This is a genomic window from Bradyrhizobium sp. ERR14 (assembly GCF_014198235.1).
Lineage (GTDB): Bacteria > Pseudomonadota > Alphaproteobacteria > Rhizobiales > Xanthobacteraceae > Bradyrhizobium.
Map to the genome: position 1 here is coordinate 115,344 of NZ_JACIHD010000007.1, position 112,883 is coordinate 228,226.

A 112,883-nucleotide genomic window follows, 5' to 3' on the forward strand; every position below is an offset into this window, starting at 1 on the left:
GGAGATCGTGGGCACGGCGCCATGCGCCTTTGCCCACCCTACGGCACTGCCGCTGGGATTTGCACCAGAGCATCGCAATGACGGTGTGGAGAAAGCGCGCGCCACACTCCGCTCCCGCGCCGTGCCCTTCAAACCCGATACCACGCCGCCAGATTCCACGTGATGGTGTCCCAGCCGGAGATGTCGATCATGAGGTTGTTGGCGCCGGCGTTGACGATGGGGCGTGAGAGCAGCGGCAGGAACACGTGGGCTTCGCAGAAGATCTCATCGACCTTCATCAGCAGCGCGGCGCGCTTGACCGGGTCGAGCTCGTTCTGCGCGGCCTTGTAGGCCTTGTCGGCTTCGGGATCGGAATAGCGCGAGTTGTTGCGGCCGAGCCATTTGTTGTCCTTGGTGGCGATCTCCCAGGACACGCACTGGTTCAAGAGGCGCTCCGGATCGGGCTGCGGCTGCGTGGTGTTGTACATCTCCATGTCGGCATAGAATTTCGAGTAGGTGTCGGGATTGCCGACGTCGGAGGAGAAGAACACCGACGCGGTGACCGACTTGAGCTCGATGTCGATGCCGGCCTTCTGGCAGGCCTGCTTGATGATGGCCTGCGTCTTCTGGCGCGGCGCGTTGATCGAGGTCTGGAACACGTATTTGAGCTTCTTGCCGTCCTTCTCGCGGATGCCGTCCGCGCCCTTCTTCCAGCCGGCCTCGTCGAGGATCTTGTTCGCCTTGTCGATGTCGAACTCGTATTTCAGCTTGGGCGACTTGAACTGCTTGGGCGCGTTGACGAAGCTCGCGGTGGCGATGCCGCCGCGGCCGTAGATGAATTTCTGGATCGAGTCGCGGTCGATCAGGAGGTTGATCGCCCGGCGCACCGCGGGATCGGACAGCGTCGGGTGCTTGGACTTGACGCTGGAGCGCTCGCCGTCGATCTCGGTCCACGGGTCCGTCGTGTTGAGGATGATGAACTCGACATTGCCGGACGGCGTGATGTCGAGCTTGCCTTTGCCGCCCGCCTCCATGCGCTTGAGCACCTCCTCCTCCACCTGCATGTTCCAGGCGAAGTCGTACTCGCCGGTCTGCAGCACGGTGCGCGCCGCGGACACCGCATCGCCGCCGCCCTTGATCTCGAGCGTGTCGAAATGCGGCTGGTTCTTGATGTGATAGTCGGGATTGCGTTCGGCGCGGATCAAATCGCCCGGCTTGAACTCGACGAATTTGTACGGGCCGGTGCCGACCGGCTTCAGATTGGCCGGTGCCTCGCGCGACTTGGCGCCGGCATATTCGCCGAAATGATGCTTTGGCAGGATCGGGCCGACCGAGCCGACGAACGGATCGGCCCAGAACGGCGTCGGCGCCTTGAAGATCACCTTGACGGTGTGGTCGTCGATCTTCTCGACCTTGATGTCCTTGTAGGATCCCGTGGTGTAGGCCGCGGTGGCGAGATCGGCGGCGTATTGCCAGGTGAAGATGACGTCGTCGGCGGTGAAGGGCTGGCCGTCATGCCATTTGACGCCCTGCTTCAGCTTCCAGACCACGCTCATGCCGTCGGCCGCAAGGCTGCCGTTCTGCTTGGTCGGGACCTCGGCGGCGAGGCAGGGAATCAGGTTGCCCTCCTTGTCCCAGCCGGCGAGCGGCTCGAAGAACACGCGCGAGGCCATCTGGTCCTTGGTGCCGATCGCGAAATGCGGATTGAGCAGGGTCGGCGCCTGCCAGAACAGCAGCTTGAGCGAGCCGCCGCCGCCGGCCTTGGTCGGCTTGTACGGCAAGGTGGCATCCGCCATCGCCACGTCGTGCCAGAGCAGGATCTGGCTCGCGATCGGCGCTGCGATTCCGACCGCGGCCACCTTCTGAATGAACGAGCGCCGCGACAGCGTGCCTTGCTTCACCTCCGCGACCAGACCCCGGATTTCGTTCTCGTTCATCAGATGACCCTCCACCTCGAAGACAAATCGTCGCCAGCGGCCATCATGTTGCATCATGCACGGGGCGGCAATGGCGGCGTGACTGCCGGGCCATGCGACGAAATGACGATGGGGAACGCCCTTGCGGGCCACGGCCCGGACCGCCGCACGGGAGCGGCGAGGGTGGTCATGGCGAAACGCCGGGGCTGTTTGCGCCTCACGCTTGCGCAGGCGCGTTCGTTCCCCACATCGGATCGAACGGAGAAGCGTTGTCCGCACCGGGCGGCAAATATGGTTTTCCATTTCATTGATTTCATTCGACGGAGAAGCGAATACGGTTCCAATCATTCTCGCCGTGCCATGGAGACCAAGATGTCGTTTCGCCTTCCCCTGATCCTCGCAACCGCGCTCGCCGCCTGGTCGGCAGCAGCCACCGCCGAGACCATCAAGATCGGCGTGACACCGGGCCCGCATGCGCAAATCCTCGAAGCAGTGAAGCCGATCGCCGCCAAGCAGGGCCTCGACATCCAGCTGCTCGAATTCTCCGACTATGTCGTGCCGAATGCGGCGCTCGATGCCGGCGAGATCCAGGCCAATTCGTTCCAGAACCAGCCTTATCTGGACAACCAGAAAGCCGACCGCGGCTACAAGATCGAGGCCGTCGGCCTGACCGTGAATTTCCCGATCGGCGTCTATTCGAAGAAGCACAAGGCCATCGCCGACATCCCCGAGGGCGGCAAGGTCTCGATCCCGAACGATCCGACCAATGGCGGCCGCGTGCTGCTGCTGCTGCGCGACAAGGGCCTGATCAAGCTGAAGGACGCCACCGGCTTCAAGCCGACCGTGCTCGACATCACCGAGAACCCGAAGAAGCTGAAGTTCATCGAGGTCGACGCGGCGCAGGCGCCGCGCGCGCTCGACGACGTCGACGCCGCCGCGATCAACACCAATTATGCAACCCAGGCGGGCCTCGATCCGGTCAAGGATCCGATCCTGCGCGAGGACCCGAAGGGCCCCTATGTCAATCTGATCGCCGTGCGCACCGCCGACAAGGACAAGCCCTGGGTCAAGATCCTCGTCGACAGCTATCACACGCCGGAGGTCAAGGAATTCGTCCTGACCAAGTTCAAGGGCGCGGTGCTGCCGAGCTGGTAGGCAATCTGCCCAGCCAAAGTTCAGTAAAGCCTTGCGCAGGGGCGATCCCGGCGGACCATTGCGCGTATGAGCCTTGCGCAATGCCTGCTTGTCGGAAGCCGCAGTAACCGACATCATCGGCGGCCTGGCCATCCTCGCCCGACAGGGGTCGCATGAAACGCTTTGCAAATCTGAAACGCCTGGGGTTTTTCACGCGGCTTCTGGACGAGGCCCCGCCCGCCGAGCGCTATCGCTTCGCGGCCGAGCAGATCGTGCGCGCCGAAAAGGCGGGCCTCGATTCCGCGTGGATCGCCCAGCATCACTTCCACGAGCGTGAAGGCGGCCTGCCGTCGCCCTTTACGTTTCTCGGCTACGTCGCAGCCCAGACCTCGCGCATCCGCCTCGGTACCGGCATCGTCACGCTGCCGCTGGAGAATGCGGTGCGGGTGGCGGAGGACGCAGCCGTGCTCGATCTGATCTGCGACGGCCGCTTCGAGCTCGGCGTCGGCACCGGCGGCAATCCGTCGGCCTTTGCCGCCTTCGGCCTCGACAGCGCCCAGCGCAACGAGATTTTCGCGCGCAATCTGGAGGTCGTCCGCACCGCCCTGGTCGGCAAGCCGCTCGAGGGCGGCGACACGATCTATCCGCAGCGGCCGCAGCTGGACAAGCGGATCTGGCAGGCCACGTTCTCGGTGGCCGGTGGCGCGCGTGCCGGCAAGGCGGGCGATGGCCTGTTGCTCTCGCGCACCCAGCCGCGAACCAAGGAGGCGCCGCAGGCGACGCTCGCCGAGATCCAGAATCCGGTCATCGATGCTTATCTGGAAGCGCTGCCCAAGGGGGCAGAACCCCGCATCATGGCCTCGCGCAGCGTGTTCGTCGCTGACGATCATCGCGAGGCGTTGCGGCTTGCCGACATCGGTCTGCGCCGCGCGCTGCCGCAATTCATGAAGGGCGGTCACGCCAAGCCGGGCGAGACGCTGGAGGAGATGATCACGGCGTTCGACACCCATGTCGGCGGCGCCGACGAGGTCATCGCCTCGCTGCGCACCGATGCCACGCTGGAGCGGGTGACGGATCTCGTGTTCCAGGTGCATTCGGTCGATGCCCCGCATCCCCACGTCCTGCGCTCGATTGATCTCGTCGCGGAGAAGGTCGCGCCGGCGCTGGGCTGGACCCGGACGGCGCCCGACGTGGCGCTGGCGGGCTGATTGGACATGAAGAGCATCGCGTTGCACGAGGCTGAATGATGAGTACGCAGGATATCATCGACACACTCGCCGGGATCGAGCCGGGCTCGGCTCTGGACGCCATCCGCGCACGGCGCCTGCAGGCGCGCGAGAACGCGCAGAAGAGCTATCTCTCGCTGTTCGAGCCGATCGACGCCGGCGATGTCTCGCTGGCCGAACGCGCGGCGGTCGCCGCCTTCGTGACCGGGCTCCATGGCGAGTCGCCCGTTGCCACTTTCTATCGCGACAAGCTTGCCGCAAACGCGAACGGTGCGCCCCTGCTGGAGGCGATCGACGCCGAGATCGCGCGGGGCAGGACCTCGGGTCCCTATGGCTCGTATCCCGCCGGCCCGCTGTCGATCGAGAACACCGCCGGCCTGATCTATCGCGTCAGCGCGGCGGGCAAGCCGGCGCTCGGCGCCAGACTCGCAGCGGCACTCGAGCATGCACACCTCCTGGTGTTCCGGCCCCGCGATGCCGCAGCCAGCGACATGAAGGCGCTGCTTGACGCCGGCTGGTCGACCACCGGCATCGTCACCTTCTCACAGCTCGTCGCGTTCCTGTCGTTCCAGGTGCGGGTCGTCAGCGGCTTGCGCACGCTCGCCGCCGTGAACGCATAAGAGGAGGCCGCAATCATGAGCGCCACCGTCAATCCGCCCGTTGTCTTCACCCAGGATGAGCTCGGTTGGGTGTCCTGGATCGAACCACTGCCCGAGGCCGAGCTGACCGAACGACACTTTAATGGCCTCGTCGATCGCTCCCGCGCCAAGTCGGAATATTTCCGCCTGCTGGTGCGCGATCCCGAAGTGCTGGAAGCCCGCACCAAGACCGACAAGGACATCTTCTACAACGTCGCCGACGGCCTGCCGCGCGCCGAGCGCGAGCTCGCGGCGGCGGCGACCTCACGCTATAACGGCTGCATCTATTGCGCCTCCGTGCATGCGCGTTTCGCCAGCACCTATTCCAAGCGCCGCGACGACGTGCAGCGCCTGCTCGACGAGGGCGTCAAGGCCGATCTCGGCGAGCGCTGGAATGCCGTGGTCAAGGCGTCGGTCGCATTGGCCGCAACCCCGATCGCGTTCGGGCCCGACAATATCGCGGAGCTGCGCCGTGCCGGTCTCGACGATGCCGAGATCGTCGACGTCATCAACGGCGCCTCGTTCTTCAACTGGGCGAACCGGCTGATGCTGTCGCTCGGCGAGCCCTCGAAATAGGCGTTCTCACCGGCATAAGAATTGCTGTTTGTTTCAACACTTGAGTGGATGGAGCCGTGCATGAGCAACATCGATCGTCGTAGCCTGGTCAAGGGCTCGCTCGCCGCCATGATGGCGGGAGCAGCGTCACGCGCCGCCTTCGCGCAATCGTCCGAACCGATCCTGCTCGGCGTCAGCGGTCCGCTGACGGGACCGAACGCGCAATATGGCACGCAGTGGAAGCAGGGCTTTGATCTCGCGCTCGACGAGATCATGGCGGCCGGCGGCATCAACGGGCGCAAGCTCGCCTACCAGTTCGAGGACAGTCAGAGCGATCCGCGCCAGTCGGTCGCGATCGCCCAGAAGTTCGTCTCCGATCCCCGAATCGTCATGGAGCTCGGCGATTTCTCCAGCCCGGCCTCGATGGCGGCCTCGCCGATCTATCAGCGCGGCGGCCTCGTGCAATTCGGCTTCACCAACTCGCACCCCGACTTCACCAAGGGCGGCGACTTCATGTGGAGCACCTCGGTCAGCCAGGCCGACGAGCAGCCGCTGCTGGCGGCCTATGCGGTGAAGCGTCTCGGCCTCAAGAAGCTCGCGGTGCTGCACCTCAATACCGATTGGGGCCGCACCAGCCGCGACTATTTCGTCAAGGCGGCGAAGGAATACGGCGCCGAAATCGCGGTCACCGAGGGCTACATCGCGGAGGAGCGCGACTTCCGTTCCACGCTGGTGCGCGTGCGCGACGCCAGTCCGGACGGGCTGATCCTGATCTCCTATTATTCCGACGGCGCGCTGATCGCCCGGCAGGCGCGGCAGGTCGGCCTGAAACAGGTGATCTGCGCCGCGAGCTCGGTCTACTCGCCGAAATTTCTGGAGCTCGGCGGCGAGGCGGTCGAGGACGTCCATCTCGGCACGCGCTATTTCCCCGAGGATCCCAGGCCGGAGGTGAAGAAATTCATCTCGGGCTTCAAGGCGAAATACGGCGGGCAGGAGCCCGACGCCTTCAACGCTTATTCCTATGATGCGATGAACATGGCGGCCGCCGTGGTCAAGATCGGCGGCACCGACCGCCGTGCGGTCCGCGATGCCTTCGCAAAAGTGAAGGACGTCTCCAGCGTCATCTTCGGCTCCGCGACGTTCGACGTCGAGAGCCGCCGCGTCAAGGGCGCCATGAATGCCGAACTGGTCGTGCGCAAGGGCCAGTTCGCGCTCTGGGACGGCAAGCCAACCTGATCTGTAGGCTGGAGCAACCGCTTCGGCCGACTTCATTCTACGCGGGGATCACCGTTTGTCTTCCTGGCTCGACTATACGATCAACGGGCTGATCGTCGGCAATGTCTACGCCCTCGTTGCGGTCGGGCTCGCGCTGATCTTCGGCGTCAGCCGGCTGATCAACTTCGCGCAAGGCTCGATCTATCTGGTCGGTGCCTATATCGGCTGGGTCGCGGTGGTGCAGCTGCATACGCCGCTGCTGCTCACCATCATCGTGGTCGCGGTGGCTGCCGCGATTGTCGGATTGATCATCGAGCGGTTCGGCTTGCGTCCGCTGCAGAACTCGGTGCGGATCGCGCCATTGCTCGCCACGATCGGCATCAGCTTCGTGCTCGATCAGCTGGTGATGCTGACCTTCTCGCCCAATCCGCGCGCGCTGCCGAGCCAGTTGCCGGATGTCCGCTTCCAGGTCGGCGGCGGCACCATCGGCCCACTTGATCTGCTCATTGCGGGAGTCGGCCTCACCAGCGCACTCTTGCTGTTCGTTTTCCTGCGCTACAGCAAGCTCGGATGGGCGGTGCGCGCGGCGTCGCAAGACCGCGACGCGGCGATGCAGATGGGCGTTGACGTCAACCGCGTCAATCAGGCGGTGTTCGGCATTGCCGCCGCGCTCGGCGGCGTCTCCGGCATGCTGGTCGGCATGTACTACAACCAGATCGACACCGCGATGAGCCTGCAGGCGACGCTCAAGGGCGTCGTCGCTGAAGTCGTCGGCGGCGCCGGCAATGTGCCCGGCGCGGTGATCGGCAGCCTGCTGCTTGGTCTCGTCGAGAGCTACGGCGTTGCGGTATTCGGCACCAGCTACCGCAATCTGTTCGCGTTCCTGCTGCTCGTCGTCGTGCTCGTGTTGCGGCCGAACGGCCTGTTCGCGAGCGCGCGGCAGGCGCCGCCCGAGCCGCTCACCGGCACCTTCATCGCGCCGAGCCGCCCGCTGCGCATTCCGCGCTGGGCCTTGGCTGTTGCGGCCGCGATCTTCGCGGTCCTCCCGTTCTTCCCAGTGTCGTTCTACGTGCTGCAGACCTTGATCAATGCCTGGCTGCTCGGCATGCTCGCGCTCAGCCTGACACTGGTTGCGGGCACGATCGGCCAGGTCTCGCTCGGTCACGCCGCGCTGCTCGCGATCGGCGCCTACACCTCGGCGCTGCTGTCGCTGACATTCTCCGTTCCCGTGGGCCTTTCGATCATCGGCGGCGGCCTGATGTGCGCCGCGCTCGGCACCGCGCTGATCTCGCCGTCGTTTCGCCTGCGCGGGCATTACGTGTCGATCGCGACACTCGCCATCGGCGAGATCGTGTCCCTGGTGGTCCTGAACTGGGAGAGCGTCACGCGCGGCCCGATCGGCATCTCCGGCATCCCGCCGCTGTCGCTGTTCGGCTACGATCTGATCAGCCCGACCTCGATCTACTGGTTCAGCTTCGCGGTGATGGTCGTGCTGGCGCTGCTGCAAGGACGCTTGCTCACCTCGCATCTCGGCCGAAGCTTTCGCGCCATCCGCGACGACGACATCGCCGCGCGCGCCTATGGCCTCAGCCTGAACCGCTACAAGTCGCTGGCCTTTATCTTCGGCGGGTTCGCCGCCGGCGTCAGCGGCGGCATCGCCGCGCACCTCTACTCCTACATCAACCACGAGACCTTCAACACGCAGCAATCGATCCTGGCGCTGACCGTCGTGATCCTCGGCGGCCTCGGCAATGTCGTCGGCGCGATTCTCGGATCGGTGGCGCTGGTCGGCCTGCCCGAGGTCTTTCGGATCGCGGCGGAGTATCGCATCCTGATCTACGGCATCGTGCTGTTGCTGCTCGTGCGGTTCAGGCCGCAGGGCCTGCTGGGGACGATGTGATGGCGGAGCAGCACACGACCATGCTGTCCTTGCGTGGGCTGACGCGGCGCTTCGGTGGCCTCACCGCGGTCGACGCCATCGACCTCGATCTCGCCAGGGGAGAGCTCATCAGCATCATCGGCCCGAACGGCGCCGGCAAGACGACGCTGTTCAACCTCGTGACCGGGCTCGACCGGCCCGATGCCGGCAACGTGCACTTCGAAGGACAGGACATCACCGGCCTGTCGCCGGAGCGGCTGGCAGGTGAGGGCATCGCGCGCACGTTCCAGCTCGGCCGCGTCTTCGGCAATCTCAGCGTGATGGACAACGTCCTGATCGGCGCCCACACGCGGCTGCGTGCGGTGAAGCCGGCGGTGCCGGTGATCGGCCCGCTGCTGGAATTGGGGTTGGCGCTGCTGCGTCCCACCAGCGTCAGGGCTGAGGAAGAGCGGCTGCGCGAGGAGGTGAAAGCCATTCTCGCCCGCTTCGGCGAACGGCTGCTGCCGCGGATCGACCAGCCGGCCTATAGTCTGTCTTACGCCAACCGCCGCCGTGTCGAGATCGCACGCGCGCTGGCGCTGAAGCCGCGCCTGCTGCTGCTCGACGAGCCCACGGCCGGCATGAACCCGACCGAGACCGCGGAGATGCAGGCGCTGGTCGCCGAGCTCAAGGCGGAGGGGCTGACCATCCTCCTGATCGAGCACAAGCTGGAGATGGTGATGCGCCTGTCCGACCGCGTCATCGTCATGGACGAGGGCAAGAAGATCGCGGAAGGGCCGGGCGAAGCGGTGCGGAGCGATCCCAAGGTGATCGAGGCCTATCTCGGCCACGGGCTATCGGGGACGTCGGAGCAGGAGAGCGCAGCATGACGACGAGCGCCCCCGAACCTCTGCTGGCATTGTCGAACGTCAATACGTTCTACGGGCAGGCCCAAGTGCATTTCGATTTGTCGATCACGGTCGCGCGCGGCCACATCGTCTGCCTGCTCGGCGGCAACGCCAGCGGCAAGTCGACGACGATGAAGATCATCTTGGGCCTTGTGAAGCCGCGCTCGGGCGATGTCACGTTCGACGGCGCATCGTTGATCGGGCTGACCACGCCGCAGATCGTCCGTCGCGGCATCGCTTCGGTGCCGGAGGCGCGGCGGCTGTTCGCGGACATGAGCGTGCGCGAGAACATCCTGATGGGCGCCTTCGTGCGCAACGACCGCGACGCGGTGGCGCAGGATCTCGACAGGATGCTCACCCTATTCCCGAAGCTCGGTCAGCGGCTGTCGCAGCGCGCGGGCTCGCTCTCCGGCGGCGAGCAGCAGATGGTCGCGATGGCGCGCGCGCTGATGAGCCGTCCCAGGATGATCGTGATGGATGAACCGACCATGGGCCTGTCGCCGCTCTATGTCGACCGCGTGCTGGAACTGATCCGCACCATCAATCAGGAAGGCGTCTCGGTGTTCATGGTCGAGCAGAACGCCAGCCTCGCGCTGGAGATCGCGCACGAAGCCTATGTGCTGCAGACCGGCAAGATCGTGCTGTCAGGCCCGGCGCGGGCGCTGAAGGATGATCCTCGAATCCGCGATGCCTATCTCGGCGGCTCCGAGGCCGCCTGACGCTCAGGCCGACACGGCGCTCGCTGCTTGCTCCGCCGGCAGATCATCGCCATTGGGATCGCCGGGGGCCGTGGCCCAAGCTAGCTCGACCAGCGTCACGATCCGGCGTCCGCCGCCGTCGAGCTGGACCACGATCAGGCCCTGCTCCTCCATGTAGCCGAGCAGGCGCTGCGCCCGGCGCAGCGAATGCGAGCCATAGGCGCGCGCGATCGCGGCGTCGCCGGGACATGGCCAGCCCTCCTTCGCGGCGCGCGCGATCATCATGAACACGCCCTGCATGTCGTCGGGCAAGATGGATGCGCGCAGCGACACGTCCTGCCAGGCGTCGTCATCAGTGAGATCGGTGCCGAGGCCGGCGCGCGCATGCGTCAGCATGCGGCGGAATTCGTTCAGATCGGGCACGGCTGCCCCTAAGCCCTCAATGCGGCAGCGGACCACGAACTCCTGATAGAGCACGCCGATGGCGCGGAAGCCCGCGTCGGGCTCCGCCAGCACGGCGCGCAGCGTACGAGCCACGCGCTCGCGCCGCTCCGCGAGCTCTTCGGCGCTGACGGGCACCTCGACCAAGTCGGGCCGGATCTCCGGCGTGGCGGCGGCCTTCGCGGCGCGGAGCTGCTCGAGCAAATCCGGCGCGGGCCGGCGCTGTGGCCGGCTGGCATCGGGCGGCGGCGCGGCCAGGATCACGGCGCGCATATCTTCAAGCGAGGATTCCGGCAGCGGCATCAGCCGCGGCGTGGAATTGCGTGGGCTCGTGTCGGTCGGGCCGATATGCAAACGCAGCGGGCGGCGCGACAGCGCAGGTCCCAGCGCCATGAACTGCCCACGCTCGAGATCGCGGAAGGATTCGGCTTGCCGCCGCTCCATGCCGAGCAGATCGGCGGCGCGCGCCATGTCGATGTCGAGGAAGGTGCGGCCCATCAGGAAATTGGAGGCTTCCGCCGCGACGTTCTTGGCGAGCTTCGCCAGCCGCTGGGTCGCGATGATGCCGGCCAGCCCGCGCTTGCGGCCGCGGCACATCAGATTGGTCATGGCGCCGAGCGAGAGTTTTCGTGCCTCGTCCGAGACTTCGCCGGCAACCGCCGGCGCGAACAGCTGCGCCTCGTCGACGACCACGAGCATCGGATACCAATGGTCGCGGTCGACGTCGAACATCCCGCCGAGAAACGCGGCCGCACGGCGCATCTGGTTCTCGGCGTCGAGGCCTTCGAGATTGAGCACGGTGGAGACGCGATGCAGCCGCGCGCGCTCGCCGGCGACCTGAAGGCCGCGCTCGGTGTGATCCTCGGCCTCGATCACGAGATGGCCGAAGCGCTCGGCCAGCGTGACGAAATCGCCTTCGGGGTCGATGATGGCCTGCTGCACCCAGGGCGCGCTCTGTTCCAGCAGCCGCCGCAGCAGATGCGACTTGCCGGAGCCCGAATTGCCCTGCACCAGGAGACGGGTCGCCAAGAGTTCCTCGAGGTCCATGGCGGCCGCGGCGCCCGCCGTGGTCTGCCCCATCTCGATTGCAACCGTCATGCCCGACTCAAGTCCCCGTCATTCGCGGACAGGGGCTTATCAATCCCGCCGCGGCGCGTCGAGCGGCACGGCGCTGATCAGGCCGCGTTGCCCACGGCGGCGTTCAGGCGTGATTCGATAGCCGTAAAAGTGCGGGCCGATAGGGGGCTTGCGGATCGTCGTCCTCGTTCGCCGGGATGACGCAAGAGCCGAATTCCTGCCTGATCCGCTCCATCTCGGCGATGCGCTCGTGCAACCGTTGCAAATGTTCCGGCGATGTCGCTCGCCAGAACCGGAACGTGTCGGCCGTCAGCGGCACGAAGGCCGTGCCGAACAGGGTCGGCTCGGGAACGACGGTGCGTCCGAGCAGCAGGAAGCGGTCGGCGCCGGAGACGATCAGGGTCGCATAGCCGCGGTTTCCGATCCGCCTGATGCCATTCAGCGACCATTCGGCGAGCTTGCTGAAATACGGCTCCTCGCGCCAGCGATCGGGGCAATGGTCGTCGACCGTGACGTTCACGGCATCCTGGCTGAAATGGACGATGATCCCCGACTTCGCCGGGAACCAGTCATCGTCGAGATGCCCCTGCAGCCAGGCGCAGACGAAGGAGCGGCACATCTGGGGGCGGCGGTCGTAGATGGTGCAGCCGGTGCCCGTCTGCCAGTGCTTGCAGAGCTGGTTCACAGGCTTGTCGACGGCGGCCACCTCGAGAATGTCGCAGCAGGCGTTGCACGATCCGCATTGCCGGGCGAACGGCGCCGTCTTCGGCTGGCCGGCTGCCTTGAAGCCCTGGCCGTCGCGAACGAGCACCTTCTGCTTCTCCAGCGTGCTCAAGGCGCGCTCGACCTTGAGACGGGACAATCCGGTCGCGTCGATGACACTCTTCATGGTTGTCGCGCCGGCCTCCACCGCGCGAGCGACCTGCAACGTCGACTGATCCATCTTCGATGACTTGTTCTTTCGCCCGTCAATCCGGCTATCGCGGGCAGGCTTGGAACCTGCTGCCCGCAGCCGGCATCTGGAGTCTCTGCCGAAGCATCTCGGCGGCCTCCGTTACGTAAGGCCAGACCTCGCACGGATGCAACGTTTTCGCAAATCGGCGACCACGGGGGTGGGCGGATTCGGGTCGATTCCGGGCTTTGACGACCGGATTCGATGATGAAGATCAAACCAGCCTGGCCAGGGGCCTGCTAGCTCAGGCGCATGAGCTTCCTGACCTTCTTCACGGCGACCTATTTCCTGCTGGCCGTGCCCGGGCCGACCAACACCTTGCTCGCGACATCGGGCGCGGGGATCGGCATTGTGCGCTCGCTTCATCTGCTTGTGGCGGAGCTCGCCGGCTATCTGCTGGCGATCGCGCTGTTGCGGCTGGCGCTCGGGCCCATCGTCATGGATATCCCGCTCGCGGCCGTCCTGCTCCGCGTCGCAGTGACCATCTACATCCTGTGCCTTGCCGCCATGCTCTGGCGGGTCAACACGCGCGAGCTGCGCGACGGTGCACCGGTGACGTTCGGCCAGGTGCTGCTCACAACCCTGTTGAACCCGAAAGCGCTCGTCTTCGCCTTCCTGCTGTTGCCGCTTGGAGCTGCGCCGCTTGAACTGTTGCCCTGGTTGGGCGCGATCGCGCTTCAGATTGTAACGGCTGGCGCCGCGTGGATCACTCTGGGCGCAACACTCGGCCGCGGCGCGCGCCGGCTCGGGCATCCCGACCTGGTCACGCGCACCGGCGCGATCACGCTTGTCACGGTGACCGGCCTGATCTGGCTTCAATCATTCCTGAGCGTGTGAGCGCCGACGTCGGTGGATGCGGCGCGCTTACTGCGCGCCGGATCCGCCCTGCACGATCTTCTCGTTCAGCTTCAGATCGACGGTCTCGACCGTGCGGTCGATCTCGGCGTTGGGCACGCCGAGCTGATGCGAGATCAGCTTCACCAGGAGGTCGACGCGCTCGATGAAGGGCGCGCCGCTCGCGACCGCGCGCGCCGCCGATGACGGCTTGAGCAGGCTCTCGGCGGCCTTGGCGTATTTCGCGAACGGCACCTGGTCCTGCGGATCGGCGCCGAGCTTGCGGGCGATGGCGTCGACATGGTCGTAGATCGTCTGCGAGCGACTGAGGTCGCCGTGCACGGCGTCGCGGATCGACTGCGGATCGTGCGGCGTGATGCAGCGGTAATTGCCGGTGAGCAGCATCGACCATTTCGCCAGCGGCACGAACAGGGAATCGAACACTTTCAGCTTCACCGGCACGTCGTGGCCGTCGAGCGTCACCGCGTCGATGTCGGCCTCCAGCTCGCGCAGCACCTTGTTGTGCTTCTCGTCGGCGAACACCGACGCCTTGAAGTTGGTGGGCAGGCCGACATGCAGCACGTTGGCGGCTTCTTCCGGCGGACGGAAAGCCTGCGGGTCGGGCGAGCACAGCGTCACCAGCCCCGGCTCGAACCGCTCCCACACCTGGGCATTGGTGTAGGCCTCTTCCAGATCCATGTCGGCGAGCGCCGGGATCCGCTTCAGATAGGGCAGCGGCGGCATGTTCATGATCGACAGGCACGGCAGCTTCGCCGCGGCGATCTTGACCATGAGAACGCGAACTGTGTGGTTGGTGTATTGCGGCTCCTGCATCGCAAGGCCGACCATGTCGTAGCGGGAGAGGTCGACATTGGCGGGCGTCACGGCGTCGAGCTTGCCGGGCAGGTTGCGCGAGAAGATCGCCCGGTGCACCGCCTCGTCACGCAGCTTGATGCGCACCTCGGTACCTTCGCGGTTGATCAGCTCCGCGGTCTTGGCGCGGCAGACCAGGGTCACATTGTGCCCGGCCATCAGCAGCTTCGCGCCCAGCAGCGAGCCGTAAGAAGCCCCGAGAATCAATATGTTGCGCGCCATATTCCGTCCCTTTGACAATGTGTGTGATTCTTGAGCCCCGGCCGTCATCCGCGGGCGAGTTGCCGGCATGTAAAGCGAAGTGCGCGGGGATGGCAACTGGGATAATGCATACAAGGCGCGCCAGGATCCCGGCGGCCGGATGAGCGAAGTCCGGCAATACTTCGGCCTGCCGGCAAGGACCAGGCTTATGCCGCGCTCATCCGCTACGAGCCCCAATTTGTTGCCCGATGGATCCTTGCTGTGCCGCCACCTGCGGCTGTCAATCGGCTCACTCAGCGCCATACGGCTTTACCGAATCCGGTAGGCCGGAGGATGTCTCGCTCGTCCCGGTTCAGCGTGAGGTGCGGTCGTACGTCGTCACATGTCGCGTGCCGATGATCGCCACGTCGGTTGGTCCCGCTGTTTTCTTCCTGTCACATTTGCCTTTCGGCATTGATGAAGCGGCAATCCGCCGCATCTCTCACCATATCGTGCTTTCACAATGCCGGCCTACGCAGGCATGTATTTTACGTCGGCGAAGTGAGTCATTTCAGTTCGCCGATCGCAACAAGAAAAGTCAGGGCCCGCATCGCAAGTCTGATCGCAAGACTGGCGGAGTGCGCGGCAAGCAACTGTGTTCAGCGATGGAGCTGGGACGTGACGATTGAGTTGGGCCGGCCTCGACCTTGGGCTCAAGCGGGCTGGTTTGGAATGGCGGCGAAAGACGTCGACGCGGCGGGCTGCCTCGCCAGACGCAAGCGCGATGGACGCGATCAGGGGCGGCGGCGATCGCATCGAGCAGGTGCGCGGGGCGCTGCGCAGAATGCAAAGCCGGCTAGTCTGGACGCAAGTCCGGGCAACCGTTGACCGCGCCGCTCGGGGGCTGACATGGAAGGTGATCATTGGCCTCGCGGCTCGTGCGACGGCGCCGGGCAAAGCCTGGCGCGCTTGCGGGATCGCGCCTCCCAATTTTTCCAAAGCCTGTCCGTCGCGGAGCTTGGGCGTGAGACGCACCGGCATCTGTGGATTTCGGACTGGTTGAAGGTCGCGGACGACTACCGGACCTTGGCCGAATCCGCGCACCAAGACCGTTCCGCCTGGGTTTCGCGGGAAGCGTGGCTGTGTTCGCTGACGGCCCTCGAAGTCGTCAGACGCTTGTCTTGTCCGGGAGATGTCGAAAGTGCCGGCCTCGCAGACGAGGTCTGCATCAGCCTGAGAGGTTTCGAAGCGGAAGCCGGTCTGGCGATCGAGCGGGTCAGGATCGATTGCTTCGACCAAGGGGCGCTGGCCGGCTTCTTTCTGCCGGCGCTCCGTCGTGGGACTTCCGCGCCGACGGTCATCTGCCTCAGCGACGAGGACATCACCCTGGGCTCGATGATGAGCAGGCTGTTGCCGGCCTCACTCTGCGGGACCATGTCGCTCCTGTTCGTTGATGCCGGCAATTCAACGGTGCATCGCTCCTTCAAGCCGGAGCACAGGCTTCAGTGCTGGTTGGACTATCTGGAGGCTCGCCCCGATGTCGATGCGCGGCGGATCGCAATCTATGGCGAAGGGGAGGGCGCCTCTCATGCGTCCCGCCTTGCCCTCTCGGATCGCAGGATAGCGGCCGCCGTGTGCGACGGTGGCCTTTTGACGCCGGTGATGCGTCGAGCATCGCTTCGCTGGATGACCGGCTTCGGGCAAGCGGTCCCCGACGGGGCCGCGACGGGTTCGCTACCGCCGTCGCGTCGACTCCCGTGCCCGCTGCTCATGGTCGTCGGGAGCCGCTCCATGATATGGGAGCAGGATGCCCTCGATCTGCAAGCCGGCTATCGGCAGACCGGAGCGGATTGCTCGGTCGTGGTGCCCAACAATGTCCGGCACCCGCTCGGCGAGGTCGAGAATTTCATTGCTGTCGACGACTTCGTCTTCGAATGGCTCGGCAGCAAGCTCGGAACGGCCCGTCAGCTTGACCCCGTGACCTATCTCTAGCCCTTGGGAGAATCGCATTTGAGCGCGGTGTTTGCCGCCATGCTTCGGGCGGTCGCCTCGAAGCCGAGGCGCGCGTCACGACACGTCGATAGCCAGCAATCGTGCCGCCAGCCGCGCGTTCCTGGCGATCGTTGCCAGCGCGGCATTCAGTTCAGCCAGGGTCTTCTCGTCGAGCTCGTTGAAGATGGTCGAATTCAAGGCGAGCTTTCTCTTGGATAGTTTTTCGATTTCCGTCGTGGCCTTCTCCGTCAGCGACATCAGAACGAAGCGGGCATCGTCCGGTGCCGGCCGCCGCGACAGGAAGCCGCCCTTTTCGAGGCTCTTGGTCTGGTTGGTCACGAAGGCCGGGTGGACCCGCAACTTGTTCGCGATATCGATGCCGGCGACGCCGCGCCCGTCGTCCAGTTCGGTGATCGCCATCAGGATCAGCCACTGCGGCTCGGTGATGCCCAGCAGTCCGGCCCAGCAGGTATGGATGTCCTCTAGCTGGGAGTGAATTTCGACGACGTTCCAGATGAAGTCCGTAATCGCCCTGTCGAGTTTCTTCTCGATCATGTGGCTGCCCCCCGTTTCCCTCAGTTCACTCTTTTAATGGGATATTGGGGAATCGTCTCGCATATCGCGCGTGGACAATTGTGGCGGACACCGCACGGCGGAAACGGTTCGCGGTTTAGTACTTGCAAAAAGCAATTAATTAAATTACGTCTCCTCCCACTCAATCTTTGCTGCTCTTGACCCTGTCGATGGACAGCGATGTGAGACCTCCAAGAAAGCCCTCGGGATGCCCCCTGAGGGCTTTTTCGTTTTGGATTAAAGAGTTAGTTGCCGTTCCGATCGCCTCTGTTGCCATCGGGCAACATCTCCGACGGAAGTTACGATTCACTAAATCAATAAATTGAGGCCGTTGTTTTTATAAACTATACGTGAAGCTACGACGGAGGGGGGGCACCTCACTGTCGTTTCAGTCCGGACCTTCAGTGCGGACCTGAATTGAACGGAAATTAAGTGGGTCAAGCGGCGTCCTCCGAGGAGCCGAGCCCCCTGAACCGACCTGGAGGTTTACTAATGAAGTTGACGAAGACGCTCTTTCTCGGCTCGGCTGCCGGCCTGATGGCCGTCTCCGGGGCGTTCGCAGCCGATCTCCCCGTGAAGGCCAAGGCCGTCGAATACGTGAAGATCTGCTCGCTGTACGGCGCCGGCTTCTACTACATCCCGGGCACCGACACCTGCATCAAGCTGGGTGGTTACCTGCGCGCTGAAGTCGCGTTCAACACCAACAGCAACTACGGCATCTCGAACGGCTCCCCGGCTGGTGCGCACAACCGCCTCAGCAACTACTACCAGATGCGCGCTCGTCAGGATCTCAACATCGACACGCGCACCGCGACCGAATACGGCGTCGTCCGTACCTTCTTCGACGGCGTGTTCACCTGGACCACCGGTGGCTATCAGGGCTCCGGCTCCGCGACGGGCGGCACGGTCTATACCGGCAACCTCGGCCTCAACACCTCCGGCGCCACCCCGGCGCTCGTTGGTTCGTCGATCAACGGCACCGACGGCAACACCTCGGGCGGTTCGCTCGGCGTGTACTACGCCTTCATCCAGTTCGCCGGCTTCACCATGGGTAAGGCCGTGTCGCAGTTCGATGCGCCCTGGACCAACTATCCCGGCAACAACATCGACAGCCTCGTCGGCGGTTCTGGCACGGTCACTGGTGTCAACCAGTTCACCTACACCGCTGACTTCGGTCAGGGCGTCACGGCTTCGTTCTCGGCGGAAGACGCGACGGCCTACTATCAGGCCGGCAACGTGAACCTGACCGGCGCGACCGTCGGCAGCATGGTCGGCGGTACGTACGGCACCAACGCCATCGGCGGCTCGCGTTCGCCGAACCTCGTCGGTATGGTCCGTGTCGACCAGGCCTGGGGCATGTTCCAGGCGTCGGTCGCTGCGCATGACAACCACGTCGCCTATTATGGCGCGAACGAGGCCACCGGCCACCCCGACGACAAGTGGGGCTGGGCGGTTCAGCTCGCTCTGTCGATCAAGAACATCCCGACCGGTGCGGGTGACGTGATCAACATTTCGGGCGTCTACACCGACGGTGCGACCCGCTACAACTTCCAGAACCTGGCGGGCAGCAGCTACTCGATGTTCGGCAGCTCGGGCGTTGCCTATCAGAGCGTCGGCTTTGCCTATGCTCCGGACACCGTGTTCGTCACGGGCGGCCAGCAGGAAACCGTCAAGACCTGGGGCTTCCGCGGCGCTTACACCCACAACTGGGATCCCTACTGGAACACCGCGCTGTACGGCGCCTACGCTCAGGCGCAGTACGGCTCGGTCGCCAAGACCGCTCTCTGCGGCGCTGGCGGTGCAGGCGGCGTGTTCGGCGGTCTCGCCGGTGTCACGGGTTGTAACCCTGACTTCGCCGTCGGCCAGGTCGGTATCATCACCCGCTGGACCCCGGTCAAGAACCTGACGTTCTCGGGCGACCTGAACTGGACCCGTCTCGACCAGAAGTACTCGGGCACGGTTGGTTACGCCGGTGCCGGCACGACGGCCAAGCCGGCCGCCCTGTACGAGCTGAAGGATCAGGACAGCGTCACCCTGCTGCTCCGCGCCCAGCGCAACTGGTAAGATCTTTCGAACCACGTGATGAACACCCGGCGGGAAACCGCCGGGTGTTTTTTTGTGCGCCCGCGTGATGCCTGACGCCCCGTGTTGCCCGGATCGAGCCAACGGGTCGAGTGAATGCGCTGCCCGATGGTGTAGGGACCGCTCGTCCGGCATCGCGGGCCATCCCGGATTACGCTGGCGCTCCATCCGGGCTACGGCAACCGAGCCTGTTTCGCTGCGCTGAGAATCGCGGTGCAAATATTTCGATCTACCGAAATTCGGTTTCGGCGACAGAGGTGATTGCAGGACGCTCGATCATTGCGGGGAGCTCTTGCGACGAAGCAATCCAGAATCCTTCCGTGGAAAGAGCCTGGATTGCTTCGCTGCGCTCGCAATGACGGCGTGGAGGGAGCGGGCGTCATAGCACTGCTCGCGTGCCCCGGACGCAGCGCAGCGTCTCCCCGGCGATGCGTAGCATCTGCGCAGCAACGCTATCAGCGTTGCGGCTTGTCCGGGACAGGAGGGAACTGCATGCGTCGTTCAGAGACCGACGCTGCGAAGTTGTCCGCGGGCTGTGCCGCAACCACTCGCGCGGAAATTGCGTGCGCCTCAGCCCTGGCTTGCCATCCGCGCGCGGTCGAGATGCTCCTCGATCTTGGGGCGGTCGCGGGTGCGCTCGAAACTGGTGCACAGCAGTTCGGTCTCATCGAGCGAGACCGGAGCGCGATACAGCCGGCACATGAATTCGGCGCTCGCGCGTCCTTTGGAAATAGCCGGGCCGCGTTCGGCGAGAAACATGCAGTCGCGGCAGACGCTGGCATCGAGCCGCTGATGGGCCGCGTCGAGGTGATTGAGAACTTCGCGGAGCGAGTCGCGCAGCCTGACGCATTCGTCGTTTCCAAGCGAGGTGACCGCATTGACCACGTGATTGATCGGGTCGTGCTGGTTCAGGCATTTCTCGCCCTGGGCGGTGACGTGCAGGACGACAGAACGCTTGTCCTCTTGCGACGGCTTGCGCACCAGAAAGGATTTGCTCTCCAGCGTTTTCACGATCTGCGATGCAGTTGCTCTGGTGGCGCCGATGAAGCCGGCCAGCGCGGACGGCGTGCGCGAAAACCTGTTGGCGCGGCCGAGAAAGCGCAGCGCCATCCATTCGCGATCGCGCAATCCATGCTGATTGCCTTCGAAATACCAAGCCCTCGCCGCCTGAACCAGCAGCTCGACGGCTTCCCGTGCCAATGGCATGAATCTACCTCGTCCCCGGAACTTCGTCTGCGGCGCCCCGAAGCCGCTTTGCATCCTGGCCCGCGAAACCTTCGAAAGACATCGAACGGCTGCAGCTGTCCGGCGAATGCGTCGTGTCGCGCTCTCGTTCGTAGGAACGAATTATAGCGCGGCCGACCTGGACCGATGCGCGTCGCGCGCTTCGGAGTGACGAACTGCGTCGTTGGCATGCCAACAGCGTCGTCGCACGGGAGCCCGAGTTGCCGTCGCCAGCAGACGATGGATCGGAATAGTTCAACCGAAGCCCCTGAGTTCAAGTCACACGCAGACGTTTCTTATATTCCGTCGAAACGATGAATGAGCTTCTCAACAAAATCAAGTAGAGACGCTCGCGGAGCCCAGATGTCGTTGCAGGCGAATGTAACGTTCAAGACAATCTCGCTCATCGGGACACATGATAGTGAACGCAATACGCTGTCCGGCAAGCAACATGCACTCAACTCTGCGACGCCATGATTGCACGGCGTTCTGCTGTCCATGATCGACGCAAATTGATCGAAGCTTGTGCATGACGACGATGAGTTCGGCAGGTCATCCACAACTTGTGGGTGGAGCCGGAGAATCGTCAAGGGAACTCGGAGGAATTACACGCGCCGGTTGTTGATCGTTTGCTCGCAGAATCGCCGGTGCGGTCGCTTCCGGCGCGGTCGTCCGCTGCTCTCACCCGAGTGGTGGCCGCGCTCAGGGCGGAAAACCGGCGACGGCCGTGCGGCGCATGCGCCGGCGGCGTGGCGGCATGCGCAATCTCCTGTCGAAAACAACGGGCAGGAGCAGGATAGCGGCGCATGTTGCGGGCGGTCGCGGCTTCTCGCGCTGCTATTCGCCCTTGAGCATGTCTCGCAGCTCGCGGAACGGATCGGCACTCGGCGGAGCCGAAGCGTCCTGCCGCATCGCGCCGTAGATTCTCGGAACCATGTCGACCGCCTGGTCGAGGCCCGAATCACGTCCCGACTGATAGCCGCCCATCAGGCGAAGGTCGCGCGTGTCCTCGTATTTGGCGATCAAGGCGCGCAGCTTGCTGACCAATTCGCGCTCTTCGGGATCCCAGACGTTGTGGGCGAGGCGCGAGACCGAAGCCAGCACGTCGACAGCCGGATAGCGCGCCTGGTCGGCGATGTGCCTGGAGAGCACGATGTGCCCATCGAGCGTGCTGCGGATGGTGTCGGCGATCGGCTCGTTGTGATCGTCGCCGTCGACCAGCACCGAGAAGATTCCGGTGATGGTGCCGGCACCTTCCTCGCCGGGCCCGGCGCGCTCCAGAAGGCGTGGCAGATCGGTGAAGACCGTCGGCGCGTAGCCGCGCGCCACCGCAGGCTCGCCGGCGGCGAGCGCGACCTCGCGGGCGGCGTGGGCGAAACGCGTGATCGAATCGACCATGAGCAGCACCGATTCGCCCCGGTCGCGGAAATATTCCGCGACCGCCATGGCCGTCTTCGGCGCCAGCCGCCGCATCATCGGGCTTTCGTCTCCGGTCGACACGATGGTGACGGCGCGCTGGCGATCGTTGCCCAGCACGTCCTCGATGAACTCGCGCACCTCGCGGCCGCGCTCGCCGACCAGGGCCAGTACGACGGTGTCGAAACCCTGGCTGCGGGCGAGCATCGCAAGCAGCGTCGATTTGCCGACGCCGGAGCCGGCAAAGATGCCGACGCGCTGGCCGGCGCAGATCGGTGCGAACAAATCGATGACGCGTACGCCGGTGCGCAGCGGCTTGTGCACGCGTGCGCGCTTCATGGCCGAGGGCGCCTCAGCCTCCGCCGAGACCGCCTGTGGGCCCGGCGTGAGGGGCCCCAATCCATCCAGCGGCGCGCCGAGGGCGTTGATGACGCGACCCTTCCAGCTCGGATCGGGCGCAAAGGACAAGGGCGGCATCCGGTAGGCGACCGAGCCGAGGCCGCCGGCGAACTGCCGGTCGAACGGCTTGGCGATGATGCCCTCGCTGTCGATTCGCACGACTTCGCCGATCTGCGGCTTGCCGCCCGAATTGACGCCGATGAGCTCGCCGAGCCTGACGAAGCGCGACAGGCCGGAGACACGGAAATGCGTCGGCGCGATCTCGGAGATCGCGCCGCTGACGCTTGCCAGGGGAGTGCTCTGCTGAAGCTCCAGCAGCGCCCACTCGAGTTGCCGAAGAGCGTTCAAGGAAACCGTCCAACCTCAATCTCAATGCGCGCGGGGCGCGGTCTACTTGCCGGGTTCGCCCAGCGTCCGGATTGCGTTCTGCAGCGAGCTTTCGGTGCCCTCGATCATCGAATTGGTGCCGTCGAAGGCACGCGAGGCCGCGATCAGCTTGGTCAATTCCATCATCGGATTGGCGCCGGAGCCCTCGACATAGCCTTGCTTGAAGCCGTCGCGGGAGAAATCGGCGATGGCGCTCGCAGGCCGGTCCGGCGTCACGCCGGAATTGCCGTAGCGCTCGAGATTGGCGTCAGCGGGAATGTTGAACAGGCCGATGGTGCCGATCTCGTTGTTGTCCTGGGTGATCGCGCCGCTGCGCGAGATCGAGATCGGTCCGCCGTTCGGGTCCAGCGTGATCTGCGCGCCGCCGGAATCGACGACGGGAAAGCCGCTTACGGTCTGAAGATCGCCGTTGGCGGCGATCTGGAGCCGGCCGTCGCGGGTATAGACCGTGCCGTTGGGACCTGCGAAGGCGATCCAGCCCTGGCCGACCACGGCGACGTCGAGCGGATTGCCGCTCTCGGTGATGTTGCCTTGCTCGCGCGAGATGATGTTGTCGCCGGGCGAGGAGAAGGCGACCGGGTTTGCGCCGGCCTTGGACAGCACGGTCTCGAACTTCACCACGTCGGTGCGGAATGCCGCCGTGTTGACGTTGGCGACGTTGTTGGCGATCGTCTGGAGGCGCTTTTCGAGGGCGACCTGGGCCGACAATCCCACATAGAGGGCCGATTGCATGGTCTACTTTCCGAACCGGAGGGACTGAAGTTTCGAGAGCATGTCGATATCCATACTGGCCGAGCTGGCACCGCCGATCAGGACCAGCGCGGGATTGGTCGAATTGTCGCTCTGGGCCTGGGTCGCATCCCACATCGCCGCAAAGCGCTGCACGAATTTGGTGACCTTGGCCGGGTCCTGGAAATCGGTAAGCCTGACCCTGTTCGTGATCATCTTGGCCTGGGCGTCGATGTCGGCCGCGCTGATCGTCGAGGGCAGGCCCAGCGCGGTCTGCACCACCTGCGTCAACGCCTTGTCCGCGAGCACCTGGTAGGCGGTCGTGATCGTGGACGCCTTGCGGGTGAAATAGAGCGCCAACCGCAGACCCTCGTTCTGGTCGCCGGCCTTCTGCTCCATCGTCTGCGTGACGTAATGGGTCGCCGTCCCGGTCGTCGCCTGGGTGGTCTTCGTGGCGTTGCTGCCGAGGGCGGCGAAATTGAAGGCGGTGGCGAATTCCCGGTAGCGGGTGTCGGTCAGCTTGTTGGCGAAGGTGTTCTTGTTCCCGACACCCTCGGTCAGCACCTTGCGCATGAACGCCTTGGCGTAGGTCATATCGCTGAGGCCAAAGGCCTTCATCGCGTAGGAATAGAGGCGATAGTCCTTCAGGAAGTCGTCGATCGTCTTCACGTTGCCAATATGGCTCAGGAAATAGTCGGTCTCGCGGCTGACGTCCGGCTGTGTCGCGACCTGCGTCAGCGACTTGCCCATGTCCTTGGTCAGTCTGGTGTAGTCCGCGATGGTGGATAGCATGACACGCGCCCCTCTGGCCGCTGTTGCGACGCCGCCCCAAGCTGCCGCCGATTGCTTGCGCGGGGCTGGCGAGGCGGGAAGCCAGCTTCGCGCAAGGCTCGCCGACTAGATATTCCCGGTGGGATTGGCGATGGAGCGGCGCGTTGGGCAGTTTCGTGGGGATTTTCATCACGGTAGCGGCGCTGCTCGGCGGATTTGCCGCCATGGGCGGGCATCTGGCCGTGCTCATGCAGCCGTGGGAGTTCGTGATCATCATGGGGACCGCGGTCGGCACCTTCATCGTCGCCAATCCGTGGAAGACGGTGGTGGATACCGGCGTTGCCTGCATGCAGGCCATCACCGGCGCGGTGCCCGGCCAACGCTATTACCTCGATCTGCTCGGCGCGCTCCACGCCCTGATGCGCGAGCTCAGGGGCAAGGGCCGCAACGAGGTCGAGGCCCATATCGACGATCCCGCGTCCTCCGAGATCTTCAAGGCGTTTCCGAGCGTGCTCGGGGATCCCTCGCTGCTCCAGTTCATCTGCGACTACGTCCGCCTCATCATCATGGGCAACGCGCGCACGCACGAGATCGAGGCGCTGATGGACGAGGAGATCCACACCATCGTGAAGAGCAAGCTGGCGCCCTATCATGCGCTGGTGACGGTGTCCGAGGCGCTGCCGGCGCTGGGCATCGTCGCCGCCGTGCTCGGCGTCATCAAGGCGATGGGCGCGCTCGACCAGTCGCCGAAGCTGCTCGGCGGCTTCATCGGCGCGGCCCTGGTCGGCACCTTCGCCGGCATCTTCCTGTCCTACGGCGTTCTTTCGCCCTTCGCGATCAAGATCAAGATGACGCGCGAGAAGAAGTGCCGGCCCTACATCATCGTCAAGCAGACGCTGCTGGCGTTCATGAACGGCGCCATGCCGCAGATCGCCGTCGAGCACGGCCGCAAGATGATCGCGAGCACCGAGCGGCCGTCGATCGACGTCGTCGAGAACGAGACGATCGCAGGTCCCAAGGCCGTCGTCACCGAGCCCGAACCCAAGGCTGCCCGCGCATGATGATGGAAGACGTCGAGGTCGATCAGCGCAAGCAGCTGCCGAACTATCTGCTGGACGCGGCCGGCATATCGATCGAACGCATGCCGATGCTCAATGTGATCTTCGATCGCATGGCGGCATCGTGTACCGACAGCCTGCAGCCGATGGCGGGAACGCCGTGCTATTTCTCGGTCAACGGCATCACCAACGATCCCCTCGGCGACATCATCAAGGACTACGAGGGCAACGCGGTCGCGGCGGTGCTCTATGCCGAGCAGTGGGACTCGCGCGTCATCATCATGCTGGACCGCGACTTCGTCTTCACGATGGTCGAGGCGATGTTCGGATCCGACGGCGCGGAACCGCCGCTCGATGTCGAACGCACTTTCTCGAACATCGAGATCCGCCTGGTCCAGGCACTGTTCGAGCGGTTCGCCAAGGCGCTGCAAAACGCCTTCGCCGGCACGTCGAACGTCACCTTCCGCGTCGAGCGGGTCGAGACGGCGATGGCCTCGCTGGCGATCGGACGCGCCAGCAACATGTCGATCTGCGCGAACATGATGGTGCAGGCACTCTACCGCGGCGGCCAGATGTTCCTGATCATTCCGCACTCCGCGCTCAACCCGCTGCGTCAGAAGCTTGCAACGGTCACCGCCAGCGACGGTCGCGCGACCGATCCGCGCTGGCGCGAGCAGATGGAGAGCGAGGTCCACCGGACCGAGGTGACCCTGAGCGCGGTGCTCGACGAGAAGATGATTTCGCTCGAGGACGTCGTGAAGTTCAAGGTGGGGCAGGTGCTCGAGCTCGAGGCGACGCCGCGCACGCTGGCCCGTCTCGAGAGCAACAACCAGGTGTTGTTCTGGTGTCAGATCGGCCAGCTCGATGGCTATTACGCCATGCAGGTGGCCGATCCCGTCGATCAGAAACGGGAGTTCGTCGATGATATCCTATCTCGTTGATGCCGTGCTGCTGATCGCGCTCGCCTTCACCAGCATGCGGGTGACCCGCATGCACCGCGAGCTGGCGCGGCTGCGCAGCTACCAGGGCGAATTCTCCACCATCGTCCACGAGACCGCGGGCGCCTTCGACACTGTCATCACCGCGGCGCATGATTCCACCGCCAATCTCGGACGGCTCGCCAACGTGCTGACCACCAAGATCGATCAGGCTCACGAAGCGATCGCGGCGCTTGACGCCCGCAGCGGGCTCGCGCCGGCCGCGACCGCAGGTGGCGCTGAGGTGAACAAGCACTGAAGCGAGAGCCGGCAGAACCAATACGAGCGGAACGCCGAGGCGTTCCGGGAGCGGAAATACCAAGAGGCGATACCAGATGGCGCAATCCTTCGACTATGACTCTGCCACGCGAGCACCTGCCGCCGACGAGGGGCATACCGACACGACTCCGCTGGAGCGGCTCGCGGAAATCGCCGCGCGCACGGCGGAGGAGAGCGGCAAGTTCGGCAATGTCGATGCCATCCTGCGTATTCCTGTCACCATGCAGGTGGTGCTGGGATCCGCGACCATTCCGGTGGCGAACCTGATGAAGCTCGGGCGCGGCGCGGTGGTTCCGCTCGACCATCGGGTCGGCGAACCCGTCGACGTCGTCGTCAACGGCCGCATCGTCGCCCGCGGCGAGGTGGTCGTCGTCGAAGAGGACAATTCCCGCTTCGGCGTCTCGCTCACGGAGATCGTCGGACCGCTGGGGCAGGGTGACAGCTGACCATGGCGGCACAGGTCGGCATCGCTCCCGTCAAGCAGCGAGGCGTTGCCACGCTGGGCGGTACGGAAAAGGTCGCGGCGTTGCTGCTGGCCATGGGCCGGCAGGCGGCCGCGAGCGTGCTTGCGCAATTCGAGCCGCAGGATATTCGCATCGTTACCAAGGCCGCGGCCGAGCTGCGGCCGATCACGGCGCAAGAACTCGAATCCATCGTCGAGGAGTTCGCCCAGCAATTCTCGATGGGCGCGAACATTCTCGGCACCCTCGGTGGCCTCGAGGCCGTGCTCGGCGACGTGCTTCCAGCCGACCAGGTGTCGGCGATCATGTCGGACCTGCTCGGCAATTCGAGCCGGTCGGTGTGGGACCGTGTCTCGTCGGTGTCCGAAAATTCGCTCGCGAGCTACCTGTCCAAGGAGCATCCGCAGACCGCGGCGCTGATCCTGTCCAAGGTCAAGCCGGCCTGCGCCGCCAAGGTCATGAGCCAACTGCCCTCGAGCCTGCGCAACGAATTGATGCGGCGCGTGCTCAGCCTCAAGCCGATCGCCGACGACGCCATGAGGGTGCTCGAGAAGACGCTGCATGAGGATCTGACGCTGAACTTCGCCCGCAACCTCGGCGCCGACACTTACGCCCGCGTCGCCGACATCATCAACAAGATGGAGCGCGGACATATCGAGGACATGCTCAAGAGCCTGTCGGAGAAGCGGCCGAAGTCGGCCGAAGTGCTGAAGGAGCTGCTGTTCACCTTCGACGACGTCATCAACCTGGCGCCGAAGGCGCGCACCATGATCTTCGACCAGGTACCGACCGATCGCATCGTCGTCGCGCTGAAGGGCACCGACAAGCATTTCCGCGAACTGATCCTGTCCGCGGTCGCCTCGCGCGTCCGCCGCGTCGTCGAGCACGAGCTCGCCATCGGCGAGCCGTCGAACCAGCGTGACGTGCTGGAGGCGCGCCGCGTCATCACCGACCTCGCGCTCGAGCTCGCAGAGAAGGGTGAAATCGAGCTCAATCCCGACCAGGAGGATGAGCTGGTCTTCCGCTGACCGCTGAACGGGCATGGCAGAATCATCCGATCAGGAGAGCAAGACAGAAGAGCCGACCGAGAAGAAAGTCCGTGATGCGCTCGAACAGGGCAAGATCCCGGTCTCTCGGGAGGCCTCTATTTTCGCCTCGATGGCCGCGCTGATGGTCATTCAGGCGTTCCTGATCGGCCAGGGCGTGCAGCAATTGACGCCGACGTTGAAGAACCTGCTGGACGATCCCGAAGGCTTCCCGCTCTCGACCGGCGCGGACGCGCAGAACCTGCTCACCGTGGTCGGCCTCCAGGCATTGCGCTTCCTGGTGCCGCTGGTCGTCACCCTCGGCGCGTTCGGGCTCGCCGCCTCGCTGCTGCAAAACGCGCCGCGCCTGGTGCTGGAGCGCATCAAGCCCGACCTGTCGCGAATCTCTCCGATCAGCGGCTGGAGCCGTCTGTTCGGAACGCAGGGACTGGTTGAGTTCGCCAAGTCGCTGTTCAAGCTGGCCGCGGTGACCTCCGTGGTCGCCTTCGTGCTGCGCGCATCGGAGGCGAAGGCGTTCGAGGCGATGTACACCGATCCGGTTGCGCTGCCGGAGATGATTCTCAACATCGCGATGCGGATCGTCTCGGCGATCTGCATCGCGACCATCGTCCTGGTGGCGATCGATCTCGCCTGGGCACGCTTCCACTGGCGGCGCCAGTTGCGCATGACCAAGCAGGAGATCAAGGACGAGCACAAGCAGGCGGAAGGCGATCCGCTGATCAAGGCGCGCTTGCGCTCGCTGGCGCGCGACCGCTCGCGGCAGCGGATGATCGCGTGCGCATCGCGCGCGACGCTGGTGATCGCGAACCCGACGCACTTCGCGATCGCATTGCGCTACAAGCGCGAGGAAAATCCCGCGCCGCTCGTGGTGGCCAAGGGCATGGACGTGATCGCGCTGAAGATCCGCGAGGTCGCCGAGCAGAACCGGATTCCGGTGATCGAGAACAAGGCGCTGGCGCGCGCACTCTACGAGGCGGTCCAGGTCGATCAGGTGATCCCGGCGGAATTCTTCCGCCCCGTCGCCGAGATCATCTACTTCCTCCAGTCGAAGCAGGCGTCGCGCACCGAGAAGGTCCAGTAGAATTCAGAGGACGACGTCCGGCCCAACAGCCTGACGAAAGCTTAACGCCCTAGGCTTCTCCCGAATGGACCAGAACGGGGCTGTCGTGGGACCGCTTTATCTCTTCGAACTCGCATCGTCGCAGGCGCGGTACCTCGAGCTCCGCCAGTCGACCATCGCCACCAACGTCGCCAACGCCAACACGCCCGGCTTCAAGGCGCGCGACGTCGAGCCCTTCAACAAGGTGCTCGACGGCTTGCCGGTGAGGCTTGCGATGACGTCGCCGTCGCACATGCAGCTGGCCGCGGCCGAGACCGACACGCGGGCGACCGCGAAGAAGGACAGCTGGGAAGTGGTTCACTCCGGCAATTCGGTCAGCCTCGAGCAGGAAATGATCAAGGGCAGCGACGTCAGTCGCGATTACTCGATGAACTCGGCGATCGTGCGGTCTTTTCACCGCATGCTGCTGTCGAGCGCGAAGAGCTGAGGTGAATTGAGATGCTGGACTCACTGCAAGCGTCGCTGACGGTCGCGAGCTCCGGGCTCGAAGCGCAGTCGACGCGTATGCGCATCGTCTCGGAGAATCTGGCGAACGCGACCTCGACGGGGCGCACCGCCGGCGCCGATCCCTATCAGCGCAAGACGATCACCTTCGATGCTGCGATGGATCGTGCCTCGGGCTCGCAGCTGGCGAAGGTCAAGGAGATCGGGGTCGACACCACGCCGTACCGCGTGGAGTACGACCCGGGACATCCCGCTGCCGACAAGGCAGGCTACGTCAAGCTGCCGAACGTCAACATGATGATCGAGATGGCCGACATGCGGGAAGTCAACCGGTCCTATGAAGCCAATCTCCAGGTCGTGAAACAGGTGAGGTCGATGCTCGGCATGACCATCGACCTCTTGAGGAGCTGACAATGCTTGAGGCAATTTCATCCACTGCGATTTCCGCCGGGCAAGCGGCGAGCCGTGCGACCGAGGCGCAGGCCATCTCGCCGGCGGCTCCGACCGCCATTCAATCCACCGGCGATGTCGGCTTCGAATCGGTGATGAAGCAGGTGACGACCGACGCGATCGGGACGCTGAAGGCAGGCGAAGCGGCGTCGATCTCGGCGATGCAGGGCAAGGAATCGACGCGCAAGGTCGTGGAGGCGCTGATGTCGGCCGAGCAGGCCTTGCAGACGGCGGTCGCGGTTCGCGACAAGGTCGTGCAGGCCTACCAGGAAGTCGTCCGGATGTCGATTTGATCTGAAGGAATGAAGCTGTGAAATCGCTCGCCATTGCGGCCACGGGCATGAACGCCCAGCAGACCAACATCGAAGTCATCGCGAACAATATCGCGAACATCAATTCGACGTCGTACAAGCGTGCCCGCGCCGAGTTCACCGATCTGTTCTACCAGATGGACCGCATGCAGGGCGTCGCGAACGTCAACGGTTCCTCGCCAATCCCGGAAGGCGCCAATCTCGGTCTCGGCGTCAAGTCGGCCGCGATCCGCAAGCTGCACATCCAGGGCGCGCTGACGCAGACCGGCAACCCCTACGATATGGCGATCAACGGCCGCGGCTGGTTCCAGGTGCTCGGTCCGAACAACGAGGTGCAATACACCCGCGCGGGCTCGTTCAACACCAATGCCAACGGCCAGCTCGTCACGATCGACGGCTATCTGCTGGATCCCGCGATCACAATACCGCAGGGCACGGTCGAGGTCACGGTCAACCAGACCGGCCAGGTCTTCGCCAAGCTGGATACCGAGGTGAACCCGCGCCAGATCGGCCAGCTCAACCTCGCCAACTTCGCCAACGAGGCGGGCCTCGAGCCGCTGGGCAGCAATCTCTACAAGGAGACCACGGCGTCGGGCACGCCGGTCGTCGGCCTGCCGGGCGATTCCGGATACGGCAAGATCAACCAGAAATGGCTCGAAGCCTCGAACGTCGACCCGGTCAAGGAAATCACCGAGTTGATCTCGGCGCAGCGCGCCTACGAAATGAATGCCAAGGTCATCCAGGCCTCGGACGAAATGGCCCAGACAGTATCGAAGGGCATGCGCTAGTTCCGGTGTCTCGATGTTGAACAGGGTGGGCCTGATCGTGCGCGGGTTGGCCGCCGTGCTGCTGGTTCTGGCTTCGGTGCGCCTTGCCATGGCCGAGGAGAAGCGGCTTCCCGTGCCGGCGGTTGCGATCCGCGCCGGCGAGCTGATCCGGGACGACATGATCACCGAGCGCGCCTTCGCGCCGAGCCTGCTCGGCGTTGCCATGTTTGTCGAAGGGCGCCAGGTCCTGGTCGGCCGCATGGCGCGGCGCGCGCTGTTGCCGGGCCAGCCCATCCCAACCAACTCGGTGGAAGACCCCTGGACCGTCGCCCGCGGCGCCATGGTCAAGGTCGTGGTGGAAGACAGCGGCCTGTCCATCGTCACTTACGGCTCGGCGATGCAATCGGGTGCGTCCGGCGCGCTCATCCCGGTGCGCAATACGGATACCGGGGTGATCATCAGGGGCGTGGTCCAGCCAGACGGCACCGTGAAGGTCGTGGACGGGTCATGACCAGGATCCTGCTTGCGCTCGTCCTGCTGCTTTCGGCCGCCAGCGCCCATGCCGCCGTCCGCATCAAGGACATCGCGGACATCAAGGGTCTGCGCGAAAACCAGATCGTCGGCTACGGCCTCGTCATCGGCCTGAACGGCACCGGCGACACGCTTCGCAACGCGCCGTTCACGGAGCAGTCCCTGCAATCGATGCTCGAGAACATGGGCATCAACGTCAGGAACGAGACCACGAGCACCAACAATCCGACGCGACCGACGACGCTGCGCACGCGCAACGTCGCGGCCGTGATGGTGACTGCGGACCTGACGCCCTCGATCGGGCCTGGCGAGCGCATGGACGTGACGGTGTCGTCGCTCGGCGATGCGACGTCGCTGCTCGGCGGTACGCTGGTCATGACATCGCTGCGTGCGGCGGACGGTGCCGTCTATGCGGTGGCGCAGGGCGCGATCACGGTCGCCGGTTACAGCGTCGGAGGCCAGGCGCAGAACGTCAGTCAGGGTACGCCGACGGCCGGGCGCATCCCGAACGGTGCGCTGGTCGAACGCGAGGTGCAGGGAAGTCTTCATGAGATGGAGTTCCTGGTGCTGCAGTTGAAGAACCCCGACTTCGTCACCGCAACGCGCATCCTGGACGCCATCAACCGCTACGCCGGTGGACGCTACCGCGCGCAGATCGCCTTCGAGCGCGACTACCGCACCATCGTGCTGTCGAAGCCGCGCCACATCGGCCCTGTCCGCTTCCTTGCCGAGATCGGCGAACTGACGGTCGAGCCTGACACGCCGGCACGGGTGGTGATCAACGAGCGCACCGGCACTGTCGTGATCGGGCGCGACGTGCGGATATCGACCGTCGCCGTGACGCACGGCAATCTGACGGTTCGTGTCACGGAGATGCCCGTGGTGTCGCAGCCGGCGCCGTTCTCGCGAGGGCAGACCGTGGTGGTCCCGCAGACCGTGGTCGAGGCCAACGAGGCCGGATCTCAGGTGGCGATCCTCAGCGGGGTCGATCTCCAGCGCCTGGTGCGCGGGCTGAACCAGATCGGCCTGAAGCCGTCGGGCATCATCGCGATCCTGCAGGCGATCAAGACGGCTGGTGCGCTCCAGGCCGATGTCATCGTCCAATGATGCGCAAGCGTCGTGCAAGCTTGGTCGCTCAATGCTCGTGTCTCCACCGAGAATCGCACGCCGCCCGATGCTGAAGCTGGATCACAAAGCCAAACTCTTCCTGCTGGTTGCGGCATCCGTGCTCGCGGGCGCATCGCCCGTGCTGGCCCTGGATGAGGCCAAGCAATCGAAGCCGCTCAACCTGCTCTCCTTCGCGCGCGCCCGCGCCTCCGGCCCGCAGAAGCCGCAGCCGGTCACGGCGATGCCTGGCGACGATGCGTCGATCCGGGCGACGGCATGGGCGGCCGAAGACCAGGGACCTGCGACCACCGGCGCGGTGCCTGCTTCCCAGACGCCAGCGGCTGCACCTGCACCACCACCGGCACGTCCGGCCAAGCCCGGCAGCGTCACGGCGCCGCCGAAACCTGCGCCGCCACAGGCCGCGGTATCCGCGGACAATGAAGTCGCCCTGTTCTGCAGCAACGTCGCCGATCTCGCCGTCGATGCGAGGCTGGCCTGGCAGCTCAAGGAGCTGGAAAAGGCCGAGAGCCTGCTGCGCGAGCGGATCGCCGAGGTCGAGGCCAAGCGCGTCGAGTACGAGAAGTGGATGGCGCTGCGCGATGACTTCCTGAAGAAGGCCGAAGCCAGCGTCGTCGAGATCTATTCGCGCATGAAGCCCGAAGCTGCGGCGACCCAGATTGCCGGCATGGCGGACGAGACCGCCGCCGCCGTGCTCGCCAAGCTCAGCCCGAGGAATTCGAGCGCGATCTTCAACGAGATGGATACGGCACGCGCGGCGCACCTCGCCGACCTGCTTGGCGGAATGCGTCGCGTGGATGACGGAAAGACCAAATAGATGAAGAAGCCGATCCTCATCCTCTCGCTCGTGCTGGCGTCCGTGCCCTTGGCCGGATGCTTCCATGATCCGTCCGAGGTCCTGACCGGCCCGCAAATGTCGCCGGTCGGCAGCGGCCTCCGGACCCAGGCCGATCCGATCCCGGTGACGCCGCGCATGCGCACGCCTGTCAGCTATCGCTCGACCTGGGACGACGGCACCGATCTCTACCGCGATCCCCGCGCCCGGCGCACCGGCGACGTCGTGACCGTGATCATCTCGATGCAGGACAAGGCCAAGCTCGACAACAAGACCGGCCGCTCGCGCGATTCGCAGGTCAAGTTCGGGCTCGACTGGCTGATGGATGTCGCAGGGTGGAGCGACAAGGGATCGGCCAACGCCAATCTCAGCACCAACACCCAGATCAAGGGCAACGGCCAGATCGACCGCACCGAGGACATCAAGCTCTCGATCGCGGCCATCGTCACCGACGTGTTGCCGAACGGCAATATGATGATCAGCGGCTCGCAGGAGTTTCGCGTCAACACGGAGATGCGCGTGCTCAACGTCGGCGGCATCGTGCGTCCGCGCGATATCTCGCGGGCCAACACGATCTCCTACGACAAGATCGCCGAGGCGCGCGTGTCCTATGGCGGTCGCGGAAATCTGTCCGACGTGCAGCAGCCTGGATGGGGACATCGGATCTATGACGCCGTGGCACCATTCTGAAGTCCGCGCCGGTCTGGCCGCGCCGCGAGGGCAGGGGACGTGATGCGCCTGATTGCGGCCATCGTGGTGCTGACCCTTGTCGCGATCGGTGCGGGCGCGCTGGCCGGGCTGCATCTGTTCGCGGCCGCCGAGCGCGTCGCCGACGCGAAGAAGACCGCCACGCCGCCGCCGCTTGCCTCGAGCTACGCCGGCAGCGCGCGGCTCAGGAAGCTGTCCCCGATCGTGACCAATCTGTCCGCGCCGGCCAACAACTGGGCCCGCATCGAGGCCTCCATGGTGACCGAGAGCATGAGCGACGAGGATGCCGGCATCCTGGCCGCCCACATCAGCGAGGACATCGTCACCTATCTGCGGTCGGCGACGGTGACGCAATTCGAGGGATCGCGCGGGCTTCAGCATCTGCGCGACGACCTGACCGAGCGCGCCAATATCCGCTCGTCGGGCAAGGTGCGCGAATTGATCATTGAGACCCTGGTGATTCAGTGAGAGTGAAAATCCTGCTGCTCGCGTTGGTCCTGGTCGTGCTGCCCGAAGTGGCGCTCGCCCAGATTCCGGACCTCAACTCGCTGCTGCCGCCCGGAAACGGCTCGACCAGCGGCCGGATCATCCAGCTGATGGCGCTGATCACGGTGCTGTCGGTGGCGCCGGGACTGCTCATCATGGTGACGAGCTTCACGCGATTTGCGGTGGCGCTGTCGTTCCTGCGCGCCGGCCTCGGCCTGCAGACCACGCCGGCCAACCTGGTGCTGATCAGCCTCGCGCTGTTCATGACCTTCTACGTGATGGCGCCGACCTTCGATCGCGCCTGGGAGACCGGCGTCCAGCCGCTGATGAAGAACGAGATCTCGGAAGAGCAGGCCTATCTGAAGATCACGGATCCGTTCCGCGAGTTCATGCTGGCCCATGTCCGCGACAAGGATCTCCAGACCTTCGAGTCGCTCGCCGCGGAGAGCTTTCGCAAGAAGTTCGACGACAAGCGCGTCGATTTGCGCGTCATCATTCCGGCCTTCATGATCTCCGAGCTGAGGCGCTCGTTCGAGATCGGATTTCTCATCATCCTGCCGTTCCTCGTCATCGACATGATCGTGGCGACGCTGACGATGTCGATGGGCATGATGATGATGCCGCCGACGATCCTGGCGCTGCCGTTCAAGATGCTGTTCTTCGTGCTGATCGACGGCTGGAATCTGCTCGCTTCCGGACTGGTGCGCTCGTTCTCGTAGCGGCGGTGACCGGCGGCCCGGCGCGTTATGGTTAGCGGAAAGTAATATTAACCATATGATATTGCTGCGGAATTAAGGCCGATCTTAATCCGCCGGCAAGATTCGACGTGTTAGCAAGGCGTCACGGCGGGTTGGACCTCACCCACATCAGTCCAAAGGCATGATGCCGCCCCTCCGTACCGGTGCAAGTCCGGTATGTCCCCTGATGAAAATGTAACGCGTACATAAAGGGACATTCGCAATGTCAAGCCTGCTCACGAACTCGTCCGCCATGACCGCGCTCCAGACCCTGCGGTCTGTCAGCTCGCAACTCTCGACCACGCAGAGCCGGATCTCCACCGGCCAGCGCGTGGCTACCGCCGCCGACAACGCCGCCTATTGGTCGATCGCGACCTCGATGCGCGCCGACAACGCCGCGCTCTCCGCCGTCTCCGACTCGCTCGGTCTGTCGGCCGCGACCGTCGACACCGAGTACACCGCTCTGAACAAGGTCCTCGGCGACAGCAACTCCGGCCTGACCAAGCTGCAGTCGCTGCTGGTCGAAGCCAAGACCGCCGGTATCGATCGCAGCAAGATCCAGTCGGAAATCACTCAGATTCAGCAGGACATGAAGAACGTCGCAAGCGCGGCGACCTTCAACGGCGTCAACTGGCTGAGCACGAACGCCTCCACGCCGACGACCGTCAATCTCGTGTCGTCGTTCTCGCGTGTCGGCTCCACGCCGACCACCAGCTCGATCACGGTGACCGTCGCCAACTACTCGCTCTACACCTCCAGCACGGGCGGCATCCTCGACACGGTGAGCGGCAGCGCGTCGGTCGACAGCCTCAACATCGGTGCGCTGACCGACTCGGCTGCTGACCAGACCATTCTCGATGGATACATCGCGAAGGTCACCGCAGCGATCGGCACGGTGTCTTCGGGCGCCGCCAACCTCGGCGCCATCAAGAACCGTATCTCGAACAACTCGGAGTTCGTGAAGTCGCTGATGGACTCGGTGGATCGCGGTATCGGTCAGCTCGTCGACGCCGACATGAACCAGGAGTCCACCCGCCTGGCGGCCCTCCAGGTCCAGCAGCAGCTCGGCGTTCAGGCGCTCTCGATCGCCAACAACAACAGCCAGAGCATCCTGTCGCTGTTCCGCTAAGCCTTCGACGATCTCGGGAGGGCCGCGCTTCTTGCGAAGCGCGGCCCTTTCGTTTGCCTGACCCGCGCACCGTGATTTCGGCTGCCCTGTTGCAGCGGGGGCACAGCGCCACAAGCCCCGCACAAGCTTCGCCGGCTAGTCTGGCCGTTACGACGGATTGGGTTTACGCGCATTTCCGCAGCCCAAAGGCATGATGCCGCCCTGTCGTACCGGTGCAAGCCCGGTATGTCCCCATCCAATCTGTTTTCAAAGGGACATCAAAGATGGCTTCCAGCCTGCTTACCAACTCCGCTGCAATGACTGCGCTCCAGACCCTCCGGAATGTCAGCGCCAGCCTGCAGACCACCGAAAACCGCATCTCCACCGGCCAGCGCGTCTCGACCGCTTCGGATAACTCGGCCTATTGGTCGATCGCGACCTCGATGCGCGCCGACAACGCCGCGCTCTCCGCCGTCTCCGACTCGCTCGGTCTGTCGGCTGCGACGGTCGACACCGAATACACCGCTCTGAACAAGGTCATCGGCGACCAGAACTCCGGCCTGACCAAGCTCCAGGCGCTGCTGGTCGAAGCCAAGACCGCCGGCATCGACCGCACCAAGATCCAGGCCGAAATCACCCAGATCCAGCAGGACATGAAGAACGTGGCCAACGCGGCGACGTTCAACGGCGTCAACTGGCTGAGCACCAACGCGTCCACGCCGACCACCGTCAACCTGGTGTCGTCGTTCTCGCGCGTCGGCGGCACGCCGACGATCAACACCATCACGGTGACGGTCGCCAACTACTCGCTCTACACCGCGACCACGGGCGGTATCCTGGACACGGTGACCGGCAGCGCGTCGGTCAACACCATCGGCATCGGTTCGCTGACCGACTCGACGGCCGACCAGACCATCCTCGACGGCTACATCGCGCAGGTCACCACCGCGATCAACACGGTCAGCCAGTCCGCCGCCAACCTCGGCGCCATCAAGAACCGCATCTCGAACAACACTGAGTTCGTGAAGTCGCTGATGGACTCGGTGGATCGCGGTATCGGCCAGCTCGTCGACGCCGACATGAACGCGGAATCGACCCGGCTCCAGGCGCTGCAGACCCAGCAGCAGCTCGGCGTTCAGGCGCTCTCGATCGCCAACCAGAACAGCCAGAGCATCCTGTCGCTGTTCCGCGGCTAAGCGGCGCTTTCGAAAACGACCGTGCTCCCTTAAGGGAGCACGGTCCCCGCCGTGACCGGCGGAGGTGGCGGCACCAGACGCCCGCAATCGATCTCCCGCCGTTGAATTTCATGCGATACGCCGCGGCCGATCGTGCGGCCATGCGTCCCGGCGCACGTAGCCGCTGGCCCGATTGCCTCGCCAGGGCTTCTTGTAAAGTAGGCCTTCTTGTAAGCCTTCTTGTAAAATTGCAACGCCTCGCCTGCGAACTGACACATTCGTGTCCTCGCGCAACCTTCAGACAAGGTTGGCAGCGGAGTGTCCCGTACGTTCGCATTGGTACGAGGTCATATGCTCAGTCGTGCGCAGGTACAGCAACTGCTCAACAATCTGCTGGAGCTTGGGCCGCGACGCCTGATGGCCTTGGGCCTGATCGGTTTTGCCGTTCTCGTGACCGTCGTCGGCGGCGCGTACTATCTGAGCCGGCCTGAATTCGAGACGCTCTATACCGGCCTCACGCGCGAAGACGTGACGCGCATGGGCGCCGCGCTGCGCGAGCAGAACATCACCTTCGACGTCAATACCGCCGGCGACGCGCTCTCGGTGCGCCCGAGCCAGACCATGCAGGCGCGGATGCTGCTGGCCGAGAAGGGGCTGCCGACCAGCGCCAATTCCGGCTACGAGCTGTTCGACAAGATCGGCTCGCTCGGCCTGACCTCGTTCATGCAGGAGGTCACCAAGCTCCGGGCGCTGGAAGGCGAGATCGCGCGCACGGTGCAGTTGATGAAGGGAGTCAAGGCGGCGCGGGTGCATATCGTGCTGCCGGTGCGCGGCTCGTTCCGCGCGACGCAGCAGCCGCCATCGGCATCGGTCGTGCTGCGCACCGATGGCGCGATCGAGGCCCGCACCGCGCAGTCGATCCGCCATCTCGTCGCCGCCGCCATTCCGGGCATGAACCGCGACAAGGTGACGGTGCTGGATGCCGACGGTTCGATGCTGCTCGCCGAGGAGGACGAGGCGAGCGCCGCCCCGACCAAGATGGCGAGCCTGCAGAAGACGGTCGGCGGCATGGTGCAGGAGAACATCCGCAAGGCGCTGACGCCGTATCTGGGCCTCGACAATTTCGAAGTCAGCGTCGCGCCGCAGCTTTCCACCGACAAGCGGCAGATCAACGAGACCGTCTACGATCCGGAGAGCCGGGCCGAGCGTTCGGTGCGGAACGTGCGCGAGAAGGAATCCTCGCAGAACGCCGACCGTTCGACGCCGACCACGGTGCAGCAGAACCTTCCCGATCAGCAGGTCAACGCCGGCGGCGGCAAGAACTCCAGCGAGGACAAGACCCGCCGCGAGGACATCACCAACTTCGAGGTCTCGTCCAAGACCACGACGACGGTGAGCGACGGCTATTCGGTGAAGAAGCTCTTCATCGCCGTCCTGGTCAATCGGGCGCGGCTGGTCGCCGATCTCGGCGACAAGAGCAACCAGGCCATCGTCGACAGTAAGCTCGCCGAGATCAGCCAGCTCGCGGCGACGGCCGGCGGACTGGACAAGCAGCGCGGCGACCAGATCCAGGTGACGGCCGTCGACTTCATCGAGGGCTCGCGCGAGCTGGCGCCGGTGCCGCCGATCAGCTTCGTCGAGATGATCAACAAGCAGCTCGGCAGCGTCATCAACGCGGTGACGATCCTGGCCGTCGCGTCGATGCTGGTCTGGTTCGGCTTGCGGCCGGCGGTCAACGGCATTCTGACCCATCGCGCGGAGCAGGAGCAGGTGGAGGCCGCCGAGGCCGCTGAGATCGAGGCTGCTGCGGCCCTTGCATTGGCCGAGAGTCAGGACCCCGAGCTCAATCTCGTCGAAGATCTCGAAGGCAAGATGCAGCGAACGCCGCAGAAGCGACTGGAGCAGATCGTCCGGCTCGACCAGGCGCAGGCCGCAGCGATCCTTAAAGACTGGATGCGACGCGAGGAGGCGGCATGAACGCGGCAATCGGAAAGTTCCTGACGCAGTTCGACGCGAACGGCCGGGCCAAATCACCGCCGCCTCCGCCGCCCAGGATCCAGGACGTGCTGACGAGGCCGAAGGAGGTCATGCGCGAGCCTTCGCCGCAGCCCCAGGCCCATTCGCAGCCGCTGCCGCAGTCGCCGTCTCCGGCGCCGAAGGCGGAAGCGCCGCCGGCCAATGTCCTGGACGACGCCTACCGCCGCGGTCATGCGGCCGGCGTCGCGGAAGGCGACGCCAGGCTTGCCGAGGAGCGCGTCCGCAGCGCGATCCGGCTCGGCGAGGAGCGCGCCAAATGGTCCGACCAGCAGGCGGTTGCGATCGTCAGCGGCTTCGAGACGGCTTGCCGCGAGATCGAGACCAACATCGCAAGCTCCGTGGCGCGGATACTGCTGCCGTTCCTCACCGAGGCGGTCCGCGACAAAGCGATCGGATCGCTGGTCGAGCAGATCGCGGCGCTGACCGGCAACTCGTCGGTGCCGGCGTTCAAGGTCACCGGCCCGAGCGAGTTGCTCGACCTCGTGAAGACGCAGCTCGAGGCGTCCAGGCGCACCGGCATCGAGTACGAGGCTGCCGACACCCTGGAGGTTCGCGTCGTGGCCGACCAGACCGTGATCGAGACGCAGATCACGGCCTGGAGCGAACGTCTGAAGGAAGCACGCCGGTAACCCGCCATGGAAGAGGTCAAGCATGAACTCGTGATCGTCCGCCGGCGCAGCGCTTTCGCTGAGGAGGCGCATCACGGCGGCGTATGGAAGATCGCCTATGCGGACTTCATGACCGCAATGATGGCGTTCTTCCTGGTCATGTGGCTGCTCAACGCGCTCAACCAGGACCAAAAGCAGGTCGTCGCGAGTTATTTCAATCCGATCCAGCTCGCGGAAAATGCCCCCGCGCCGAAGGGCCTGAAGAATCTCTCCAAGAAGGAGCCGACCTCGTTCGAAGGTCAGGACGGCAAGCGTCAGCCGGCCGGCTCGAACGAGGAACGTCGCGGCGACTCGCCGACGGCCGAGAAGCCGGCCTCCTATGAAGAGAAAGTCCTGTTCCGTGATCCCTATGCGACGCTCTCCGAGATCGCGAACAGCGCGAACCAGTCCACGGGACAGCGGCGCGCCGGCGCGCTGACGTCTGCCGAAGAGGATGGTCTCAAGGGCGGCGACGCCTACCGCGATCCCTTCGACCCCGGCTATTGGAAGCTGGCGCCGCAAGCATCCAAGGATGCCGATCGCATGATCGAGAGCGAGCCCAAGCCGAATGCCTCCGCGCGCGACGGCGCCTCAGGCACAAATCAGGGCGAGCCGCAGGCCCGTCGTGCCAAGGCGGACGATGCCGGCGGAAGCCTGGCGCCGAACGCGGATGCGTCGTCCGCAAACCTGTCGCCGCTATTGCCGCCGGGGCCCGCGCCGGCGCAAGCCCCGCGCGAGGGCAGCGCGCAAGCGAGCGTTCAAGCCAACGCCGCCGCGCAGGCGCGTCCCAACGATACGACGAAGGAGTCTGAGCCGCGCGATGCGGCGCAAACCCAGCAGCCGACCATGAAGCAGCTTCAGGCCGCGATCGCGGACGCGCTATCTGACATCAAGGCGGGCGCCGGGCCGGCGGCCGAGGTGCGTCAGGTCGAGGAGGGCCTCCTGATCAGCCTGACCGACGATGCGAGCTTCGGCATGTTTGCAGTCGGCTCGGCCGAGCCGCGGCCCGAGCTGATCCGCGTGATCGACAAGATCGGGCCGTTGCTGACGAAACGCCAGGGCATGATCATCGTCCGCGGCCATACCGACAATCGGCCGTATCGTTCTGAGACTTACGACAATTGGCGGCTGTCGACCGCCCGCGCGCAGATGGCCTATTACATGCTGGTTCGCTCCGGTGTCGACGCGCAGCGGATCGAGCATGTCGAAGGCTATGCCGACCGCCGGCCGAAGCTTCCGAACGATCCGGCGGCTGCTCAGAACCGCCGAATCGAGATCCTGATCCGTGAGAAGCGCCCTTGATCAGGCCGCTCCTCTGCGCCGTCCTGCTGCTCCTGCCGTTCACGGCAGCGAACGCGCTCGCACAACCCGCGCGCCAGTCGGGCGAGCCCTATGAGCTCGTCCGCGCGTTGCAGGCCGTGCAGGATGGCATCGCCAACGGTGACACCGCCGCGCATGGCAGCCACGTCGCGCTGATCCGGCAGATCGGAGAGAAGTTTCTCGCCGCCGATCCGGACGTGTGGAGCAATGCGCAGAACAGCCAGGCTGCAGTCATCTACTTGCTCAGCGGCGGCGCGCCGCAAATCGTCCGCAAGCTGCCGCGCGACAAGATGAACGTCGACGAGCGGCTGTTCAACGGCGCGCTCGCCTATGTCGAGGGCCGTCAGGAGGAGGCGCGGGAGCTGCTCAAGGACGTCAAGCCGCGGACGTTGTCCTCCGGCCTTGGCGGACAGGTCGCGCTGGTCCAGGGCGCGTTGTTCGCGCGTTCCGAGGCATCGCTGGCGATCCAGCGTCTGGACGACGCGCGCCTGCTCCTGCCCGGTACGCTGGTGGAGGAGGCGGCGTTGCGGCGCGAGATCCTGCTGGTGGGGCAGGCGGAGGATTTCGACAAGTTCGAGTTCCTGGCGCTGGCCTATATCCGCCATTACCGCAACTCGATCTATGCCGGCGATTTCTGGCAGCGCTTTTCCTCGGGCCTGACGCAATCGAGTCTGGCGCTCGACGATCGCCGCTTCGCGCGGATCGCAGCGCTGCTCGAGCAGATTGATCGCGCGAGCCGCCTCAAGCTCTATCTCGTGATCGCGCGCGCGGCGATGGTGCGCGGGCAGATGGCCGTGACGCGGCTTGCCGGCGAGCGGGCGCTGACGCTCAGCGCCGACGCCTCGGCGGATCGCGAGCGGGCGCATTTCTTCCGCGGCGCCGCGCGAGCGCTCACCGACGAATATGATGGCGGTCTTGCCGAGCTGAAGGCCGTCGACCGGTCGAAGCTGCCCGAGCGCGACGTGCCCCTTATGAATGCCACGGTGCAGCTCGCGCTCGATGTTCGCAAGCCGTTTCCGGGCGGATCCGCCGCCTCGGCCGACAAGCCTCCGGCAACGCCGGCGCGTCTCGATCTGGCGTCATCGACCGTGACGCTCGCGCGCGCGCAGAAGCAGCTCGGCGAACTCGAACTCCTTACCAGGGACCGCCGCCCATGACCAAGCTCAGTGGAACCTCCGGACAGCTCTTCTCGGGTCTCGCCGAGAGCCTCAACATCCGCGGCACGTCGCGTTCGGCAAAGAGCGCCGGGGCCAAATCGCAGGCTGGCTCGTCGTTCAACGATCTGCTCCACACCGTCTCGAACCTCGCCAAGCAGGCACTCAACGATGAGGGCAGCGATACGACCGCGAAGGCCGGAGCGTTGCGCACGCGTCTGGCCCACCCAGCGGGCAAGGACAAGTCAAAGGACGAGACGGACGAGCGCACCGAGGCGACCGACCTGCTCAAGGCTGGCGACCAGACGACCGACAAATCGTCGGAGACGCAAAGTCCGGTCGATCATGATCCGAAGCCGGACGTTTCGAACCGCCCGAACGCTCCCGCGATCGTGGGACAGGATCTCGTTGCCGCATCGGCCGCGAAGCCGCAAATGCCGTCGCAGTCGGGCGACAGGAAAGACGTGCCCGCGCGCGACGAGCGCTCATCCGGGACGAGGCGTGAGGTTGCAGCGGCAGGCATGGCGAAGGCAACGACAGCGGATTCCGCGCCGTCTGCTGCCGTTCCGACCGGCGCGCGTGCACAAGGCGATGCATCGCAAGCCGCGGCCGCACAGCCAGGCAGCGATGCTTCCGCCAAAGCCATGCCCGCGACCTCAGGCTTCGAGGCGGTCACGGCCAATGTCGAACGCGCCGCCAAGGTCTCGACGCGCGATGCATTGCCCGAGACGACCAAGGTCACCGTGGTCCAGCAGGAGACCCATCTGCCCCCGGCGCAGTTCAACGCCCCGCAACAGGTCGCCAATGCGGTCGTCGCCGAGCTGAAGGACTCCGCAGCCCCGGCGGCGTCGGCAGCGCCCGATCTCGCAGCATCCCAGACCAATGCGCCGGATCAGCCGCTCAAGATCCTGACCATCAATCTCGAGCCGCCGGCGCTCGGCAACGTCACCGTGCGCCTTCGTCTCGTCGGCACCGAAGTGTCCGTCCACCTTGCGGCCGCGCGCAAGGACACGAGCCAGATGCTGGATCAGCAGCGCGACCAGATCCGCGATCTCATGCAGACGGCGGGTTATGTCGCCGACGTCGCGCCCGTGCAGCACGGCTCGCTGGATGGATTCCAGAGCGGCTCCGGCCAGTCGCAGCCGCAGCTCTCGGGCCAGCAACAGCCCTCGTCGCAGTCGCAAGGTGCGTTCGGTGGCGCAGGCACGTCGTCGGGGCAATCCGATGGCAGCGCGAAACAGGCCCGCCGGGAACGCCAGCCCCAGGAGACGCGTCATGACCAGGACGTGGGTCAGCCGAATCGTCGCGGCCCTGTTTATCTGTAATGCGGGCGCCGCGGACGCGGCCACCGACGTCGCGCGCCCCTGCGAGCGCGAGATGGCGCGCGCGGCCCAGCAGCATGGGATTCCGCTCGGCATTCTCTATGCAGTCGGTCTCACCGAGACCGGCCGCCGCGGAGCGCTGCATCCTTATGCCCTCGGCGCCGACGGCCAGACCGTGTTCGCCAGGGACATGGATGATGCGATCGCAAATTTCCAGGCCATGCGCGGCAAGGGCATCAAGCTGATCGATCTCGGCTGCATGCAGATCAATCACTACTATCACGGCGACAAGTTCGCCTCGGTGCGCGCGATGTTCGATCCCGCGAAGAACGTCGAATATGCCGCGCGCTTCCTGAAAGAGCTGAAGCAGCGCGAGGGCAGCTGGACCATGGCGGTGGCTCGCTACAATGCCGGGCCCAACAACCAGCCGGCGCAGAAGCGCTATGTCTGTCACATCGTGGCGCACCTCGTGTCGAGCGGTTTCGGCGCCTGGACCGACAAGGCACGCTCGTTCTGTCAGCCGAAAACGACATGACGACGTGAAGTTGTGCATGGTTCCGAACCATCAGCCCCGCGCAAGCAAGATCCCCCATTGTAACTGCAACCTACCAAAGGAGCCCACTTCATGAGCCTGTATGGTGTTATGCGCACCGGCGTTTCCGGTATGAGCGCGCAGTCCAACAAGCTGTCGACGGTTTCGGACAACATCGCGAACGTCAACACCACCGGTTACAAGCGGGCTTCGACCGAATTCTCCTCGCTGATCCTGAAGAGCGGCTCCGGCAATTACGATTCCGGCGCCGTCGAGACGACCGTCCGTTACGCCATCAGCGACGCCGGACATACCCAGTTCACGACCTCGTCCACCGACCTTGCCGTGCAGGGCAACGGCTTCTTCGTGGTCTCGAACGCCACCAACACGCAGCAATATCTGACGCGCGCCGGCTCCTTCGTGCCGGACGCTCAGGGCAACCTCGTCAACGCGGCCGGCTACTACCTTCTGGGCCAGCCCGGTAAAGTGACCAATTTTTCGCAGAACAGCCTGGCTGGAATGCAGATCGTGAACATCGCCCAGGTCTCGCAGGTGCCGGTGCCGTCGACTGCGGGCACCCTGACGACCGGCAATCTCGATCCGAAGGCGGCTGTCATTGCCGGTCCGCCGGGTCCGGCGTCATATTCGTCGAAAAGCTCGATCGTCGCCTACAACAATATCGGTCAGGCCGTTACGCTCGACGTCTATATGTCCCACACCGCGACGGCGGCCGGCTCGGATACCTGGCAGGTTCAGGTCTACAATTCCGCGACGGGCACCTCGCTCGCCGCGGCCACCACTTTCACCTTCGACACCACCGCGACCGGAAAGGGCGCGCTGGCCGCGGCGAGCCCGACGGGCCTTACGTTCACGGTCCCGGGCGGCGCGGCGATGACCATGGACCTGTCGAACATGACGCAGGTTGGAGCCGACTTCAGCTTCAAGGCCACCGTCAACGGCAGCGTCCCCGCGGCGATCGACAAGGTCGATGTCGACGAGGCGGGCCACGTGACGGCGATCCTCAAGAACGGGCAGCAGCTGACGCTCTACACGATCATGCTCGCCGACGTCGCGAGCCCCGACAATCTGACGCCCGAGCCGGGTAACGTCTATTCGACCAACATGAATTCCGGTAATGCGCAGGCCGGGAATGCCGGCACCGGCGGGCTCGGCACGGTCCAGTCCGGTGCGCTGGAGGACTCCAACGTCGATCTCGCGGACGAGCTCACCGGGATGATCGAGGCGCAGCGCGGCTTCACCGCCAACTCGAAATCGTTCCAGACGGGCGCCGACCTGCTCGACGTCGTCGTCAACCTGAAGCGCTGAATTCTCCAGCGCTCACCCCCGGCAAGAGCAGATCATGTCCCTTACCGCCGCCCTCGACTCCGCTCGCGCCTCGCTCATGGCGTCGGGCATCCAGTCGTCGACGATCTCGCGCAACATCGCCGGTGCCAGCGCCACCGGCTATTCGCGCAAGATCGCCGTGCTGGACAACCTACCCGGCACCGGCGTCTATGTCGCGGCGATCCAGCGCGCGGCCAGTTCGGGCCTTTATTCGAACGTGCTGACCGCGACCTCCTCGTCGGCCAAGCAGAACGTGATCTATGACGGCCTGCAGAAGATCGCGGCCGCGACGGTGGACGATCCCGAGCTCGAGCAGTCACCGACCGCCCAGCTCAACAAGCTGAAGCAGGCGCTGCAGCAATTCGCCAACTCCACCGACAATGCGACCCTGGCGCAGGCCGCCGTGACGTCCGCCAAGGACATGGTGACCGGGCTCAACCAGGCCACAAGGACGGTGCAGTCGGTCCGCGAGGGGGCCGACGCCGACATGGCGAATTCGGTCGCCAACATCAACCAGCTGCTGTCCCAGTTCCAGACCGTCAACACCGCCATCGTGAAGGGTACGATCTCCGGCGACGACGTCACCGACTATCTCGACCAGCGCGACAGCATCGTCTCCAGGTTGTCGCAGGAGGTCGGCGTCTCGATGTCGATCCGGACCAATGGAGATGCCGCGCTTTATACCGACAGCGGCGTCGTGCTGTTCGACAAGACGGCGCGAGCCGTGAGCTTTGCGCCGACCAACGCCTATACCGCCGGCACCACGGGCAATGCCGTCTTCATCGACGGCGTTCCCGTGACCGGTGCCAATTCCGTCATGCCGCTCAAGTCCGGCAAGCTCGCCGGCCTGGCCCAGCTGCGCGACAAGGACACGGTCACTTATCAGAGCCAGCTCGACGAAATCGCGCGCGGCCTGATCGACGCCTTCAAGGAAAGCGACCAGTCGGCTGTCCCGACGCTGGCGGACCGGCCCGGCCTGTTCACTTATCCCGGCGCGCCCGCGATGCCCGCGAGCGCCACGATCTCGGTGGGCCTCGCCGGGAGGATCTCGGTTGCCGCTTCGGTCGATCCGGCCGTGGGCGGAAACCCGAACCTGCTGCGCGACGGCGCGATCAGCGGCGTTGCCGCCTATAATTACAACACGACCGGCAATGCCGGCTTCTCGGCGCGGCTGCAGCAGCTCATCAACAAGATGGAAGCGCCGCAACCGTTCGATGCCACGGCCCAGGGCAAGCCGAGCGGCAGCGTGATCGAGTTCGCCTCCTCCTCGGCGAGCTGGATCGAAAGCCAGCGCAAGACCGCCGACGACAACGTCCAGTATCAGAATACGCTGCTCGACCGCAGCACCGCGGCGCTGTCCAACGTCAGCGGCGTCAACATGGACGACGAGATGGCGTTGATGCTCCAGGTCGAGCGCACCTATTCGGCGTCGTCGAAGATCATTTCCACCGTCGATGAGATGCTGCAGAGCCTGCTGGCTGCCGTGGGGAATTAAGTCATGATGAGCGCGAACTACATCTCGACCCTGATGCTGTCTTCATCGTTGAGGTCGTCGATCACGAACAACCAGAGCGCGCTGACCAAGGCCTCGAAGGAGGCGACCACCGGGCGTTTCGCCGATGTCGGCCTCGAGCTCGGCACGGGAACGGGCCGCGACGTGGCGCTGCGCGCCGATTTCAACTTCGCCGATCAGCTCGTCGACACCAACGAGCTGGTTGCGGGACGCCTCGACGTAACCCAGAATCGGATCACGCAGCTCGGCAAGACCGCGTCTGAATTCCTCAAGAACCTGATCGCGGCCCGCGACGCCGACAGCGGCGCGAAGATCATCCTGCCGAGCGCGTCCGCGAACCTTCAGGACGTCATCGGCGCGCTCAACGTCTCCTACAACGGGTCGTATCTGTTCGGCGGAATCGATACGCAGACCGTGCCCATCACGAACTACACGGCCGGCTCGGCCAGCAAGAACCAGGTCGATGCGGATTTCCTGGCGACGTTCGGTTTTTCGCAGGCTGCGGCCGGTGTCAGCACCATCACGCCGGCGCAGATGCAGAATTTCCTCGACAACACCCTCGACCCCGAGTTCGCCAGCCCGGCCTGGAACGCCAATTGGTCGTCGGCCACGGACCAGACGCTGTCGAGCCGTATCTCCACGACCGAGGTCGTCGACAGCTCGGTCAGCGCCAACCAGCCCGGCTTCCGCAAGCTGGCCGAGGCCTACACCATGCTCACTGATCTCGGGAACACGAGCCTGAGCAAGGACACGTTTCAGGTCGTCGTCGACAAGGCCATCAGTCTGGTCAGCGGCGCGATCAACGATCTCGCCGTGCTCGGCGGTACCGTCGGCTCGATCCAGCAGCGGGTCACCGGCGCGACCGAGAAGCTGAAGATCCAGAAGGACATCCTCAACGACCAGATCGTCAAGCTGGAGGCGGTCGACCCGACGGAGGCCTCGGTCCGCGTCAACACCCTGCAGACCCAGATCAAGACGGCGCTCGCGCTGACCTCGCAGCTCCAGCAGATCAGCCTCATCAACTATCTCTAGAGCCGAGGCTCGCAACCTCGTCTTGTTAACCGGTCTCCTGCGCAGAGTGATGCTGATGACGTTTGAAGCCTATGAATCGGTCGTCGACGAGAGCGGCTACGAGGCGCGGGGCCGCGAGCGGCAGGCGCTCAGCCTCGGCATCGACCGGCTCGAGCGGATTCAGCGAGGCGTGTTCCGCCTCGAGGATCTGGTCGAGAGCCTGCTCTATGTGCGGCGGCTATGGACGATCTTCATCGAGGATCTCTCGCATCCGGAGAACGGGCTCCCGGACAAGCTGCGCGCCGACATCATCTCGATCGGCCTGTGGGTCGTCAAGGAGGCCGATCGTCTTCGCGAGGAGAGGTCGAACGACGTGATGCAGCTCATCGAAATCAACCGCCTGATCCGAGACGCTCTTTGATGAAGATCTCATTGCGGGCGGGCGAACGGATCTACATCAACGGCGCGGTGCTGCGCGTGGACCGCAAGGTCTCCGTCGAGCTCGTCAACGACGTGATGTTCCTGCTCGAAGGGCAGGTCATGCAGGCGTCCGACGCCACCACGGCGCTGCGGCAGCTCTACTTCATCGTCCAGCTCATGCTGATGAACCCGACCGACATCCGCGACGCCGCGGCGCTCTACGCCCAGCATCACGCGGCTCTGTGTGCGGTGTGCGAGAGCCGCGAGATGCTGGACGGACTGGGCGCGGTCGACGAGCTGGTCGAGGCGACCCGCTACTTCGAGGCGCTGAAGCGGATCCGGGCCCTGTTCCCGGTGGAGCAGGCCATCCTGGCCGGCGCCATCACCGAGTCCCCATTCCAGGCTGCCTGACAGCGGAGAGCTACATGAACGTCAACAGCGCGACCGACAGCACGAGCAAGTCGTCCAGTTCGACCGGCTCCACCAATTCGACCTCGAGCAACAGCGTCGACTACAACACGTTTCTTCAGCTTCTCGTCGCCGAGATGAAGAACCAGGATCCGACCAATCCGATGGATACCTCGCAATATATGAGCCAGTTCGCGCAGCTCTCGACGGTCGAGCAGGCCATGCAGACCAACTCGAAGCTAGATGCGCTGCTGTCCTCGCAGTCGTTGTCACAGGCCAACGGCCTGATCGGGAAGACCGTCAGCTTCACCGACGCCACCGGCGCCAGCTTCAGCGGCAAGGTCGTTTCGGTCTCCATCAACGCCGACGGCTCCATCGCGACCCTCGAGAACGGCACCAAGGTCGCGGTCGGGCCGGGACTCACGATCAGCCAGTCATGAACGAACGCGACGCTCTCGACATCGTCCAGGCGGCGATCTGGACCATCATCGTCGCCTCCGGGCCCGCGGTCGGCGCGGCCATGCTGGTCGGCACCATCATTGCGCTGATCCAGGCCCTGACCCAGATCCAGGAGGTGACGCTGACCTTCGTTCCGAAGATCATTGTCATCCTCCTGGTCGTTGCCGTCTCCGGCTCCTTCATCGGCGCGCATCTGTCCACTTTCACCGAGATGGTCTATTCGCGGATCGAGCGCGGCTTCTGATCCGCGCGGGCGATCTGCCACCATCCCCGCGTAAGCTTTGCCGGGCAGATTAGGGGTGGACCCCCTGCCGGTGACCCATGGCCGATACGTTAGCTGCTAGCCTGCCGACCCCACGACGATTGGGGGCCGACGCCTTTTTCGCCGGCGGTATCGTGGCCATGCTCACGATCCTGTTCCTGCCGATCCCGCCGATCCTGATCGATCTCGGCCTTGCGTTCTCGATCGCGCTGTCGGCGCTGATCCTGATGGTCGCGCTGTGGATCCAGCGACCGCTCGACTTCTCGGCCTTCCCGACCGTGCTGCTGATCGCGACCATCCTGCGGCTGGCGCTGAACGTCGCGACCACCCGCCTGATCCTGTCGCGCGGCGGGGAGGGCGAGCAGGCCGCCGGCCACGTCGTCGCCGGCTTCTCCAAGTTCGTCATGGGCGGCGACTTCGTCATCGGCCTGATCATCTTCGCCATCCTGGTCACCGTGAATTTCGTCGTGATCACCAAGGGCGCGACGCGTATCGCCGAAGTCGGCGCCCGTTTCACCCTCGACGCCATCCCCGGCAAGCAGATGGCGATCGACGCCGATCTGTCGGCGGGCCTGATCGACGACAAGGAAGCCCAGCGCCGGCGCCGCGAGCTCGAAGAAGAGAGCGCGTTCTTCGGTGCCATGGACGGTGCCTCGAAATTCGTTCGAGGTGATGCCATCGCCGGCCTGATCATCACCGCGATCAACATTTTCGGCGGCATCATCATCGGCGTCACCCATCACGGCCTGACGTTGTCACGCGCCGCCGACGTCTACACCAAGCTCTCCGTCGGCGACGGTCTGGTGTCGCAGATGCCGGCGCTCATCGTGTCGCTGTCGGCCGGCCTCTTGGTCTCCAAGGGCGGCACGAGAGGATCGGCCGAGCAGGCCGTGCTGCGCCAGCTCGGCGGCTATCCCCGTGCTGTGTCGGCCGCCGCGCTGATGATGTTCGTGCTCGCCTTGATGCCGGGGCTGCCGTTGGCGCCGTTCGTGCTGCTCGGCGGCGTCATGGCCTTCGTCGGCTACTCGCTGCCGAAGCAGCAGGCGGCCTTGAAGCAGAAGGAGGACGCGCGCAAGGCCGACGAGCGCGCCCAGGCCGAGGCCAAGGAATCCGTCAAGGACCAGCTCAAGACCGCCGAGATCGAGCTGGCGCTCGGCGGCCATCTTTCGGTCCATCTGCTGGGCTCGCGCACCGAGCTGGCCCACCGCGTGGCCAAGATCCGCAAGAAGTTCGCCAAGCAGTACGGCTTCGTCATTCCCGAGATCAAGCTCAGCGACAATCTGTCGATCGACCCCAAGGGCTACCAGATCCGGATCCACGACACCCGCGTCGCCCATGGCGAGCTCAGGCTCGGCGAGGTGCTGGTGCTGGTCGACAAGGACGGCAAGCCCGACGTGCCCGGCGAAGAGGTGGTCGAACCCGCTTTCGGCATGAAGGCGCTGTGGGTGACGGAAGCCTTCACGGACGAAGTCAAGCGGCAGGGCTGCAAGCCGGTCGACAATCTGTCGGTGCTGCTCACGCATTTGAGCGAGGTGATCCGGGCGAACCTCGCCCAGCTCCTGTCCTACAAGGACATGCGCGCGCTGCTCGACCGGCTCGATCCCGAGTACAAGCGCCTCGTCGAGGATCTCTGCCCGTCGCAGATCTCCTATTCCGGCCTGCTGGCGATCCTGAAGATCCTGCTGGCCGAGCGCGTCTCCATTCGCAACCTTCACCTCATCCTCGAGGCGATCGCCGAGATCGCGCCTCATGTGCGGCGCTCCGAGCAGGTCGCGGAGCACGTGCGGACCCGGCTAGCCCAGCAGATCTGCGGCGATCTCTCCGACAACGGCGTGCTCAACGTCGTCAGGCTCGGCAACCGCTGGGACCTGGCGTTCCATCAGAGCCTGAAGCGCGACGCCAAGGGCGACGTCGTCGAGTTCGACGCCGATCCGCGCCTGATCGAGCAGTTCGCGACCGAAGCCAGCGCCGCGATCCGCAAGTTCACCGAGAACGGCACCAGCGTCGTGTTGGCGGTGACGCCGGAAGCCCGGCCCTATGTCCGGATGATCCTGGAGCGGGTGTTCCCGACCTTGCCGATCCTGTCGCATGTCGAAGTCGCGCGCAGCGCCGAGATCAGGGCGCTCGGAGCGGTGTCGTGATCAGCGGCCTTGCCGACAGCGTGCTGGTGACGTTCATCGTGTTCTGCCGCATCGGCGCCTGCCTGATGCTGGTGCCCGGCTTTTCCAGCGTCAACGTTCCGGCCCAGGTCCGCCTGTTCGTCGCGCTCGTCACGACCTTCGCGCTGACGCCGATCCTGATCGCGGTGCTGAAGCCGCTCACGGACAACGCCGCGCCGCTGACGCTGGCGCTCCTGATCTGCTCCGAGCTCGTGGTCGGCAGCGTCATCGGGCTCGGCGGGCGGGTGTTCTTCCTCGCGCTCCAGACCATGGCGACGGTGATGGCGAGCGCGATCGGGCTCAGCAACATCCCGGGAACGCCGGTTGCCGACAGCGATCCGGCGCCGGCGCTGGTGCCGCTGATCATGGTGTCGGTCACCACGCTGTTCTTCATGACCGACCAGCATTGGCAGGTCCTGCGCGGGCTGATGAACTCCTACGACGTCTGGCGTCCCGGCGACAGGCTCGGCGGCGGCATGGCACTCGACCTGCTCGTCGGCCGCCTGTCGGAAGCATTCGTGCTGACGCTGCGGATCGCCAGCCCGTTCATCGTCTATTCGGTGATCGTCAACCTGGCGGTCAGCCTGATCAACAAGCTGACGCCGGCGATTCCGGTCTATTTCATCTCCGTGCCCTTCGTGCTGTTCGGCGGCTTCCTGCTGCTCTACCTCACGAGCGACGAGCTGCTGACGCAATTCATGCTCGGCCTCTCGTCCTGGCTGGCGGAGTGAGCCTGTGATGACGTCCCGCGCGGACAAGCTCGGCCGGATGGTTTCGCTGGTGAAGCTCCAGCTCCGGCTGTCCGAATGGCAGCTCGCGCAGCTGCGGCAGCAGGAGAGAAGCCTGCGGGACGAGCAGGAATGGCTGGTGGGAGCCCTGAATGATGGGAAGCCGCCGGCGGGATCGTCGAGCGATTCGATCGCGCGGCGCTTGAACAGGACGAGCGTCGGTGCGCGCGCGATCCAGACGCAGGCCGCGCAGCAGCTCGACCAGGTCCGCGCCGAGAGCCGCCGCGTGAAGCAGCTCGAGCAGGTCGCGAAGGCGGCGCTGGCCGACAAGCTCCGTGACGCCGAGAAGCGCTCCCTCGAGGAGATGACGGGAATAAGCCCAGCCGTGCGCGCGTGGACGCCACGGCCAGCCAATCGGAACAAGCCATGATCGTGACCGCGACGCCCGACCTCGTTCTCGACGTCCTCGAGGCCGCCGATCCCGTGACCCAGCGCGCGGCGACCGCGAAACTCGATGCACTGAAATCCTCCGATGCCGACTTCGCCGCCACGATGGACGCGGAGGCCGGCAAGGCGGCGGCGGCTGCCGAGCAGCCCGCCACGAAGGTTTCCGAGGCGCAGTCGGATGTGGTGAACGGGCCGCCGGTGCGGATGATCAAGGCGCCGGCGTCCGGCGAGGTGTACCGGAAGTTCGAAGCTTTCATCCTCCAGACCTTCGTCGAGACGATGCTGCCGAAGGAATCCGAGCAGGTCTTTGGCAAGGGCACGGCCGGCGGCGTCTGGAAGTCGATGCTGGCGGAGCAGCTCGGCAGCCAGCTGGCAAAGGGCAACGGCGTTGGCATCGCCAAGCAGCTGGCCGCCGCCAATCCGGCGGGGCCGAACGGTGCTGGCAAGGCCGGATGATGATCCTCGAACGGGTGACAGAAGTTGAAGGGTGAATTTCCTATGCAGGCACAAGACAGCGCGGCGGCCATGGTGATCGAGCAGCCGGTCGTGGACACCGGGGTGATGACGACGGAAGCAGCAGAAGCCGATGCGCTGCTGCCGGTGCTGCTGCCGATCATGAGCGGCGAGGCCGTGGTCGACGGCGCGGATGCGGCGAGATCGGATGAAGTGCGCGGCCTGCTGGCAGCGATCCGCCGGCTCGAGAGCATCGTCGAGGAGGAGACGGTCGCGCTCACGACGCGTCAGAAGATCGATTTCGACGACTTCAGCGCGCGGAAGAGCCGGAGCATGCTCGAATTCGTCCGCCTGATGCGGGCGCGGATGCATCTCGGCGGCGACGTCGAGGTCACCGAGGAAATTCGGCGGCTGCGCGAGAAGCTCGAGCGGAATCGCTCGATCCTCGAAATGCACTACGACGCGGTGCGCGAGGTCGCGGGCATCATCGTCAAGGCGATCAAGGAGGCCGAGTCGGACGGCACCTATACCGGCCGCGCAGCACAGGACGGAAAATGATCAGACTGGTGCTGGCCGGGCTCTGGGTATGCATCCTCACCGCGGGCACGAGCTATGGCGTGGCCTATTGGAAGGAGAACGGCAGCCTGCTGCCGGCGAAGGACGAATATCTCGACGGGCTGCAATACCAGAAGACCCGGGCATTGAGCGTGCCCATGGTCGAGAACGGCAATGTGCAGGGCTATATCGTCGCGCGCTTCGTCTACACCGTGGAGGCGCGGACGATGCACCAGCTCAACGTTCCGCCGGAGCCGTTCGTCGTCGACGAGGCCTTTCGCAGGATCTATGCCGACGACCGTCTCGACTTCAGGAAGCTCGCCCGCTACGACCTCTCCATCCTGACGGCCGCCATCAAGCAGCGCGTCAACGAGCGGATGCAGGCTGACGTCGTCCAGGACGTCCTGGTCGAGGATTTCAATTACGTCTCCAAGGAAGAATTTCAGCAGAAGCCGTAGAACGTGATGCAGGGGCTATCGCATTTGGCGCTTTGCGCGAGCTGAGCGCGCGCCTCGTCCTTCGAGATGACCGCTTCGCGGTCTCCTCAGGATGAGGCTAAGCGGGCATCGACACTCGTCAAAACTGGCGCAACGCTCTCGGTCCTCATCCTGAGGGCCCGCCAACGGCGGGCGTCTCGAAGGATGGCCACAGGCGAAAGCGCGCCCATATGCGATTGCCCTGCTCACCAGGGGTAGGGTAGGGGAACGCAGCTCCATCGGGGCATTCGTAGGGCTCATCCCATCCGTCTTCCCGCCCCGAACGTGCAACGGTCTCTGCGAAGGTGCTTTGCAGAGGCCGTTGTTGGTTTCGCCCGCAGGCTTGTGCCGTGTCAGTTGTTGACCGGATAGGCGGCCGGGACGGCATGCGCCCTGTTCAGGATGATGCCGACCTCGTCGAGCTCCTGCATCGGCACGTCGAGGCTCTCGCCGGCGGGGATGTCGAGGCGGTAGCCGACGTAACGCCGGGCCACGATCGCATCGAAGCCGAGGCGGTCGCGGAGCTTCTTGCGCAGCTTGCTGACGTGGCTCTCGATCACGCTCTCGTCGAAGGTGGACTCGAAGATGCCGTAGACCGCGTTGAAGATCTGCGTCTTGGTGATCCACTTGCCGTGATTGCTGACCATATACTCGAGAATGCGCAGTTCGCGGCGGGGCAGGGTGAGGGCGTGGCCCGCGATCTCGGGGTCACGGCCGTTGAAGAAGACCTGGATCCTGCTCTCGCAGGGCCTCGGCAGCTCGCCCACCCGGCGGCGCGTGATCGCGGCCGTCCGGGCCAGGATCTCGCGCAGGTGGATCGGCACGTGCACGACGTCGTCGACGCCCGACTCGAACAGCTCCAGCGTGTTCTTGAGCATCTTCTGGCTGCTCATGGCGATGATGGGAGCCGAGGAACGCTTGCGCATCGCCCGCGGCAGGCTTCCGCGGGCATCGCAATCCCCGAGGAGGAAGGCGTCCACCGCCGCCAGATCCGATTCACTGGCGGATTGCAGCCAGTACCAGAATTCTCCGGAGGAGAAGCCGATCGACGATACGCCTTCGCGAACGAGCCCTCCGACATAGCTGTTCGCGACGCTCTCGCGATCATCAACGATAATATACATCAGTCTTTCGCCCCTGTTTCGCACCTGTCGCCGCCGGTTGGTTGTTGTGATGCCCGGCTCGGCAACGATGCTGTTTGACGACATTCCTTCCCGCGAACCGTTGTTATGGTTTCGATATTCGCGGGCAGCCCTACGCATTCAGTGCCTGCGTCTCGCAGGCCTGTTACTTCAACTCGATACTGAACGCTTACTGCGTGAGGCCCGGCGGGTGTCTTACGGATCACCTCGCGGGGCGGATTGAGAAACGACCTAGAACAGTTGCGCCAAGTTGCTCATCGCGTCCGAACGCCACTGAATCTGTGTCGATCTCCTCGCCAACTGGCGAGAATCACTTGAGTAGGACCGTAACAATTGCCGATTTCCGATCAAGCGTGCGTAACAAAGCGATTGCTACGTGTGCTTGATGCTGTTGGTTTGTTTCGGGTTGTTTCTTGATATATTCAAACGCATCAGTTGATTTGGAAACTAAACTAGTTCTGCATCGTGATGGGTCTAAGGTTCCGCATCCCCGTACAATCACAGCTATTTTAGGTGGTGTGGGGGATGAGGCATACCGAGGGGTTTTCAACCCGGGATTGACTCTCATGGACGTGTTTCCCCGTGCGACAATTCGACTCACGTGTGGCGGCGAGTCTCCAGCTTGGCGAAATCTTGGCGAGTGTGTGTCTTTCGAGTCGCACTCTCGCCACGTGCATGACGCGATTGACTCATGTGACGTCGCATCGCGCGCGATGGAAAAGTTTTCGATGCGCACGTTTCAGGCAAGCTTCGGCAAATAACGTCACCGTTCGACAGATCGAACCGAACGGAGCATTTTCACATGTTGTCCGATGGACAAGCTCGTCCCAACGCGACCGCTGATGTTTCCGCGACGACGAAGCCGACTCCCGAAGCACGCGATACGAAGGACGATATGGCGCGAGCGCCCAGGCCCGCTGCGGGCGCAAAGCGGGCATCGGCCGCGGCAAGCGATGAAGCTCTCGCGAAGGAGGCACTCGAGGGGCTGAAACGTATTCGCGCCAAGGCGCGTCTCGACAAGATGGCGATCCCCAAGCCCGCGCCGACAGTGATCAAGCCGGCCGTGATCGTCGCCAAGCCCCCGCCGCCCCGTCCGACATGGGTTGCGCCGCTCGCAACATTGGCGGTCGCCGCCATGTTGGTGGTCTGCGCCTGCACCGGCGTGATCGCCTATCTCACCACGCAGCCCGCCCAGAACAACGTTGCAGCCAATACGGAGATCAGGAATCTGCGCGAGACCGTCGCGCATCTGCGCAAGCAGGTGTCGGGCGTGTCGGAAAATCTCGACGGCCTGCGCACCGCGGTGGATCAATCGAGCAAGGCGACCAATGACCGTTTCGGCAGGTTCGCCGAGAATTTGGACCGTATCGAGCGGGTGAGCTCGTCCTCGACGGTGAAGCTCGACAAGCTCGCTCAAGCGCAGGTTCAGACGCCGGCTCCGGCGCCGGCCATGGTGCAATCGCAGCCCTCGCCACAGCAAGGATCGATGCTGGCCTCGGCCGCAGCACCGGAGTTCACGGGCTCGGTGTCTCCGTCGGAGCGCGCGCCGGCGCCGCGGAAGGTGATCAAGGGCTGGTCGGTCCGCCAGGCCTATGAAGGCATTGCGATCCTGCAGGGTCCGAACGGCGTCATCGAGGCGGTGCTGGGACAGCAGGTGCCCGGCCTTGGCCGCATCGAGGAGATCAGGAGCGAGAACGGGCGCCTGGTGGTGGAGGCGAGCGGCGGTGTCATCTATTCGTCACGCAAGGCGACGCCCTGATCGAGGGCTGTCCTCTATTGGCGGTGATGCTCGAAGCTGGTGCATAGCAGATCGACCTCCGCCTCCGCGATCGGCGAGCGAAACAGGCGGCAGCTGAACTCGGCCGCTGCCTTGCTGTCTGTGGTGGTGCGCTCCTCGCGGAGGAAGATGCATCGCTTGCAGACGTCGGTGTGGTGCCGCTGCTCGGCCGCGTCCGACTGATCCAGCACGTGCCGGAACGTGTCGCGGAAGCGGATCTTGACCTCGTCGTCGAGAACGGCAATCGCATCGATCAGAACGCTGACGGGGTCGCGCACCAGGAACTTCTTGCCCTGCTGCGTCACGCTCAGCATCACCGAGCGCTTGTCGGTGGCCGAGCGTTTTCGCTCGATGTAACCCAGCCGCTCGAGCTCCCCGATGATGAACGAGGCGGTGCCGCGCGTGGTGCCGACGTAACTCGCGAGCGCCGAAGGCGTCCGGGAAAAACGGTTGGCGCGGGAAAGGAATCGCAGCGCCATCCACTCGCGGTCGCGCAGGCCGTGCTTGGTGCCTTCGAACCACAGGATTCGTGCGACTTGCTCCAACAGTTCAATCGATTCGCGAGCCAAATTCATTTCAATTCCAGATCGGATAAAGCTTTATTCAATTGAGCCTTGGGTGCGCAATCTGTGTGCACGAGAATGAAGTCCTCGCGTGACCCTTCGTCCGTTGCCGGACGGCGGACCGCGCGTGGGGAAGAAGCTCTCTCTGCAGAGATGGAACTTCCGGCCGTGGAACTAGGGCGTCACAAAGAAAGTTCGAGTAAATCGCACGGCTCAAGTCCGCTGAAAATTTCAATCAAATGACGACGGCTCGCACGTGATTGACGGTGATGTGCCGATGCGCGAGCAACATGATGTGTCATTATTGCCGCTGCGGTGTCCATTTGTTGCGGGTGAGCGCGTCGAATGCGCGCACATGCGCATCAGCCGCAGCAATTGGCGGTGCGGGCAGCCGTGAGAGAACCGTCTTTTTCGGTTAATGGATGTTGCGATGCAGTGCAGCTAGACGGTTAAGTCCGGCGCACGAGCGATGGGTGTCAGAGTGTCGTTGGGACTCGAAATAGTCAGCGCCATTCAACGTCGTGCAGCATTGGCAGCCACGGTCGCCTGGCACGGTCTAGCCTGAAAGCGCGCGTGCTCGCAGGCTGGTGATTTGCATCTCGCCGGCAACTATTGGCGAATGCGTCGCCCCCGGGGGGCATCAGCACAGGCAGCAGCAAGGGATAGACCGATGAGCTTCGAAACCACCATGACATCCGACGTCGTCGGGTTGACGAAAGCCGCCCCGGTTTCGCGTCGCGGATTCATGAGCGCCACCGCGGCCGTCGCCGCCGGCTACACGCTTGCGGCCGGGCCCGTGCGCGCCGAGGCGATCACGACCGACGCCAATGGTCTCCAGGTCGGTGACGCCAGGATCAAGGTCGGCTCCGAAGAGATGCCCGTCTATTTCGCCCGTCCCGCCGGCAATACCAAGGCGCCGGTGATCATCGTGGCGATGGAGATCTTCGGCCTGCACGAATACATCAAGGACGTGACGCGGCGCCTCGCCAAGCTTGGTGCGTTCGCAATCGCGCCTGACTATTACTTCCGCAAAGGCATCGATCTGACCAAGGTCGCCGAGGTCAAGGATCTGTTGCCGGTGGTCAATGCCAAGCCGGACGCGGAGCTCATGTCCGATCTCGACGCGACGGTGGCATGGGCAGGATCGCAGGGCGGTGACACGGTCAAGCTCGGCATCATCGGCTTCTGCCGGGGCGGTCGCACGGTCTGGGAATATGCCGCCCACAGCGGCGCGCTCAAGGCCGGCGTCGCCTTCTATGGCACCTTGGTCGACCCCGAAAATCCGCTGTTGCCGAAGAGCCCGATGCAGCTCGTCCCCGAGATGAAGGCGCCGGTGCTCGGCCTTTATGGTGGCGCCGATACCGGCATTCCCGTCGCCCAGGTCGAGCAGATGAAGGCCGCGCTCGAGCAGAGCAAAAAGACGGCCGAATTCAAGATCTACCCCGAAGCGCCGCACGGCTTTCATGCCGACTACCGCGGCAGCTACCGCAAGGACGCCGCGGAAGATGCCTGGAAGCAGGCGCAGGCCTGGTTCAAGAAGTACGGCGTGTTGAGCTGAGCGCTGGGTCAAAACAAAAGGGCGGCCCGATCGGCCGCCCTTTTTCGTTCAGTGCGTGCCGATCTCACTTCACCATCGCACCATAGACGATGTCCTGAACCTGCTCGCGATAATACTTCCTGAGCTCGCCCGGCGCAGCCGTTCCCACCACGACGACGAGACGCTCCTTCGGGTCGCAGAAGAACTGCGTTCCGTAGGCACCGTTCCAGGTGAACTCGCCGGGATTGCCGGGGACCGACGACAGCCCTTCGCTGGTGCGAACCGCGACCGAAAGGCCGAAGCCGAAGCCGGCGCGATGCGGCTCGACATTGGCCACGTTGTTCTTGATCTCGGGGCCAAGATGGTTGGTCGTCATGTGATGCACGGTCTTCGGACCGAGGATGCGCTGGCCGTCGAGCTCGCCGCCGTTGAGCAGCATCTGCCCGAAGCGGGCGTAGTCGCCGACCGTCGCAAACGAGCAGGCGCCGCCGCAGTCGAACTTGGTCGGGGTGTCGAGCAGCTTGATCGCCTGCGGCTTGCCCGTCAGCGGATCGTTGGCAAACGGGCGGGCGAGGCGAGGGCGCTGCGCGTCGGTCGGATGGAAAGTCGCGTCCTTCATGCCGAGCGGCTGCCAGACATTGGCGGCGAGATACTCGCCGAGCTTCTGCTCGCTCACCTTCTCGACGACGGCGCCGAGCACGTCGATCGAGAAGCCGTATTCGAATTCGGTCGAGGGCTGATGCGCCAGCGGCAGCTTGGTGATGCGGTCGATGAAGGCCTGCGTGTCGCCTTCGATCGCCGGCGCGATGCCGTCAAGATATTGCCGCGCCACCGGGCTCGAACTGTCGGGACGGCCGCCATACATCAATCCGGACGTATGCCGGTAGAGATCGTGGATGAAGATCGGCGAAGCCTGCGGCTCGAGCTTGAGCGAAGCGTCCGCCTGGCTCACGCCGACCTTCATGTCGGCAAAGCCGGGATAGTAATCGGACAGCTTGGCCTGGAGGGGCAGCCGACCCTGCTCCATCAGCGTCAGGCCCGCGACCGCGGCCATCGGCTTGGTCATCGAGGCCAGCGCGAAGATCGCATCGATCGGCATCGGCGTGCCCTTGTCCGGATCGAGCATGCCGTAAGCCTTGTAGTGCACGAGCTTGCCGTCGCGCGCGATGGCGACCACCGCGCCGGGCACGCGCTTGGCGGCGATCTCGCGAGCGAAGAAATTGTCGAGGCGCGCAAGGCCCTGACTGGAGAAGCCGACATCGTCGGGTTTGGCTTCGGGCAGCGGCGCGGCGATGGCCGTGCCGAATGTGATGACGGCAGCCGCCGCCGCGATCATGGCGATCGTCTTGTTCATTATGTCCTCCCGCAAGAGCTCGTTGTGTGAGCGGCTCGTTGCACGCCTAGATCACGACTGCACCGGCGCGAAGTCAAGCGCGGGCAAAGCATGTCTGGGACGCGCCGGGACGCCGGAACCCTATCGTGCTTCGCCTGCGTGCCACAGCGCATCGAGGCCGTGCCGATAGGTCGGGTGGACAAGCGCGACGCCGAGCTCGCGCTTCAGTCTCGCATTGGAGACGCGGGCGCTGCTGGCATAGAAGCTGCGCGCCATTGCCGACATCTCGGCGGTGGCGAACGCCTCTTCCGGCGGCGGCGCAACGCCCATCAGTTTCGCCGCATAGGCGATCACGTCCTGCGGCGGTGCCGGCTCGTCGTCGCAGACGTTCCAGGTCCCGCCGCCCTTGTGCTGAATCGCGGCCATGATCGCGCTCGCGATGTCGTCGACGTGGATGCGGTTGAAGACCTGGCCGGGCTTGATGATGCAACGCGCCGTTCCCGCTCGCAATGTCGCCAGCGCGTTGCGGCCGGGGCCGTAGATGCCCGCAAGCCGCAGGATCGCGGCATCGCCGTGCGCAATGTCCATCCAGGCCTGCTCGGCAGCAACCCGCATGCGGGCGCGGTCGAGGGTCGCCTGCGGCGGGGTACTCTCGTCGACCCAGCCGCCGCCGTGATCGCCGTAGACGCCGATGGTGGAGAGATAGACGATCTTGCGGCGGCCCGCCGCCAACACGTCGCCGAACGCCGTGATGGCGGGATCGCCGCCGCTACCGGGCGGGATCGACACCACAAGGACGTCGGCATCGCGGACCTGCTCGATCGTCTCGCGTGCGAGGGGCTCGCCGGAGAAGGCGTGGACCTCGATGTCGGCAAGGCCGTTCCGCTGCGCGGGATCGCGCACGGTGCCGGCGATATGCGAGAAGCTGCCGCCATGTTTGCGGACGAAATGCCGGGCACTATAGCCGAGGCCAAGGATGAAGAGCCGCATGCGTCTCCCGTGCAGGTCGAAAGTTCCCGTCCGCGCGGTCGCGCGTCGTTTGCTCATAAGAGATTTTTGGGTCCGGCAAAAGATATTGCGATTTGTCTCGCCTTCTGCCTCGGGCGATGTTCGCCTGTCACAGGGAGGCATCGATCATGCAGGCAGAGGCGCTCGCTTTCGCCCCGGCGGATTCGCTGATCCGGCGCGCGAACGCGCTGATCTTCGACGTCGACGGCACCCTCGCCGAGACCGAGGAGCTGCATCGGCAGGCCTTCAACCATGCCTTCGCCCGCCACGGTCTCGACTGGCAGTGGGACCGCGCTCTCTACAAGGACCTGCTGCGGGTGACCGGCGGCAAGGAGCGCATGCGCGCTTACCACGAAAAGCTAGGGATCAGCCCGCCATTGCCGGACGAGGCCATCGCCGCGCTTCACCACATCAAGACCGCGCATTACGCCGGGCTGATCGAGACCGGTTGCTGTCCCTTAAGGCCGGGCGTGATCGAGCTGCTCGCTGCGGCGAAGGCGCGCGGCCAGCGGCTGGCGATTGCGACCACGACCTCGCACGGCAACATCGATGCGCTGCTGTCGCAGGCGCTGGGGGCGAACTGGGCTGCGGAGTTCGACGCCATCGTCGCCGGTGACGATGTCAGGCACAAGAAGCCGGCACCGGACGTCTATCTGGAAACGCTGGCGCGGCTGCAGCTCGGCGCGGCCGACTGCGTGGCAATAGAGGATTCCGCCAACGGGCTGATGGCGGCCTCACGCGCCGGCATTCCGGTTCTGATCACGCGGAGCATGTTCTTTGCGGATGATGATTTTTCCGCGGCGCGGGCCGTGCTGGATGACCTGTCGGAACTCGGGGCCGCCAAACCAGAAACTGAAAAACAACCCCATGCACAGTAGATCACGCCCGCGTGTCCGCCACGTTCAGTGGACCCGGTGGCTCGTTCTATCGTCTTCAGCCTGCTCCACAATCTGCGCGATCGGGCTCGACTGATGGTGCACCAGGCGCCACTCATCCCCGACGCGGCGAAAATGGTTCGCGGCGGCCAGGGCGGTGCCGTCGACGATCTCGATGCAGAGCACGCGGGCGCTGTCGCCGTCGACGATGACCTGCGGCTCGGCGCAGACGATCTGCGGCCGCTCCGGGCTTTGCAGGATGTCGCGCCAGCTTCCGATCACCGTCGCGCGCCCGATGATGGCCGGCCAACCGGGATGGATGCAGGAGATGCCGTCGTCGTCCGCCCACATCCGTTCCATGCCGTCGAAGTCGCCGGTCGAAAACGCGGCATAAAAGGCCGCGTTGGCGGCGATGATCTTGCTGTCCTTTGCCATCGCTCTCGGGTGGGGCAAGGACAGGCAAAAATCAAGCGCGACTTCCGTTCGACCTTGTGTCCGATTTAGACCGCAGTGCAGCATTGCCCGCTCAGTGGTCAGGCCGAGACGAGCGTCTCCACGGCCCGCCGCGCACCTTCCTTGTAAAGACGGCCGAGCGCCGTGGTCACGGCCTCGCGCAGGCGCGGATCAGCACCCAGCGGCCCGAACACCTTCTGAACCCCGAGCAGTGCAGGCGCGAGCCGCTCGGCAACAGGCCCCGCCTCGCGCGCCAGCGCGGCGAATTCGGCGGCAAGGGGATCGCGCACGTCGATGGCGCGGCCTTGCTCGTCGAGGCCGGCGACATAGCGCATCCAGCCGGCCACCGCGAGCGCATGCGTTGCGATCGGCAGGCCCCTCGCGAGGCGGTCCTGCATCGCGCCGAGCAGGCGCTGCGGCAGCTTTTGCGAGCCATCCATCGCGATCTGCCAGGTACGGTGATGCAGCGCCGGATTGGCAAAGCGCTTCAGCAGCGAGGCGCGATAGGCGGCAAGGTCAGTGCCCGCAGGCATCGTCAGCGTCACCGCGGCCTCCTCCATCACCTGTGCGGCAAGCCGCGCGAAATGCGGATCCTGCATGGTGTCGGCGATGGTCTCATAGCCTGCGAGATAGCCGAGATAAGCCAGCGCCGAATGGCTGGCGTTGAGCAACCGCAGCTTCATCAGCTCGAACGGCTTGACGTCGGCGACGAGCTCGACGCCCGCTGCAGCAAGGTCGGGCCGGCCCGCGGTGAAACGATCCTCGACCACCCATTGCGTGAACGGCTCGGTCATGACAGGCCAGGCATCGCGCATGCCGAGTGCGTTCGCGACCGCATCGCGGTCGGCATCATTCGTCTCCGGCACGATACGGTCGACCATGGTCGAGGGGAAAGCGGCATTGTCCACGATCCACTTGCCGAGTTCCCTGGAGCGGAGCGCAGCGAACTGCGTCACGATCCGCTGCACGGTGTGGCCGTTGGCGGCGAGATTGTCGCAGCACAGCACGGTGAACGGCGGGGCCCCCAGCGCGCGCCGCCGCGCCAGCGCAGCGACGATGAAGCCGGGCGCCGAGCGCGGCGCGTCGAAATTGTTGAGATCATGCACGATGTCAGGATGCCGCTCGTCGAGATCGCCGGTCTGCGGCGTGTGGCAATAGCCCTTCTCGGTGACCGTCAGCGAGACGATGCGAATGGCGGGATCGACCATCCGCTCGACCAACGCTGACGGGCTTTCGCGTGCGACGACGCTGTCGAGCAGCGCGCCGATGACGCGGTGCTCGGCGCCTTCGGCGGCGCGCACGGCAACGGTATAGAGATGATCCTGCGGGGCGAGGGCGTCGCGCGTATCCGGGCTGCGCAGGCTGGCGCCGACGATGCCCCAGGACGCGGCTCCTGCGGCAAGACAATCGTCGATGACGACGGCCTGATGCGCGCGATGAAACGCGCCGAGGCCGAGATGCACGATGCCGGGCGTGATGCGCGACCGGTCGTAGGCCGGGCGGCGGACAGCTGGCGGCAGCCGGTCGAGATTGGCGCGGCCAAGGCGCATTGAACCTGGGCGCATGGACGTCTCCCCTTTGCTTTGCCGCTGCTTGACATGGCGCCCGTATCAGGTCAATGCTCCGGTCAATTGGTAAGACCAATTTTCCAAAATTGGCGGGCCGCGGGCATTTCGGGTGCCCCGCGCGACCCTTTCGGGAGGACCAGCGTGCCGCTGGAAGCTGTGGAGGCGAGACGGCTTTACCGCCAGGTCGCCGATCAATTGCGAAGCCTGATCGACAGCGGCGAGTACGCGGTCGGCAGCCGCTTGCCGACCGAGCGCGAGCTCGCCGAGCAGCTTAGGGTGTCCCGGCCGACCGTGCGCGAAGCCTTGATTGCACTCGAGGTCGAGGGCCGCCTGCGCATCCGCGTCGGCTCCGGCATCTATGTGATCGAGCCCGCCGCAATCGCCGCGCCCGCAGCCGCGTCCGTCATCGAGGGGCCGTTCGAGCTGCTGCGCGCCCGCGAATTCCTCGAAAGCGCCATCGCCGAACAGGCTGCGCGCGTCGCGACCAGGGACGACATCGCCCGCATCGACGCCTCGCTCATCGCGATGGAGAACGTCGAGCATCCCGGCGAAGCCTCGATGGTGCATGACCGCGCGTTTCACGTCGCGATCGCCGGCAGCCTCGGCAATGCCGTTCTGGTGCGCGTGGTCGGCGAGCTGTTCGACCAGCGCCTCAATCCCTATTTCGCGCAGCTCGCGCATTATTTCGAAAGCCCGGGCACCTGGCGCACCGCGCTCGACGAGCATCGCGCCGTGCGCGAGGCGATCGCGGCGCATGATCCGCAAGCCGCGCGCGATGCGATGCGCGCGCATCTGGCGCGGTCGCAGGAGCGCTTCGCGCAGAATTTCGGCGCCGAGAAAGCGGCGGGATCATCTTCGGGGCGGAGCCGCGCCGTGCGATCCCCGGCGAAGCCGGCGACACCAAAGCGTCCCCCGAAGAAGCAGGCCAAGAGCGGCAGCGCGCGGCGGCGATGAGATTGTACAGCCCGCATCCGTGCCGGGGCGGGCGAACAAGAAGCAGACTTGAACGATGGAGGAAAAGTCGATGTTGAAGAAAATGACGATTGCAGCAGTGATGTCCGCCGCCGCGCTATTGGCTGCCACCCAGGCCAGTGTGGCGCAGACCAAGCTCAAATGGGCCCATGTCTACGAGACCTCGGAGCCGTTCCACACCGCCTCGGTCTGGGCCGCGCAGGAGATCGGCAAGCGCACCAACGGGCGTTATGCGATCGACGTCTATCCGGCCTCGCAGCTCGGCAAGGAAGCCGACATCAACCAGGGCCTGTCGCTCGGCTCGGTCGACATCATCATCTCCGGCTCGAGCTTCGCGGCCAAGAGCTTCCCGCCGATCGGCGTGACCTATTATCCCTACACCTTCCGCGACGCCGATCATCTGCTCGCCTACACCAAGAGCGACATCTTCAAGGAGCTCGCCAAGGGCTATGAGGACAAGAGCGGCCACCACATCGTCGCGGTGACCTATTACGGCGTGCGCCAGACCTCGTCGAACAAGCCGATCAAGACCTGCGCCGACATGAAGGGCCTGAAGATGCGCGTGCCGGACGTGCCGGCCTATCTCGCGATGCCGCGCGCCTGCGGCGCCAACACTGCGCCGATCGCCTTCGCCGAAGTCTACCTCGCGCTCCAGAACGGCACCGTCGAGGCGCAGGAAAATCCGCTGACCACGATCGAGGCCAAGAAGTTCTACGAGGTGCAGAAGCACATCGTGCTGACCGGCCATATCGTCGATCACCTCAACACGGTGGTTGCGGGCGCGCTGTGGAAGAAGCTCTCCGACGAGGACAAGAAGATCTTCACCGACGTCGCCCAGGAAGCCGCCGCCAAGGCCACCGCGGAGATCAAGCAGAACGAGGCCAAGCTGGTCGCCTTCTTCAAGGAGAAGGGCCTGAGCGTGACCGAGGTCGACAAGAACGAGTTCCGCGACACCGTGCTGAAGAACGTCGCGTTCGAGACCTTCGGCTATCGCAAAGCCGACTGGGAAAAGATCCAGGCGGTCAAGTAATCGATGCCAAGTCGTTCCGGAGTGACGCGTAAGCGTCGAATCCGGAACCTCGAGATTCCGGGTTCGGCTCTTCGAGCCGCCCCGGAATGACGATCGAGAGATTTGAGGAGTAACCCATGTCCACCGCCGAAATACACCGGCAGATCACCGCGGACGAGATCGCCCATACCTTCGAGGAGGAGGCGACGCCGAAGGTCGACCTCGGCATCTACGCGTTCGAGGACTGGGTGGCGCTCGCGATCTTCTGGGTGATGGCACTCGCCGTCTTCCTCCAGTTCTTCACCCGCTACGTGCTCAACGACAGCTACGCCTGGACCGAGGAGATTGCGACCTATTGCCTGATCGGCGTCGTCTTCATCGGCGCCTCGATGTGCGTGCGGCTGTCTCGGCACATCCAGGTCGATCTCGTCTATCGCTATCTGCCGCACCTCGTGGCGCGCGCCCTGTCGACGGTGATCGACCTGATCCGGATCGCCTTCTTCGGCTACGCCATCAAGTTGGTCTGGACTTACATCCAGATCATCGGCGACGAGCAGATGACGACGATCAATTTTCCCAAGAACTACGTCTATTACGCCGTGCTGCTCGGCTTCGTGCTGATGTTCCTGCGCTCGGTGCAGGCGGCGCTGCAACACTGGCGGCAGGGCTACTCGGTCCTCGAACGACCCGGCGCCTACGACGGATCGGAGATTTGACATCATGCTGCTGCTGCTCGGAGGCTTTCTCATCCTGATGCTGCTCGGCGTTCCCGTGGCGATCGCCATGGCCGCGTCGTCGCTGCTCTACATCCTGGTCAGCGGCGTGACGCCCGACGTCACGCTGGCGCAGCGCATGATCGCCGGCGTCGAGAGCTTTCCGCTGCTCGCGGTGCCGTTCTTCATCCTGGCCGGCAACCTCATGAACATCGCCGGCGTCACCGGCCGCATCTACAAATTCGCCGTCGCCCTGGTCGGCTGGATGCGCGGCGGCCTCGGCCACGTCAACATCATCGGCTCGGTGATCTTCTCCGGCATGTCCGGCACCGCGATCGCGGACGCCGCCGGTCTCGGCACCATCGAGATCAAGGCGATGAAGGATCACGGCTATTCCACCGAGTTCTCGGTCGGCGTCACCGCGGCCTCGGCGACGCTCGGGCCGATCATCCCGCCGTCGCTGCCCTTCGTGATCTACGGCATGATGGCCAACGTCTCGATCGGCGCGCTGTTCTTGGGCGGCGTCATCCCGGGCGTTGTGCTGACGCTGTTCATGATGGCGACGGTCACCTATTTCGCGCACAAGAACAAATGGGGCAGCGACACGCCGTTCTCCTGGCCGCAACTCGGCTCGGCCGGCCTCGAAATCCTCATCGTGCTGTCTTTCCCGATGGCAATCTGGCTGATGGTGCTGGCCGGCCTCTCGGTCAACGTCGCCGTGGTGATCGGCCTCGGCACGTTGCTGGCAATCGACTGGTACTTCGACTTCTCGGCGGTGATGGCGCTGATGGCGCCGGTGATCCTGATCGGCGGCATGACGCTCGGCTGGTTCACGCCGACGGAGGCCGCGGTCGCGGCCGTAATCTGGTCGCTGTTCCTCGGCCTCGTCCGCTACCGCACCATGACGCTGCAGACGGTGGCGAAGGCGACGTTCGACACCATCGAGACCACGGCCTCGGTGCTGTTCATCGTCACGGCAGCCTCGATCTTCGCCTGGCTGCTGACGGTGTCGCAGGCGGCGCAGACCTTGTCGGACTGGATGCTCAGCGTCACCCACAACAAATGGGTGTTTTTGGCGCTCGCCAACGTCTTGATCCTGTTCGTCGGCTGCTTCATCGACACCACGGCGGCGATCACCATCCTGGTGCCGATCCTGCTGCCGATCGTGCTCAAGCTCGGCATCGACCCGATCCATTTCGGCCTGATCATGACGCTGAACCTGATGATCGGCCTGCTGCATCCGCCGCTCGGCATGGTGCTGTTCGTGCTCGCCCGCGTGGCCAAGCTCTCGGTCGAGCGCACCACGGTCGCGATCCTGCCCTGGCTGGTGCCGCTGATGCTCGCGCTGATCGCGATCACCTACATTCCCGAACTGACCCTCTGGCTGCCAAAATACATGGGACTCTCCAAATGACCTCCGTTGCTCTCGCCGCTACCCTGTTCGGTCCCGAAGATCTGCGCATGGTCGAGCATCCGCTCGACAAGCTGGCAGACGGCATGGTGCGCATCCGCTTCGGCGCCGGCGGCATCTGCGGTTCGGACATGCACTATTTCCGCCATGCCCGGACCGGCGATTTCGTGGTGAAGTCGCCGCTGGTGCTCGGCCACGAGATCTCGGGCGAGGTCGTGGAGATCTCCGGCGCGGCTGCGAACCTGAAGGTCGGCGACCGCGTCGCCGTCAATCCCTCGCGCTGGTGCGGCCATTGCGTCGCCTGCCGCGAGGGCCGGCCGAACCTGTGTGAGAACATCTACTTCATGGGCTCGGCCTCGAAGACGCCGCACATGCAGGGCGGCTTTGCCAATTACTTCGACGCGATCCCCGCGCAGTGCGTGAAGATTCCCGACCACGTGTCCTACCAGGCCGCGGCGCTGGCCGAGCCGCTTTCGGTCTGCCTGCACGCGGTCGCGCGTGCCGGCAATATCGAGGGCAAGCGCGGCATCATCTTTGGTGCCGGCCCGATCGGGCTTCTGACCATGCTCGCCGCGCACCGCGCCGGTATGGCCGATATCACGGTGGCCGACATCGCGCCGGCACCGCTGGCCTTCGCGACCAAGCTCGGTGCTTCGCATGTCGAGAACGTGTCGGCAGGGGAAGAGGGCCTGAAGGCGCAGGCCGCGTCGCGTCCCTACGACGTCGCGTTCGAGGTCTCGGGAACGGCCGCGGGCCTTGCGAGCGCCATTGGCATCGTCAGGCGCGGCGGCATCGTGGTGCAGATCGGCAATCTGCCGGGCGGCCAGATTCCGACGCCGTCGAATGCGGTGATGGCGAAGGAGATAGACCTGCGCGGCTCGTTCCGCTTCGGCTTCGAATTCTCAACCGCGGTGGAACTGATCTCCAATGGCAGCGTCGACGTGCTGTCGCTGGTCACCGCCGAGCGTCCGCTGTCGACCGCGCCGGATGCGCTCAGGCTGGCGCTCGACCGCTCGCAGAGCGTCAAGGTCGTGCTGACCGCGAATTGACTCTTGTTTTGACGCGTTTTCTTCACGCGAACCGATACCCACTTCGCTCGAAAACGCTTTAGGAGATTGCGCATGATGCTCGAAGGCTGGCGCTGGTACGGGCCCGACGATCCTGTCTCGCTCGACGATGTCAGGCAGGCCGGGGCGAGCGATATCGTCTCGGCGCTGCATCAGGTGCCGATTGGCGAAGCCTGGACACGCAAGGCGGTGGAGGAGCGCAAGAACTTCATCGAGCGCGGCCAGCCCGGCCGCTCGCAGCTGACCTGGTCGGTGGTGGAATCGATTCCGATCCCAGACGACGTCAAGCGGCTCGGCGGCAAGGCGACCAAGTCGATCGAGGCCTGGATCGCGAGCCTCGAAGCCGTCGCGGCTTCGGGCATCAAGATCATCTGCTACAATTTCATGCCGGTGGTCGATTGGTGCCGCACCGATCTGGAATGGGAGCTGCCGAACGGCGCCCGCGCCATGCGCTTCGACCAGGACCGCTTTGCCGCCTTCGAGCTGCATATCCTCAAGCGCCCTGCGGCCGTGCAGGATTATTCGCCCGAGCAGCAGGCGCGTGCGAAAGCGCTGTTCGAGCAGATGAGCCAGGCCGATATTGACTATCTCGTCATGGTGATCGCCAGCGCGCTGCCCGGCTCGACCACCGAGCCGATGACCATCCCGCAATTCCGCGATCGGCTGGAGACCTATCGCGACATCACGCCAAAGATCCTGCGGCAGCATCTCGCCGAATTCCTCGGGCGCGTGACGCCGGTGGCCGAGCAGCTCGGGGTGTCCTTGACCCTGCATCCGGACGACCCGCCGCGGCCGCTGTTCGGCCTGCCGCGTATTGCCTCCAGCGCTGATGACTACCAGGCGCTGTTCGACGCCGTGCCGTCCAGGGCCAACGGCATCTGCCTGTGCACCGGCTCGCTCGGCGTGCGCGCCGAAAACAATCTGCCTGAAATGGCCGAACGCTTCGGCCCGCGTATTGCGTTCGCCCATCTCCGCGCCACCAAGCGCGAGGCCGACGGGCTGTCGTTCTACGAGTCCGATCATCTCGACGGCGACGTCGACATGGTCGCGGTGCTCAAGGCGCTGCTCAAGGAGAACGCGCGACGCGCGCCGGACAAGCAGATCGTGTTCCGTCCCGATCACGGCCACCGCATGCTCGACGACCTCGCCGCGACCAAGCGCACCAATCCCGGCTACACCGCGATCGGCCGCCTGCGCGGTCTCGCCGAGCTCCGCGGCGCGATCCGCGCGATCGAGCATCGGTGATAGAGGCGGGGCTCGGCGACGGCCGACATCGCATCACCCGATGGCGAAATCCGCCGCCGTCTCTGCGTGAATGGCCGTGGTGTCGAACGTCTCGACCGATGTGTCGTCAGGGCCGACCAGCATCGTGATCTCGGTGCAGCCGAGGATGATGCACTCGGCGCCGGCGGCGACCAGCGCTGCCATCACCTCCTGATAGCGGCGGCGCGAGGGGTCGGCGACGATACCGAGGCACAGCTCGTCGTAGATGATGCGGTTCACGTCGGCGCGCGCCTCAGGGTGAGGGACCAGCACGTCGAGATCATGCGCGCGCAGCCGGTCGATGTAGAAGTCCTCCTCCATCGTGAACTTGGTGCCGAGCAGCCCAACCCGCCGATAACCTTTCGCCCGGATCCGCTGCGCCGTCGCGTCGCCAAGGTGGATGAACGGAACGGTCACGCTGGAGATGATGTCGGGCGCCAGCTTGTGCATCGTGTTCGTGCACAGCACGATCGCCCGCGCGCCGGCGCCTTCAAGACGCCGGGCGACCTCCGCCAGGCTGGCCGCTGCCTCGCGCCAGCGGCCGGCGTATTGCATCTGCTTGATTTCCTCGAAATCGTAGGAATACAGCAGGAGCGGCGCCGAATGCAGCTTGCCCATGCGGTCGCGGACCCGCTCATTGATGAGCTTGTAGTAGAGTGCCGTGCTCTCCCAGCTCATGCCCCCGATCAGGCCGATGGTTTGCATTCCGGTGTCCTCGACGATTTGGTTTCGTCCGGATCGTAAACGAAGACGTCGAAGCGCGGTAGCCATCGCTTGATTGCGGCTTGATGCAGCGTCAGGCCTAATTATTTCAGCGCTCGTAGCCCGGATGGAGCGTTAGCGTAATCCGGGGCCTTCGCCCGGCATCTCACACCGTCCCGGATTACGCTGGCGCTCCATCCGGGCTACGCCATCGTCCTGTGTCGCCCTCTGTCAATTGCCGCGCACAAAAATATTCCACTTTACCGAAATTCGGTTTCGGCGTATGTGTCGGTCATCCTGATCCGGCGAAAGGGGCGGTCGTACGTCGTCACGAGCCGCGGATCGGGGAGCGGTGGACGCAGGCGGCGTCGTGCACGAGAGGCGGGAGCAGGGCGGGAGAACCCCGTGAGGTCCAGGCTTCGTGCGGACGAACGGCGCTTGAAGCGTACGGCCAAATCGCGTGGTCCTGGCTGTCGTTGCTACAGCCAAGCCTTGCGGAGGTGCGCCGAGCCCGACCGGGCGAAGCGCGCCGCCAATCCGCGGGGTGACGGAGGCAAGCAGGAACTCGTCTCCGGGGAGAGCGCGCCATAGGCCGTCAAACATCGCGCAGGGAAGGCCGGATGATCGGCTGCCCTGTGTCTCCCTCGTGCATTGCGTGTGCAATGTCTTCGCACGGGGGTCTTGCGGGTGCCAGCCGGCACCCGGCCTTCCCTGCGCCCTTTTTCTTCGGAGAGGGCGTGAAGCGGACAGCAAAACTCGGGCGGAAGCGCCGCGAGAAGGTGGAGGCATGTCTGCGAGTCACAACCGATATCGTAGGGTGGGCAAAGCGCAGCGTGCCCACGCTCTTGTTGCTTATGGAGGGAGATCGTGGGCACGGCGCAAGTGCGCCTTTACCCACCCTACGGCACTGGATTGCTTCGTCGCACCAGCGCAAAATTGCTACGCAATTCTGTCGCGGGCTCCTCGCAATGACGTGCCAACCGCAATCCCTGCACCAAGCCCGACGAACAGGCGTCGTGCAAACGGCACCGACGGGCATGACGTCTGCGCAGGCTGCGAGAAGCCTTTCGATCTTGCGCGCCCTCTCGGCCTGTCCTACGCAGTCTCCGAATAATAGCGCATCGCCAGAGCCTTGAGGGAGCCGTCATGACCATCCGCAACACCCGTACCGGGGGCCAGATCCTGATCGACCAGCTGGTCGCGCAAGGGGTCGAGCGCGTCACCTGTGTGCCGGGCGAGAGCTATCTGGCCGCGCTCGATGCGCTGCATGACAGCCCGATCGACGTCATGATCTGCCGCGCCGAAGGCGGCGCGGCGATGATGGCGGAGGCCTACGGCAAGCTGACCGGGCGGCCCGGCATCTGCTTCGTCACGCGCGGCCCCGGCGCCACCAATGCCAGCCACGGCGTCCACATTGCGATGCAGGATTCGACGCCGATGATCCTGTTCGTCGGCCAGGTCGACACCGGCATGCGCGAGCGCGAGGCGTTCCAGGAGCTGGACTACAAGGCGGTGTTCGGCACCATGGCGAAGTGGGCGGTCGAGATCGATCGTCCCGATCGCATTCCGGAGCTGGTGGCGCGCGCCTTCCGCGTCGCCATGCAGGGCCGCCCCGGTCCCGTCGTGATCTCGCTTCCCGAGAACATGCTGACCGAGACCGCCGCCGTTGCCGATGCCATGCGCATCGAGCCTGCCGTGAGCTGGCCCGCGCCAGCGGATATCGAGAAGCTCGGCGCGATGCTCGCGAGCGCCAAGGCGCCGCTCGTCATCCTCGGCGGCTCGCGCTGGACGGATGAGGCGACCAAGAGCATCGCCCGCTTTGCCGAGCGCTTCGACCTGCCGGTCGCGACCTCGTTCCGCCGGGCCTCGCTGATCGATGCCGACCATTCGCATTACGCCGGCGATCTCGGCATCGGGCCGAGCCCGGGCCTGAAGGCGCGCATCGACAACGCCGATGTCGTGCTCCTCGTCGGCGGCCGCATGTCGGAGATGCCGTCCTCGTCCTACACGCTGCTCGATATTCCGACCCCGCAGCAGAAGCTGATCCATGTGCATCCCGGCTCCGAAGAGCTCGGCCGGGTCTATCAGCCGGCGCTCGCGATCCAGGCGACGCCCGCCGCGTTCGCCGCCGCCGTCGAGACGCTGAAGCCTTCAGGCGCGGTGGCCTGGAAGGGCGAGGCCGCCAAGGCGCATGACGATTATCTCGCCTGGACCGAGAAGGCGCGCGAGCTGCCGGGCACGTTCCAGTACGGCCAGGTCATGACCTGGCTGCGCGACAGGCTCCCGAAGGACGCGATCGTCTGCAACGGCGCCGGCAATTATGCCGGCTGGATCCACCGCCATCATCGCTTCCACAGTTTTGCCGCGCAGCTGGCGCCGACCTCGGGCTCGATGGGCTACGGCGTCCCGGCGGCAGTTCTCGCCAAGCGGCAATATCCGGATCGCACCGTCGTCGCCTTCGCCGGTGACGGCTGCTTCCTGATGAACGGCCAGGAGTTCGCGACCGCCGTGCAGTATGACGCGCCGCTGGTCGTGATCGTGGTCGACAATTCGCAATACGGCACCATCCGCATGCACCAGGAGCGTGACTATCCCGGCCGCGTGGTGGGCACCCAGCTCAAGAACCCTGATTTCGCAATGTACGCGAAGGCATTCGGCGGCCATGGCGAGCGCGTTGAGCGCACCGAAGAGTTCGCGCCGGCGTTCGAGCGTGCGCTGGCCTCGGGCAAGCCGTCGATCCTCCACTGCATCATCGATCCGCGCGCGATCTCGGTCGGCAAGGACTTTGCGCCCGCGGTGAAGGCGTAAGCGATGACGACCGGTCGCCACGTTGCGATCGTCGGAGCCGGCGCGGTCGGTGTCATCAGCGCCATCGAGGCCTTGCGCGAGGGCCATCGCGTCACGCTGATCGATCCGGGCGAGCCCGGCGGCGAACAGGCGGCGAGCTATGGCAATGCCGGCTGGCTGTCGTCGCATTCGGTGATCCCGCCGGCGGAGCCGGGCATCTGGAAGAAGGTGCCGGGCTATCTAATGGATCCGCTCGGGCCGCTTGCGATCCGCTGGTCGTATTTGCCGAAGGCGCTGCCCTGGCTGATCAAATATCTGCTCTCGGGTTGGACCGAGGCGCGGGTCGAGACAACGGCCTTTGCGCTGCGCGACCTGTTGAAGGACGCGCCGCTGCTGCACCGGAAGCTGGCGGAGGAGGCTGGCGTCCCCGAGCTGATCGAGCGCAATGGCGTGATGCATGTGTTTCCGTCGCGCGGCAATTTCGACAATGATCTCGGCTGGCGCCTGCGCAAGAAGGTCGGCGTCGAATGGATGGAGCTCAACGCCGACGAGATGCGCCAGCGCGAGCCCGATCTGCATCCGCGCTACACCTTTGGCGTGGTGGTGGAAGAGGCCGGGCGCTGCCGCGATCCCGGCGCTTATGTTGCGGCGCTTGCCAACCACGCGCTGGCGAGCGGCGCCAAGCATGTGCGCGCCAAGGCGACTGGCTTGAGGCTGAACGGCGACAAGCTGGTCGCTGTCCTCACCGAGACCGGCGAGATCGCCTGCGATGCTGCCGTCGTCGCGGCCGGCGCCCGATCAAAACAGCTCACCGCATCGGTCGGCGATCCCTTGCCGCTCGAGACCGAGCGCGGCTACCATGTCATGATAGAGAACCCGGAGTCAGGTCCGCGCAGCTCGATGATGGCATCCGACGCCAAGATGGTGGTGAACTGGACCGACAAGGGCCTGCGCGCCGCCGGCACGGTCGAGATCGCGGGCCTCGAGGCCGCGCCGAACTGGAAGCGCGCCGAAATCCTGCGCAACCACCTTGTCAGCATGTTTCCAAAACTGCCGAAAGACATTCCGGCCTCACGCATCAAAACCTGGTTCGGCCATCGGCCGAGCATGCCGGATGGACGTCCCTGCATCGGCTATGCGCGCGCCTCGCGTGACATCGTCTATGCCTTCGGCCACGGCCACGTCGGGCTGGTCGGCTCGGCCCGTACCGGCCGGCTCGTCGCGCAGTTGCTCAGCGGCAAGCCGCCCGAGATTCCGCTGGCGCCGTTTGCGCCCGAACGTTTCCTCTGAGGTCGCAGCATGACCAGTTCGGCCAATTTACCCTCCCGCATCGCCCGTGGCGGCAAGGCCATCTATGGCGCGCCGCTCGGCATCTTGATGCTGGAAGCGCGCTTCCCCCGCATTCCCGGCGACATGGGCAACGGCACGACCTGGCCATTCCCCGTGCTCTATCGCGTGGTGAGCGGGGCTTCGCCGGAGAAGGTGGTGCTGAAGGGCGCGGCCGGCCTGCTGCCCGACTTCATCGATGCCGCCAAGGATCTGGTGCGGCTCGGCGCTGAAGCCATCACCACCAATTGCGGCTTCCTCTCGCTGTTCCAGAAGGAGATCGCGGCCGCGGTCGGCGTTCCCGTTGCGACCTCGTCGCTGATGCAAGTGCCGTGGGTGCAGGCGACCTTGCCGCCGGGCAAGCGCGTCGGCCTCGTCACGGTGTCGGGCTCGACCTTGACGCCGGCTCATCTCGAGGGCGCCGGCGTGCCGCTCGACACGCCGCTGGTCGGCACCGAGAACGGCAAGGAATTCTTCCGCGTCCTGATCAAGGCCGAGAAGGACGATATGGACATCGCGCAGGCCGAGCGCGACGTGGTCGAGGCCGGCAAGGAGCTTGTCGCCAAAAATCCCGATGTCGGCGCGATCGTGCTCGAATGCACCAACATGCCGCCTTATGCGGCAGCGTTGCAGGCCGAGGTCGGGTTGCCGGTCTACGACATCTATTCCATGATCACCTGGTTTCACGCCGGACTGCGCCCGCGCGTCTTTGCGTGAACGCGTCCGTGAGATCGTCACAAGTCCTGGAGCGAGCCCATGAAGTTATCCGGCAAGGTCGCCGCCATCACCGGCGCCGCACGCGGCATCGGCAAGGCCTGCGCGAAGAGATTTTTGGATGACGGCGTCAAGGTCGTGATCTCGGACGTCGATGCCGAGGGCCTCGCCGCGACGGCGGCCGAGCTCGGACGTCCGGAGGCCTTGCGCACCGTCGTTGGCAATGTCGCCAGGCGCGCCGACGTCGACCAGCTCGTCGCCACCGCCGTGAAGGAATTCGGCCGGCTCGACATCATGGTCAACAATGCCGGCGTCGCCCGCAACCGGGACATCCTGGAGATATCCGAGGAGGAATTCGACGAGATCATCGGCATCAATTTGAAGGGCGCGTTCTTCGGCGTCCAGGCGGCGGCGAAGCAGATGATCGCGCAAGGCGGCGGTGGGGTCATCATCAACATGTCCTCGGTGAACGCGCTGCTGGCGATCCCGGCGCTGGCGACCTACGCGATGTCCAAGGGCGGCATGAAGCAGCTGACCTCGGTTGCCGCCGTCGCGCTCGCCCCGCACAACATCCGCGTCGTCGCGGTCGGACCGGGCACGATTTTGACCGACATGGTGGCGTCGTCGATCTACACCTCGGAGGACGCGCGCAAGACCGTGATGTCACGCACGCCGGCCGGCCGCGGCGGCGAGCCGAGCGAGGTGGCGTCCGTCGTCGCGTTCCTGGCGAGCGACGATGCGTCCTACATTACCGGGCAGACGATCTATCCGGATGGGGGGCGATTGATCCTGAATTACACGGTGCCGGTGAAGGAGAAGTAGGCCCTCACTCCGCCGCAACCGTCATCCCGTAGCCGAGCCGCTTCGAGATGCCGCCGGCACAATCCCGCAACGCATGCGCGATCGGGCTGTCCCAGCGCGCATCGAACGTGCCTTCGGGTCCCATCGCCGTGATGACCAGCGCGACATGGCCGGAATGATCGAACACGGGGGCCGAGAAGGCGTTGACGCCGGGCAGGGGATCGCCGAGCGCGCGGGCGAGGCCGTGCTTGCGGACCTCCGTCAGCATCTCGGCGACCTTGGCGCCCTTCACGGTGCGCTTCGGATTGTAACCGACGCCGTGACGATCGAGCCCGCTCTCCAGCGCGGCGTTGATGGTCTTCTCCGGCAGGAACGCCGCAAAGGCGCGACCGGTGGCCGTCTCCAGCAGCGCCATCACCGAGCCCGCGCGCATCACGATGTGGACCGGCTGGGCCGGCTCTTCGAGCTGGACGACGGTCGGGCCGTACGTGCCCCAGACTGCCAGTGAGACCGCATGTCCGATCTGACTCGCGAGCGCGGCGATCTTCGGCCTTGCGATGCGCACGCCGGAGAGGCGGCGCAGGCTGATCAGGCCGAGCTCCAGCGCCAGCGCGCCGATCTCGTAGCGGCCGGTGGTCTCGTCCTGCTCGATCAGCCCGATGCGGGAGAAGCTGGCGAGGTAAGGATGCGCCTTGGCCGGCGACATGCCGGCCTCGCGCGCGAGATCGCGCAGCATCATCGGCTCGCCGCACCTTGCGAGCGCGCGGAGCAGCTCTCCGCCGACCTCGATGGACTGGATGCCGCGGCTTTCCCTCTTCATGCGCCTCCGATGCGCTTGGCTTACGCCGCGTCGCGCTTGGCGGCGCTGTCGGCGAGATGACGGCCGGCAATGTAGCCGAAGGTCAGCGCCGGCCCAAGCGTGATGCCGGCCCCCGGGTAATTGCCGCCCATGATGCTCGCCATGTCGTTGCCGGCGGCATAGAGCCCGGGAATGACGCTGCCCTCGGCATCGAGCGCGCGCGCGTTCGCGTCGGTGACGATGCCGGCATAGGTGCCGAGGTCGCCGATCACCATCTTGATGGCGTAGAAAGGCCCCTTCTCAATCGGCGCCACGCAGGGGTTGGGGCCGTGCATCGCGTCACCCTGGTAGCGGTTATAGGCCTTCGAGCCCTTGCCGAACGCGGCGTCATGGCCTTGCAGCGCGGTGGCGTTGAACTGCTTGACGGTCTCGGCGAATGCCTTGGCATCGATGCCGGCCTTCGCCGCCAGCGCCTCCAGCGTGTCGCCGCGCATGAGATAGCCGGTATTGAGGTGATGACCCAGCGGCATCGGGAACGGCGGCACGCAGCCGAGACCGTATTTGCGCAGCGTTGGGTGATCGCAGACCAGGAAGGCGGCGATCTCCTCGCCGGGCTTGGCGGCCTTGATCATGGCCTGGACGAAGTCGTGATAGGAATTGCCCTCATTGGCAAAGCGCTTGCCGTCGCGCATCACCGCGATCACGCCGGGCTTGGCGCGGTCGATGAAGTGCGGCATCACGCCCTTGGAACCGTCCTTGCGCGTGGTCAGCGACACCGGCACCCAGGCCGCCGCGTTCGGCAGCCGGTCCTCGATATGTCCGCCGGCGCGCTCCGCAAGACGCAGTCCGTCGCCGGTGTTGCCGGTCGGCCCCGGCGAGAAATGCTCGTTGCCGGTCGGGGCGTGCGGAAACATCTTCTTGCGCCGCTCCACATCATGCGGGAAGCCGCCGCAGGCCAGCACCACGCCTTGCCTTGCGCGGACGCGCACCTCGCGTCCCTCTCGCGAAACGATGGCACCCGTCACCGCGCCGTTCTCGACCGTCAGCTCGCGCACGGGCGAGGACAGCCACATCGGGATGTTCAGATCCTGGGCGGATTTCGCCAGCCGCCCTGCGAGCGCATTGCCGTTGGTCAACGTCATGCCGCGGCCGTAGCGCAGCACGTCCATCAGGTGACGCGACAAGCGCTTGGCGACGTAGACCGCGGAAGTCAGCGACTTCGTCACCCGCATGAAGTGGATGATCTCCTTGCCGCTTCCCAGCATCATGCCGAACACGGTGAGCTCGGGCAGCGGCATGCCCAGCGACTTGATGAGGTCGCCGAGCTCGCGGCCGTCGAACGGGCGCGTCACCATGGAGCGACCGCCTTGTGCGCCGCCGGGTGCTTCGGCGTGGTAGTCGGGAAACACCAGCGGCATGTCGAAGCGCAGCGCGGTCTTGGTGGTGAAGAAATCGACGGCCTCGGGACCGGCCGAGAGAAATGCATCGACGCGTGCCGCGTCGTAATTGTTGCCGGCCTCGTGCCGCAAATAGGTGCGGGCCTGCTCCGGCGTCTCGGCGATGCCGTAGGCCTTTGCCAGCGACGTGCCGGGAATCCAGAGCCAGCCGCCGGAGCGGGCGGTGGTGCCGCCAAAGCGCGGTTCCTTCTCGACGATCAGCACGTCGAGGCCGCGATGGCGCGCGGTGATCGCGGCCGACATGCCGGAGCAGCCTGATCCGGCCACGAGCACATCGCACTCGTAAGTCTCAATTGCGCTATGCTCGCTGCCGGTCATCTTGGCCTCACTTCTTCAGGAGCGGACATTTGGACTCGGAGACCGGGCGGAAGGCGTCCTCGCCCTTCACGGTCTTGACGATGTCCAGGTAATCCCACGGCTCCTTCGACTGCTCGGGCTTCTTCACCTTGGCGAGATACATGTCGCGGATGACGCGGCCGTCCTCGCGCAACTTGCCGCCATGGACGAATGTATCCTCGATCGGCAGCTCGCGCATCTTGGCCATCACCTTGGCGGAATCGTCGGTGCCGGCCGCCTTGATGGCCTTCAGATAGTGCAGCACCGAGCCGTAGACGCCGGTCTGGATCATGGTCGGCATCACCTTGGTGCGCTCGTAGAACTTCTTCGACCAGGCGCGCGTTGCTTCGTCCATGGCCCAGTACGAGGCCGTGGTCATGTAGGTGCCCTGCGCGGCCTTGAGGCCGATCGCGTGTACGTCGGTGTCGAACATCAGGAGGCCGACGAGCTTCTGGCCACCCTGGACGAGGCCGAACTCGCCGGACTGCTTGATCGCGTTGTCGGTGTCCTGGCCGGCATTGGCGAAGGCGACGACGTCGGATTTCGAGCTTTGCGCCTGGAGCGCGAAGGAGGAGAAGTCCGCGGTGTTGGTCGGATGCTTGACGCCGCCCAGGACCTTTCCGCCCATCTCGTTGACGAAGCGCGTGGCGTCCTTCTCGAGCTGCTGGCCGAAGGCGTAGTCCGCGGTGATGAAGTACCAGGACTTACCACCCTCCTTGATCACGGCGGAGGCCGTCACCTTCGACAGCGCGTAGGTATCGTAGGTGAAGTGCACGGTGTTCGGGCTGCACAGCTCGTCGGTCAGCGAGCTTGCGCCGGGGCCGGAAAGCAACGCGACCTTGCCCCGCTCGCGCACCATGTTGTGGACGGCGATCGCGATGCCGGAGTTGGGGATGTCGACGACGGCGTCGACCTTGCCGTTGTCGAACCAGCCGCGCACGATCTGCACGCCGACGTCGGTCTTCATCTGGTGATCGGCGCTGATGATCTCGATCGGCTTGCCGAGCACGGTCGGCCCGAATTCCTCCACCGCCATCTTCGCGGCCTCGACCGAGCCCGGCCCTGAGTTGTCGCGGCCCCAGCTCGACAGATCCGTCAGCACGCCGATCCGCACCGCGTCGTCGGAGACTTGCGCGGTGGCGACTGTGGTCATGGCTGCCGAAGTCATGGCCGCGAGCATGGCGCAGGCCAGAAGCCCTCTCATCGTTGTTTCCTCTCTCTTATTGACCGCATGGCGCGGCTGGCTGTCCTTGAGTGGAATTAGATATAAGCAAATAAGTTTGTCAATGGTGAATTCGGGGTCCGGAATGAGTTCCTCTCGGCGGATGAGACGACAGGGGGCACCGCTGCTTCAGCGCCCGTGATTGCGAACTCAGCGACTTGTCCGCCGAAGCCTTGGCGAAGGCGGAAACAATCCAGACTCTCTCCCGGAGCCAGCCTGGATTGCTTCGTCGCAAGAGCTCCTCGCAATGACGGATGTTGCGACACGGGCGCGCACAAAATCCCGCGTTGTTATCCTGTGAGAGCCATCACCCCTGCAGGTTGCAACCCTCGGCACGATTGGCCATGATGCTCGCGGGAATCTCTGGGGCAGGGCATGACGGCAGCAACGGGAGTCTCCGCGGCGGCGGAGAAATCGACGACGGCGCATGTGGTGTGGGCGAGCGCGCTCGGCACCGCCATCGAATGGTACGACTTCCTGATCTACGGCACGGCGGCGGCGCTGGTCTTCAACAAGCTGTTCTTCCCGAGCTTCGATCCCTTCGTCGGCACGCTGGCGGCGTTCTCGACCTATGCGGTCGGTTTCGTGGCGCGGCCGATCGGCGGCGCCATCATCGGCCACTACGGCGACCGGCTCGGCCGCAAGACCATGCTGGTCGCGACCATGATCGCGATGGGGCTCGGCACCTTCCTGATCGGCTGCCTGCCGACCTACAGCCAGATCGGCGTGTGGGCGCCGATCCTGCTCATCGTGCTGCGCTTCGTCCAGGGCATCGGCCTGGGCGGCGAATGGAGCGGCGCGGTCGTCATGGTGATCGAGCATGCCGGCAATCGCCGCGGCTTCTATGGCAGCCTGGTGCAGATCGGCTTTCCCGTCGGCGTTGCCGCATCGACCGGCATTTTCGGCCTGATGACCAAGCTGCCCGAAGCCGATTTCCTGAGCTGGGGCTGGCGCGTGCCGTTCCTGATCAGCATCCTGCTCGTCGGTGTCGGCTTCATCGTGCGGCTCAAGCTCGCGGAGACGCCGCACTTCAAGGAGGTGGTCGAGCGCAAGGAGGTGCTGGCGCAGCCGGTGCTGGAAGTGCTCCGCCGCGACTGGCGCAGCTTTCTGCTGGCGATCGGCATCACGGTGTCCGAGGTCGGGCTTGCTTATCTCCTCACCGTCTTCACCGTGGTCTATGCCACGACGAAGCTCGGGCTGCCGCGCCAGGTGATCCTGGATGCCGTGGTCTATGCCGCCCTCGTCGAGTTCGCGACGCTGCCGCTCGCCGGCTGGCTGTCCGACATCTTCGGACGCAAGGCTCTATACCTTGCCGGCGGCGTGTTCTCGGTGGCGCTGGCGTTTCCGTTGTTCTGGTTCCTCGATACGAAGGAGCCGGCGCTGATCACGCTGGCGCTCGTCGTCACGATGACGCTGACCCATGCGCTGCTATTCGGGCCGAAGGCCGCGTTCATGCCGGAGTTGTTCCGCACCCAGGTGCGCTACAGCGGAGCCTCGCTCGGGGCCAATGTCGCGGCGGCGCTGAGCGGCGGCTTCTCGCCGCTGATTGCGACTGCGCTGCTGGCGTGGGCCGGCTCGTACTGGGCCGTGTCCGTCTACATCATCGCCCTCTCCATCATCACGATCGTCGCGACGCTGATGGCGCCGGAGACGGCGCGGAGTTCGCTGAAATCCTGATGTCGATCGTCTCGCGACTCAAGATGCAGCAGCCGGGCCATTGGCCTGCGGACCGTTTGGTTCTAAGAACGCCCCTGAGGAAACCTCCCCCAAGCCAGGGAACAGAACCATGACGAAGACGTCTCGACGCGACGTGCTCACTGCCGCAGCCGCGATGACAGCGGCGGGCATCGCCGAAGCTGCGCCGGCCGCAGCGCAGGCCGGACCGAAGCCGATCTTTCCAGTGCCGATGGTGACGATCCCGATCGTCGGCGAGAGCCAGGTGTTTCAGGTCCGCCGCATCTACTGCATCGGGCGCAACTACGCAGCGCACGCGATCGAGCGCGGCTCGGACCCCAACCGCGAGCCGCCGTTCTTCTTCCAGAAGCCGACGGACGCGATCCAGAACGTCGCGGTCGGCGAGGTCGCCGATCATCCCTATCCGTCACTGACCAAGAACTATCATCACGAGGTCGAGCTTGTCGCCGCCCTGAAATCAGGCGGCACCAATATCCCGGTCGATAAGGCGCTCGACCACGTCTATGGCTACGCGCTCGGCCTCGACATGACCCGGCGCGACCTCCAGAATGGCATGGCCGCGGAGAAGAAGCCCTGGGAGATCGGCAAGAGTTTTGACCACGCCGCGGTGATCGGCCCGATTCATCCGGCCAGCAAGACCGGCCATTTCGAGAAGGGCGCCATCTCGCTGGCGATCAACGGCACGGTGAAGCAGAACTCGGATCTCAGCAAGATGATCTGGAACGTGGCCGAGCAGATCGCAAAGCTGTCGGAAGCCTTCGAATTGAAAGCCGGCGATATCATCTATTCCGGCACGCCGGAGAATGTCGGTCCCGTCGTGAAGGGCGACGTGCTGCTGTGCAAGCTCGAGGGCTTGCCTGATATGTCGATCAAGATCGTGTAGCTCCACGCCGCCGTCGCAACCGCCGGTTGGCGGCGGCAGCCCTGCGCCAAGGGAGTTCCACCCGCCGATTGCCATTTGTTGGCCGGCAAGCGAACCTCCTGTGGCCATATTTGGGAACGAGTGATTTTCCGCGAGGGAGGCGCTCCGATGACCAAGGCTCTAATTACTGCTGTCGCAATGCTGGCCTGTGTGCCCGTGAGCGCGGTTGCGCAGGAGCGCGCCGGCGATGCAGCACTCGGTGCCGTCTCCGGCGCGGTCGTGCTGGGCCCGGTCGGGGCGGTTGCCGGAGCCTTGATCGGCTACACTGCCGGACCTTCGATCGCTCGGTCCTGGGGTATGAGAGGTTCGCACTCGGCAGGACATCGGCCGCCGCCGCGCCGCGCGGCCGCGACCAGGAGCCCGACGCGCACCCGCGAGGCGATGGCAGCCAACGGTCAGATGCGAGCTGCTGGCAATCCGGCTCCGCCGGTTCAGGCCGCTCCCGCCGCTCCGGCGCAAGCCTCGGCGCCGCCGGTTCAGGGGTTCGACTAAGGCCGCAGCTTCAAGCCGACGTCTTCGGCCGCAGCCCCCGGCCTGCCCTAGGGCTGGCCGAGGATCTTCTTGGCGGCGCGAAGGTGCGGCTTGTCGATCATCTGGCCGTCGAGCCGCAGCGTTCCGGAATTGGGATTGCTGGCAAACGCCGCGATCACTTTCTCCGCCCAGGTGCGTTCGGCTTCGGTCGGCGCGAAGGCGGCGTTGACGACGTCGACATGCTTGGGATGGATCAGCGCCTTGGCGGAAAACCCGTCGCGGCGTGCCGCGCGTGTTTCGGCTTCCAGGCCCGCGAGGTTATCGATGTCGGTATAGACGGTATCGATCGGCGCGACCTCGGCCGCGGCCGCCGCCATCAGGCAGAGATCGCGCGCGAGACGATAGGGGCTGTGGAACACGCCGCCGGACGCCTTTTCGGTGGCTCCGAGCGAAGCCGAGAGATCTTCCGCGCCCCACATCAAGCCGGCGAGGCGAGGGGAGCAGCCCTTGTAGCTGCCGAGGCCAAAGATCGAACCTGCGGTTTCAGTCGCCACGCAAACGATGCGGGTTGAGCCAACCTCCGTGCCGGCCGCGGCTTCCAAGGCTTCGAGCCAGGTTGCGACCTGCCTTACGTCATCACCGCCCTGCGATTTCGGCAGCACGATGCCGTCGGGCTTGCCCGGCATCACCGCGGCGAGATCGGCGAGCGTCATGCCGGTGTCGAGCGCGTTGACGCGAACATAGAGCTGGTGCGGGCCGGGGCGGCCCTTCAGCATCGTCAGCGTCAACCCGCGCGCCTCCGCCTTCTTCTCGGTGACGACGGAATCCTCGAGGTCGATGATCAGCGCGTCGGCCTTGCCTTCGCTCGCCTTCTCGAATTTGCGCGGGGAATCGCCCGGCACGAACAGCATCGAACGCATCAGACCGGCCTCTTGTGCATCATCGCCATGCGGCGGCATTTGCCGACGATCTCGTCGTTCTGGTTCAAGGCATGGTGCTCGAACTCGACGATGCCGGCCTTGGGCCGCGATTTGGATTCCCGCACCGAGAGCACCTTTGTCGTAGCCCGCAACGTGTCGCCATGGAAGACCGGTTTTGGAAAGGTCACGTCGGTCATGCCGAGATTGGCAACGGTGGTCCCCATGGTCGTATCATAGACCGTCATGCCGATCATGATGCCGAGGGTGTAAAGGCTGTTGAAAATGCGCTGGCCGAATTCGGTCTTTTCGGCGAAATGCGCATCGATATGCAGCGGCTGCGGATTGAGGGTCAGCAGGCTGAACATGGTGTTGTCCATCTCCGTGACGGTCCGGGTCAGCGGATGCCTGAACTCCTGGCCTACGGAAAAGTCTTCGAAATAAAGTCCGGCCATCGCGGTTTCCTCCCTGCGAAATAACGGCGCGCTCATAGCTTTACGTCGCATGACCCTATGCATGGTAGACACAGTTGATAGACAAATTCACGTATCTGTACGCGGTTTTTCGAGCTAAGAACCCAGGCAAGGACACGTCAGGGCGCGACGCAAGCGGCCACGGCCTTTGAGCGGGGAACGCGAAGAGAAGGGAGATGGCGCGGTCGCGGCTCCCAAGACGGAGATCAAGATCATGGATTTCGCGCTCACCGATCAGCAGGAAGCCATTCGCGATGCCATCGCCAAGATCTGCGAAGGCTTTCCGGATGCCTACTGGCTGAAGAAGGACCATGACGGCGGCTTCCCGCACGATTTTCATAAAGCACTTGCCGACGCCGGCTGGCTTGGCATCTGCGTGCCGGAGGAATATGGCGGCTCGGGGCTCGGCATCACCGAAGCTGCGATCATGATGCGCACCATCGCCGAGTGCGGCGCCGGCATGTCTGGCGCATCCGCCGTGCACATCAACGTGTTCGGCCTCAATCCGGTGGTCGTGTTCGGCACCGAGGAGCAGCGAAGGCGCATGCTGCCGCCGATGGTGGAGGGCCGCGAGAAGGCGTGCTTTGCCGTCACCGAGCCCAACACCGGCCTCAACACCACGCAGCTGAAGACCCGTGCGGTCGCCAAGAACGACCGTTACATCGTCAACGGCCAGAAGGTGTGGATCTCGACCGCGCAGGTCGCGCACAAGATCCTGTTGCTGGCCCGCACCACGCCGCTGGAAGAGGTGCGCTCGCCGACCCACGGCCTCAGCCTGTTCTACACCGATTTCGACCGCACCAGAATCAAGGTCCACGAGATCGAGAAGATGGGGCGCAAGATCGTCGATTCCAACGAGCTGTTCTTCGAAGATTTTGAGATCCCGATGGAGGATCGCATCGGCGAGGAGGGCAAGGGTTTTCAGTACATCCTCGAAGGCATGAACCCCGAGCGCATCCTGATCGCGGCGGAGGCGGTTGGCCTCGGCAAGCTGGCGCTGGCGCGCGCCACTGAATATGCCAAGACGCGCGTGGTGTTCAACCGTCCGATCGGCAAGAACCAGGGCATCCAGCATCCGCTCGCGGTGAACTGGGTCGAACTCGAGGCGGCCTGGCTGATGGTGATGTCGGCGGCCTGGCAATATGACAAGGGCATGCCCTGTGGCGCCGCGGCCAATGCCGCAAAATACCTTGCGGGCGAAGCGGGCTTCTCGGCCTGCGAGCAGGCCGTGATGACCCACGGCGGCTTCGGCTACGCCAAGGAATTCCACGTCGAGCGCTACTTGCGAGAAGTGCTGATCCCGCGCATCGCGCCGGTCAGCCCGCAGCTCGCGCTCAGCTTCATCGCGGAGAAGGTGCTGGGGCTCGCGAAGTCGTACTGAACGAGCCTTGTGGCGCAAACCAAATGGGCTCGCCTATTCGGCGGCGATCCGCTCCATCGCCATGGCGCGAAGCCTGGCGCGCTGGATCTTCACGCCATTGGCGCTGTCGGTGACGGGGAAGGCCTCCACCACATAGATCCGGGCCGGGACCTTGTAGCCGGCGAGCCGCTCGCGCAGGCGCGCGACCAGCGTCTCCTGCATTGGCGGCTCCTTCGCCGGGATCACGAAGGCGACGCAGCGCGCCTGACCCTTGAGATCGACTGCAACCACCTGGGCGTCGGCCACGCCGTTGCATGATTTGAGCTCGTCCTCGATCTCGCCGGGCGCGACGAGGAAGCCGCCGAGCCGCATGGCATCGCCCGCGCGGGTCTCGTAGACGAAGGAGCCGTCGCCCCGCAGCCGGCCGATGTCGCCGGTGCGGAAGAACCCGTCCGCGGTGAGCGCATCGCGCGTCGCATCCGGATTGTTGAAATAGCCGAGGAAACTTGACGGCGCGTTGATCTCGATCTCGCCGGAAATGCCGCTAGCCGCAAGCTCGCCGGTCTCGGTGTCGCGCACGCGCACCTTTGCGTCGGCCGACATCGGCCAGCCGCCGCCCTCGATGCGGTCGGCGAAGGCATCGACGGGGCGGGCGATCGAGAATAGGGCCTGAACCTCGCTCGACCCGTAGAGGCCGAACAGCGGCAGGCCGCGCGCCTTGGCCTCCGCGGCAAGCTCGCGCCAGCCAGGCTGGAACGCGGCGAAGCCGCAGACTTCCAGATGCGGAAATGGCCGGGGTGCATCGGTGAGGGCGAGGATGCGCCGGAACATCTCGTCCGATCCGAACGAGTGCGTGATCCTGTGCTCGCCGAGGATCTTCAGCGCCGGCGCCGCCTCGAAGGCATCGAGCACGTGGACGGTCGCACCTGCCGCGACAAAGCCGAGCAGGCTCGTCATGCCGAAGGTGCCACAGAACGGCAGCATGGCCAGCAGCGAATGACGCTGCGGATCGAGCCGAAGCGCCTTGGCCACGGAGATGGCATGGCCCGCCAGCGTCCGCTGCGAATGCGCCACGAGCTTCGGCCCCTTGGTGGTGCCTGACGTGGTGTAGAGCAGGACCGGCTGATCCACGTCGTCCTGCGCGGGTGGCGCCGGCGGATAGCGTCTGTCGAAAGCATCGAACCGCACGCAGGGCCAGTGCGCCGGGATCGCATCCGCACCGATCACCGCGAGCCGTTGCAGCGCCGGCACCTCGTCCTTGGCGATGTCGGCGAGGATCGCGGCAAAATCCACCGAGCGGAATGCGGCCTCGACCACCATCAGCCTGGCACCGGATAGCTTGAGCAGATGCGCGACCTCCGCGCTCCGGTAGCGTGTATTGACGGCCGCGACGATCGCGCCACATCTTGCGGCGGCGAACAGCAGCGCGACCCATTCGATCCGGTTGACCAGCCAGACTGCGACCACGTCGCCCTTGCCGATGCCTTGTGCCGCAAGCCAGGCCGCGGTCTGCTCGATCCTTTCGGAGAACTCAGCGCGCGAGACCCGCGTGCCGTCGCATACGAAGGCGGGATCGGCGGCGGCCTCGGTCCGGATCAGCGATTGCAGCGAAGACGCGTTGGCACTCATGGCAAGGGGAGTAACCCGATCGCGCCAACCTGTCTACTTGGTGCCGAACATCCGGTCGCCGGCATCGCCCAGGCCCGGCACGATGTAGCCGTGGTCGTTGAGCCGCTCGTCGATCGCGGCGGTCCAGATCGGCACGTCCGGGTGTTCGCTCTGGAACTGGGCGATGCCCTCGGGCGCGGCCAGAAGGCACACGAAGCGGATGTCGCGGGCGCCGCGGGCCTTGAGCAGGGAGGCACCGGCGCAGGCCGAGTTGCCGGTCGCCAGCATCGGATCCATCAGGATCACGGCCCGGTCGGACAGGTCCTGCGGCGCCTTGAAGTAATATTCCACGGCTTGCAACGTCTCGGGGTCGCGGTAGAGCCCGATATGGGCGATGCGCGCCGAGGGCATCAGCGCCAGCATGCCGTCGAGGAAGCCGACGCCGGCGCGCAGGATCGGCGCCAGCGTGAGCTTCTTGCCGGCAATCTTGGGCGCCTGCATCGGTGCGATCGGCGTTTCAATATCGACCAGCTCCAGCGGCAAATCACGCGTCACCTCGTAGCCGAGCAGCATCCCGATCTCGTTCAGGATCTCGCGAAAGCTCTTGGTCGAGCGATCCTTCTCCCGCATCAGCGAGAGCTTGTGCTGGACCAGGGGGTGGGCGACGACGTTGACGGTGCTGGTGCTCATGAAACCGCTCTACACGTTTCCCTGGAATTGCGCCAGATCGGCCGGGTCTTTTCCGTCGGACAGGCGGCGTCAACCGGGCATCGCCACCGCGCTGCGCGCCCGGCTGCTCGCCTCATAGGCAGCCTTGGTCAGTTCACGGTCGATCGCCATCCGCATCGCGTCCATCGCGGGCTGACGCAGGCGCTGCTTCGCGGTCGCATGCGACGGCTTGTGGATCGCGCGCAACGCCGTGACGGCCTCCTCAAGGGCTTTGTCGACGGCTTCGGGCGCAACCACCCGATCGAGGAAGCCGGCGGTCAACGCCTCCTCGGGCTCGTACATCTCGCCGAGCGTGACGGTGCGGCTGAGCCAGGCCGGATGCAGGCGGCTGCGCGCGAGCTCGATGGCAAAGCTCGGCGGCGCGATGCCGATCGCGACCTCGTTCAATCCCATGCGATGCGGTCCGCGCGCGCCCAGCCTGACGTCGCAGGCGAGCAGCAGGAACGTCCCCATCGGAAAGGCGTGACCTTCCATCACGCCGACGATCGGATGCGGAAACGACATCAGCCGCAGCGCAAGCTCGGCGCCGACGCGGACCATCTCGAGGCTTTTGGCGGCATCACCCGAGGCGAACACCTTGAGATCGAATCCCGCAGAGAAGATGCCGGGCCTTGCCGAGCGCAGCACCACGATCTCGGCTTCCTTTTCGGCCCGGTCGAAGGCTGCGCCGATCTCGCCCAGCATCGTGGTCGACATCACATTGACCTTGCCGTCGTCGAGCCCGATCCGCGCGACGCCGTCGCTCACCTCAAGACTCACTCCCATTGGCATTTGCCTCTCCTGTCATGAACCAGGCTTGACTGTCGGAGGCTGATGTAGACCAATCAATATAATTTCGTGCGAGGGGGGAGAGCGCCATGCCGGCCGTGCCAAAACACCGCCAGCCCATCATCAATGCCGCCGTGACGCTGTTCCGCCGCCAGGGCTATGCCCGGACCGGGCTGAACGACATCGTCGACGTCAGCGGTGCGCCGAAGGGCTCGCTCTACCATTACTTTCCGGATGGAAAGTCCTCGATCGCGGTGGCGGCCGTGGAGGAGGCGGGCCGCCGCGTCGCGGCGACGGTCGCCAGGCTCGCGGAAGAGTGCGGCTCGACCGCCGACCTCTTGCGAGCGCATGCAAGATTGCTGGCGGGCTGGATGCGGGGCTCCGGCTTTCGCAACGGCTGCCCGATCACGACCGTGCTGCTCGAGCTTGCGCCGCGCGAGCGCGCCGTGTCCGATGCCGGCCGCAAGGCCTATGCGGCGCGATTGTCCATCCTGCGCGACAAGCTTGTCTCCGACGGCTTCGTCAGATCTCGCGCGGAAACGCTTGCGGTGCTCTGCACGTCGGCGCTCCAGGGCGCGTTGATCCAGGCCCGGGTCGAGCGCAGCGGCCGGCCGATCGAGGTCACCGCGGCGGAATTGGCGGGGCTGATCGAGCGGGAAGCGAGGAACTAGACGCCGAGCCCGCGCGCGACAAGCGTGATCACGAGCGTCAGGATCGCGCCCCAGATCAGGCTCAGCGTCATGGTCAGGATGGTGATTGTGACCACATGCTCGAGATTTCCCTTGAGGAGCGGCATGGTGGTCAATCCCCGAGATGCCAGAAATAGATGGCGGCTCTCAGCGCGATCAGGGCGGTGAGAACGCTGCCCATCGAGAGTACGGTCAGCGCGTGCAGCGCGAGGCGCTCGAGCCGGGCCCTGCGCATCTTCGAGAACCCTCGCTGGCGTTGAGCCCAGTGCAGCGGTTGTTCAAAGCCATGTGTCAGCATCGGCATTTTCCATGATCCTTCTGTAAGGCGGCTTCAGCTGAAATTGTCGCAGACGGCTGGCTCGCACAGCGGATCCAGCAGGGGACGAACGGAAGGAACGCTCGGCCGCGGCACGTCCGCGGCCAATGCCCGCACCTCGATGAAGGCCGACAGCAGAGCAAGCGCGAGGTCGGAATGGCGCGCCTCGACCGCGGCATCCAGCCAGTCCGGCAGCTCGCGTTCGCGCGACAGCGCACAATGCCACTCGCCCTCGTCATAGGCGATGCGGCGGACCTGCCACATCGGCAGCTCGAGCTCGATCAGCGCCAGCGCCACATCGGCCCAGGCTTCAACGTCGATCAGGCGCATGATGCGTGCGGCGCGTTCGTCTTGGCCGAGCGAGGGGACGCGCCGGCAGGCGTGCGCAATGATGTCGAGCATCAACGGCCGGGTCATCGCCGGTGCCGCGCGAAGCTGCTGGTCGAGGGAAGGTGGGGCGAGGCGTCGGAGAGGGGCGGTCATGTCAGGCCTCCTGGAATTGGTGTCGGTCAGTCGGCCGGCATTGCCAGGATGGGCCCCAAAGGCATTTGAAAACGAGATGGGGATCGGGCGTGAGATATAGGGATTTCATAAATGCGGGAGGGGCGGGGTGGCGCGCCATTCTCCATCATCGTCCCGGATCTGCGCTTCGCTTGTCCGGGACGACAGTGAGGTTGCCTCGCGAGCAGCGCCGCCGCTTTTATGAGATTCCTATATCTTCGCCATAGGCCTCATCTCGAAAACCTATGCCTGCGCTGGCATTTCAGCACGGTCAAAAGTCCCGGCTGTCGTGCGTGGACGTGCCTTCCATGTCCTTCGCGAGCCAGCCGGGTCACCGAGAGAAGGTTGCGCCGGACTTAAGCGACGCAACGAGGAGCAATCCGATGATGGACATTCTGATGCTGGCGCTGGGCTTCGTCTTCTTCGCCCTCGCCATCGGCTACACCTACGCCTGCGAACGGCTGTGACGGAGCAAACCATGATCTTCGATTATGCGCTCGCCGGTGCCGTCTCGTTCGGTCTGCTGCTCTACCTCACTTATGCGCTGCTGCGGCCCGAGCGGTTCTGACCCGTGCTGCTGCTCGTCGAATTCCTGCTGGCGGACGCTGTGCTCGTCGCCTGCCTGCTGACGGTGCTCCCGCCCCTGTTGCGCCGGACACCAAGCCTGAAGGGTTGATTCCATGACTGTGATCGGTTGGCTCCAGATCATTCTGTTCTGCGCCATTATTGTTGCGCTGACCAAGCCGCTCGGCTGGTACATGACGCGCGTATTCAACGGCGAGCGGACGTTCCTGTCGCCGGTGCTGCGCCCGATCGAGGCCGGCGTGTACTGGATTTCCGGCGTTGACGAGAAGCGCGAGCAGCATTGGCTGACCTACACGGTCGCCATGCTGCTGTTCCATGTTGGCGGCTTCCTCGTCATCTACGGTGTGATGCGGCTCCAGGCCGTATTGCCCTTCAATCCGGCCGGGCAGGGCGCGGTCGCCGAGGATCTTTCCTTCAACACCGCGGTCTCCTTCATCACCAACACCAACTGGCAGAACTACGGCGGCGAGAGCACGCTGTCCTATCTCGTCCAGATGCTCGGCCTGACGCACCAGAACTTCCTGTCGGCCGCAACCGGCATCGCGCTGGCGATGGCCCTGATCCGCGGCTTCTCGCGCGCCTCGATGCGCACGGTCGGCAATTTCTGGGTCGACGTCACCCGCTGCACGCTCTACGTGCTGCTGCCGATCTGCGTCGTCTACACGCTGTTCCTGGTCTGGCAGGGCATCCCGCAGACGCTCGGCCCGTATATCGAGGCGACCACGCTCGAAGGCGCCAAGCAGACCATTGCGGTCGGCCCGGTCGCTTCCCAGGTGGCGATCAAGATGCTCGGCACCAATGGCGGCGGCTTCTTCAACGCCAACGCGGCGCACCCGTTCGAGAATCCGACCGCGCTGTCGAATTTTGTGCAGATGCTGTCGATCTTCGCCCTCGGCGCCGCAATGACCAACGTGTTCGGCCGTATGGTCGGCAACCAGCGCCAGGGCTGGGCGATCCTGTCCGTGATGGGCGTGCTGTTCGTCGCAGGCGTCGCCATCACCTATTGGGCGGAAGCGAACGGAACCTCGATGCTGCATGCGCTGGGCCTGACCGGCGGCAACATGGAAGGCAAGGAGGTCCGCTTCGGCATCGTCGCGTCCTCGCTGTTCGCCGTCATCACCACGGCCGCGTCGTGCGGCGCGGTCAACGCCATGCATGACAGCTTCACCGCGCTCGGCGGCATGATCCCGCTGATCAATATCGAGCTCGGCGAGATCATCGTCGGCGGCGTTGGCGCCGGCATGTACGGCATGCTGCTGTTCGTCATCCTCGCGATCTTCGTCGCCGGACTGATGGTCGGCCGCACCCCGGAATATGTCGGCAAGAAGATCGAGGCGCGCGAGGTCAAGATGGCGATGCTGGCCATCCTGGTGCTGCCGCTGATGATCCTCGGCTGGACCGCCGTCGGCGTGGTCTATCCGGCGGCCGTCGCCTCGATGGCGAATGCCGGGCCGCATGGCTTCACCGAAGTGCTCTATGCCTTCACCTCGGCGGCCGGAAACAACGGCTCGGCTTTCGCAGGCCTCACCGGCAACACCTTCTTCTACAACCTCACGCTCGCATGCGCGATGTTCGTCGGCCGCTTCTTCATGATCGTCCCGGCCATGGCGATCGCGGGCTCGCTCGCGGAGAAGAAGTCGATCCCGCCGTCGACAGGCACGTTCCCGACCACCGGCGGCCTGTTCGTCGGCCTCGTCGTCGGCGTCATCCTGATCATGGGCGGCCTGACCTTCTTCCCGGCGCTCGCGCTCGGCCCGATCGTCGAACATCTGGCGATGAACGCCGGAAACCTCTTTTGATTGTCTGGAGTGACCTCCATGGATACGATGAAACTGCAAAAACGTGCTGCCGTCTCGGCAATGCTCGATCCCAAGATCGTGGTGCCTGCGATCCGCGCCTCATTCACCAAGCTCAACCCGCGGCTGATGATGAAGAACCCCGTGATGTTCGTGGTCGAAATCGTGGCCGCGCTCACCACGGTGATCTTCCTGCGCGACGTCGTCACCGGCGGCTCAGGCCTCGGCTTCACCTTCCAGATCATCGTCTGGCTCTGGTTCACGGTGTTGTTCGCCAATTTCGCCGAAGCGGTGGCCGAAGGCCGCGGCAAGGCGCAGGCCGACTCGCTGCGCAAGACCCGCACCGAGAGCCAGGCCAAGCTCCTGACGGGTGTCGGCCAGGCCTTCGAGCTGGTACCGGGTACGAGCCTGAAGGTCGGCGACATCGTGCTGGTCGAGGCCGGCGACACCATTCCGTCCGATGGCGAGGTGATCGAGGGCGTCGCCTCCGTCAACGAGGCCGCCATCACCGGCGAGTCTGCGCCCGTCATCCGCGAATCCGGTGGCGACCGGTCGGCGGTAACAGGCGGCACGCAGGTGCTGTCCGACTGGATCCGAGTCCGCATCACCGCGGCCCAGGGCTCGACCTTCATCGACCGCATGATCAAGCTGGTCGAGGGCGCCGAGCGGCAGAAGACGCCGAACGAGATCGCGCTCAACATCCTGCTCGCCGGCCTCACCATCATCTTCGTGTTCGCCACCGTCACCATTCCGAGCTACGCGGCCTATGCCGGCGGCTCGATCTCGGTGATCGTGCTGGTCGCGCTGTTCGTGACGCTGATCCCGACCACGATCGGTGCGCTGTTGTCGGCGATCGGCATCGCCGGCATGGACCGCCTGGTGCGCTTCAACGTGCTGGCGATGTCCGGCCGCGCCGTCGAGGCTGCCGGCGACGTCGACACGCTGCTGCTCGACAAGACCGGAACCATCACGCTCGGCAACCGCCAGGCGACCGCCTTCCGCCCAGTGCGCGGCGTGACCGAGCAGGAGCTCGCCGACGCAGCCCAGCTCGCCTCGCTTGCCGACGAGACGCCGGAAGGCCGTTCCATCGTGGTGTTGGCAAAGGAGAAATACGGTATCCGCGGCCGCGACATGGCGGAGCTTGGCGCGACTTTCATCCCGTTCACGGCGCAGACCCGCATGAGCGGCGTCGATGCCGGCGGCTCGTCGGTGCGCAAGGGCGCGGTCGATGCCATGCTGAGCTATGTCGGCGGCGGCGCACCGATGGCGGTCGCCTCCGGCAACACCGCGCGGGCGATCCAGCCGGCGGCATTGTCGGACCTCGGTCGCGAGATCCAGGCCATTGCTGATGAAGTATCGAAGTCCGGCGGCACGCCGCTGGCGGTCGCGAGGGACGGCAAGCTGCTCGGCGTCATCCAGCTCAAGGACATCGTCAAGGGCGGTATCCGCGAGCGTTTTGCCGAGCTGCGCCGCATGGGCATTCGCACCATCATGATCACCGGCGACAACCCGATGACGGCGGCTGCCATCGCAGCGGAGGCAGGGGTCGACGACTTCCTGGCGCAAGCCACCCCCGAAGACAAGCTCAAGCTGATCCGCGACGAGCAGGCCAAGGGCAAGCTGGTTGCGATGTGCGGCGACGGCACCAATGACGCGCCGGCGCTTGCGCAGGCCGACGTCGGTGTCGCCATGAACACCGGCACCCAGGCCGCCCGCGAGGCCGGCAACATGGTCGATCTCGATTCCAACCCGACCAAGCTGATCGAGGTCGTCGAGATCGGCAAGCAGCTTCTGATGACGCGCGGCGCGCTGACGACGTTTTCGATCGCCAATGACGTCGCAAAGTATTTTGCGATCATTCCGGCGATGTTTTTGGCATTTTATCCCCAGCTCAACGTACTCAACGTCATGAACCTGTCGAGCCCGCAGAGCGCCATCCTGTCGGCGATCATCTTCAACGCACTCATCATCATCGCGCTGATTCCGCTGGCGCTGAAGGGCGTTGCCTACCGCGCGGTCGGTGCCGGCGCGCTGCTCCGGCGCAACCTTCTGATCTACGGCCTCGGCGGCATCGTCATTCCCTTCATCGGTATCAAGGCAATCGACCTCGTCGTCACCGCCTTGCACCTGGCTTAACCGTCCTGGCGCGGCGCAAGGCGCCGCGCGCCATGACGAAGACTTAGGAGACCAACATGCTCAGAGAAATCCGCCCCGCCATCGTCCTCTTGCTGGTGCTCACGGCCATCACAGGCCTTGCCTATCCGCTGGCGATGACGGCCATCGCCGGCGCGCTCTTCCCCGCGCAGGCCCAAGGCAGCCTGATCGAGAAGGACGGCAAGGTGATCGGCTCCGCCCTTATCGGGCAGGAGTTCAGGGACGACAAATACTTCCACGGCCGTCCCTCGGCGACGGTTGCGCCGGACCCCAATGATTCGACCAAGACGGTGCCCGCGCCCTACAACGCCGCCAATTCGGGCGGCGCCAATCTCGGCCCGACCAGCAAGGCGCTGGCCGACCGGCTCAGGGAAGATGTAGACAAGCTCAAGGCCGAGAATCCGAGCGCTACCGTGCCGGTCGACCTGGTGACGACGTCGGCCAGCGGCCTCGATCCTGATATCTCGCCGGAAGCGGCGCAATTCCAGGTGCCGCGCGTGGCCAAGGCGCGGAATATGCCGGAGGATCAGGTCAAGCTGATCGTGACCGCCAATACCGAAGGCCGCTTGCTCGGCCTGATTGGCGAACCCAGGGTTAACGTTCTGGCACTGAATCTCTCGCTGGATCGCGCCGCCGCCAAGTAGCGGTCTAGGCTCGCGTCACGCAGATGATTATATTGGAAAAATGGTCCGAGAGCGCCGCGATCCCGAACAACGTCCGTCGCCCGAGGCGCTGCTGGAAGCGGCGCGGCGGGAAGGGAGCGCGAGCGGCAAGCTGAAGATCTTTGTCGGCGCCGCCCCCGGCGTCGGCAAGACGTACGAGATGCTGCAAAGCGCCCACGCCAAGCGCAAGTCCGGCATCGACGTCGTGGTCGGCTTCGTCGAGACCCACGGCCGCGCCGAGACCGAGGCGCTGGTGCGCGGTCTCGAGATGGTCCCACGCAAGCGGCTGGACTATCGCGGGCAGATCGTCGAGGAGATGGATCTCGATGCGGTGATCGCGCGCCGGCCGCAGATCGCTCTGGTCGACGAGCTCGCCCACACCAACGCGGCCGGCAGCCGCCATCCCAAGCGCTATCTCGACGTCGAGGAGTTGCTGTCCCACGGCATCGACGTCTACACCGCCGTCAACATCCAGCACATCGAGAGCCTGAACGACGTCGTCGCGCAGATCACCCATGTCAGGGTGCGCGAGACCGTGCCGGACTCGGTGTTCGATCGCGCCGACGCGATCGAGCTGATCGACCTCACGCCCGACGATTTGATCCAGCGCCTGAAGGAGGGCAAGGTCTATGTGCCCAAGCAGGCCGAGCGGGCACTGGAGCACTATTTCTCGCCAGGGAACCTGACGGCGTTGCGCGAGCTCGCTTTGCGACGTACGGCCGAGCGGGTCGACGAGCAGCTCCTCAACCACATGCAGGCCAACGCGATTCCCGGGCCCTGGGCCGTCGGCGAGCGCATTCTCGTCTGCGTCAGCGAGGATCCGCGCGCGGCCGGTCTCGTGCGCTACACCAAACGGTTGGCGGACCGGCTGCATGCGCCATTTACTGCGGTTTCGATCGAGACGCGGCGATCGCTGCAATTGTCCGATGAGCAGCGCGACCGGCTGGCCGATACGCTTCGGCTCGCGGAATCGCTCGGCGGCGAGGCGTTGACGATTCCGGCTGTCGGCCGCCGTATTGCCGACGACGTCGTCAATTTCGCGCAAGGCAACAATGTCACCCAGATCGTGATCGGCAAGTCGACGCGCTCGCGCTGGTTCGAGATGACGCGCGGCTCGGTGGTGCATGATCTGGTGCGCCGCGCCGGCAATATCAGCGTTCACGTCATTCCAGGTGACGAGCTGACGAGTGAGCCGGCGCCGAAGACGGCGGTGCAGACCGCGGCACGATCCGAGCCGTTCGATGCAATTCCTTATCTGAAGGCGCTCGGGATCACCGCGCTCGGCCTTGCCGCAGCGGTGGCCATCAAGCCGTATTTCGGCATCGAGAACGTTGATCTCATGTTCCTGACCGCGGTGGTTGCCGTGGCCGTCCGCTATGGGTTGTGGCCGTCGCTGCTGGCAAGCGTTGCTGCGTCACTGGCGTATAACTTCTTCTTCCTGCCGCCGGTCTACACCTTCACCATCACCGATCCGACCAACGTCGCGGCGTTCTTCTTCTTCATGCTGATCGCATTCGTGGTATCGAATGTCGCAGCGCGCGTGCGCACCCAGGCCGATGCCGCCATCGGCCGGATCAGAATGAGCGAGCAGCTCTACGCCTTCAGCCGCAAGCTCGCCGGCACCGCGACGCTCGACGACGTGCTGTGGGCGACGGCCTACCAGATCGCATTGATGCTGAAAGTCCGGGTGGTGCTGCTGCTGCCGGACGAGGGCATGCTCACGGTGAAATCCGGCTATCCGCCCGAGGACGAGCTCGATCAGGCCGATCTTGCCGCCGCCAACTGGGCCTGGAGCAATGACCGCCCCGCCGGCCGGGGCTCGGACACGCTGCCGGGGGCAAAACGGCTGTTCCTGCCGATGCGCACCGGGCGCGGCCCGATCGGCGTCATCGGCATCGACGACGACCGGACCGGTCCGCTGCTGACACCGGACCAGCGCCGCCTGCTCGACGCGCTGGTCGATCAGGGCGCGCTGGCGGTCGAGCGCGTGCTGCTGGTCGAGGACATGGACCGCGTCAAGCGCACCGTCGAGTCCGAGCGGCTGCGCGCGGCGCTCCTGACCTCGATCTCCCATGATCTGAAGACGCCGCTCGCCTCGGTGCTGGGGGCGGCCTCCACCATGCGCGATCTCGCCGGCGCCCTCTCCGACACCGAGAAGCGCGACCTGCTCGCGACCGTGATCGACGAATCCGAGCGGCTCAATCGCTTCATCGCCAACCTGCTCGACATGACCAAGCTCGAATCGGGCGCCATCGTGCCCAATGCTGCGCTACATGATCTCAGCGAGATCGTGGGTAGCGCGCTGCGGCGTGCAGCCAAGATTCTCACCGTGCACGAGGTCGAGCTGGTGCTGGCCGCCGATCTGCCGATGCTGCAGCTCGATGCGGTGCTGTTCGAGCAGGTGCTGTTCAACCTGCTCGACAATGCCGCGAAATATTCGCCACCCGAGACCACCATCTCGATCCGCAGCCGGCGCGACAGCGATCATGTCGTGCTCGAGATCGCGGACGAGGGGGCCGGCATCCCGCCTGACGAGCTCGATAGCGTGTTCGACAAGTTCTACCGTGTGCAGAAAGGCGATCATGTCCGTCCCGGCACGGGGCTCGGGCTCGCCATCTCGCGCGGCTTCGTCGAGGCGATGCGGGGCACGATCTCGGCCGCCAACCGCAGCGACCGCAGTGGCGCCGTCCTCACCATCCGTCTTCCCGTTCCGGCAGAGAGCCGCGCATTGGATACCGCCGCATGAGCGCTGCGCCGATCAAGGTCCTGGTCATCGACGACGAGCCGCCGATCCGCAAATTGCTGCGGATGGGGCTGACGACGCAAGGCTATGAGATCCTGGAAGCGTCGAACGGCAAGATCGCGCTGGAGAAGCTCGTTGAGGAGCCCGCGCTGATCATCCTCGATCTCGGCCTGCCCGACGTGCAGGGACACGAACTGCTGCGCACCATCCGTGCCCGCAACGAAGGCGTGCCGATCGTGGTGCTGTCGAGCCGCGGCGACGAAGCCGGCAAGGTGCAGGCGCTCGATCTCGGCGCCGACGATTATCTGACCAAGCCGTTCGGCATGGACGAGCTCCTGGCCCGCCTGCGCGCCGCGCTGCGGCACCAGCTCCAGGTCCAGGGCGAGCGCCCGGTGTTTCGCACCGGCGATCTCTCGGTCGATCTCGTCCGCCGCATCGTCAAAACCGGCGAGCGTGAGATAAAACTGTCGCCGAAGGAATACGACCTGCTGCGCGTGCTGGTGCAGCACGCCGGCAAGGTGCTCACCCACCGCTTTCTGCTGAAGGAGCTGTGGGACGAATTGACCGACGCGCAGTATTTGCGCGTCTATGTCCGCCAGCTCCGCCAGAAGATCGAAGCCGATCCGGAACGGCCGCAATATGTGCTGACCGAGACGGGGATCGGGTACCGGTTGAAGGCGGGGGATTAGCTGTCGATCCTCATCCTGAGGAGCTGTAGGGTGGGCAAAGCGAAACGTGCCCACGATCTGTCGCGATCATGGAAAGTTGGTGGGCACGGCGCGTTGCGCCTTTGCCCACCCTACGATATCGAAGTGCTGGGCGAGCAGTTTCCTCAACCCGCCTTCCGATGTCGCGCCGTGGACCGATGCGCCTTCTTCGCGGTTCGCTGCCGTCCGGTCGCGCGGCGGGCATGCGACTTCGCCGCCGTCTTCTTGCCGCCACGCCCCTTCAGGCTCTGCTTCAGCGCATCCATCAGGCTGACAACGTTGCTGGGGCGTTCCTCGGGTTCCGGCAGCTCGATCTTCTTGCCGCTGGCCTTGAGTTTCACCAGCGCCTTCAGTGCGTTCTCGTACTCGTCCTTGAACTTGCCGGGGTCGAAATGGGCGGCCTTGGTCTGGAGGATGTGGCCGGCAAGCTCGACCATGTCCTTGGTGATCTTCGGGCTCTTGATGTCGTCGAAGAACTGGTCCTCGTCGCGCAGCTCGTAAGGAAAGCGCAGCGTGGTGCCGAGCAGGCCCTTGCCGAGCGGCTCGATCGCCATGATGTGTTCGCGGTTGGTGAGCACGATCTTGGCGAGCGCCACGCGCTCCTGGTCCTTCATGGCGTCGCGGATCACCGCAAACGCATCGACGGCGGCCTTGCCGTCGGGTGCAAGATAATAGGGATGGTTGAGGTAACGCTGGTCGATCTCATCGCTCGGCACGAAGCTCTCGATGTCGATGGTATGGTTGCTCTCGATCTGGACCGCCTCGAGCTCCTCCGGCTCGATCTCGACATATTTGCCCTTGCGCAGCTCGTAGCCGCGGCCCTTCTGGTCGCTCTCGACGACATCGCCGGTCTCGGCATCGATCATCTGCTGCTTGAGCCGGTTGCCGGTCTCGCGGTTGATCAGGTGAAACCGCGTCTTCTCGGCCGCCGTGGTCGCCGGATAAAGCACGACCGGACAGCTGACCAGCGAGAGCTTCAACGTTCCCTTCCAATAGGCGCGCGGGGCCATTCCATTCTCCAGCGTTTTCAAGGCGTTTTGGAACCCCAACCGCCCCGCGGGGTTTTGGTTCCGGATGGGACTTTGGCCGTGATAGGCTTGAAGCCCCGAAAGAGAAGCGGGACCGGTCGTGCTGCAAAAACTCTCCACCTATCGACAGAAACGTGATTTCGAGAAGACGCCGGAGCCGTCGGGCAAAACGGCGGTGACGCCGTCGAAGCAGCGCCGCTTCGTGATCCAGAAGCATGACGCGAGCCGGCTGCATTACGATCTCAGGCTCGAATTCGACGGCGTGTTCAAGTCCTGGGCGGTGACCAAGGGTCCCTCGCTCGATCCGCACGACAAGCGGCTGGCGGTCGAGGTCGAGGACCATCCGCTCGACTATGGCGATTTCGAAGGCACGATACCGGAAGGGCAGTACGGCGGCGGCACGGTGATGCTGTGGGATCGCGGCACCTGGGAGTCGGAAGATCCCGAACGCGGCTTCAAGAAGGGCGATTTGAAGTTCACCCTGCATGGAGACAAGTTGCACGGAAGCTGGGTCCTGGTCCGCATGCGCAACGACCGTACCGGCGGCAAGCGCACCAACTGGCTGTTGATCAAGCACCGCGACGAATTTGTCCGTGAAGGGGCCAAGAACGACATTCTCGATGAGGACAAGTCCGTCGCCTCCGGCCGTGCAATGGAGCAGATCGCCGAGGGCAAGGGGCGCGCGCCAAAGCCGTTCATGCTGGCCAAGGGTGCGAAGACCAAAGCCGACGCGGTCTGGCAATCCAACCGGGCCGAGGAAGCGAAAGGGCAAACGGTCAAGCCGGCGCCACGTACGGCATTGAAGGGCGGCAAGATCGTCAAGACCAGGACGGCGAGGAAGAAAGCCACAACTGCGACCAACGGCAAGAAGATCGCCGAGATACCGGACTTCGTGCCGCCGCAGCTCTGCACGTCGGTCGAGCGTCCGCCGGCCGGCGAAGGCTGGTGCCACGAGATCAAGTTCGACGGCTACCGCGTGCAGCTCCGGGTCGAGGACGGCAAGGCGACGCTGAAGACGCGCAAGGGCCTCGACTGGACCGACAAGTTCGCCTCGATCGCGAAGGAGGCGGCTGCGCTGCCGGACGTGATGATCGACGGAGAGATCGTGGCGCTCGATCACGACGGTGCGCCGAATTTCTCCTCGCTCCAGGCCGCGCTGTCGGACGGCAAGACCGAAGAGCTGATCTTCTTTGCCTTTGACCTCCTGTTCGCGGAGGATCTCGATTTTCGGCGTCTGCCGCTCGGCGAGCGCAAGGCGCGGCTGAAGCAGCTGCTGGGAGCGCGCAAGCGGAAATCGGCTCAGATCCGCTATGTCGAGCATTTCGAAAGCGGCGGCGATGCGGTGCTGCAATCGGCCTGCAAGCTTGAGCTGGAAGGCGTGGTGTCGAAGAAGCTGGACGCGCCCTATCGCTCCGGCCGCACCGAGAGCTGGACCAAGGCAAAGTGCCGCGCCGGCCACGAGGTCGTGATCGGCGGCTACAAGACCACCAACGGCAAATTCCGCTCGCTGATGGCGGGCGTGCATCGCGGCGATCATCTCGTCTTTGTCGGCATGGTCGGCACCGGCTTTGGCGCCGACAAGGTCAAGCGCATCATGCCGTCCCTGAAGGCCATGGAGGCCAAGGAGAGCCCCTTCGGTGGCAAGAACGCGCCGAAGAAGAGCCGCGAGGTGCACTGGCTGAAGCCGGAGCTCGTGGCCGAGATCGAGTTCGCCGGCTTCACCGCCGACGGCAATATCCGCCAGGCCGCGTTCAAGGGCTTGCGGCAGGACAAGCCGGCCGAGGAGGTCGAGGCCGAGACGCCTGTCGACACCGAGCTTGCCGAGCCCACCCCCAGCAAGCGCGCGGCAAAGACGGCCAAGCGATCGAAGGACACCGGCACCGCCGAGGTGATGGGCGTCGTCATCTCCAAGCCGGACAAGGAGCTGTGGCCGGACGGCGGTGACGGCGAGGGCGCGACGAAGCTCGATCTCGCGCGCTACTTCGAGGCGGTCGGCGACTGGATGATCGAACATCTGAAAGGGCGCCCGTGCTCGATCGTGCGTGCGCCCGATGGCATCGGCGGCGAGACGTTTTTCCAGCGTCACGCGATGCAGGGCACCTCGAATTTGCTCGAGCTGGCCAAGGTCTCAGGCGATCGCAAACCGTATCTGCAGATCGATCGCGTCGAAGGGCTGGCCGCCGTCGCGCAGATCGGCGGCGTCGAGCTGCATCCCTGGAATTGCGCACCTGATGCCTACGATACGCCGGGCCGGCTGGTGTTCGATCTCGATCCGGCGCCGGATGTGGAGTTCGCCGATGTCGTCGAGGCCGCCAAGGAGATGCGGCAGCGGCTGGCCGATGTCGGCATGGAGAGCTTCTGCAAGACCACGGGCGGCAAGGGCCTGCATGTGGTGGTGCCGCTGCTTCACGGCGCGCGCGACAAGGTGAGCTGGAAGGAAGCCAAGGCCTTCGCGCAAGGCGTCTGCCAGTGGATGGCCGACGACGATCCAGAGCGCTATCTGCTCAACATGTCGAAGAAGCTGCGCAAGGGGAAGATCTTCCTCGACTATCTCCGCAACGACCGGATGTCGACGGCGGTGGCCCCGCTGTCGCCGCGGGCGCGCGCCGGGGCAACGGTCTCGATGCCCGTCACCTGGGCGCAGGTGAAGAGCGATCTCGATCCGAAGCGCTATACGCTCCGGACCGTGCCGGGCCTGCTGCCGCGGTCAAAGGCGTGGGAGGACTATGACGATGCGGCCGCGTCGATCAAGGCGGCGATCAAGAAGCTTGCGGGGAAAAAGAAGTAGGTCGCGCTCCGGGCACCGCGCCTGTAGGGTGGGCAAAGCGAAGCGTGCCCACGTTTTTTTCGTTGTAACGAATCTTTTTCATTACGACGAATAGGTGGGCACGGCGCAAGAGCGCCTTTGCCCACCTACGAGTTCTCGTCCTAGATCCGTCCCATCAGCAGCAGGATCAACAGGATGACGATGACCAGCCCGAGGCCGCCGCCGCCGTAATAGCCGGTGCCGTAGAACGGGCCGCCGCCGATGCCGCTGAAGCCGCCGAGCAGGGCGATGACCAGAATGATCAGAATGATCGTACCGATTGACATGCGAATCTCCTCAGCCCTTTGTTGAAAGGGTCGTTTGCACCTGTCCCCTTGTGCGAGGGCAACTTGCCGCAGGTTTTTAAGTTCCGGGTTTGAAACAGGGCCACAGGTCCAAGTTGCATGGAACCTTTGCCGCTTCGTCCGGCATGACTATGTGAGGATTGATCATCACGGGGCAGGGCCATGTCAGCACCGCTTGTCGTTTCTATTCCGCACCGTCTCGGCCGCGAGGAGGCGGTGCGCCGGCTCAAGGCCGGGCTCGGCCGGGCGGCAGCCAGCATTCCCGTGATGCAGGTCGAGGAGGAGCGCTGGACCGGCGACAGCATGGCGTTTCGCATTCGCGCGCTCGGACAGATCGCGACGGGTCAGGTCGACGTCGCTGAAGACCATGTCAAGGTCCAGGTGGTGCTGCCCTGGCTGTTGCAGCGCTTTGCCGAGATGGCGCAGGCCACGATCAGGAAGCGCGGGCAGTTGCTGCTGACCAAGGACGACGGAAAGTAGCTTCAGGCGCGCACGCGCGGCCGCGCGGGCCTGATGGCGCTTGCCGTGCGGGCCTCGATGACAGCGGCGGGACGATCACCGAAAGCCTGGGTGACCGGCAGTTCGTGGCCCTCATGGCCCGTCGCGGCATAGCCTGTGATATCGACGGTCGCGTCAAATCCCTCCAGCGCGGGCCATTCCCGGCCGGCTTGGGTGAACGGCGCGAACTGACGCCCGACCACGACGATCGCCGCAGCGCGGCCATGGCGGCGGGCGAAGGCAATGACATGGTCGGCATGTGCGCCGCGCACCGCCAGCGGCTGATAGTCGCCTTGAGCGAAGACGTCGGCGAGTTCATTGCGCAGCTTGAGAAGACGCCGTGTCCAGGCCAGCTTGAGCAGGCCGTCGGGCCAGCTCTTGATCAGGCCACGCCAATCCGGATCGTCCAACGAATCCAGCGCCGCGTGCCGCGCGCCAAAGTCGACCGGGCGACGGTTGTCGGGGTCGACCAGCGACAGGTCCCAGAACTCGGTGCCCTGGTAGAAGTCGGGCACGCCGGGCAGCGTCGCCTTGAGGGTGAGCTGGCTTAGAGAATTCAAGGCGCCGAGCAGCGCCACGCGTCGGGCCAGCGTTTGCAGCGAATCCAGGAATTCCCCTGACAGTGCAGGATCGAGGATCTTGTCGATAAAGCTCTTGATGCCGTTCTCATAGGCTTCATGCGGGTTGAGCCAGCTCGTCTCTTCCTTGCCCTCGCGCGCGGCCTTCAGCGCATAGGCCTGGATGCGCTCGACGAAGCCGGCATCGACCGGCCCGTGCAGCGGCCAGGCTCCGAGCAGGGTTTGGTAGAGCATGTATTCGAACGTCGCCGACGGCGCGCGGTAATTGCCGTGGAGCGTGAGGTGCGGCGCGTTCAGCACCTTCCAGCGCGCCACCGCGCTGGTCCATTCGCCGGGGATCTCGCTGATCGCCGCGATGCGCGCCCGGGCGTCCTCGCCGCGCTTGGTGTCGTGGGTGGCGGTCGCCGTCATTCCCAGCGGCCATTCCCTGGCGCGGGCCTGCATGGTCTCGTGGAAGGCGGAAATCGTGAGCCCGGTGCTGGCGGGATCGCCGCCGACCTCGTTCAGCGCGAGCAAGCGGTGGAATTGATAGAACGCGGTGTCTTCCAGCGACTTCGCCATCACCGGCCCGGTGAATTGCTGCACTTTCAGCGCAAAACGGCGCACGCGCGGGGCGCTGTGCGGGGGGCGGCCGGGCTTGAGCAGGTCCATGGTCAAGGCGTCGCGCAGGAAGTCGAAGATGCCTTCGTCCGCGGCGAACCATTCGGCGCGGGCGCGCGCGATGGTGTCGTCGATCAGCTTGCGGTCGGGCGCGGTCGGGCCGCTGTTGGTCAGATAGGTGCGGTACACCGGGAAATGCAGCACATAGAGCTCGAGCGCCTGCCGCAGGCTGTCGGCGGAGAAATCGCGCGTCGAGTAATGCCCGTTGGCGATGCGCGCGAGCAGGCGCGTCAGCACGGTGAATTCGCTGGTGAGCAGCGTCTCCAGCACGCGCCGCTTGGCGTCCTTGACGTAAGGCGCAAGCCGCGGCGGCCGGTTGCTGACCTGCCGCCAGGTCTCGTCCAGCGCCCCCAGTCCCCCGGCCTCGACCAGCGCATGGGTGATGACGTTCATCCATTCATAGCCGGTGGTGCCCTGAACCCCGGCGAAGTGCGGCAGGCGTTCGTGCTCGCACAGGATCTTCTCGATCACCGTGTAAAAGGGCTTTGTATTTCCTTGCGCGTCGCGCACCAGCCGGCGCAGCCGCTGGCAATATTGCGCGGGATCGCGCAGGCCGTCGATGTGATCGAGCCGGATGCCCTGCAGCTTGCCGCTGGCGATGAGCTGCTTCACCAGCCGGTGCGTGGCGGCGAAGGTGCTCGCGTCCTCGACGCGCAGACCCGCGAGCCCGTTGACGTCGAAGAAGCGGCGATAGTTGATATCGCTGGAGGCAAGCCGCCAGTGCCCGAGCTTGTAGTGCTGGCGCTCCAGCAGATGATGCAGCGCCAGCGTCGGTGCGGGACGATCCTTGGCGGCACGATAGGCGGCGAGGCCGCGTGCGATGACTTCGGCAGCACCAGGGATCTCCCTGAGCTCGGCCTTGAACGCGGGGGCTTCCTTGCGGTTGGGGCGGCGTAATCCGGTATAGCGCGCTGCGAGCGACAGCAGGCGCTTGCCGGCCTCCGTCTCGGCGGCATCCGCTTCCTTGACGATCATGCGCAGCATCTCGCCATAGCGCTCCGGCGCGACGGGCAGGCGATGTTCGAAATACCAGGCGGAAAAGCTTCCCTGGTCCGGATCGTAGCGCAGCTCGATGTCGCCGCGCTCGAGCGCCTCGCCATAGGACGCCCCCAGGATCGGCAGAAGCACGCCGCCGCGGGCGCGGTAGGCGAGCTGATCCCAGTCGATATCGAAGGAGACCGCGTGAGGCGAAGCCTGGCCCCATTCCAGCACGTCGAGCCACCAGGGATTGTCGGCGAAATGCACGCCGACATGGTTGGGCACGAAGTCGATGATGAGGCCGAGGTCGTGCTTGGTCAGTGCCTCGCTCAGCCGGGCGAAGCCGACTTCGCCGCCAAGCTCCGGACTGAACTGGCTGTGATCGACGGTGTCGTAGCCGTGGGTCGAGCCCTTGCGCGCCTTCATCACCGGCGAGGTATAGAGATGCGTGATCCCCAGCGCTTTCAGATAGGGCACCACCGCGGCGGCCTTGTCGAAATCGAAATCCGCGGTGAGCTGAAGCCGGTAGGTCGCGAGCGGAATGGCGGGAGGCATCCTAACCTCCGAGGCGCCAGACCACCGACCAGGGGGCAAGCCGGTCGCCGATCTCGCCGCCCCAGATCGGCGTACCCGCGCTGATATTGGAGATGATTTCTTGGTCCGACAGGTTGGCGGACAGGCGAAGCACGGTGCCGTCGCCCATGCGCCAATGCGCGGTGAGCAGGCCGCTGTCGGCCGCCTCGGCCTCGCCGAAGCTCGCGCCCCTCAGCCGCGGCATGATCTCCTTGCGGCGAAGCGCGAGCAGCTCCCGGACCAGCGCGAGCCGCGCGTCCTGCTGCGGCGTGCGGCCGGTCCAGTCGAGCACGGCTGATTGCAGCGTTGCCGGATCGAGCGGGTCGGGCACCTCGTCGCCGTACTTCTCGTAAGCCCAGGCATATTCCTGCTTGCGCCCCTTGCGGACGGCATCGGCCAGTTCGCCGTGGAAATCGCAGAAGAAGGGGAAAGGGGCCGTGGAGCCCCATTCTTCGCCTTGAAACAGCATCGGCACCATCGGCGCGAGTAGTGTCACTGCAAGCGCCGCTTCGATCTGCTGCGGCGACGCCAGGCTCTCGAGCCGGTCGCCGAGCGGACGGTTGCCGATCTGGTCGTGGTTTTGCAGGAAATTGACGAAGGTCGCCGGCGGCAGCTTGCCGCTCGGCTCGCCGCGCGGCTTCTTGCCCCAGAACTCCGAAACTTCGCCCTGGTAGACGAAGCCGGAGGCCAGCGCGCGGGCGAGATCGAGCCGCGGCGTTTGATAATCCGCGTAGTATCCGGCGAGCTCGCCGGTCAGCATCACGTGCCAGACGTGGTGATAGTCGTCGTTCCACTGTCCCCGATATTTCCCGTTCGGCGGCTCCTGCGCCGCGTCGAGCAGGCTGGCGCGATTGTCGCCGTTCTCCAGCACGAGATGGATGTGCCGCCCCGTGGCCTTGGCAAGCTCGCCTGCGGCGACGCTGAGGTCCTGCAGCATCGATTGCTCGCCGGGGATCGCCATGATGTGATTGGCGGCATCCAGCCTCAGGCCGTCGAAACGGTAGTCGCTGAGCCAGGACAGCGCATTCTCGACCGCGAATGCGCGCACCTGCGGCACGCGATAGTCGATCGCACTGCCCCAGGGCGTGTGGGCGTCGGTGAAGAAGGCCGGCGCATAGCGGCCGAGATAATTCCCCTCGGGCCCAAAATGATTGTAGACGACGTCGAGGAACACCATCAGACCGCGCAGATGCGCTTCGTCGATCAGCGTCTTCAGGTCTTCGGGCCGGCCATAGGCGCTGTCGGGCGCATACCAAAGCACGCCGTCATAGCCCCAGCCGCGGCGCCCGGCGAAATCGGCCAGCGGCATCAATTCCAGCGCGGTGATGCCCGTTGCGACGAGATGATCGAGCTTGTCGATCATGGCGCGGTAAGTGCCTTCGGAGGTGAAGGTGCCGACATGGGTCTCGGTCAGCACCGTCTCTTCCCAGGGGCGGCCGCGCCAATCGCGCGCACGCCACGAAAAGGCGTCGTGATCGATCACCTCGCTCGGCCCGAAAACATCCTCGGGCTGAAAGGCCGAGGCGGGATCGGGTACCTCGATCTCGTCGTCGATCCTGAACTTGTAGGGGCTGCCGGCGGTGAGGCCGGAAATCTCGGCCACGTACCAGCCATCCTGCCGGCGCTGCATCGCGTGTCTTCGGTCGAGCAGGAGGTCGACACGCCGCGCGCCAGGCGCCCACAGGCGGAACGACACGCCGTCCTTTGTCGGCCTCGCCCCGAAGGATGGCCTCATAGCGCCCCCGCGAAGGCGAGCACGGAGCGCGGCGGCGCCTTGCTGTCGCTCCCGGGCGGGAACTCGACCGTATTCAGCTTGGCATCGGTCGTGTTCAAGATCTGCTGCCAGCTCTTGTATTCGGTCATTTTGGGCAATTTGAATGCGATCTCTTCGGGGGCGGCGTTCAGTACGATAAAGATCGCGGCCCCACCCGGTTCCACCGGGCCCATCACATAGGAGAGGAATCTTCCCTCCGGGAATTTCCAGTCGTTCTCAGTCATTTCGTCGCCCGCAGGTGTCAGCCACAATGCGCCGTACGACACGCCGTCTGCGGGGCGGCCGTCGAGCCAGCGATGGCTGCGAAGCTGCGAGAACCGGCGGCGGATGTCGGCGAGATGGCCAACGAAATCGACCATGTCGTCGCCCTCTTTGCCGAGATTGTCCCAGCCGACCCAGCCGATCTCGTTGTCCTGGCAATAGGCGTTGTTGTTGCCGGATTGCGAGTTGCCGACCTCGTCGCCGGCGAGGATCAGCGGAACGCCCTGCGCCAGCATCAGGCAAGCCAGCACGTTCTTGCGAAGCTGACGGCGCAGGGCGAGGATCTGAGGATCATCGGTCGGCCCCTCGACACCGCAATTGTTGCTGTGGTTGTCGTTGGAGCCGTCGCGGTTGTCCTCGCCGTTGGCCTCGTTGTGCTTCTCGTTGTAGCTGAAGAGGTCGGCGAGCGTGAAGCCGTCATGGACGGTGATGTGATTGATGCTGGCGCGCGGCCGCCGTCCGTCATGGTTGAACAGGTCGGACGATGCCGTCATCCGGCTGGAGATGTCGCCGATCAGGCTGCCTTCGCCGCTCCAGTAGCGGCGCATGGCGCTGCGATAGCGATCATTCCATTCCGACCATTGCGAGGGGAATGCGCCGACCTGGTAACCGCCGAGGCCGAGGTCCCAGGGTTCGGCGACGAGCTTGACGGTCGCAAGCACCGGATCCTGCCGGATCGCGGTCAGGAACGAGATGCCGCGATCATAACCGTTCGGTCCGCGCGCGAGCGTGGTGGCGAGGTCGAAGCGGAAGCCGTCGACGTGGCAGACCTCGACCCAGTAGCGCAGGGAATCCATCACCATCTGCAGAACGCGCGGATGGGTGAGATTCACCGACGAGCCGCAGCCGGTGAAGTCGTCGTAATAGCGCGGGTTCTCGCGGTTGAGCCAGTAATAGGAGGCGTTGTCGATGCCGCGGTAGCACAGCGTCGGGCCGAGATGGTTGCCCTCGGCGGTGTGGTTGTAGACGACGTCGAGCATCACCTCGATGCCGGCATCGTGCAGGCGCGCCACCGTGGTGCGGAAGGAGTCGAGCGCATTGTCCTGGGCGTAGCGCAGCTCCGGCGCGAAGAAGGAGAGTGAGTTGTAGCCCCAGTAGTTGGCGAGCTTCTTCTCGACCAGGATGCGGTCGTCGACGAAGCTGTGCACCGGCAGCAGCTCCACCGTGGTGACGCCGAGCTTCTTCAGGTGCTCGATCATCGCCGGCGAAGACAGCCCGCCATAGGTGCCCCGCAGGTTCGGCGGCACGTCGTCGCGCTTCTGGGTCAAACCCTTGACGTGAGCCTCGTAGATGACGGTGTCTTCCCAGGGGATATTGGGACGGATCTCGCGGCGGCCCCAGTTGAAGGTCTCGTCGACCACGACGGCCTTGGGCATGCCGCGGGCATTGTCGCGCCGATCGAAGGACAGATCCTCGCGCGGGCTCCCGGTGCGGTAGGCGAAATGCGCATCGCTCCAGACCAGGCGTCCCGCGAGCCGCTTGGCATAGGGATCGAGCAGCAGCTTGTTCGCGTTGAAGCGGTGGCCGTGCTCGGGCTCGTAGGGGCCGTGCACGCGATAACCGTAGAGCTGGCCGGGCGAGACGTCGTTGAGATAGCCGTGCCAGACATCTTCGGTTCTTTCCGGCAGCTCGATGCGCTCGAGCTCGCGGCGGCCTTGCGTGTCGAACAGGCAGAGTTCGACCTTCTGTGCGTTCGCGGAGAACAGCGCGAAATTGGTGCCGCGTCCGTCCCAGCTTGCGCCGAGGCGTGCAGGCGATCCGGCAGTCAGGCGCATGTGTCAGCTTTCCGGAACGAGAAAGATCGCGGCGAGCGGCGGAATGGTGAGGCGGAGCTCGGGCGCCTTGCCTTCAACGGCATGAACCTCGCCGATGTTCCCGACATTGCTGCCGCCGTAATGGGCGGAGTCCGAATTGAACACTTCCTTCCACTTGCCGGCAAAGGGCACACGAACGCGATAGTTGCGATAGACATTGGGTGAGAAGTTGATGATGACGAGACACCGCGCCTGCTCGTCAAATCCCTTGCGCAGCCAGGCGAACACGTTGCGGTTGGCGTCATCCGTGATCAGCCATTCGAAGCCGGCCTGGTCGCAGTCCATCTGGTGCAGCGCCGGCACCGCGCGATAGAGCCGGTTGAGGTCCCGGATCAGTGACTGAATGCCGGAATGATACTTGTATTCGAGCAGGTGCCAGTCGAGCGACTGGTCGTGATTCCATTCGCGGCTTTGGGCGATTTCCGCGCCCATGAACAACAGCTTCTTGCCGGGATGGCCGAACATGAAACTGTAATAGGCGCGCAAATTCGCAAAGCGCTGCCACTCGTCGCCGGGCATGCGGCCGAGGATCGAGCGCTTGCCGTGCACGACCTCGTCGTGGGACAGCGGCAGGATGAAGTTTTCCGAGAACGCGTAGTGCAGGCCGAACAGGATCTCGCCGTGATGGTGCTTGCGGTGAACAGGGTCCTTGCTGATGTAGTTCAGCGTGTCGTGCATCCAGCCCATGTTCCACTTGTAGCCGAAGCCGAGCCCGCCGAACTCGACGGGGCGCGAGACCTGCGGCCATGCGGTGG

109 protein-coding genes (1 of these 109 only partly in view) are annotated in these 112,883 nt (G+C 65.0%); 76 read left to right on the top strand and 33 right to left on the bottom strand.

Going from position 1 to position 112,883, the window contains the following annotated elements:
• Positions 1-128: 128 nt before the first annotated feature.
• A complete protein-coding gene (locus GGD62_RS20940) occupies positions 129-1,916 on the bottom strand; it encodes a peptide ABC transporter substrate-binding protein (RefSeq protein ID WP_183709962.1) in 1,788 nt (595 codons plus the stop codon).
• 339 nt (positions 1,917-2,255) lie between these two features.
• Here GGD62_RS20940 and GGD62_RS20945 point away from each other — a divergent pair, with 339 nt between their 5' ends.
• The 8 genes from GGD62_RS20945 to GGD62_RS20980 all read left to right on the top strand — a co-directional run bounded on the left by GGD62_RS20945 (position 2,256) and on the right by GGD62_RS20980 (position 10,148).
• Entirely contained in the window at positions 2,256-3,050 is a 795-nt protein-coding gene (locus tag GGD62_RS20945; RefSeq protein ID WP_183709964.1) for a MetQ/NlpA family ABC transporter substrate-binding protein, read from the top strand.
• A 152-nt stretch (positions 3,051-3,202) separates the two neighbouring features.
• Positions 3,203-4,237: a putative FMN-dependent luciferase-like monooxygenase gene (locus GGD62_RS20950; protein WP_183709966.1), complete on the top strand. Its 1,035-nt coding sequence runs from the start codon at positions 3,203-3,205 to the stop codon at positions 4,235-4,237.
• A 38-nt stretch (positions 4,238-4,275) separates the two neighbouring features.
• Positions 4,276-4,875: a CMD domain protein gene (locus GGD62_RS20955; protein WP_409333957.1), complete on the top strand. Its 600-nt coding sequence runs from the start codon at positions 4,276-4,278 to the stop codon at positions 4,873-4,875.
• 15 nt (positions 4,876-4,890) lie between these two features.
• Entirely contained in the window at positions 4,891-5,469 is a 579-nt protein-coding gene (locus tag GGD62_RS20960; protein ID WP_179739297.1) for an alkylhydroperoxidase domain protein, read from the top strand.
• Positions 5,470-5,529: 60 nt separating this feature from the next.
• On the top strand, positions 5,530-6,684 hold the full coding sequence (locus tag GGD62_RS20965) for an ABC transporter substrate-binding protein (RefSeq protein WP_183709968.1): 1,155 nt from the start codon (positions 5,530-5,532) through the stop codon (positions 6,682-6,684).
• 55 nt (positions 6,685-6,739) lie between these two features.
• Positions 6,740-8,563 carry an ABC transporter permease gene (locus tag GGD62_RS20970; RefSeq protein ID WP_183709970.1) on the top strand — a complete coding sequence of 608 codons (1,824 nt, stop codon included), beginning with the start codon at positions 6,740-6,742 and terminating at the stop codon, positions 8,561-8,563.
• A complete protein-coding gene (locus tag GGD62_RS20975) occupies positions 8,563-9,411 on the top strand; it encodes an ABC transporter ATP-binding protein (RefSeq protein WP_183236976.1) in 849 nt (282 codons plus the stop codon). Before GGD62_RS20970 ends, GGD62_RS20975 begins: the two co-directional genes overlap by 1 nt.
• Entirely contained in the window at positions 9,408-10,148 is a 741-nt protein-coding gene (locus GGD62_RS20980) for an ABC transporter ATP-binding protein (protein WP_038950176.1), read from the top strand. Before GGD62_RS20975 ends, GGD62_RS20980 begins: the two co-directional genes overlap by 4 nt.
• Before the next feature lie 3 nt (positions 10,149-10,151).
• On the opposite strand, the gene GGD62_RS20985 is transcribed toward GGD62_RS20980, so the two are convergent.
• Positions 10,152-11,666, bottom strand: a complete 1,515-nt coding sequence (locus GGD62_RS20985) for an ATP-binding protein (RefSeq protein ID WP_179739292.1) — start codon at positions 11,664-11,666, stop codon at positions 10,152-10,154.
• A gap of 103 nt (positions 11,667-11,769) precedes the next feature.
• The gene (locus GGD62_RS20990; protein ID WP_183709972.1) at positions 11,770-12,588 is read right to left on the bottom strand and encodes a YkgJ family cysteine cluster protein; all 819 of its coding nucleotides are present in this window, start codon (positions 12,586-12,588) and stop codon (positions 11,770-11,772) included.
• Between the two features lie 261 nt (positions 12,589-12,849).
• Here GGD62_RS20990 and GGD62_RS20995 point away from each other — a divergent pair, with 261 nt between their 5' ends.
• On the top strand, positions 12,850-13,434 hold the full coding sequence (locus GGD62_RS20995) for a LysE family translocator (RefSeq protein WP_183709974.1): 585 nt from the start codon (positions 12,850-12,852) through the stop codon (positions 13,432-13,434).
• A 27-nt stretch (positions 13,435-13,461) separates the two neighbouring features.
• On the opposite strand, the gene GGD62_RS21000 is transcribed toward GGD62_RS20995, so the two are convergent.
• Complete coding sequence (locus GGD62_RS21000) at positions 13,462-14,526, bottom strand: ketopantoate reductase family protein (protein ID WP_183709976.1); 1,065 nt, start codon at positions 14,524-14,526, stop codon at positions 13,462-13,464.
• A gap of 374 nt (positions 14,527-14,900) precedes the next feature.
• Here GGD62_RS21000 and GGD62_RS21005 point away from each other — a divergent pair, with 374 nt between their 5' ends.
• Positions 14,901-15,173: a hypothetical protein gene (locus tag GGD62_RS21005; RefSeq protein ID WP_157644278.1), complete on the top strand. Its 273-nt coding sequence runs from the start codon at positions 14,901-14,903 to the stop codon at positions 15,171-15,173.
• Between the two features lie 220 nt (positions 15,174-15,393).
• Positions 15,394-16,476, top strand: coding sequence for an alpha/beta hydrolase (locus GGD62_RS21010; protein WP_183709978.1), 1,083 nt, complete (start codon positions 15,394-15,396; stop codon positions 16,474-16,476).
• A 75-nt stretch (positions 16,477-16,551) separates the two neighbouring features.
• Here GGD62_RS21010 and GGD62_RS21015 read toward each other — a convergent pair whose 3' ends face one another.
• The gene (locus GGD62_RS21015; protein ID WP_018318426.1) at positions 16,552-17,031 is read right to left on the bottom strand and encodes a MarR family winged helix-turn-helix transcriptional regulator; all 480 of its coding nucleotides are present in this window, start codon (positions 17,029-17,031) and stop codon (positions 16,552-16,554) included.
• Positions 17,032-17,541: 510 nt separating this feature from the next.
• On the opposite strand from GGD62_RS21015, the gene GGD62_RS21020 reads away from it, so the two are divergent.
• Entirely contained in the window at positions 17,542-19,113 is a 1,572-nt protein-coding gene (locus tag GGD62_RS21020) for a porin (RefSeq protein ID WP_018318427.1), read from the top strand.
• A gap of 588 nt (positions 19,114-19,701) precedes the next feature.
• On the opposite strand, the gene GGD62_RS21025 is transcribed toward GGD62_RS21020, so the two are convergent.
• The 4 genes from GGD62_RS21025 to GGD62_RS21040 all read right to left on the bottom strand — a co-directional run bounded on the left by GGD62_RS21025 (position 19,702) and on the right by GGD62_RS21040 (position 24,078).
• The gene (locus GGD62_RS21025) at positions 19,702-20,337 is read right to left on the bottom strand and encodes a MarR family winged helix-turn-helix transcriptional regulator (RefSeq protein ID WP_183709980.1); all 636 of its coding nucleotides are present in this window, start codon (positions 20,335-20,337) and stop codon (positions 19,702-19,704) included.
• A gap of 855 nt (positions 20,338-21,192) precedes the next feature.
• Positions 21,193-22,518 carry a flagellar protein export ATPase FliI gene (fliI, locus tag GGD62_RS21030; RefSeq protein ID WP_179739275.1) on the bottom strand — a complete coding sequence of 442 codons (1,326 nt, stop codon included), beginning with the start codon at positions 22,516-22,518 and terminating at the stop codon, positions 21,193-21,195.
• Positions 22,519-22,560: 42 nt separating this feature from the next.
• Entirely contained in the window at positions 22,561-23,289 is a 729-nt protein-coding gene (gene flgF, locus GGD62_RS21035; RefSeq protein ID WP_018318430.1) for a flagellar basal-body rod protein FlgF, read from the bottom strand.
• A 3-nt stretch (positions 23,290-23,292) separates the two neighbouring features.
• Positions 23,293-24,078 carry a DUF1217 domain-containing protein gene (locus GGD62_RS21040; RefSeq protein ID WP_183709983.1) on the bottom strand — a complete coding sequence of 262 codons (786 nt, stop codon included), beginning with the start codon at positions 24,076-24,078 and terminating at the stop codon, positions 23,293-23,295.
• A 143-nt stretch (positions 24,079-24,221) separates the two neighbouring features.
• On the opposite strand from GGD62_RS21040, the gene motA reads away from it, so the two are divergent.
• The 37 genes from motA to GGD62_RS21225 all read left to right on the top strand — a co-directional run bounded on the left by motA (position 24,222) and on the right by GGD62_RS21225 (position 54,904).
• On the top strand, positions 24,222-25,118 hold the full coding sequence (gene motA, locus GGD62_RS21045; protein WP_028145751.1) for a flagellar motor stator protein MotA: 897 nt from the start codon (positions 24,222-24,224) through the stop codon (positions 25,116-25,118).
• Positions 25,115-26,056 carry a flagellar motor switch protein FliM gene (locus GGD62_RS21050; protein ID WP_183709985.1) on the top strand — a complete coding sequence of 314 codons (942 nt, stop codon included), beginning with the start codon at positions 25,115-25,117 and terminating at the stop codon, positions 26,054-26,056. Before motA ends, GGD62_RS21050 begins: the two co-directional genes overlap by 4 nt.
• A complete protein-coding gene (locus GGD62_RS21055) occupies positions 26,037-26,351 on the top strand; it encodes a hypothetical protein (protein WP_092253783.1) in 315 nt (104 codons plus the stop codon). The genes GGD62_RS21050 and GGD62_RS21055 overlap by 20 nt, the downstream gene beginning before the upstream one ends.
• Before the next feature lie 76 nt (positions 26,352-26,427).
• Positions 26,428-26,817: a flagellar motor switch protein FliN gene (fliN, locus tag GGD62_RS21060; protein WP_183709988.1), complete on the top strand. Its 390-nt coding sequence runs from the start codon at positions 26,428-26,430 to the stop codon at positions 26,815-26,817.
• A 2-nt stretch (positions 26,818-26,819) separates the two neighbouring features.
• Positions 26,820-27,860: a flagellar motor switch protein FliG gene (locus GGD62_RS21065; RefSeq protein WP_018318436.1), complete on the top strand. Its 1,041-nt coding sequence runs from the start codon at positions 26,820-26,822 to the stop codon at positions 27,858-27,860.
• A gap of 13 nt (positions 27,861-27,873) precedes the next feature.
• The gene (gene flhB / locus GGD62_RS21070; RefSeq protein WP_183709990.1) at positions 27,874-28,959 is read left to right on the top strand and encodes a flagellar biosynthesis protein FlhB; all 1,086 of its coding nucleotides are present in this window, start codon (positions 27,874-27,876) and stop codon (positions 28,957-28,959) included.
• A 64-nt stretch (positions 28,960-29,023) separates the two neighbouring features.
• Positions 29,024-29,425: a flagellar basal body rod protein FlgB gene (gene flgB, locus GGD62_RS21075; protein WP_018318438.1), complete on the top strand. Its 402-nt coding sequence runs from the start codon at positions 29,024-29,026 to the stop codon at positions 29,423-29,425.
• An 11-nt stretch (positions 29,426-29,436) separates the two neighbouring features.
• Positions 29,437-29,853: a flagellar basal body rod protein FlgC gene (gene flgC, locus GGD62_RS21080; RefSeq protein ID WP_028145745.1), complete on the top strand. Its 417-nt coding sequence runs from the start codon at positions 29,437-29,439 to the stop codon at positions 29,851-29,853.
• 2 nt (positions 29,854-29,855) lie between these two features.
• Positions 29,856-30,185: a flagellar hook-basal body complex protein FliE gene (locus GGD62_RS21085; protein ID WP_183236968.1), complete on the top strand. Its 330-nt coding sequence runs from the start codon at positions 29,856-29,858 to the stop codon at positions 30,183-30,185.
• Between the two features lie 17 nt (positions 30,186-30,202).
• Complete coding sequence (gene flgG / locus GGD62_RS21090; protein ID WP_018318441.1) at positions 30,203-30,991, top strand: flagellar basal-body rod protein FlgG; 789 nt, start codon at positions 30,203-30,205, stop codon at positions 30,989-30,991.
• Between the two features lie 13 nt (positions 30,992-31,004).
• Complete coding sequence (gene flgA, locus GGD62_RS21095; RefSeq protein WP_018318442.1) at positions 31,005-31,481, top strand: flagellar basal body P-ring formation chaperone FlgA; 477 nt, start codon at positions 31,005-31,007, stop codon at positions 31,479-31,481.
• Positions 31,478-32,608, top strand: coding sequence for a flagellar basal body P-ring protein FlgI (gene flgI / locus GGD62_RS21100; protein ID WP_038950160.1), 1,131 nt, complete (start codon positions 31,478-31,480; stop codon positions 32,606-32,608). Before flgA ends, flgI begins: the two co-directional genes overlap by 4 nt.
• 67 nt (positions 32,609-32,675) lie before the next feature.
• Positions 32,676-33,443 (top strand): MotE family protein, encoded by a 768-nt coding sequence (locus GGD62_RS21105; protein ID WP_183709992.1) that lies wholly within the window; start codon positions 32,676-32,678, stop codon positions 33,441-33,443.
• Complete coding sequence (gene flgH, locus GGD62_RS21110; protein WP_183709995.1) at positions 33,444-34,151, top strand: flagellar basal body L-ring protein FlgH; 708 nt, start codon at positions 33,444-33,446, stop codon at positions 34,149-34,151.
• A gap of 42 nt (positions 34,152-34,193) precedes the next feature.
• Positions 34,194-34,637 (top strand): flagellar basal body-associated FliL family protein, encoded by a 444-nt coding sequence (locus GGD62_RS21115; RefSeq protein WP_183236965.1) that lies wholly within the window; start codon positions 34,194-34,196, stop codon positions 34,635-34,637.
• A complete protein-coding gene (gene fliP / locus GGD62_RS21120; RefSeq protein WP_018318447.1) occupies positions 34,634-35,374 on the top strand; it encodes a flagellar type III secretion system pore protein FliP in 741 nt (246 codons plus the stop codon). The genes GGD62_RS21115 and fliP overlap by 4 nt, the downstream gene beginning before the upstream one ends.
• Positions 35,375-35,615: 241 nt before the next feature.
• Positions 35,616-36,521, top strand: coding sequence for a flagellin (locus GGD62_RS21125; RefSeq protein WP_028145737.1), 906 nt, complete (start codon positions 35,616-35,618; stop codon positions 36,519-36,521).
• Positions 36,522-36,784: 263 nt separating this feature from the next.
• Positions 36,785-37,696, top strand: a complete 912-nt coding sequence (locus tag GGD62_RS21130) for a flagellin (RefSeq protein WP_018318449.1) — start codon at positions 36,785-36,787, stop codon at positions 37,694-37,696.
• A gap of 330 nt (positions 37,697-38,026) precedes the next feature.
• A complete protein-coding gene (gene fliF / locus GGD62_RS21135) occupies positions 38,027-39,652 on the top strand; it encodes a flagellar basal-body MS-ring/collar protein FliF (RefSeq protein ID WP_183709997.1) in 1,626 nt (541 codons plus the stop codon).
• On the top strand, positions 39,649-40,341 hold the full coding sequence (locus tag GGD62_RS21140; protein WP_183236964.1) for a hypothetical protein: 693 nt from the start codon (positions 39,649-39,651) through the stop codon (positions 40,339-40,341). Before fliF ends, GGD62_RS21140 begins: the two co-directional genes overlap by 4 nt.
• A 6-nt stretch (positions 40,342-40,347) precedes the next feature.
• Positions 40,348-41,661 carry a MotB family protein gene (locus GGD62_RS21145; RefSeq protein WP_183709999.1) on the top strand — a complete coding sequence of 438 codons (1,314 nt, stop codon included), beginning with the start codon at positions 40,348-40,350 and terminating at the stop codon, positions 41,659-41,661.
• Positions 41,658-42,836 carry a chemotaxis protein gene (locus GGD62_RS21150; RefSeq protein ID WP_183710001.1) on the top strand — a complete coding sequence of 393 codons (1,179 nt, stop codon included), beginning with the start codon at positions 41,658-41,660 and terminating at the stop codon, positions 42,834-42,836. The genes GGD62_RS21145 and GGD62_RS21150 overlap by 4 nt, the downstream gene beginning before the upstream one ends.
• Positions 42,833-44,158 (top strand): flagellar hook-length control protein FliK, encoded by a 1,326-nt coding sequence (locus GGD62_RS21155; protein ID WP_183710003.1) that lies wholly within the window; start codon positions 42,833-42,835, stop codon positions 44,156-44,158. The genes GGD62_RS21150 and GGD62_RS21155 overlap by 4 nt, the downstream gene beginning before the upstream one ends.
• Positions 44,109-44,690, top strand: coding sequence for a transglycosylase SLT domain-containing protein (locus tag GGD62_RS21160; RefSeq protein WP_092253760.1), 582 nt, complete (start codon positions 44,109-44,111; stop codon positions 44,688-44,690). The genes GGD62_RS21155 and GGD62_RS21160 overlap by 50 nt, the downstream gene beginning before the upstream one ends.
• Before the next feature lie 90 nt (positions 44,691-44,780).
• Positions 44,781-46,013: a flagellar hook protein FlgE gene (locus GGD62_RS21165; RefSeq protein WP_018318456.1), complete on the top strand. Its 1,233-nt coding sequence runs from the start codon at positions 44,781-44,783 to the stop codon at positions 46,011-46,013.
• Positions 46,014-46,047: 34 nt separating this feature from the next.
• A complete protein-coding gene (gene flgK / locus GGD62_RS21170) occupies positions 46,048-47,526 on the top strand; it encodes a flagellar hook-associated protein FlgK (protein WP_018318457.1) in 1,479 nt (492 codons plus the stop codon).
• A 3-nt stretch (positions 47,527-47,529) separates the two neighbouring features.
• Positions 47,530-48,576 (top strand): flagellar hook-associated family protein, encoded by a 1,047-nt coding sequence (locus GGD62_RS21175; protein WP_183710006.1) that lies wholly within the window; start codon positions 47,530-47,532, stop codon positions 48,574-48,576.
• 55 nt (positions 48,577-48,631) lie between these two features.
• Positions 48,632-48,976, top strand: a complete 345-nt coding sequence (gene flaF / locus GGD62_RS21180; RefSeq protein WP_028145728.1) for a flagellar biosynthesis regulator FlaF — start codon at positions 48,632-48,634, stop codon at positions 48,974-48,976.
• Positions 48,976-49,386, top strand: a complete 411-nt coding sequence (gene flbT, locus GGD62_RS21185; RefSeq protein WP_018318460.1) for a flagellar biosynthesis repressor FlbT — start codon at positions 48,976-48,978, stop codon at positions 49,384-49,386. The genes flaF and flbT overlap by 1 nt, the downstream gene beginning before the upstream one ends.
• 14 nt (positions 49,387-49,400) lie before the next feature.
• A complete protein-coding gene (gene flgD, locus GGD62_RS21190; RefSeq protein WP_018318461.1) occupies positions 49,401-49,823 on the top strand; it encodes a flagellar hook assembly protein FlgD in 423 nt (140 codons plus the stop codon).
• Positions 49,820-50,086 (top strand): flagellar biosynthesis protein FliQ, encoded by a 267-nt coding sequence (gene fliQ, locus GGD62_RS21195; protein WP_018318462.1) that lies wholly within the window; start codon positions 49,820-49,822, stop codon positions 50,084-50,086. Before flgD ends, fliQ begins: the two co-directional genes overlap by 4 nt.
• Before the next feature lie 77 nt (positions 50,087-50,163).
• The gene (gene flhA, locus GGD62_RS21200; protein ID WP_018318463.1) at positions 50,164-52,245 is read left to right on the top strand and encodes a flagellar biosynthesis protein FlhA; all 2,082 of its coding nucleotides are present in this window, start codon (positions 50,164-50,166) and stop codon (positions 52,243-52,245) included.
• Positions 52,242-52,994, top strand: a complete 753-nt coding sequence (fliR, locus tag GGD62_RS21205; RefSeq protein WP_018318464.1) for a flagellar biosynthesis protein FliR — start codon at positions 52,242-52,244, stop codon at positions 52,992-52,994. The genes flhA and fliR overlap by 4 nt, the downstream gene beginning before the upstream one ends.
• Positions 52,995-53,001: 7 nt before the next feature.
• Positions 53,002-53,421 carry a hypothetical protein gene (locus tag GGD62_RS21210; protein WP_179739212.1) on the top strand — a complete coding sequence of 140 codons (420 nt, stop codon included), beginning with the start codon at positions 53,002-53,004 and terminating at the stop codon, positions 53,419-53,421.
• Positions 53,418-53,894: a rod-binding protein gene (locus GGD62_RS21215; protein WP_026202024.1), complete on the top strand. Its 477-nt coding sequence runs from the start codon at positions 53,418-53,420 to the stop codon at positions 53,892-53,894. Before GGD62_RS21210 ends, GGD62_RS21215 begins: the two co-directional genes overlap by 4 nt.
• Positions 53,895-53,936: 42 nt before the next feature.
• Entirely contained in the window at positions 53,937-54,449 is a 513-nt protein-coding gene (locus tag GGD62_RS21220) for a flagellar biosynthesis protein FlgN (RefSeq protein WP_092253749.1), read from the top strand.
• Complete coding sequence (locus tag GGD62_RS21225; protein ID WP_018318468.1) at positions 54,446-54,904, top strand: hypothetical protein; 459 nt, start codon at positions 54,446-54,448, stop codon at positions 54,902-54,904. Before GGD62_RS21220 ends, GGD62_RS21225 begins: the two co-directional genes overlap by 4 nt.
• Positions 54,905-55,275: 371 nt before the next feature.
• Here the strand turns inward: GGD62_RS21225 and GGD62_RS21230 are convergent, their stop codons facing one another.
• Positions 55,276-56,046, bottom strand: coding sequence for a response regulator transcription factor (locus tag GGD62_RS21230; RefSeq protein ID WP_183710008.1), 771 nt, complete (start codon positions 56,044-56,046; stop codon positions 55,276-55,278).
• 820 nt (positions 56,047-56,866) lie between these two features.
• Here GGD62_RS21230 and GGD62_RS21235 point away from each other — a divergent pair.
• Positions 56,867-57,823: a hypothetical protein gene (locus GGD62_RS21235; RefSeq protein WP_183710010.1), complete on the top strand. Its 957-nt coding sequence runs from the start codon at positions 56,867-56,869 to the stop codon at positions 57,821-57,823.
• A 14-nt stretch (positions 57,824-57,837) separates the two neighbouring features.
• On the opposite strand, the gene GGD62_RS21240 is transcribed toward GGD62_RS21235, so the two are convergent.
• Complete coding sequence (locus tag GGD62_RS21240; protein ID WP_018318472.1) at positions 57,838-58,416, bottom strand: MarR family winged helix-turn-helix transcriptional regulator; 579 nt, start codon at positions 58,414-58,416, stop codon at positions 57,838-57,840.
• Positions 58,417-59,074: 658 nt separating this feature from the next.
• On the opposite strand from GGD62_RS21240, the gene GGD62_RS21245 reads away from it, so the two are divergent.
• A complete protein-coding gene (locus tag GGD62_RS21245) occupies positions 59,075-59,962 on the top strand; it encodes a dienelactone hydrolase family protein (protein WP_183710012.1) in 888 nt (295 codons plus the stop codon).
• A 64-nt stretch (positions 59,963-60,026) separates the two neighbouring features.
• On the opposite strand, the gene GGD62_RS21250 is transcribed toward GGD62_RS21245, so the two are convergent.
• A complete protein-coding gene (locus GGD62_RS21250) occupies positions 60,027-61,295 on the bottom strand; it encodes a serine hydrolase (protein WP_183710014.1) in 1,269 nt (422 codons plus the stop codon).
• Between the two features lie 120 nt (positions 61,296-61,415).
• A complete protein-coding gene (locus GGD62_RS21255) occupies positions 61,416-62,264 on the bottom strand; it encodes an SDR family oxidoreductase (RefSeq protein WP_183710016.1) in 849 nt (282 codons plus the stop codon).
• A gap of 146 nt (positions 62,265-62,410) precedes the next feature.
• On the opposite strand from GGD62_RS21255, the gene GGD62_RS21260 reads away from it, so the two are divergent.
• Positions 62,411-63,160: an HAD family hydrolase gene (locus tag GGD62_RS21260; RefSeq protein WP_179739191.1), complete on the top strand. Its 750-nt coding sequence runs from the start codon at positions 62,411-62,413 to the stop codon at positions 63,158-63,160.
• Positions 63,161-63,184: 24 nt separating this feature from the next.
• Here GGD62_RS21260 and GGD62_RS21265 read toward each other — a convergent pair whose 3' ends face one another.
• Together GGD62_RS21265 and GGD62_RS21270 are read right to left on the bottom strand one after the other, a co-directional pair.
• Positions 63,185-63,592, bottom strand: a complete 408-nt coding sequence (locus tag GGD62_RS21265) for a nuclear transport factor 2 family protein (RefSeq protein ID WP_018318475.1) — start codon at positions 63,590-63,592, stop codon at positions 63,185-63,187.
• Between the two features lie 98 nt (positions 63,593-63,690).
• On the bottom strand, positions 63,691-65,175 hold the full coding sequence (locus tag GGD62_RS21270; RefSeq protein WP_183710018.1) for a mannitol dehydrogenase family protein: 1,485 nt from the start codon (positions 65,173-65,175) through the stop codon (positions 63,691-63,693).
• A 144-nt stretch (positions 65,176-65,319) separates the two neighbouring features.
• Between GGD62_RS21270 and GGD62_RS21275 the strand changes: the two genes are divergently transcribed.
• From GGD62_RS21275 to uxuA, 6 genes are all read left to right on the top strand, one after another.
• The gene (locus GGD62_RS21275) at positions 65,320-66,132 is read left to right on the top strand and encodes a FadR/GntR family transcriptional regulator (RefSeq protein ID WP_183710020.1); all 813 of its coding nucleotides are present in this window, start codon (positions 65,320-65,322) and stop codon (positions 66,130-66,132) included.
• 70 nt (positions 66,133-66,202) lie between these two features.
• The gene (locus tag GGD62_RS21280) at positions 66,203-67,180 is read left to right on the top strand and encodes a sialic acid TRAP transporter substrate-binding protein SiaP (RefSeq protein WP_026202026.1); all 978 of its coding nucleotides are present in this window, start codon (positions 66,203-66,205) and stop codon (positions 67,178-67,180) included.
• Between the two features lie 116 nt (positions 67,181-67,296).
• Positions 67,297-67,875 carry a TRAP transporter small permease gene (locus tag GGD62_RS21285; RefSeq protein ID WP_183236949.1) on the top strand — a complete coding sequence of 193 codons (579 nt, stop codon included), beginning with the start codon at positions 67,297-67,299 and terminating at the stop codon, positions 67,873-67,875.
• Positions 67,876-67,879: 4 nt separating this feature from the next.
• On the top strand, positions 67,880-69,286 hold the full coding sequence (locus GGD62_RS21290; protein WP_018318480.1) for a TRAP transporter large permease: 1,407 nt from the start codon (positions 67,880-67,882) through the stop codon (positions 69,284-69,286).
• Positions 69,283-70,332, top strand: a complete 1,050-nt coding sequence (locus tag GGD62_RS21295; protein ID WP_183710022.1) for an L-idonate 5-dehydrogenase — start codon at positions 69,283-69,285, stop codon at positions 70,330-70,332. The genes GGD62_RS21290 and GGD62_RS21295 overlap by 4 nt, the downstream gene beginning before the upstream one ends.
• A gap of 72 nt (positions 70,333-70,404) precedes the next feature.
• The gene (uxuA, locus tag GGD62_RS21300; RefSeq protein WP_018318482.1) at positions 70,405-71,595 is read left to right on the top strand and encodes a mannonate dehydratase; all 1,191 of its coding nucleotides are present in this window, start codon (positions 70,405-70,407) and stop codon (positions 71,593-71,595) included.
• A 33-nt stretch (positions 71,596-71,628) separates the two neighbouring features.
• Here uxuA and GGD62_RS21305 read toward each other — a convergent pair whose 3' ends face one another.
• The gene (locus GGD62_RS21305) at positions 71,629-72,318 is read right to left on the bottom strand and encodes an aspartate/glutamate racemase family protein (protein WP_018318483.1); all 690 of its coding nucleotides are present in this window, start codon (positions 72,316-72,318) and stop codon (positions 71,629-71,631) included.
• A 1,143-nt stretch (positions 72,319-73,461) separates the two neighbouring features.
• Here GGD62_RS21305 and GGD62_RS21310 point away from each other — a divergent pair.
• From GGD62_RS21310 to GGD62_RS21325, 4 genes are read left to right on the top strand one after another with little or no spacing between them, the layout of a single operon-like run.
• Complete coding sequence (locus tag GGD62_RS21310) at positions 73,462-75,123, top strand: thiamine pyrophosphate-binding protein (protein WP_183710024.1); 1,662 nt, start codon at positions 73,462-73,464, stop codon at positions 75,121-75,123.
• Between the two features lie 3 nt (positions 75,124-75,126).
• Positions 75,127-76,392: an FAD-binding oxidoreductase gene (locus GGD62_RS21315; RefSeq protein ID WP_183710026.1), complete on the top strand. Its 1,266-nt coding sequence runs from the start codon at positions 75,127-75,129 to the stop codon at positions 76,390-76,392.
• Between the two features lie 9 nt (positions 76,393-76,401).
• Entirely contained in the window at positions 76,402-77,145 is a 744-nt protein-coding gene (locus tag GGD62_RS21320; RefSeq protein WP_183230698.1) for an aspartate/glutamate racemase family protein, read from the top strand.
• A 39-nt stretch (positions 77,146-77,184) separates the two neighbouring features.
• Positions 77,185-77,964: an SDR family NAD(P)-dependent oxidoreductase gene (locus GGD62_RS21325; protein WP_018318487.1), complete on the top strand. Its 780-nt coding sequence runs from the start codon at positions 77,185-77,187 to the stop codon at positions 77,962-77,964.
• Positions 77,965-77,968: 4 nt separating this feature from the next.
• On the opposite strand, the gene GGD62_RS21330 is transcribed toward GGD62_RS21325, so the two are convergent.
• The 3 genes from GGD62_RS21330 to GGD62_RS21340 are packed head-to-tail and all read right to left on the bottom strand — an operon-like array spanning position 77,969 to position 81,739.
• Positions 77,969-78,763 carry an IclR family transcriptional regulator gene (locus tag GGD62_RS21330; protein ID WP_018318488.1) on the bottom strand — a complete coding sequence of 265 codons (795 nt, stop codon included), beginning with the start codon at positions 78,761-78,763 and terminating at the stop codon, positions 77,969-77,971.
• A gap of 20 nt (positions 78,764-78,783) precedes the next feature.
• Positions 78,784-80,517, bottom strand: a complete 1,734-nt coding sequence (locus tag GGD62_RS21335; protein WP_183710027.1) for an FAD-dependent oxidoreductase — start codon at positions 80,515-80,517, stop codon at positions 78,784-78,786.
• A 7-nt stretch (positions 80,518-80,524) separates the two neighbouring features.
• Complete coding sequence (locus tag GGD62_RS21340; protein ID WP_018318490.1) at positions 80,525-81,739, bottom strand: ABC transporter substrate-binding protein; 1,215 nt, start codon at positions 81,737-81,739, stop codon at positions 80,525-80,527.
• A 393-nt stretch (positions 81,740-82,132) separates the two neighbouring features.
• On the opposite strand from GGD62_RS21340, the gene GGD62_RS21345 reads away from it, so the two are divergent.
• The 3 genes from GGD62_RS21345 (at position 82,133) to GGD62_RS21355 (ending at position 84,866) form a co-directional block, all read left to right on the top strand.
• Positions 82,133-83,434 carry an MFS transporter gene (locus tag GGD62_RS21345; protein WP_092253712.1) on the top strand — a complete coding sequence of 434 codons (1,302 nt, stop codon included), beginning with the start codon at positions 82,133-82,135 and terminating at the stop codon, positions 83,432-83,434.
• A gap of 109 nt (positions 83,435-83,543) precedes the next feature.
• Positions 83,544-84,335 (top strand): fumarylacetoacetate hydrolase family protein, encoded by a 792-nt coding sequence (locus GGD62_RS21350; RefSeq protein WP_179739166.1) that lies wholly within the window; start codon positions 83,544-83,546, stop codon positions 84,333-84,335.
• A gap of 147 nt (positions 84,336-84,482) precedes the next feature.
• On the top strand, positions 84,483-84,866 hold the full coding sequence (locus GGD62_RS21355) for a hypothetical protein (RefSeq protein WP_049814890.1): 384 nt from the start codon (positions 84,483-84,485) through the stop codon (positions 84,864-84,866).
• A 47-nt stretch (positions 84,867-84,913) separates the two neighbouring features.
• Here GGD62_RS21355 and GGD62_RS21360 read toward each other — a convergent pair whose 3' ends face one another.
• Together GGD62_RS21360 and GGD62_RS21365 are read right to left on the bottom strand one after the other, a co-directional pair.
• Complete coding sequence (locus tag GGD62_RS21360; RefSeq protein ID WP_026202028.1) at positions 84,914-85,765, bottom strand: CoA ester lyase; 852 nt, start codon at positions 85,763-85,765, stop codon at positions 84,914-84,916.
• Positions 85,765-86,268, bottom strand: a complete 504-nt coding sequence (locus tag GGD62_RS21365) for a MaoC family dehydratase (RefSeq protein WP_338313716.1) — start codon at positions 86,266-86,268, stop codon at positions 85,765-85,767. Before GGD62_RS21365 ends, GGD62_RS21360 begins: the two co-directional genes overlap by 1 nt.
• A gap of 181 nt (positions 86,269-86,449) precedes the next feature.
• Between GGD62_RS21365 and GGD62_RS21370 the strand changes: the two genes are divergently transcribed.
• Positions 86,450-87,616: an acyl-CoA dehydrogenase family protein gene (locus GGD62_RS21370; RefSeq protein ID WP_183235010.1), complete on the top strand. Its 1,167-nt coding sequence runs from the start codon at positions 86,450-86,452 to the stop codon at positions 87,614-87,616.
• A gap of 33 nt (positions 87,617-87,649) precedes the next feature.
• Here the strand turns inward: GGD62_RS21370 and GGD62_RS21375 are convergent, their stop codons facing one another.
• From GGD62_RS21375 to GGD62_RS21385, 3 genes are all read right to left on the bottom strand, one after another.
• Positions 87,650-89,224, bottom strand: a complete 1,575-nt coding sequence (locus GGD62_RS21375; protein ID WP_183710029.1) for an AMP-binding protein — start codon at positions 89,222-89,224, stop codon at positions 87,650-87,652.
• Between the two features lie 33 nt (positions 89,225-89,257).
• Positions 89,258-89,893 carry a uracil phosphoribosyltransferase gene (gene upp / locus GGD62_RS21380; protein WP_018318498.1) on the bottom strand — a complete coding sequence of 212 codons (636 nt, stop codon included), beginning with the start codon at positions 89,891-89,893 and terminating at the stop codon, positions 89,258-89,260.
• A gap of 69 nt (positions 89,894-89,962) precedes the next feature.
• Positions 89,963-90,697 (bottom strand): crotonase/enoyl-CoA hydratase family protein, encoded by a 735-nt coding sequence (locus GGD62_RS21385; protein WP_246800190.1) that lies wholly within the window; start codon positions 90,695-90,697, stop codon positions 89,963-89,965.
• 92 nt (positions 90,698-90,789) lie between these two features.
• Here GGD62_RS21385 and GGD62_RS21390 point away from each other — a divergent pair, with 92 nt between their 5' ends.
• Positions 90,790-91,371, top strand: coding sequence for a TetR/AcrR family transcriptional regulator (locus GGD62_RS21390; RefSeq protein ID WP_183710033.1), 582 nt, complete (start codon positions 90,790-90,792; stop codon positions 91,369-91,371).
• Here the strand turns inward: GGD62_RS21390 and GGD62_RS41545 are convergent.
• The 3 genes from GGD62_RS41545 to GGD62_RS21400 are packed head-to-tail and all read right to left on the bottom strand — an operon-like array spanning position 91,368 to position 92,188.
• Positions 91,368-91,496, bottom strand: coding sequence for a hypothetical protein (locus GGD62_RS41545; RefSeq protein WP_256375091.1), 129 nt, complete (start codon positions 91,494-91,496; stop codon positions 91,368-91,370). The genes GGD62_RS21390 and GGD62_RS41545 overlap by 4 nt on opposite strands.
• Before the next feature lie 5 nt (positions 91,497-91,501).
• Complete coding sequence (locus GGD62_RS21395) at positions 91,502-91,693, bottom strand: hypothetical protein (protein WP_183710035.1); 192 nt, start codon at positions 91,691-91,693, stop codon at positions 91,502-91,504.
• 27 nt (positions 91,694-91,720) lie between these two features.
• Complete coding sequence (locus tag GGD62_RS21400) at positions 91,721-92,188, bottom strand: hypothetical protein (protein WP_183710037.1); 468 nt, start codon at positions 92,186-92,188, stop codon at positions 91,721-91,723.
• 326 nt (positions 92,189-92,514) lie between these two features.
• Here GGD62_RS21400 and GGD62_RS21405 point away from each other — a divergent pair, with 326 nt between their 5' ends.
• The 7 genes from GGD62_RS21405 to GGD62_RS21435 all read left to right on the top strand — a co-directional run bounded on the left by GGD62_RS21405 (position 92,515) and on the right by GGD62_RS21435 (position 100,835).
• Positions 92,515-92,673: a hypothetical protein gene (locus GGD62_RS21405; RefSeq protein ID WP_177236946.1), complete on the top strand. Its 159-nt coding sequence runs from the start codon at positions 92,515-92,517 to the stop codon at positions 92,671-92,673.
• An 11-nt stretch (positions 92,674-92,684) separates the two neighbouring features.
• Positions 92,685-92,774, top strand: a complete 90-nt coding sequence (locus GGD62_RS21410) for a K(+)-transporting ATPase subunit F (RefSeq protein WP_049814895.1) — start codon at positions 92,685-92,687, stop codon at positions 92,772-92,774.
• A 112-nt stretch (positions 92,775-92,886) separates the two neighbouring features.
• A complete protein-coding gene (gene kdpA / locus GGD62_RS21415; protein WP_183710039.1) occupies positions 92,887-94,590 on the top strand; it encodes a potassium-transporting ATPase subunit KdpA in 1,704 nt (567 codons plus the stop codon).
• Between the two features lie 18 nt (positions 94,591-94,608).
• Complete coding sequence (gene kdpB, locus GGD62_RS21420) at positions 94,609-96,723, top strand: potassium-transporting ATPase subunit KdpB (protein ID WP_183710041.1); 2,115 nt, start codon at positions 94,609-94,611, stop codon at positions 96,721-96,723.
• Between the two features lie 56 nt (positions 96,724-96,779).
• Complete coding sequence (locus GGD62_RS21425; protein ID WP_183710043.1) at positions 96,780-97,385, top strand: K(+)-transporting ATPase subunit C; 606 nt, start codon at positions 96,780-96,782, stop codon at positions 97,383-97,385.
• Between the two features lie 40 nt (positions 97,386-97,425).
• Positions 97,426-100,149, top strand: a complete 2,724-nt coding sequence (locus GGD62_RS21430) for a sensor histidine kinase KdpD (protein WP_183710045.1) — start codon at positions 97,426-97,428, stop codon at positions 100,147-100,149.
• Positions 100,146-100,835 carry a response regulator gene (locus GGD62_RS21435; protein WP_183710047.1) on the top strand — a complete coding sequence of 230 codons (690 nt, stop codon included), beginning with the start codon at positions 100,146-100,148 and terminating at the stop codon, positions 100,833-100,835. Before GGD62_RS21430 ends, GGD62_RS21435 begins: the two co-directional genes overlap by 4 nt.
• 143 nt (positions 100,836-100,978) lie before the next feature.
• On the opposite strand, the gene GGD62_RS21440 is transcribed toward GGD62_RS21435, so the two are convergent.
• Positions 100,979-101,863, bottom strand: a complete 885-nt coding sequence (locus GGD62_RS21440; RefSeq protein WP_183710058.1) for a Ku protein — start codon at positions 101,861-101,863, stop codon at positions 100,979-100,981.
• 118 nt (positions 101,864-101,981) lie between these two features.
• Between GGD62_RS21440 and ligD the strand changes: the two genes are divergently transcribed.
• Positions 101,982-104,669, top strand: coding sequence for a DNA ligase D (gene ligD, locus GGD62_RS21445; RefSeq protein ID WP_183710060.1), 2,688 nt, complete (start codon positions 101,982-101,984; stop codon positions 104,667-104,669).
• 140 nt (positions 104,670-104,809) lie between these two features.
• Here ligD and GGD62_RS21450 read toward each other — a convergent pair whose 3' ends face one another.
• The gene (locus GGD62_RS21450) at positions 104,810-104,974 is read right to left on the bottom strand and encodes a DUF3309 family protein (RefSeq protein WP_018318514.1); all 165 of its coding nucleotides are present in this window, start codon (positions 104,972-104,974) and stop codon (positions 104,810-104,812) included.
• A 180-nt stretch (positions 104,975-105,154) separates the two neighbouring features.
• Here GGD62_RS21450 and GGD62_RS21455 point away from each other — a divergent pair, with 180 nt between their 5' ends.
• Positions 105,155-105,472 carry a polyhydroxyalkanoic acid system family protein gene (locus GGD62_RS21455; protein WP_018318515.1) on the top strand — a complete coding sequence of 106 codons (318 nt, stop codon included), beginning with the start codon at positions 105,155-105,157 and terminating at the stop codon, positions 105,470-105,472.
• Between the two features lie 2 nt (positions 105,473-105,474).
• Here the strand turns inward: GGD62_RS21455 and treY are convergent, their stop codons facing one another.
• The 4 genes in view from treY to glgB are tightly spaced (at most 3 nt apart) and all read right to left on the bottom strand, a layout consistent with a single transcriptional unit that may run on beyond the window.
• A complete protein-coding gene (gene treY, locus GGD62_RS21460) occupies positions 105,475-108,261 on the bottom strand; it encodes a malto-oligosyltrehalose synthase (RefSeq protein ID WP_183710062.1) in 2,787 nt (928 codons plus the stop codon).
• 1 nt (position 108,262) lies between these two features.
• Positions 108,263-110,014 (bottom strand): malto-oligosyltrehalose trehalohydrolase, encoded by a 1,752-nt coding sequence (gene treZ / locus GGD62_RS21465; RefSeq protein WP_183710064.1) that lies wholly within the window; start codon positions 110,012-110,014, stop codon positions 108,263-108,265.
• On the bottom strand, positions 110,011-112,089 hold the full coding sequence (gene glgX, locus GGD62_RS21470) for a glycogen debranching protein GlgX (protein WP_018318518.1): 2,079 nt from the start codon (positions 112,087-112,089) through the stop codon (positions 110,011-110,013). Before glgX ends, treZ begins: the two co-directional genes overlap by 4 nt.
• Positions 112,090-112,092: 3 nt before the next feature.
• Positions 112,093-112,883, bottom strand: the 3' end of a protein-coding gene (gene glgB / locus GGD62_RS21475; protein WP_183710066.1) for a 1,4-alpha-glucan branching protein GlgB. 1,357 nt of this gene lie beyond the right edge of the window; 791 of the gene's 2,148 nt are visible here — the last part of the coding sequence; its start codon lies off the right edge, out of view; it ends in the stop codon at positions 112,093-112,095.

Bases quoted from the DNA above. Each gene is read 5' to 3' on its own strand.
- GGD62_RS21085 (WP_183236968.1), top strand. From the start codon at position 29,856: ATGCTTGAGGCAATTTCATCCACTGCGATTTCCGCCGGGCAAGCGGCG.
- GGD62_RS21410 (WP_049814895.1), top strand. From the start codon at position 92,685: ATGATCTTCGATTATGCGCTCGCCGGTGCCGTCTCGTTCGGTCTGCTG.
- GGD62_RS21160 (WP_092253760.1), top strand. From the start codon at position 44,109: ATGACCAGGACGTGGGTCAGCCGAATCGTCGCGGCCCTGTTTATCTGT.
- GGD62_RS21285 (WP_183236949.1), top strand. From the start codon at position 67,297: ATGTCCACCGCCGAAATACACCGGCAGATCACCGCGGACGAGATCGCC.
- GGD62_RS21115 (WP_183236965.1), top strand. From the start codon at position 34,194: ATGCGCCTGATTGCGGCCATCGTGGTGCTGACCCTTGTCGCGATCGGT.
- GGD62_RS21385 (WP_246800190.1), bottom strand. From the start codon at position 90,697: ATGGGAGTGAGTCTTGAGGTGAGCGACGGCGTCGCGCGGATCGGGCTC.
- GGD62_RS20950 (WP_183709966.1), top strand. From the start codon at position 3,203: ATGAAACGCTTTGCAAATCTGAAACGCCTGGGGTTTTTCACGCGGCTT.
- GGD62_RS21360 (WP_026202028.1), bottom strand. From the start codon at position 85,765: ATGCGTTCGATGCTGTTCGTGCCGGGCGATTCCCCGCGCAAATTCGAG.
- GGD62_RS21280 (WP_026202026.1), top strand. From the start codon at position 66,203: ATGTTGAAGAAAATGACGATTGCAGCAGTGATGTCCGCCGCCGCGCTA.
- GGD62_RS21015 (WP_018318426.1), bottom strand. From the start codon at position 17,031: ATGATCGAGAAGAAACTCGACAGGGCGATTACGGACTTCATCTGGAAC.
- GGD62_RS20960 (WP_179739297.1), top strand. From the start codon at position 4,891: ATGAGCGCCACCGTCAATCCGCCCGTTGTCTTCACCCAGGATGAGCTC.
- GGD62_RS21210 (WP_179739212.1), top strand. From the start codon at position 53,002: ATGACGTCCCGCGCGGACAAGCTCGGCCGGATGGTTTCGCTGGTGAAG.
- GGD62_RS21320 (WP_183230698.1), top strand. From the start codon at position 76,402: ATGACCAGTTCGGCCAATTTACCCTCCCGCATCGCCCGTGGCGGCAAG.
- GGD62_RS21220 (WP_092253749.1), top strand. From the start codon at position 53,937: ATGCAGGCACAAGACAGCGCGGCGGCCATGGTGATCGAGCAGCCGGTC.
- fliF (WP_183709997.1), top strand. From the start codon at position 38,027: ATGCTCAGTCGTGCGCAGGTACAGCAACTGCTCAACAATCTGCTGGAG.
- flgD (WP_018318461.1), top strand. From the start codon at position 49,401: ATGAACGTCAACAGCGCGACCGACAGCACGAGCAAGTCGTCCAGTTCG.
- GGD62_RS21215 (WP_026202024.1), top strand. From the start codon at position 53,418: ATGATCGTGACCGCGACGCCCGACCTCGTTCTCGACGTCCTCGAGGCC.
- GGD62_RS21325 (WP_018318487.1), top strand. From the start codon at position 77,185: ATGAAGTTATCCGGCAAGGTCGCCGCCATCACCGGCGCCGCACGCGGC.
- GGD62_RS21395 (WP_183710035.1), bottom strand. From the start codon at position 91,693: ATGCCGATGCTGACACATGGCTTTGAACAACCGCTGCACTGGGCTCAA.
- flgB (WP_018318438.1), top strand. From the start codon at position 29,024: ATGGACCAGAACGGGGCTGTCGTGGGACCGCTTTATCTCTTCGAACTC.
- GGD62_RS21010 (WP_183709978.1), top strand. From the start codon at position 15,394: ATGGAAGGTGATCATTGGCCTCGCGGCTCGTGCGACGGCGCCGGGCAA.
- GGD62_RS21405 (WP_177236946.1), top strand. From the start codon at position 92,515: ATGTCCTTCGCGAGCCAGCCGGGTCACCGAGAGAAGGTTGCGCCGGAC.
- GGD62_RS20980 (WP_038950176.1), top strand. From the start codon at position 9,408: ATGACGACGAGCGCCCCCGAACCTCTGCTGGCATTGTCGAACGTCAAT.
- flgH (WP_183709995.1), top strand. From the start codon at position 33,444: ATGAAGAAGCCGATCCTCATCCTCTCGCTCGTGCTGGCGTCCGTGCCC.
- GGD62_RS21055 (WP_092253783.1), top strand. From the start codon at position 26,037: ATGATATCCTATCTCGTTGATGCCGTGCTGCTGATCGCGCTCGCCTTC.
- kdpB (WP_183710041.1), top strand. From the start codon at position 94,609: ATGGATACGATGAAACTGCAAAAACGTGCTGCCGTCTCGGCAATGCTC.
- GGD62_RS20990 (WP_183709972.1), bottom strand. From the start codon at position 12,588: ATGGATCAGTCGACGTTGCAGGTCGCTCGCGCGGTGGAGGCCGGCGCG.
- GGD62_RS21175 (WP_183710006.1), top strand. From the start codon at position 47,530: ATGATGAGCGCGAACTACATCTCGACCCTGATGCTGTCTTCATCGTTG.
- flhA (WP_018318463.1), top strand. From the start codon at position 50,164: ATGGCCGATACGTTAGCTGCTAGCCTGCCGACCCCACGACGATTGGGG.
- GGD62_RS21435 (WP_183710047.1), top strand. From the start codon at position 100,146: ATGAGCGCTGCGCCGATCAAGGTCCTGGTCATCGACGACGAGCCGCCG.
- GGD62_RS21350 (WP_179739166.1), top strand. From the start codon at position 83,544: ATGACGAAGACGTCTCGACGCGACGTGCTCACTGCCGCAGCCGCGATG.
- flaF (WP_028145728.1), top strand. From the start codon at position 48,632: ATGACGTTTGAAGCCTATGAATCGGTCGTCGACGAGAGCGGCTACGAG.
- GGD62_RS21290 (WP_018318480.1), top strand. From the start codon at position 67,880: ATGCTGCTGCTGCTCGGAGGCTTTCTCATCCTGATGCTGCTCGGCGTT.
- flgA (WP_018318442.1), top strand. From the start codon at position 31,005: ATGTTGAACAGGGTGGGCCTGATCGTGCGCGGGTTGGCCGCCGTGCTG.
- GGD62_RS21145 (WP_183709999.1), top strand. From the start codon at position 40,348: ATGGAAGAGGTCAAGCATGAACTCGTGATCGTCCGCCGGCGCAGCGCT.
- GGD62_RS21230 (WP_183710008.1), bottom strand. From the start codon at position 56,046: ATGTATATTATCGTTGATGATCGCGAGAGCGTCGCGAACAGCTATGTC.
- GGD62_RS21000 (WP_183709976.1), bottom strand. From the start codon at position 14,526: ATGGCGCGCAACATATTGATTCTCGGGGCTTCTTACGGCTCGCTGCTG.
- GGD62_RS21450 (WP_018318514.1), bottom strand. From the start codon at position 104,974: ATGTCAATCGGTACGATCATTCTGATCATTCTGGTCATCGCCCTGCTC.
- GGD62_RS21390 (WP_183710033.1), top strand. From the start codon at position 90,790: ATGCCGGCCGTGCCAAAACACCGCCAGCCCATCATCAATGCCGCCGTG.
- GGD62_RS21025 (WP_183709980.1), bottom strand. From the start codon at position 20,337: ATGCCATTGGCACGGGAAGCCGTCGAGCTGCTGGTTCAGGCGGCGAGG.
- treZ (WP_183710064.1), bottom strand. From the start codon at position 110,014: ATGAGGCCATCCTTCGGGGCGAGGCCGACAAAGGACGGCGTGTCGTTC.
- GGD62_RS21440 (WP_183710058.1), bottom strand. From the start codon at position 101,863: ATGGCCCCGCGCGCCTATTGGAAGGGAACGTTGAAGCTCTCGCTGGTC.
- upp (WP_018318498.1), bottom strand. From the start codon at position 89,893: ATGAGCACCAGCACCGTCAACGTCGTCGCCCACCCCCTGGTCCAGCAC.
- fliN (WP_183709988.1), top strand. From the start codon at position 26,428: ATGGCGCAATCCTTCGACTATGACTCTGCCACGCGAGCACCTGCCGCC.
- GGD62_RS20975 (WP_183236976.1), top strand. From the start codon at position 8,563: ATGGCGGAGCAGCACACGACCATGCTGTCCTTGCGTGGGCTGACGCGG.
- GGD62_RS21430 (WP_183710045.1), top strand. From the start codon at position 97,426: ATGGTCCGAGAGCGCCGCGATCCCGAACAACGTCCGTCGCCCGAGGCG.
- GGD62_RS21260 (WP_179739191.1), top strand. From the start codon at position 62,411: ATGCAGGCAGAGGCGCTCGCTTTCGCCCCGGCGGATTCGCTGATCCGG.
- GGD62_RS21105 (WP_183709992.1), top strand. From the start codon at position 32,676: ATGCTGAAGCTGGATCACAAAGCCAAACTCTTCCTGCTGGTTGCGGCA.
- uxuA (WP_018318482.1), top strand. From the start codon at position 70,405: ATGATGCTCGAAGGCTGGCGCTGGTACGGGCCCGACGATCCTGTCTCG.
- GGD62_RS21020 (WP_018318427.1), top strand. From the start codon at position 17,542: ATGAAGTTGACGAAGACGCTCTTTCTCGGCTCGGCTGCCGGCCTGATG.
- GGD62_RS21365 (WP_338313716.1), bottom strand. From the start codon at position 86,268: ATGCGACGTAAAGCTATGAGCGCGCCGTTATTTCGCAGGGAGGAAACC.
- GGD62_RS21255 (WP_183710016.1), bottom strand. From the start codon at position 62,264: ATGCGGCTCTTCATCCTTGGCCTCGGCTATAGTGCCCGGCATTTCGTC.
- kdpA (WP_183710039.1), top strand. From the start codon at position 92,887: ATGACTGTGATCGGTTGGCTCCAGATCATTCTGTTCTGCGCCATTATT.
- GGD62_RS21330 (WP_018318488.1), bottom strand. From the start codon at position 78,763: ATGAAGAGGGAAAGCCGCGGCATCCAGTCCATCGAGGTCGGCGGAGAG.
- flgI (WP_038950160.1), top strand. From the start codon at position 31,478: ATGACCAGGATCCTGCTTGCGCTCGTCCTGCTGCTTTCGGCCGCCAGC.
- GGD62_RS21425 (WP_183710043.1), top strand. From the start codon at position 96,780: ATGCTCAGAGAAATCCGCCCCGCCATCGTCCTCTTGCTGGTGCTCACG.
- GGD62_RS21340 (WP_018318490.1), bottom strand. From the start codon at position 81,739: ATGAGAGGGCTTCTGGCCTGCGCCATGCTCGCGGCCATGACTTCGGCA.
- GGD62_RS20965 (WP_183709968.1), top strand. From the start codon at position 5,530: ATGAGCAACATCGATCGTCGTAGCCTGGTCAAGGGCTCGCTCGCCGCC.
- GGD62_RS21165 (WP_018318456.1), top strand. From the start codon at position 44,781: ATGAGCCTGTATGGTGTTATGCGCACCGGCGTTTCCGGTATGAGCGCG.
- flgK (WP_018318457.1), top strand. From the start codon at position 46,048: ATGTCCCTTACCGCCGCCCTCGACTCCGCTCGCGCCTCGCTCATGGCG.
- flhB (WP_183709990.1), top strand. From the start codon at position 27,874: ATGGCAGAATCATCCGATCAGGAGAGCAAGACAGAAGAGCCGACCGAG.
- GGD62_RS21270 (WP_183710018.1), bottom strand. From the start codon at position 65,175: ATGCGCCCAGGTTCAATGCGCCTTGGCCGCGCCAATCTCGACCGGCTG.
- flgF (WP_018318430.1), bottom strand. From the start codon at position 23,289: ATGCAATCGGCCCTCTATGTGGGATTGTCGGCCCAGGTCGCCCTCGAA.
- GGD62_RS21335 (WP_183710027.1), bottom strand. From the start codon at position 80,517: ATGACCGGCAGCGAGCATAGCGCAATTGAGACTTACGAGTGCGATGTG.
- GGD62_RS21240 (WP_018318472.1), bottom strand. From the start codon at position 58,416: ATGAATTTGGCTCGCGAATCGATTGAACTGTTGGAGCAAGTCGCACGA.
- GGD62_RS21125 (WP_028145737.1), top strand. From the start codon at position 35,616: ATGTCAAGCCTGCTCACGAACTCGTCCGCCATGACCGCGCTCCAGACC.
- GGD62_RS21295 (WP_183710022.1), top strand. From the start codon at position 69,283: ATGACCTCCGTTGCTCTCGCCGCTACCCTGTTCGGTCCCGAAGATCTG.
- GGD62_RS21065 (WP_018318436.1), top strand. From the start codon at position 26,820: ATGGCGGCACAGGTCGGCATCGCTCCCGTCAAGCAGCGAGGCGTTGCC.
- GGD62_RS21370 (WP_183235010.1), top strand. From the start codon at position 86,450: ATGGATTTCGCGCTCACCGATCAGCAGGAAGCCATTCGCGATGCCATC.
- glgX (WP_018318518.1), bottom strand. From the start codon at position 112,089: ATGCGCCTGACTGCCGGATCGCCTGCACGCCTCGGCGCAAGCTGGGAC.
- GGD62_RS21345 (WP_092253712.1), top strand. From the start codon at position 82,133: ATGACGGCAGCAACGGGAGTCTCCGCGGCGGCGGAGAAATCGACGACG.
- GGD62_RS21130 (WP_018318449.1), top strand. From the start codon at position 36,785: ATGGCTTCCAGCCTGCTTACCAACTCCGCTGCAATGACTGCGCTCCAG.
- GGD62_RS21265 (WP_018318475.1), bottom strand. From the start codon at position 63,592: ATGGCAAAGGACAGCAAGATCATCGCCGCCAACGCGGCCTTTTATGCC.
- GGD62_RS20995 (WP_183709974.1), top strand. From the start codon at position 12,850: ATGAGCTTCCTGACCTTCTTCACGGCGACCTATTTCCTGCTGGCCGTG.
- GGD62_RS21155 (WP_183710003.1), top strand. From the start codon at position 42,833: ATGACCAAGCTCAGTGGAACCTCCGGACAGCTCTTCTCGGGTCTCGCC.
- GGD62_RS21050 (WP_183709985.1), top strand. From the start codon at position 25,115: ATGATGATGGAAGACGTCGAGGTCGATCAGCGCAAGCAGCTGCCGAAC.
- GGD62_RS21305 (WP_018318483.1), bottom strand. From the start codon at position 72,318: ATGCAAACCATCGGCCTGATCGGGGGCATGAGCTGGGAGAGCACGGCA.
- GGD62_RS21235 (WP_183710010.1), top strand. From the start codon at position 56,867: ATGTTGTCCGATGGACAAGCTCGTCCCAACGCGACCGCTGATGTTTCC.
- GGD62_RS21005 (WP_157644278.1), top strand. From the start codon at position 14,901: ATGATCGCCACGTCGGTTGGTCCCGCTGTTTTCTTCCTGTCACATTTG.
- GGD62_RS20940 (WP_183709962.1), bottom strand. From the start codon at position 1,916: ATGAACGAGAACGAAATCCGGGGTCTGGTCGCGGAGGTGAAGCAAGGC.
- fliQ (WP_018318462.1), top strand. From the start codon at position 49,820: ATGAACGAACGCGACGCTCTCGACATCGTCCAGGCGGCGATCTGGACC.
- GGD62_RS20955 (WP_409333957.1), top strand. From the start codon at position 4,276: ATGAGTACGCAGGATATCATCGACACACTCGCCGGGATCGAGCCGGGC.
- GGD62_RS21040 (WP_183709983.1), bottom strand. From the start codon at position 24,078: ATGCTATCCACCATCGCGGACTACACCAGACTGACCAAGGACATGGGC.
- GGD62_RS21140 (WP_183236964.1), top strand. From the start codon at position 39,649: ATGAACGCGGCAATCGGAAAGTTCCTGACGCAGTTCGACGCGAACGGC.
- GGD62_RS21315 (WP_183710026.1), top strand. From the start codon at position 75,127: ATGACGACCGGTCGCCACGTTGCGATCGTCGGAGCCGGCGCGGTCGGT.
- GGD62_RS21375 (WP_183710029.1), bottom strand. From the start codon at position 89,224: ATGAGTGCCAACGCGTCTTCGCTGCAATCGCTGATCCGGACCGAGGCC.
- treY (WP_183710062.1), bottom strand. From the start codon at position 108,261: ATGCCTCCCGCCATTCCGCTCGCGACCTACCGGCTTCAGCTCACCGCG.
- flbT (WP_018318460.1), top strand. From the start codon at position 48,976: ATGAAGATCTCATTGCGGGCGGGCGAACGGATCTACATCAACGGCGCG.
- GGD62_RS21250 (WP_183710014.1), bottom strand. From the start codon at position 61,295: ATGAACAAGACGATCGCCATGATCGCGGCGGCGGCTGCCGTCATCACA.
- GGD62_RS21455 (WP_018318515.1), top strand. From the start codon at position 105,155: ATGTCAGCACCGCTTGTCGTTTCTATTCCGCACCGTCTCGGCCGCGAG.
- GGD62_RS21400 (WP_183710037.1), bottom strand. From the start codon at position 92,188: ATGACCGCCCCTCTCCGACGCCTCGCCCCACCTTCCCTCGACCAGCAG.
- GGD62_RS41545 (WP_256375091.1), bottom strand. From the start codon at position 91,496: ATGCCGCTCCTCAAGGGAAATCTCGAGCATGTGGTCACAATCACCATC.
- GGD62_RS21225 (WP_018318468.1), top strand. From the start codon at position 54,446: ATGATCAGACTGGTGCTGGCCGGGCTCTGGGTATGCATCCTCACCGCG.
- flgC (WP_028145745.1), top strand. From the start codon at position 29,437: ATGCTGGACTCACTGCAAGCGTCGCTGACGGTCGCGAGCTCCGGGCTC.
- GGD62_RS21245 (WP_183710012.1), top strand. From the start codon at position 59,075: ATGAGCTTCGAAACCACCATGACATCCGACGTCGTCGGGTTGACGAAA.
- GGD62_RS21310 (WP_183710024.1), top strand. From the start codon at position 73,462: ATGACCATCCGCAACACCCGTACCGGGGGCCAGATCCTGATCGACCAG.
- GGD62_RS21355 (WP_049814890.1), top strand. From the start codon at position 84,483: ATGACCAAGGCTCTAATTACTGCTGTCGCAATGCTGGCCTGTGTGCCC.
- GGD62_RS20985 (WP_179739292.1), bottom strand. From the start codon at position 11,666: ATGACGGTTGCAATCGAGATGGGGCAGACCACGGCGGGCGCCGCGGCC.
- GGD62_RS20945 (WP_183709964.1), top strand. From the start codon at position 2,256: ATGGAGACCAAGATGTCGTTTCGCCTTCCCCTGATCCTCGCAACCGCG.